At 40.7% G+C, this 115,343-nt stretch carries 105 protein-coding genes (2 of these 105 cut by a window edge); 49 read left to right on the top strand and 56 right to left on the bottom strand.

Features of this window, described 5'->3' with window-relative positions:
* Both DBR43_RS25920 and DBR43_RS25915 read right to left on the bottom strand, forming a co-directional pair.
* Positions 1-2,043, bottom strand: the 5' portion of a protein-coding gene (locus DBR43_RS25920; protein WP_124586217.1) for a putative Ig domain-containing protein. The gene continues 21,597 nt to the left of window position 1, outside the view; 2,043 of the gene's 23,640 nt are visible here — the first part of the coding sequence; it begins with the start codon at positions 2,041-2,043; the stop codon falls past the left edge of the window.
* Between the two features lie 464 nt (positions 2,044-2,507).
* Positions 2,508-4,634, bottom strand: a complete 2,127-nt coding sequence (locus DBR43_RS25915; protein ID WP_124586216.1) for a M3 family metallopeptidase — start codon at positions 4,632-4,634, stop codon at positions 2,508-2,510.
* 244 nt (positions 4,635-4,878) lie between these two features.
* Between DBR43_RS25915 and DBR43_RS25910 the strand changes: the two genes are divergently transcribed.
* From DBR43_RS25910 to DBR43_RS25900, 3 genes are read left to right on the top strand one after another with little or no spacing between them, the layout of a single operon-like run.
* A complete protein-coding gene (locus tag DBR43_RS25910; RefSeq protein WP_124586215.1) occupies positions 4,879-5,742 on the top strand; it encodes a TraB/GumN family protein in 864 nt (287 codons plus the stop codon).
* Between the two features lie 3 nt (positions 5,743-5,745).
* Complete coding sequence (locus DBR43_RS25905) at positions 5,746-6,252, top strand: RNA polymerase sigma factor (protein ID WP_124586214.1); 507 nt, start codon at positions 5,746-5,748, stop codon at positions 6,250-6,252.
* Positions 6,242-6,865, top strand: coding sequence for a hypothetical protein (locus DBR43_RS25900; RefSeq protein ID WP_124586213.1), 624 nt, complete (start codon positions 6,242-6,244; stop codon positions 6,863-6,865). The genes DBR43_RS25905 and DBR43_RS25900 overlap by 11 nt, the downstream gene beginning before the upstream one ends.
* Positions 6,866-6,879: 14 nt before the next feature.
* Here the strand turns inward: DBR43_RS25900 and DBR43_RS25895 are convergent, their stop codons facing one another.
* The 4 genes from DBR43_RS25895 to htpG form a co-directional block, all read right to left on the bottom strand.
* Complete coding sequence (locus DBR43_RS25895) at positions 6,880-8,142, bottom strand: hypothetical protein (RefSeq protein WP_124586212.1); 1,263 nt, start codon at positions 8,140-8,142, stop codon at positions 6,880-6,882.
* Between the two features lie 62 nt (positions 8,143-8,204).
* Positions 8,205-8,774, bottom strand: coding sequence for an RNA polymerase sigma factor (locus tag DBR43_RS25890; RefSeq protein ID WP_124586211.1), 570 nt, complete (start codon positions 8,772-8,774; stop codon positions 8,205-8,207).
* Between the two features lie 192 nt (positions 8,775-8,966).
* On the bottom strand, positions 8,967-9,680 hold the full coding sequence (locus DBR43_RS25885) for a DUF4397 domain-containing protein (RefSeq protein WP_124586210.1): 714 nt from the start codon (positions 9,678-9,680) through the stop codon (positions 8,967-8,969).
* 193 nt (positions 9,681-9,873) lie between these two features.
* Positions 9,874-11,763: a molecular chaperone HtpG gene (gene htpG, locus DBR43_RS25880; protein WP_199757130.1), complete on the bottom strand. Its 1,890-nt coding sequence runs from the start codon at positions 11,761-11,763 to the stop codon at positions 9,874-9,876.
* 161 nt (positions 11,764-11,924) lie between these two features.
* Here htpG and DBR43_RS25875 point away from each other — a divergent pair, with 161 nt between their 5' ends.
* The 5 genes from DBR43_RS25875 (at position 11,925) to def (ending at position 16,535) form a co-directional block, all read left to right on the top strand.
* On the top strand, positions 11,925-12,905 hold the full coding sequence (locus DBR43_RS25875; protein ID WP_124586209.1) for a DUF2157 domain-containing protein: 981 nt from the start codon (positions 11,925-11,927) through the stop codon (positions 12,903-12,905).
* A complete protein-coding gene (locus DBR43_RS25870) occupies positions 12,902-14,080 on the top strand; it encodes a hypothetical protein (protein ID WP_124586208.1) in 1,179 nt (392 codons plus the stop codon). The genes DBR43_RS25875 and DBR43_RS25870 overlap by 4 nt, the downstream gene beginning before the upstream one ends.
* Before the next feature lie 70 nt (positions 14,081-14,150).
* Positions 14,151-14,654, top strand: a complete 504-nt coding sequence (locus DBR43_RS25865) for an HmuY family protein (protein ID WP_124586207.1) — start codon at positions 14,151-14,153, stop codon at positions 14,652-14,654.
* Positions 14,655-14,726: 72 nt separating this feature from the next.
* Positions 14,727-15,956 (top strand): M16 family metallopeptidase, encoded by a 1,230-nt coding sequence (locus tag DBR43_RS25860; RefSeq protein WP_124586206.1) that lies wholly within the window; start codon positions 14,727-14,729, stop codon positions 15,954-15,956.
* 18 nt (positions 15,957-15,974) lie between these two features.
* Positions 15,975-16,535: a peptide deformylase gene (def, locus tag DBR43_RS25855; RefSeq protein WP_124586205.1), complete on the top strand. Its 561-nt coding sequence runs from the start codon at positions 15,975-15,977 to the stop codon at positions 16,533-16,535.
* Here the strand turns inward: def and DBR43_RS25850 are convergent.
* From DBR43_RS25850 to DBR43_RS25840, 3 genes are read right to left on the bottom strand one after another with little or no spacing between them, the layout of a single operon-like run.
* A complete protein-coding gene (locus DBR43_RS25850; RefSeq protein ID WP_124586204.1) occupies positions 16,532-17,173 on the bottom strand; it encodes a hypothetical protein in 642 nt (213 codons plus the stop codon). The two genes, def and DBR43_RS25850, sit on opposite strands and share 4 nt — an antisense overlap.
* Before the next feature lie 53 nt (positions 17,174-17,226).
* Entirely contained in the window at positions 17,227-17,472 is a 246-nt protein-coding gene (locus tag DBR43_RS25845) for a NifU family protein (protein ID WP_069378271.1), read from the bottom strand.
* A 36-nt stretch (positions 17,473-17,508) separates the two neighbouring features.
* On the bottom strand, positions 17,509-18,585 hold the full coding sequence (locus DBR43_RS25840; RefSeq protein ID WP_199757129.1) for an Mrp/NBP35 family ATP-binding protein: 1,077 nt from the start codon (positions 18,583-18,585) through the stop codon (positions 17,509-17,511).
* A 117-nt stretch (positions 18,586-18,702) separates the two neighbouring features.
* On the opposite strand from DBR43_RS25840, the gene DBR43_RS25835 reads away from it, so the two are divergent.
* Genes DBR43_RS25835 through DBR43_RS25825 form a run of 3 tightly spaced genes read left to right on the top strand, consistent with a single transcriptional unit; the run spans position 18,703 to position 22,167 of the window.
* Complete coding sequence (locus DBR43_RS25835) at positions 18,703-20,877, top strand: transglycosylase domain-containing protein (protein ID WP_124586203.1); 2,175 nt, start codon at positions 18,703-18,705, stop codon at positions 20,875-20,877.
* 19 nt (positions 20,878-20,896) lie between these two features.
* Complete coding sequence (hpt, locus tag DBR43_RS25830) at positions 20,897-21,454, top strand: hypoxanthine phosphoribosyltransferase (protein WP_124586202.1); 558 nt, start codon at positions 20,897-20,899, stop codon at positions 21,452-21,454.
* A 53-nt stretch (positions 21,455-21,507) separates the two neighbouring features.
* Positions 21,508-22,167, top strand: a complete 660-nt coding sequence (locus tag DBR43_RS25825; protein ID WP_124586201.1) for a phosphatidylserine decarboxylase family protein — start codon at positions 21,508-21,510, stop codon at positions 22,165-22,167.
* 424 nt (positions 22,168-22,591) lie between these two features.
* Here the strand turns inward: DBR43_RS25825 and DBR43_RS25820 are convergent, their stop codons facing one another.
* The 5 genes from DBR43_RS25820 to DBR43_RS25800 all read right to left on the bottom strand — a co-directional run bounded on the left by DBR43_RS25820 (position 22,592) and on the right by DBR43_RS25800 (position 26,470).
* On the bottom strand, positions 22,592-23,743 hold the full coding sequence (locus DBR43_RS25820; protein WP_124586200.1) for a mechanosensitive ion channel family protein: 1,152 nt from the start codon (positions 23,741-23,743) through the stop codon (positions 22,592-22,594).
* Between the two features lies 1 nt (position 23,744).
* Entirely contained in the window at positions 23,745-24,971 is a 1,227-nt protein-coding gene (locus DBR43_RS25815) for a Glu/Leu/Phe/Val dehydrogenase dimerization domain-containing protein (protein WP_124586199.1), read from the bottom strand.
* Between the two features lie 167 nt (positions 24,972-25,138).
* Positions 25,139-25,486, bottom strand: coding sequence for a 50S ribosomal protein L19 (gene rplS, locus DBR43_RS25810; protein WP_008241658.1), 348 nt, complete (start codon positions 25,484-25,486; stop codon positions 25,139-25,141).
* Between the two features lie 192 nt (positions 25,487-25,678).
* Positions 25,679-25,975, bottom strand: a complete 297-nt coding sequence (locus DBR43_RS25805; RefSeq protein WP_124586198.1) for a hypothetical protein — start codon at positions 25,973-25,975, stop codon at positions 25,679-25,681.
* 186 nt (positions 25,976-26,161) lie between these two features.
* Positions 26,162-26,470 (bottom strand): hypothetical protein, encoded by a 309-nt coding sequence (locus DBR43_RS25800; RefSeq protein ID WP_124586197.1) that lies wholly within the window; start codon positions 26,468-26,470, stop codon positions 26,162-26,164.
* A gap of 123 nt (positions 26,471-26,593) precedes the next feature.
* Here DBR43_RS25800 and DBR43_RS25795 point away from each other — a divergent pair, with 123 nt between their 5' ends.
* Positions 26,594-26,950 (top strand): hypothetical protein, encoded by a 357-nt coding sequence (locus DBR43_RS25795; RefSeq protein WP_124586196.1) that lies wholly within the window; start codon positions 26,594-26,596, stop codon positions 26,948-26,950.
* Here the strand turns inward: DBR43_RS25795 and trmD are convergent.
* From trmD to DBR43_RS25780, 3 genes are all read right to left on the bottom strand, one after another.
* Positions 26,947-27,624 (bottom strand): tRNA (guanosine(37)-N1)-methyltransferase TrmD, encoded by a 678-nt coding sequence (trmD, locus tag DBR43_RS25790; RefSeq protein WP_124586195.1) that lies wholly within the window; start codon positions 27,622-27,624, stop codon positions 26,947-26,949. The two genes, DBR43_RS25795 and trmD, sit on opposite strands and share 4 nt — an antisense overlap.
* Before the next feature lie 14 nt (positions 27,625-27,638).
* Entirely contained in the window at positions 27,639-28,166 is a 528-nt protein-coding gene (gene rimM, locus DBR43_RS25785; protein WP_124586194.1) for a ribosome maturation factor RimM, read from the bottom strand.
* Positions 28,167-28,278: 112 nt separating this feature from the next.
* Complete coding sequence (locus tag DBR43_RS25780; protein ID WP_124586193.1) at positions 28,279-28,848, bottom strand: 30S ribosomal protein S16; 570 nt, start codon at positions 28,846-28,848, stop codon at positions 28,279-28,281.
* A 163-nt stretch (positions 28,849-29,011) separates the two neighbouring features.
* Here DBR43_RS25780 and DBR43_RS25775 point away from each other — a divergent pair, with 163 nt between their 5' ends.
* Positions 29,012-29,542 carry a 5' nucleotidase, NT5C type gene (locus tag DBR43_RS25775; protein ID WP_233603218.1) on the top strand — a complete coding sequence of 177 codons (531 nt, stop codon included), beginning with the start codon at positions 29,012-29,014 and terminating at the stop codon, positions 29,540-29,542.
* A gap of 42 nt (positions 29,543-29,584) precedes the next feature.
* The gene (locus tag DBR43_RS25770; protein WP_069378284.1) at positions 29,585-29,905 is read left to right on the top strand and encodes a YbjQ family protein; all 321 of its coding nucleotides are present in this window, start codon (positions 29,585-29,587) and stop codon (positions 29,903-29,905) included.
* 64 nt (positions 29,906-29,969) lie between these two features.
* Here DBR43_RS25770 and pfkA read toward each other — a convergent pair whose 3' ends face one another.
* The 4 genes from pfkA to DBR43_RS25750 all read right to left on the bottom strand — a co-directional run bounded on the left by pfkA (position 29,970) and on the right by DBR43_RS25750 (position 34,134).
* Complete coding sequence (pfkA, locus tag DBR43_RS25765; protein ID WP_124586192.1) at positions 29,970-30,953, bottom strand: 6-phosphofructokinase; 984 nt, start codon at positions 30,951-30,953, stop codon at positions 29,970-29,972.
* Positions 30,946-32,655, bottom strand: a complete 1,710-nt coding sequence (locus DBR43_RS25760) for a protein-disulfide reductase DsbD family protein (protein ID WP_124586191.1) — start codon at positions 32,653-32,655, stop codon at positions 30,946-30,948. The genes pfkA and DBR43_RS25760 overlap by 8 nt, the downstream gene beginning before the upstream one ends.
* A 253-nt stretch (positions 32,656-32,908) precedes the next feature.
* On the bottom strand, positions 32,909-33,358 hold the full coding sequence (locus tag DBR43_RS25755) for a protein-disulfide reductase DsbD N-terminal domain-containing protein (RefSeq protein ID WP_124586190.1): 450 nt from the start codon (positions 33,356-33,358) through the stop codon (positions 32,909-32,911).
* Complete coding sequence (locus DBR43_RS25750; RefSeq protein ID WP_124586189.1) at positions 33,355-34,134, bottom strand: biotin--[acetyl-CoA-carboxylase] ligase; 780 nt, start codon at positions 34,132-34,134, stop codon at positions 33,355-33,357. Before DBR43_RS25750 ends, DBR43_RS25755 begins: the two co-directional genes overlap by 4 nt.
* Positions 34,135-34,175: 41 nt before the next feature.
* Here DBR43_RS25750 and rsfS point away from each other — a divergent pair, with 41 nt between their 5' ends.
* The 5 genes from rsfS (at position 34,176) to DBR43_RS25725 (ending at position 39,443) form a co-directional block, all read left to right on the top strand.
* Positions 34,176-34,550, top strand: a complete 375-nt coding sequence (gene rsfS, locus DBR43_RS25745; protein WP_124586188.1) for a ribosome silencing factor — start codon at positions 34,176-34,178, stop codon at positions 34,548-34,550.
* A gap of 29 nt (positions 34,551-34,579) precedes the next feature.
* A complete protein-coding gene (ftsH, locus tag DBR43_RS25740; RefSeq protein WP_124586187.1) occupies positions 34,580-36,670 on the top strand; it encodes an ATP-dependent zinc metalloprotease FtsH in 2,091 nt (696 codons plus the stop codon).
* Positions 36,671-36,727: 57 nt separating this feature from the next.
* The gene (locus tag DBR43_RS25735; protein ID WP_124586186.1) at positions 36,728-37,372 is read left to right on the top strand and encodes a lactate utilization protein C; all 645 of its coding nucleotides are present in this window, start codon (positions 36,728-36,730) and stop codon (positions 37,370-37,372) included.
* A gap of 66 nt (positions 37,373-37,438) precedes the next feature.
* On the top strand, positions 37,439-38,521 hold the full coding sequence (locus DBR43_RS25730; protein WP_124586185.1) for a 3-oxoacyl-ACP synthase III family protein: 1,083 nt from the start codon (positions 37,439-37,441) through the stop codon (positions 38,519-38,521).
* Positions 38,522-38,603: 82 nt separating this feature from the next.
* Positions 38,604-39,443 (top strand): hypothetical protein, encoded by an 840-nt coding sequence (locus tag DBR43_RS25725; RefSeq protein WP_124586184.1) that lies wholly within the window; start codon positions 38,604-38,606, stop codon positions 39,441-39,443.
* Here the strand turns inward: DBR43_RS25725 and DBR43_RS25720 are convergent, their stop codons facing one another.
* The 5 genes from DBR43_RS25720 to DBR43_RS25700 all read right to left on the bottom strand — a co-directional run bounded on the left by DBR43_RS25720 (position 39,444) and on the right by DBR43_RS25700 (position 43,711).
* Complete coding sequence (locus DBR43_RS25720; protein WP_124586183.1) at positions 39,444-40,940, bottom strand: tetratricopeptide repeat protein; 1,497 nt, start codon at positions 40,938-40,940, stop codon at positions 39,444-39,446.
* Between the two features lie 138 nt (positions 40,941-41,078).
* Complete coding sequence (locus tag DBR43_RS25715; protein WP_074611442.1) at positions 41,079-41,822, bottom strand: zinc ribbon domain-containing protein; 744 nt, start codon at positions 41,820-41,822, stop codon at positions 41,079-41,081.
* A complete protein-coding gene (locus DBR43_RS25710) occupies positions 41,822-42,919 on the bottom strand; it encodes a Nif3-like dinuclear metal center hexameric protein (RefSeq protein WP_124586182.1) in 1,098 nt (365 codons plus the stop codon). Before DBR43_RS25710 ends, DBR43_RS25715 begins: the two co-directional genes overlap by 1 nt.
* Positions 42,920-43,032: 113 nt before the next feature.
* The gene (locus DBR43_RS25705; RefSeq protein ID WP_083362030.1) at positions 43,033-43,392 is read right to left on the bottom strand and encodes a TM2 domain-containing protein; all 360 of its coding nucleotides are present in this window, start codon (positions 43,390-43,392) and stop codon (positions 43,033-43,035) included.
* The gene (locus DBR43_RS25700; protein WP_124586181.1) at positions 43,385-43,711 is read right to left on the bottom strand and encodes a DUF2752 domain-containing protein; all 327 of its coding nucleotides are present in this window, start codon (positions 43,709-43,711) and stop codon (positions 43,385-43,387) included. The genes DBR43_RS25705 and DBR43_RS25700 overlap by 8 nt, the downstream gene beginning before the upstream one ends.
* Before the next feature lie 114 nt (positions 43,712-43,825).
* Between DBR43_RS25700 and mfd the strand changes: the two genes are divergently transcribed.
* Together mfd and DBR43_RS25690 are read left to right on the top strand one after the other, a co-directional pair.
* On the top strand, positions 43,826-47,167 hold the full coding sequence (gene mfd, locus DBR43_RS25695; RefSeq protein WP_124586180.1) for a transcription-repair coupling factor: 3,342 nt from the start codon (positions 43,826-43,828) through the stop codon (positions 47,165-47,167).
* 14 nt (positions 47,168-47,181) lie between these two features.
* Entirely contained in the window at positions 47,182-47,394 is a 213-nt protein-coding gene (locus tag DBR43_RS25690) for a DUF3820 family protein (protein WP_199757139.1), read from the top strand.
* Positions 47,395-47,797: 403 nt separating this feature from the next.
* On the opposite strand, the gene DBR43_RS25685 is transcribed toward DBR43_RS25690, so the two are convergent.
* The 10 genes from DBR43_RS25685 to DBR43_RS25640 all read right to left on the bottom strand — a co-directional run bounded on the left by DBR43_RS25685 (position 47,798) and on the right by DBR43_RS25640 (position 59,686).
* The gene (locus DBR43_RS25685) at positions 47,798-49,111 is read right to left on the bottom strand and encodes a DUF4302 domain-containing protein (RefSeq protein ID WP_124586178.1); all 1,314 of its coding nucleotides are present in this window, start codon (positions 49,109-49,111) and stop codon (positions 47,798-47,800) included.
* 22 nt (positions 49,112-49,133) lie between these two features.
* Positions 49,134-50,531 (bottom strand): putative zinc-binding metallopeptidase, encoded by a 1,398-nt coding sequence (locus tag DBR43_RS25680; protein WP_124586177.1) that lies wholly within the window; start codon positions 50,529-50,531, stop codon positions 49,134-49,136.
* A gap of 18 nt (positions 50,532-50,549) precedes the next feature.
* Entirely contained in the window at positions 50,550-51,995 is a 1,446-nt protein-coding gene (locus DBR43_RS25675; RefSeq protein WP_124586176.1) for a RagB/SusD family nutrient uptake outer membrane protein, read from the bottom strand.
* A 21-nt stretch (positions 51,996-52,016) separates the two neighbouring features.
* Positions 52,017-55,637: a SusC/RagA family TonB-linked outer membrane protein gene (locus DBR43_RS25670; protein ID WP_124586175.1), complete on the bottom strand. Its 3,621-nt coding sequence runs from the start codon at positions 55,635-55,637 to the stop codon at positions 52,017-52,019.
* Between the two features lie 32 nt (positions 55,638-55,669).
* Positions 55,670-56,650 carry a FecR family protein gene (locus tag DBR43_RS25665; RefSeq protein WP_124586173.1) on the bottom strand — a complete coding sequence of 327 codons (981 nt, stop codon included), beginning with the start codon at positions 56,648-56,650 and terminating at the stop codon, positions 55,670-55,672.
* Positions 56,651-56,753: 103 nt separating this feature from the next.
* On the bottom strand, positions 56,754-57,023 hold the full coding sequence (locus DBR43_RS25660; RefSeq protein ID WP_124586171.1) for a hypothetical protein: 270 nt from the start codon (positions 57,021-57,023) through the stop codon (positions 56,754-56,756).
* Between the two features lie 72 nt (positions 57,024-57,095).
* On the bottom strand, positions 57,096-57,689 hold the full coding sequence (locus DBR43_RS25655) for an RNA polymerase sigma-70 factor (protein WP_124586169.1): 594 nt from the start codon (positions 57,687-57,689) through the stop codon (positions 57,096-57,098).
* A 55-nt stretch (positions 57,690-57,744) separates the two neighbouring features.
* Positions 57,745-58,554: a phosphatidate cytidylyltransferase gene (locus DBR43_RS25650; RefSeq protein ID WP_124586167.1), complete on the bottom strand. Its 810-nt coding sequence runs from the start codon at positions 58,552-58,554 to the stop codon at positions 57,745-57,747.
* Between the two features lie 15 nt (positions 58,555-58,569).
* Positions 58,570-58,779 (bottom strand): putative signal transducing protein, encoded by a 210-nt coding sequence (locus DBR43_RS25645; RefSeq protein WP_124586165.1) that lies wholly within the window; start codon positions 58,777-58,779, stop codon positions 58,570-58,572.
* The gene (locus DBR43_RS25640; RefSeq protein ID WP_124586164.1) at positions 58,751-59,686 is read right to left on the bottom strand and encodes a CPBP family intramembrane glutamic endopeptidase; all 936 of its coding nucleotides are present in this window, start codon (positions 59,684-59,686) and stop codon (positions 58,751-58,753) included. The genes DBR43_RS25645 and DBR43_RS25640 overlap by 29 nt, the downstream gene beginning before the upstream one ends.
* A 53-nt stretch (positions 59,687-59,739) precedes the next feature.
* Between DBR43_RS25640 and dusB the strand changes: the two genes are divergently transcribed.
* Positions 59,740-60,747 carry a tRNA dihydrouridine synthase DusB gene (gene dusB / locus DBR43_RS25635; protein WP_124586162.1) on the top strand — a complete coding sequence of 336 codons (1,008 nt, stop codon included), beginning with the start codon at positions 59,740-59,742 and terminating at the stop codon, positions 60,745-60,747.
* Between the two features lie 33 nt (positions 60,748-60,780).
* The gene (apaG, locus tag DBR43_RS25630) at positions 60,781-61,167 is read left to right on the top strand and encodes a Co2+/Mg2+ efflux protein ApaG (protein WP_074611427.1); all 387 of its coding nucleotides are present in this window, start codon (positions 60,781-60,783) and stop codon (positions 61,165-61,167) included.
* Here the strand turns inward: apaG and DBR43_RS25625 are convergent.
* The gene (locus tag DBR43_RS25625; protein ID WP_124586160.1) at positions 61,164-61,859 is read right to left on the bottom strand and encodes a zinc metallopeptidase; all 696 of its coding nucleotides are present in this window, start codon (positions 61,857-61,859) and stop codon (positions 61,164-61,166) included. The genes apaG and DBR43_RS25625 overlap by 4 nt on opposite strands.
* 83 nt (positions 61,860-61,942) lie before the next feature.
* Here DBR43_RS25625 and DBR43_RS25620 point away from each other — a divergent pair, with 83 nt between their 5' ends.
* Positions 61,943-63,085 (top strand): NAD(P)/FAD-dependent oxidoreductase, encoded by a 1,143-nt coding sequence (locus DBR43_RS25620; RefSeq protein ID WP_233603216.1) that lies wholly within the window; start codon positions 61,943-61,945, stop codon positions 63,083-63,085.
* A gap of 70 nt (positions 63,086-63,155) precedes the next feature.
* A complete protein-coding gene (locus tag DBR43_RS25615; RefSeq protein ID WP_124586157.1) occupies positions 63,156-64,478 on the top strand; it encodes a DNA recombination protein RmuC in 1,323 nt (440 codons plus the stop codon).
* Here the strand turns inward: DBR43_RS25615 and thiL are convergent.
* A complete protein-coding gene (gene thiL / locus DBR43_RS25610; protein ID WP_074611424.1) occupies positions 64,473-65,513 on the bottom strand; it encodes a thiamine-phosphate kinase in 1,041 nt (346 codons plus the stop codon). The genes DBR43_RS25615 and thiL overlap by 6 nt on opposite strands.
* 86 nt (positions 65,514-65,599) lie before the next feature.
* Positions 65,600-66,592, bottom strand: coding sequence for a quinolinate synthase NadA (gene nadA / locus DBR43_RS25605; RefSeq protein WP_124586155.1), 993 nt, complete (start codon positions 66,590-66,592; stop codon positions 65,600-65,602).
* 400 nt (positions 66,593-66,992) lie between these two features.
* On the opposite strand from nadA, the gene nadB reads away from it, so the two are divergent.
* Together nadB and DBR43_RS25595 are read left to right on the top strand one after the other, a co-directional pair.
* Positions 66,993-68,579 (top strand): L-aspartate oxidase, encoded by a 1,587-nt coding sequence (nadB, locus tag DBR43_RS25600; RefSeq protein WP_124586153.1) that lies wholly within the window; start codon positions 66,993-66,995, stop codon positions 68,577-68,579.
* A gap of 3 nt (positions 68,580-68,582) precedes the next feature.
* Positions 68,583-69,092, top strand: coding sequence for a gamma carbonic anhydrase family protein (locus tag DBR43_RS25595; RefSeq protein ID WP_124586151.1), 510 nt, complete (start codon positions 68,583-68,585; stop codon positions 69,090-69,092).
* Between the two features lie 6 nt (positions 69,093-69,098).
* Here the strand turns inward: DBR43_RS25595 and DBR43_RS25590 are convergent, their stop codons facing one another.
* From DBR43_RS25590 to DBR43_RS25570, 5 genes are all read right to left on the bottom strand, one after another.
* Complete coding sequence (locus DBR43_RS25590) at positions 69,099-70,727, bottom strand: Ig-like domain-containing domain (RefSeq protein WP_124586149.1); 1,629 nt, start codon at positions 70,725-70,727, stop codon at positions 69,099-69,101.
* 143 nt (positions 70,728-70,870) lie between these two features.
* Positions 70,871-72,733 carry a tRNA uridine-5-carboxymethylaminomethyl(34) synthesis enzyme MnmG gene (gene mnmG / locus DBR43_RS25585; protein ID WP_124586147.1) on the bottom strand — a complete coding sequence of 621 codons (1,863 nt, stop codon included), beginning with the start codon at positions 72,731-72,733 and terminating at the stop codon, positions 70,871-70,873.
* A gap of 788 nt (positions 72,734-73,521) precedes the next feature.
* On the bottom strand, positions 73,522-75,381 hold the full coding sequence (locus tag DBR43_RS25580) for an ABC-F family ATP-binding cassette domain-containing protein (RefSeq protein ID WP_124586145.1): 1,860 nt from the start codon (positions 75,379-75,381) through the stop codon (positions 73,522-73,524).
* Between the two features lie 820 nt (positions 75,382-76,201).
* Positions 76,202-76,642, bottom strand: a complete 441-nt coding sequence (gene ybeY / locus DBR43_RS25575; protein WP_124586143.1) for an rRNA maturation RNase YbeY — start codon at positions 76,640-76,642, stop codon at positions 76,202-76,204.
* A gap of 10 nt (positions 76,643-76,652) precedes the next feature.
* On the bottom strand, positions 76,653-79,964 hold the full coding sequence (locus DBR43_RS25570) for a DUF4175 family protein (protein ID WP_124586141.1): 3,312 nt from the start codon (positions 79,962-79,964) through the stop codon (positions 76,653-76,655).
* 122 nt (positions 79,965-80,086) lie between these two features.
* Between DBR43_RS25570 and DBR43_RS25565 the strand changes: the two genes are divergently transcribed.
* Entirely contained in the window at positions 80,087-80,875 is a 789-nt protein-coding gene (locus DBR43_RS25565; protein WP_233603213.1) for a glycerophosphodiester phosphodiesterase family protein, read from the top strand.
* A gap of 65 nt (positions 80,876-80,940) precedes the next feature.
* On the opposite strand, the gene DBR43_RS25560 is transcribed toward DBR43_RS25565, so the two are convergent.
* The 3 genes from DBR43_RS25560 to DBR43_RS25550 all read right to left on the bottom strand — a co-directional run bounded on the left by DBR43_RS25560 (position 80,941) and on the right by DBR43_RS25550 (position 83,480).
* Positions 80,941-81,132 carry a cold-shock protein gene (locus DBR43_RS25560; protein WP_008241764.1) on the bottom strand — a complete coding sequence of 64 codons (192 nt, stop codon included), beginning with the start codon at positions 81,130-81,132 and terminating at the stop codon, positions 80,941-80,943.
* A gap of 96 nt (positions 81,133-81,228) precedes the next feature.
* Positions 81,229-82,167, bottom strand: coding sequence for a hypothetical protein (locus DBR43_RS25555; protein ID WP_233603211.1), 939 nt, complete (start codon positions 82,165-82,167; stop codon positions 81,229-81,231).
* Positions 82,168-82,229: 62 nt separating this feature from the next.
* The gene (locus tag DBR43_RS25550; protein ID WP_124586137.1) at positions 82,230-83,480 is read right to left on the bottom strand and encodes an aspartyl protease family protein; all 1,251 of its coding nucleotides are present in this window, start codon (positions 83,478-83,480) and stop codon (positions 82,230-82,232) included.
* A gap of 29 nt (positions 83,481-83,509) precedes the next feature.
* On the opposite strand from DBR43_RS25550, the gene DBR43_RS25545 reads away from it, so the two are divergent.
* Genes DBR43_RS25545 through DBR43_RS25535 form a run of 3 tightly spaced genes read left to right on the top strand, consistent with a single transcriptional unit; the run spans position 83,510 to position 86,380 of the window.
* Entirely contained in the window at positions 83,510-84,859 is a 1,350-nt protein-coding gene (locus DBR43_RS25545) for a D-alanyl-D-alanine carboxypeptidase/D-alanyl-D-alanine-endopeptidase (protein WP_124586135.1), read from the top strand.
* Complete coding sequence (locus DBR43_RS25540; RefSeq protein WP_124586133.1) at positions 84,846-85,877, top strand: aminotransferase class I/II-fold pyridoxal phosphate-dependent enzyme; 1,032 nt, start codon at positions 84,846-84,848, stop codon at positions 85,875-85,877. The genes DBR43_RS25545 and DBR43_RS25540 overlap by 14 nt, the downstream gene beginning before the upstream one ends.
* Positions 85,874-86,380 carry a phosphoglycerate mutase family protein gene (locus DBR43_RS25535; RefSeq protein WP_124586131.1) on the top strand — a complete coding sequence of 169 codons (507 nt, stop codon included), beginning with the start codon at positions 85,874-85,876 and terminating at the stop codon, positions 86,378-86,380. Before DBR43_RS25540 ends, DBR43_RS25535 begins: the two co-directional genes overlap by 4 nt.
* Here DBR43_RS25535 and DBR43_RS25530 read toward each other — a convergent pair.
* The 4 genes from DBR43_RS25530 to DBR43_RS25515 all read right to left on the bottom strand — a co-directional run bounded on the left by DBR43_RS25530 (position 86,375) and on the right by DBR43_RS25515 (position 90,416).
* Positions 86,375-87,061 (bottom strand): M15 family metallopeptidase, encoded by a 687-nt coding sequence (locus tag DBR43_RS25530; RefSeq protein ID WP_124586129.1) that lies wholly within the window; start codon positions 87,059-87,061, stop codon positions 86,375-86,377. The genes DBR43_RS25535 and DBR43_RS25530 overlap by 6 nt on opposite strands.
* Before the next feature lie 6 nt (positions 87,062-87,067).
* The gene (locus DBR43_RS25525; protein WP_124586127.1) at positions 87,068-88,294 is read right to left on the bottom strand and encodes an alanine dehydrogenase; all 1,227 of its coding nucleotides are present in this window, start codon (positions 88,292-88,294) and stop codon (positions 87,068-87,070) included.
* Positions 88,295-88,356: 62 nt separating this feature from the next.
* Complete coding sequence (gene tsaE / locus DBR43_RS25520) at positions 88,357-88,773, bottom strand: tRNA (adenosine(37)-N6)-threonylcarbamoyltransferase complex ATPase subunit type 1 TsaE (protein WP_124586125.1); 417 nt, start codon at positions 88,771-88,773, stop codon at positions 88,357-88,359.
* An 86-nt stretch (positions 88,774-88,859) separates the two neighbouring features.
* A complete protein-coding gene (locus tag DBR43_RS25515) occupies positions 88,860-90,416 on the bottom strand; it encodes a bifunctional response regulator/alkaline phosphatase family protein (RefSeq protein WP_124586123.1) in 1,557 nt (518 codons plus the stop codon).
* A gap of 104 nt (positions 90,417-90,520) precedes the next feature.
* On the opposite strand from DBR43_RS25515, the gene DBR43_RS25510 reads away from it, so the two are divergent.
* The 8 genes from DBR43_RS25510 (at position 90,521) to DBR43_RS25475 (ending at position 99,101) form a co-directional block, all read left to right on the top strand.
* Complete coding sequence (locus tag DBR43_RS25510) at positions 90,521-91,744, top strand: HD domain-containing protein (RefSeq protein WP_124586121.1); 1,224 nt, start codon at positions 90,521-90,523, stop codon at positions 91,742-91,744.
* A gap of 121 nt (positions 91,745-91,865) precedes the next feature.
* The gene (gene lpxD / locus DBR43_RS25505) at positions 91,866-92,939 is read left to right on the top strand and encodes a UDP-3-O-(3-hydroxymyristoyl)glucosamine N-acyltransferase (RefSeq protein WP_124586119.1); all 1,074 of its coding nucleotides are present in this window, start codon (positions 91,866-91,868) and stop codon (positions 92,937-92,939) included.
* The gene (locus DBR43_RS25500) at positions 92,939-94,351 is read left to right on the top strand and encodes a bifunctional UDP-3-O-[3-hydroxymyristoyl] N-acetylglucosamine deacetylase/3-hydroxyacyl-ACP dehydratase (RefSeq protein ID WP_124586117.1); all 1,413 of its coding nucleotides are present in this window, start codon (positions 92,939-92,941) and stop codon (positions 94,349-94,351) included. Before lpxD ends, DBR43_RS25500 begins: the two co-directional genes overlap by 1 nt.
* Positions 94,348-95,133: an acyl-ACP--UDP-N-acetylglucosamine O-acyltransferase gene (gene lpxA, locus DBR43_RS25495; protein ID WP_074611404.1), complete on the top strand. Its 786-nt coding sequence runs from the start codon at positions 94,348-94,350 to the stop codon at positions 95,131-95,133. The genes DBR43_RS25500 and lpxA overlap by 4 nt, the downstream gene beginning before the upstream one ends.
* Positions 95,134-95,144: 11 nt before the next feature.
* On the top strand, positions 95,145-95,759 hold the full coding sequence (locus tag DBR43_RS25490; RefSeq protein ID WP_124586115.1) for an ATP-binding cassette domain-containing protein: 615 nt from the start codon (positions 95,145-95,147) through the stop codon (positions 95,757-95,759).
* Between the two features lie 157 nt (positions 95,760-95,916).
* The gene (efp, locus tag DBR43_RS25485; protein WP_074611402.1) at positions 95,917-96,477 is read left to right on the top strand and encodes an elongation factor P; all 561 of its coding nucleotides are present in this window, start codon (positions 95,917-95,919) and stop codon (positions 96,475-96,477) included.
* A 199-nt stretch (positions 96,478-96,676) separates the two neighbouring features.
* Positions 96,677-97,246, top strand: a complete 570-nt coding sequence (locus tag DBR43_RS25480) for a 5-formyltetrahydrofolate cyclo-ligase (RefSeq protein WP_124586113.1) — start codon at positions 96,677-96,679, stop codon at positions 97,244-97,246.
* A 70-nt stretch (positions 97,247-97,316) separates the two neighbouring features.
* Entirely contained in the window at positions 97,317-99,101 is a 1,785-nt protein-coding gene (locus DBR43_RS25475; protein WP_124586111.1) for an OmpA family protein, read from the top strand.
* Between the two features lie 46 nt (positions 99,102-99,147).
* On the opposite strand, the gene DBR43_RS25470 is transcribed toward DBR43_RS25475, so the two are convergent.
* From DBR43_RS25470 to DBR43_RS25455, 4 genes are read right to left on the bottom strand one after another with little or no spacing between them, the layout of a single operon-like run.
* The gene (locus DBR43_RS25470) at positions 99,148-100,119 is read right to left on the bottom strand and encodes a formimidoylglutamase (protein ID WP_124586109.1); all 972 of its coding nucleotides are present in this window, start codon (positions 100,117-100,119) and stop codon (positions 99,148-99,150) included.
* Positions 100,119-101,363 carry an imidazolonepropionase gene (gene hutI / locus DBR43_RS25465; RefSeq protein WP_124586107.1) on the bottom strand — a complete coding sequence of 415 codons (1,245 nt, stop codon included), beginning with the start codon at positions 101,361-101,363 and terminating at the stop codon, positions 100,119-100,121. The genes DBR43_RS25470 and hutI overlap by 1 nt, the downstream gene beginning before the upstream one ends.
* A gap of 3 nt (positions 101,364-101,366) precedes the next feature.
* Positions 101,367-102,137: an exodeoxyribonuclease III gene (locus DBR43_RS25460; protein ID WP_124586105.1), complete on the bottom strand. Its 771-nt coding sequence runs from the start codon at positions 102,135-102,137 to the stop codon at positions 101,367-101,369.
* Between the two features lie 31 nt (positions 102,138-102,168).
* Positions 102,169-102,897 (bottom strand): peptidylprolyl isomerase, encoded by a 729-nt coding sequence (locus DBR43_RS25455; RefSeq protein WP_124586103.1) that lies wholly within the window; start codon positions 102,895-102,897, stop codon positions 102,169-102,171.
* Positions 102,898-102,991: 94 nt separating this feature from the next.
* On the opposite strand from DBR43_RS25455, the gene DBR43_RS33050 reads away from it, so the two are divergent.
* The 5 genes from DBR43_RS33050 to ygiD all read left to right on the top strand — a co-directional run bounded on the left by DBR43_RS33050 (position 102,992) and on the right by ygiD (position 106,418).
* Positions 102,992-103,390, top strand: a complete 399-nt coding sequence (locus DBR43_RS33050) for an HYC_CC_PP family protein (RefSeq protein ID WP_158622595.1) — start codon at positions 102,992-102,994, stop codon at positions 103,388-103,390.
* Positions 103,391-103,490: 100 nt separating this feature from the next.
* Positions 103,491-104,027, top strand: coding sequence for a heavy-metal-associated domain-containing protein (locus DBR43_RS25450; protein ID WP_158622594.1), 537 nt, complete (start codon positions 103,491-103,493; stop codon positions 104,025-104,027).
* Between the two features lie 7 nt (positions 104,028-104,034).
* Positions 104,035-104,847, top strand: a complete 813-nt coding sequence (locus DBR43_RS25445) for a hypothetical protein (protein WP_124586099.1) — start codon at positions 104,035-104,037, stop codon at positions 104,845-104,847.
* A gap of 83 nt (positions 104,848-104,930) precedes the next feature.
* Positions 104,931-105,503 (top strand): YceI family protein, encoded by a 573-nt coding sequence (locus DBR43_RS25440; RefSeq protein WP_124586097.1) that lies wholly within the window; start codon positions 104,931-104,933, stop codon positions 105,501-105,503.
* Between the two features lie 87 nt (positions 105,504-105,590).
* Positions 105,591-106,418: a 4,5-DOPA dioxygenase extradiol gene (gene ygiD / locus DBR43_RS25435; RefSeq protein WP_124586095.1), complete on the top strand. Its 828-nt coding sequence runs from the start codon at positions 105,591-105,593 to the stop codon at positions 106,416-106,418.
* Between the two features lie 12 nt (positions 106,419-106,430).
* Here ygiD and DBR43_RS25430 read toward each other — a convergent pair whose 3' ends face one another.
* Positions 106,431-107,831, bottom strand: coding sequence for an aldehyde dehydrogenase family protein (locus DBR43_RS25430; RefSeq protein WP_124586093.1), 1,401 nt, complete (start codon positions 107,829-107,831; stop codon positions 106,431-106,433).
* Positions 107,832-107,975: 144 nt separating this feature from the next.
* On the opposite strand from DBR43_RS25430, the gene DBR43_RS25425 reads away from it, so the two are divergent.
* The 5 genes from DBR43_RS25425 to DBR43_RS25405 all read left to right on the top strand — a co-directional run.
* The gene (locus DBR43_RS25425; protein WP_124586091.1) at positions 107,976-109,190 is read left to right on the top strand and encodes a hypothetical protein; all 1,215 of its coding nucleotides are present in this window, start codon (positions 107,976-107,978) and stop codon (positions 109,188-109,190) included.
* 110 nt (positions 109,191-109,300) lie between these two features.
* Positions 109,301-110,944, top strand: coding sequence for a M14 family metallopeptidase (locus tag DBR43_RS25420; RefSeq protein ID WP_124586089.1), 1,644 nt, complete (start codon positions 109,301-109,303; stop codon positions 110,942-110,944).
* Positions 110,945-110,954: 10 nt separating this feature from the next.
* Positions 110,955-112,694: a M14 family metallopeptidase gene (locus DBR43_RS25415; RefSeq protein ID WP_124586087.1), complete on the top strand. Its 1,740-nt coding sequence runs from the start codon at positions 110,955-110,957 to the stop codon at positions 112,692-112,694.
* On the top strand, positions 112,695-115,061 hold the full coding sequence (locus DBR43_RS25410) for a S9 family peptidase (RefSeq protein ID WP_124586085.1): 2,367 nt from the start codon (positions 112,695-112,697) through the stop codon (positions 115,059-115,061). It abuts the gene before it with no gap.
* 139 nt (positions 115,062-115,200) lie between these two features.
* A protein-coding gene (locus tag DBR43_RS25405; RefSeq protein WP_069378343.1) for a peroxiredoxin crosses the window boundary here: on the top strand, positions 115,201-115,343 show its start. Its footprint extends 403 nt past the window's final position; only the first 143 of its 546 coding nucleotides appear in the window; it begins with the start codon at positions 115,201-115,203; the stop codon falls past the right edge of the window.

The following is a 115,343-nucleotide window of genomic DNA, read 5'->3' as shown; positions in this document are numbered from 1 at the left end:
ATTGGCATAGCCCTCAGTGAGGGTAAATCCATCCAGTAAAGTCGTAGCTGCAAGTGCAGTCGTATTCAGAATCAGGTGGCGATTGGTCCCATTTCCATGTAATATCGTTTCATTAACCGTAAACCGTTCTGAAGCATCCGCCGCACGTTCTGTCAAAGTCTTTTCTATCCCTTTAAAACCACCATACATCTTCACTCCTGAAACCATAAAAAAAGAAGAATCAAGATGCAGGGCAGGGCTGTATACTCCTTTTGCTACCCAGATTTCATCGCCATCTTTAGCGAGTGCCAAAGCAGTTTGCAATCTGGTATAAGAATTTGCCCAATCGACCCCGTTGTTAATTCCTTGTGCAAGGCCGTTCACATGTAACCTTGCAGCACCTGCGACCACCGCGATGGTATACTGTCTGTTTCCGACCAAGACCCCGCTCTTTGCCTGAACCACAAAAATATAGGTCCCTGCAATCATGGGAATTCCGGAAAGTACGCCTGACTGGCTATTTAAGGTAATTCCCGGAGGCAGACTTCCAAAGGTTAGGGCCCAGCTTACCGGTGCTGTTGCTCCGCCGGCACTAAGTTCTTGCCGGTAAGGTAATCCACGCGGCTGGGTTGTAATATTTTCAGGGGCTATTGCCAACGAGGCAGACATCCCATCCGGATTTTCGAATGCACCTAGATCGAGTTTCAGTCCGGCGAGCCTTACATTGCCTGCAAGATCCTTTGATCCGGTTTGCTTCGCATTATCGCCCGCATCAATGGCTATGGAGCCATTTTTTAGTCGCAAATCATCCTGTCCCGCATTTTCGAAATCCGGATTACCAATCAGGTTATTCGTACCAAAAGGATAATTATTCTGAACCAGGCTTCCTGCCATTGTGATTGTAGTTCCACCGATCTGGTCTTCTACATCGTTTCCTCTTTTATTTCCCCAAAAAATACTGTTGTATGCATTCAAGGTTGTTGCGGCATGAAGCCCTCCACCAAAATAAGCTGCCGTAGCATTGGGATATGCAATGGTATTATTGCTGAAAGTACAATTTAAAATATTCGTTAATCCTCCTGCAACATACATTCCTCCTCCATAATAACCAGCAGCTGTTCCTGTAACCGTATTCCTGCTCAGTGCCGAATTTCGGACAGAAATTGCTGCCGAGGAATAAATTCCTCCTCCCCTTTGTACGGCCGTATTCTGCAGGAAAGAAGCCCGGTCCAGTGTCATGTCTCCGCTGTTAAAAACCCCTCCTCCATTAGTGGTCACCGTATGGTTTTTAAATGTTGCATCACTAAGCGTCGTCGTTGCGGTATTGTATAGACCTCCTCCTGAGTTTGCTCCGGTATTGTTATTGAATAAAATCCGGTCAAATACAACCGCTCCGGAGTTGTACATACCTGCTCCCTGAGTATAGGAAGTCAGACCGGGATAGAAGCCGTTATTTTCTACAATGAGGTTCTTAAAAGAAGCCGTTCCATTGTTATAAATCCCGCCCCCGTAGCTGCTGGAGATGTTATCTTTTATCCAAAGGTTTTGAAAAACAGGACTGCCGGCGGTATTGTAAATCCCGGCACCCCTATGAGTTGCAGCATTGCTGTTTGCATTTGGGGTCCGTCCTCCGGTAATGGTAAATCCATCCAGGACAGTTTGGTTGTTCAGTGCAGCAGCATTACTCAGTACATGATTATTGACGTATTTCCCATCCAGAATACTCTCATTTACAGTAAAAAGATCATTCACATCAGCAATACGTTGGGTAATTGCTGTTTCTGTTCCTGCAAAACCGCCATAAATCTTAACTCCTCCCTTTAAGGAAAAAGTTGAAGCTGCCAGTGTACCAGGACTATAATTTCCCCGGGCAACCCAGATTTCATTACCAGCTACAGATTTGGTGATGGCGGCTTGAAGGTCTGTATAGGCATTGGCCCAGTTCAGCCCTGAATTAGCCCCTGTTGCTGCACTGTTTACGTAGATTTTAGTTTGAGCTGAAACGTTAAAGGAATAGAAAAAAATGAGTAGAAAAGCAAAGGCCTTAAAAAGGAAAGTGCGCATAATGTGTATTGGAGGATTTCTTCTTGAAAAAATTGGGATTCACTGTAATCAGGCAAAAAAGTTTATTTTGTTTCTTTCTTTGAAAGAAACTTGCGTTAATAATTTTGTGTTTACGGAAATGAATAAAATTCTCATAATCACTCTTTTTTAATGCCATTTTATATAAAAAATTTACCGGGTAGCAAAGCTAAAAAATAAAGTTTGCCCCACAATAAAATACTGGGCGGTTTTAGTAAATAATCAACATGTTAAAGAGATAAGTGAGAAGCAATTAGCTTCGGGCTGGACGACTGGTATTAAATGCAAAAAACAATGTGAATTGATCCGCTGACCGGCCTTATTCAGCAAAAAAACCGAGATGAAAAAAGGCGATAAAAAAGATCCGTTGAAGTCCTTTTTATCGCCTTGATGGCTTGAAGCAACCAGGCCAATGCTACCTGTTGCGTAAAAAATTAAACCTTTGATTAAAGCGCTTTGTTTAGCCCTCTGTCTTTCAATAAATGTTTCATATCAGGTTCTTTACCTCTAAAAGCCTTGTAGAGGTCCATTGGTTCAATGGTACCCCCTTTTTCAAGAACATTCTTACGGAAGGATTTAGCGACCTCCGGATCAAAGATGTTTCCGCTTTCCTTGAAGGCAGCAAAGGCGTCACTATCCAATACGGCCGACCAGATATAACTATAATATCCGGCCGAATAACCGGAAGCAAAAATGTGCTGAAAATAAGTACTTCTGTAACGGGGAGCGATTTGTCTGATCAGTCCATACTTATTCATTTCTGCCATTTCGAACTTAACAGCGTCTATTTCTTTTCCAACGGGGATCGTATGAAAGCCCATATCGAGTAAAGAAGCAGCAAGATATTCGACAGTTTCAAAACCCTGATTAAACTTTCCTGCATTTTTCATCTTTGTAATCAATTCCTGTGGTACAACTGCTCCGGTTTTATAGTGTTTCGCATAAAACTGGAGAACCTCCGGCTCAAATGCAAAGTGCTCCATCACCTGTGAAGGTAATTCCACAAAATCACGGGGAACAGAAGTACCGGCAAGGCTTCTGTATTTTACGTTAGACAATAAACCATGAAGGGCATGTCCCATTTCATGGTAAAATGTGGTTACTTCATCAGCTGTAAATAAAGCCGGTTCATCCCCGTTCGGGCCGGAAAAGTTACAAACAATGGAAACAACAGGAGCAATGCGTTTTCCTTCTTTATAAGATTGGGTGGCATAAGAGGTCATCCATGCCCCGCCACGTTTAGAACTACGGGTAAAGAAATCCATATAAATAACCCCGATGTGTGTGCCGTCAGCTTCTTTTACCTGATAAGCGGTTACGTCCTTATGATAAACAGGAACGTCAGTCAGCGCGGTAAAAGTAATGCCGTATAACTTATTCGCTACTTTGAAAAACCCTGCTTTCACATTTTCTAGCTGGAAATATGGCCTTAATTCTTCGGCATCGTAGTTATATCTTTCCTTACGCACTTTATCGGCATAATGAGACCAGTCCCAGGCTTCCAGTGTTTCATTCTTCCCCTCTTTGTCCATCATTTTCTGCATATCTGCAGCTTCCTGCCTGGCCACCGGCAAAGCGGCATCCCAAAGGCCATTTAACAAGTCGTAAGCCTCTTTAGGAGACTTTGCCATACTTTCTTCCAAAACAAAGTCTGCATGGCTTTTATAACCTAGTAATCCAGCCTTTTCGGCACGTAAAGCAACCATTCTTGAAATGATCTTTTTATTATCATTTGCATCGTTGTTGTTGCCCCTGCTGATATAGGCCTGATACATCTTTTCTCTTAATGCCCGGTTCTCTGAATACTGTAAAAATGGCATCACACTCGGTGTATGTAATGTGAACCGCCATTTTCCTTCTTTTCCAGCTTGTTTGGCAGACTGAGCCGCAGCCGCTTTTACCGATTCCGGAAGTCCGGCAAGATCAGCCTGCTGATCAATCAGCAACTCAAAACTATTGACCTCCGCCAAAAGGTGTTGTCCAAAATTCAGGGTAAGGAGAGAAAATTCTTTATTGATTGCTCTCATTTTTACCTGCTGTGCTGCATTCAGGTTTGCTCCGCTGCGGACAAAGCCTTTATAGGTTTTATCCAGCAAACGCCTCTGTTCTATATTCAGCTTTAGCAATTCCCGCTTATCATATACTGCCTTTACTCTTTTAAATAAATCTGCGTTCAGATAAATATCGTCACTATGCTTAGACAGCTCCGGCGCCATTTGTTTGGATATGGCTTCAAGCTCAGGAGAAGTATTGGCAGAACTTAGGTTGAAAAACACAGTACTCACTTTATTGAGTAGTTTTCCGCTTTCTTCCAGCGCCACGATAGTGTTCTGAAAAGTAGGGACAGAGCGCTGTCTGTAAATTGAAGTAACAGCCTGCTGTTGCTGCTTCATTCCTTCCTGAAAGGCCGGAACAAAATCAGGGGTAGTTATCTTGTTAAATGGAGGAACTCCATATGGAGTATTGTACTCTTCCATAAATGGATTCGTATTCTGGCCCATTACTGTTTTATCAGTAACCAGCAGCATTCCGCAAATTAAGATCATTGATGGGATTCCGTTTTTTAATTTCATTTTTCAGATCAGCTTTATTGATTAATCACAAAAACCTCAGATGGGCTGAGGTTTGGCAAATATAATTCTTTAGATCAGCCCTGACCATCTTTAAAAGTATCATTGTTGCAACAATATCAACAAAAGAGCCCTAAAATGAAGGAAAAAAGGATAAACAGCTCCCTTTTAAGAAAAAATAAAAAAAGCTTGTAACGAATTCAAAAACCGGCTACTAATTGAGTATAAAAATCAAAACCAGCAAAACATGAAAACAATATTCACCATCACTGCCCTTGCATTAAGCAGCATCTTTACGACCAAAGTGACCGCACAAAACAAACCTCTGGAAAACTCTTTACTTTGGGAGGTATCGGGAAAAGGACTGACAAAGCCTTCGTACATTTATGGAACGATTCACATGATCTGTGAAAATGATCTTATTATTCCAGAAAAGGTAACCAAGGCTTTTGATAAGACAGAAAAGCTTATTTTCGAAATTGATTACAATGATCCGAATGAAATGGCGGATATGCAAAAAGCAGCTGTACCGGGAACACTATTGAGCCAGACCCTTAATGCGAGTCAATACTTCCTCGTAGACTCTGTTCTTAAATTAAAAGCAAAAATCCCTTTAAAAGCATTGGACCAATATGGTCTGCTCACAGTTTATTCCATTGCTATTTCAAAAACATTACCCTGTCCCACAACCAAATCATATGAAGCAGAATTTACTAAATTAGCCAAACAGAAAAAGATAGCCACAGGTGGATTGGAAACTACAAAATCTCAAATGGGAAACCTGCATAAAGCCTATCCAGACTCCGTCATGGTTAAACACATTGTGTTGTTTGATGATTACAAAGCAATGTTTACAGCTGTGGTAAAAGCCTATAAAGAAGAAAAAATTACAGAGGTGGCAGAAAGAATGAACGATAAGAAATTCAGCAGCAAAGAAATTAACAGATGGGTTCTGGAAGGAAGAAATACAAACTGGGCGAAACAAATGCCGGAAATGATGAAAAAGCAAGCATCTTTCTTTGCTGTAGGCGCAGCACACCTACCTGGTAAAAAAGGCGTATTGGAGCTGTTAAAGGCGCAGGGATACACCGTTAAACCAGTAATGAATTAAGCCTTGAAAACAAAGGAAAAAGCGTTTCTTGGAGAAATAGAAACCCATAAAGGAATCATTCATAAGATCTCCAGAATGTACATGGATGATGAAGATGATCAGAAAGATCTTTTTCAGGAAATCATCTGTCAGCTTTGGAAATCTTACGATTCCTTTAACCATCAAAGCAAGTTTTCCAGCTGGATGTACAAAGTGGCTTTAAATACGGCTATTGTATTTTTTAAAAAGGACAAACGCAAACAGGATGTCTACGCCAATATCCTCGCTGAAGAAATAGAAATTCCGTCAGACGAAGCGGAGACAAAAGAAATACAACTGGCGCACTTTTATAAAGCACTTCAAAAGCTGGACAAAATTGAAAAAGCATTGATGTTTTATTTCCTGGAGAACTATTCCCACAAAGAGATTGGAGATAACCTGGGAATTACAGAAGGAAATGCACGGGTAAAGCTCAACAGAGCAAAGAATAAACTAAAAGAACTTATAAAAAAACAAGGTTATGAATTTTGACGATATAAAATCAGCATGGAATAAAGAATCGGAGCAACCGATTGAAGTACCAAAAACAATTGAAAGCCTGAAGAAAGCACAGATGCCACTGGACAAATTCAGGAAAAACATGAGGGGAGAGGCGATGTTCCAGGTTGTGGCCCTATTAGTGAGCATCTTTATCCCCGGTTATTTTAACCTTATCCCGACATTAAGGGTTTCCTTTAACTGCACTTACATTATTTTTGTCATCACCACCGTATATTTCCTGATTCGGTTTTATAGACTTTATAAAAAAATCGGACAATCTTCTTTAACCACGAAAGACAGTTTGTATGAATTAAATTATGACCTGAAATTAAACTTAGAACTGTATAAAATGTTCAATTATATGCTCCTACCTATCTTCCTGGCCTTTGGAGCAATAATTCTTGTTAATTTCAACTATGATTATTTTATGAAAGTAATTGTCAGCGAGCCTGGTTCCTTCTATCTGGTATTTGGACTGACAGTATTGAGCATCTGTATCATGATTCATTACTTTGCAGTTCTCTGGCTAAATCAATATTACGGTAAATATGCAAAGGAAATAGCATCGCTTATCGCTGAGCTGAAAGAAGAACAAGAGGATTAACGCTGATGTTAATCCTAAAAATCAAATTTTAACCTCACACCTGTGCCAATAAGGTACAGGTTTTCCTGTTTAAGCTCCTTCATTGGCAGTTTTATAAATGGTTCCACGGAGAATGCTTTACCTTTTGAAATCTTCTGTTTATACCCTACAGAGAAGTTATAAAACCCTAAGTAAGGGTCATTTTTAATTTGTTCTTTTGGTGCTTCTTCAGAAACGGTTCTGTTCAATACCATAGCTTTTGCAGCTCCGCCCCCTCCGTCATATGCCTGTGGTGCAACCTTGCTTTCAATAAAGGTATTCTGTTGCTTCTGATCAATCACAGCAAAAGCTGATACGCCTATATTGGCATACAATTTTTTACTCAAATGATACTTCAACTCCAGGGGAATATCGATCCCGCGTAACTGCGCATTGACCGCTTTCAACTCTTTGCTATCATTGGCAATGTCGCCCCCCACATTCATACTCATCATTGCCGTATTAGGCGGGTTTTCAATGGTTCTGGATGCCCCCATTTCATTATAGGAAATCCCTGAGTTAATGGATACTTTATCCGACAACGCATAGCCCATACTTACGCCATAGCCCATGTTTAACTTTTTACTGTTCCCAAATGAAGGTGCAACAACAAGCCCCATTTCCCATTTGCTTTCCCTTTTTGTAATAGATTTACCCGTATTGGCCGTTCGGTTTTGCCTTGTTTCATTAACCAAGAAGTCCTCGAAGCTCTGTTTTCTTTCTACAGCAGGCTCCTGGGCAACCACCTGCTCCTGAGGAACAATCCGCTCCGGCTTGGAAAGAGGATTGATAATGGGCTGTTTCGTTTCTATTTGAGCGACTGCAGAAGCCGACTCATTTGTGTTCAAATCTATTGCTACCTGCCTGCGCTCTATAATATCAGCACTCTGCGAAGTATTGTTATTTTTTGTAACTGAAATTGCTGTTTCCTGTTTTTGTCCGGCAGGGGCAGCAGAAATGACATCCGATACCCGGGGCAACACCGATCCCCCTCTAATTGGCTCAGTCCCGCTGATCTCCTGATTTTTTGGTAAATCTTTTTTGTTTAGTACAAAGAACAACCCAAATCCAATTAACAGGACTGCCGCAGCACTACTCAAGCCGCCCAGCCAGAAAAACAAACCTCTTTTCTTAGGTTCTTCTTTTATAAAGTCTTCCCATGCCCCCGCGGCATACTCCTCCTCATGAGCCATCAAACTCTCCCTGATGTGAGTAATTAACTCGTCTTCAGGCAATTTCATATGTTCATTAGGTTTCATCCTCTTTTCTTTATATTTATCCGGATCAGGCACTTATTCAATGCGTTTCTATATTATTTAATTTAGTTGGACTCATAAGAACTAATCAATGATTTCGAATAAAGCGTTCTCAATTTATTCTTTGCTCTGGTCAGGTAAACCCGGCTGGAGCTCTCAGGGATATTCAACAATTTGGAGATTTCATCATGCGAAAAACCTTCAATTTCGTACATATTAAAAATCAACTTGTGGGTTTCCGGTAATTGACCTAACAACTTCATAATATCCTGTACATTGAGTTGAGAAATGGCATTTAGCTCCGTAAGTGGCTGCTGTAAATCTTCTATATCATCTACGTAGAGATAAGTCCGTTTGCTTCTTAGAAAATCTATAGCGGTACGCGACGAGATTCTTGCAATCCACCCTTTAAAAGCTTTTTGCAGGTCTGCCTGGTCCTTTGGAAAACCAAATTGTCCTATGCTTTTAAAAACCTTGATGAAGCTGTCATTAATCAACTCCTGAGCATCATTTTTATCATTAACGTATCTCAAAATAACGCCCATTAAATAGCCATAAAATGATTTATAAACCACCTCTTTACATTTGTTGTCATTTTTCAAACACCCCGCTAAAACGTCCTCAAATTTGAGCATTCTTTTTTAACACCATTAAGGATTATTTAAGTTTACCGTCTCTGTACGACTAAAAACGAAGAGATTGAACAAGAACATCAACCTCAGCATCTTCCAACACACTGTTTAACAGAGGAAATGTAAATTTAATCATTTCCGTTATTCAAAGATTAAAAAAAGCCGGTTTCATAAGAAACCGACCTGGGGGGGTATCTATTTCGCCATATAGATATTGGCTCCAAATTTCAATGGATCCGCATCTAACTTACCTTTATATCCTTTTGCATAAATGGTGTAAAGCTGTCCTTTCTCGAGCTTACTTCCAGGTATGGTTGCCAAAACCGCTTTTGTAGCATTGTCCTTAATCTCGAAAGCAACGTTATCTCCCGGCTCTACAGCTGCAAATGCGGTAGATTCTTTGTATGCTTTGTTGACAAACAAGTCTGTTGTTTCGCCCTTAACCGACAGAATTAATGGAGCAGCATCCGGGCTCAGGTTAAGGAACCTAACCTTTGCTTTTGTAGATGTTGCAGGGCTATCCAGCCGATCAACAACTGTTAAAAATGCCCTGTTAGCTCCTGTATCTATTAAAAAAGTAGTATAATATTTATCTGACTGATAAACCTGGTCTTTTGTCAGGAGGTAGGTTGTCTTTCCTCTTTCCGTAATGCCAATCCTCGCTAATCCCGGATAGAAAGCAACATAATCAAACTTTGTCCCGTACTTGAAAGCATCCGCACTCCAGCGCTGACCTCCAATAATGAAATCGAACTCTTTAACGGTTGGACTCGCATTTACAACAGACAACACCGCAGCCGCAATCGGCTTGGAATCATCTCTTTTAGAACAGGCTGATAATGCTACCGAGATCGTAACTGCAGCAACAAAAGCTTTAGATATATTTTTGAATTTGTTTGAAATTTCCATAATTAAAATTATTAAGATGTATAAATCGTTTAGTTATTGGCCGTTAACCATTTTTCTCCTAAAACGTAGCGCTCTTTAAAAACGCTACAGTCAACATGAAATATTTTTCAGGTCCGCAGGTTTAAGAATTAAAATCCCATAAAAAACCCCGTTACATGCTTATGTAACGGGGTTTTCAGGAAAAAGAAAATCCTTAGATAAGATTTACACTCCTGCTCACGAAAGCAGTTAGTTCTGCTCCTGTAAGCATTCCTTGTGCCAGTAAAGCCAAATCCACAGCTTGTTTTGCAAGCAGGCTTTGTTCGGCTTCATTGTCTGTTAAAAGGATCTTTCCAATCAGTTTGTGATTTCCATTGATGGCAACCTTATAATTATCAGGCATGCTGCCGTAGAAGCCCATACCGCCACCCATCTGAGCCATATCTTTCATACGTCGCATAAACTCATCCATGGTTACCGTAACAGGTAATTCTTCCGGGTTCAATCCAACCACTTCTACCTGCATTCCAGGTTTGGTAATCGCCTTGGTAAAGATTTCTGTAACCTTTTTCGACTGCTCCTCTGTAAGCACAGATTCTATTGCCTCATCTTTTTCAATCAATTTATCTGCCACACTGGAGTCTACACGTTTCAATTGTGTTTTTTCCAGTTTGTTCTCCAGATGATTGATAAAATGGTTGTCAATAGGCGAGTTCATTAATAAGACATCGTAATCTTTTTTATTGGCCGACTGAATAAAACTATCTTGTTTTGCAGGATCATTCGAGTAAATATAAACCACCTGTCCGTTTTTATCGGTCTGGAAGTCCTTTACTTTATCATGATACTCCCCTAGTGTAAAGTGTTCGTTTTTAGTATTGGTCAATAAGGCAAAGTCTTTCGCTTTATCATAGAATTTCTCTTCGCTTACCAGACCATATTTCACGAATAAACCGATGTCGCCCCATTTTTCTTCATATGCCTTACGGTCTTTATTGAAGAGCTCCTGTAATTTATCCGCAACTTTTTTAGTGATGTAACTATTGATTTTTTTAACGTTACTGTCTGCCTGAAGGAAACTTCTGGAAACGTTCAACGGGATGTCCGGTGAGTCGATTACCCCATGTAACAACATCAGGAATTCCGGAACGATGTCTTTTACTTCATCAGTAATAAATACCTGACGGGAGAACAACTTGATTTTATTGCGTTGCATGTCAAAATCGTTCTTCACTTTAGGGAAGTACAATACTCCAGTCAAGTTAAAAGGATAATCAACATTCAGGTGAATCCAGAATAAAGGATCTTCCGAAAAAGGATACAGTTGTTTATAAAAAGCAAGATAGTCTTCGTCTGACAAATCTGCAGGTGCTTTCGTCCAGATCGGATTGGTGGTATTGATGATATTGTCGACCTCAACAGCTACTGTTTTTGGTTTTCCTTCTTCGTCTTCACCGTCTGCAATTTGTTCTGTCTTCGTTCCGAATTTAATGGGTACCGGTAAGAACTTGCCATATTTATCCAGAATCTCTTCCAGCTTGTTTTTACTTAGAAACTCTTCTGATTCTGCATTGATGTGCAGGGTGATTTCAGTACCTCTGGTTGTTCTGTTACCCGTGCTGATTTCGAATTCGGTACTGCCATCGCATACCCAACGGGCAGGCTCCGCAGCATCCTGATAAGAAAGCGTCTGGATTTCTACCAGGTCTGCGACCATAAAGGCAGAATAGAAGCCTAAACCAAATTTACCAATGATTTCATTGGCATCTTTAGCATCCTTAAACTTCTCTACAAACTCACTTGCTCCGGAGAAAGCAACCTGATTGATGTATTTTTTAATCTCCTCAGCAGTCATACCCAAACCATTATCTGTAATGGTAATGGTCTTTTTCTCTGCATCAACAGCAACTTCTACCAATGGGTTACCCAGCTCTCCGTTGTATTGTCCCAATGCGGCAAGACGTTTAATCTTTTGTACCGCATCAACGGCATTGGAAACCAGCTCGCGCAGGAAAATCTCATTGTCTGAATACAGGAATTTTTTGATGATCGGGAAAATATTCTCCGTGTGAATGGAAATGGTTCCTTTTTCTTCTATGCTCATATGTTAACTCATTTTTAAGTATATAAGGATCCTATCAATGGCTATTCCAATTCAATATTCTTGTCAAATTGACAGTTCAGCTTCCAATTTCAGCCTCGATAGTCAGGAAACGAAATCTTTGCGTATACTTGAATATCCTATGAATAAACATTATCTACCTTATGAATACAGCAAATTACGATAAATTAAAAGAAGAGGACTTTATTTCGGCCAAGTCTATTGAAAACATAAGGATAAGAGCGCAAAACCCATTGTTTTCGTTACACTGGGAACTAAAAACCTTATTATATCTGGGCGTAATGCTATTGAGTACCGGATTAGGCATTCTTATCTATAAGAACATTGACACCATCGGCCATCAGGTGATTCTGGCCATCATCGCAGCAATCAGCATTGGATGTTTCACTTATTGCCTTAAGCATCGCCCCCCATTTAGCAGAGAACTGGTAAAATCTCCCAATTCCCTTTTTGATTACCTGCTGCTTCTCGGCTGCCTGAGCTTTTTAACATTTGTTGGCTATCTGCAGTTTCAGTATACCGTTTTCGGTACCAACTATGGAATGGCCACTTTCATTCCAATGCTGCTTTTATTTTTTGTAGCTTATGAGTTTGACCATCTCGGAATTCTCAGTATGGGAATTGCCAACCTGGCCATATGGATGGGCGTATCGGTTACTCCTGCCCAACTGCTTTCCAGTGGGAATTTTGACAATCAAACTGTGATTTATACTTACCTGAGTCTGGGTTTAATCCTGTTATTGGCGGGACAGCTGACGGAATATTTCAATTTCAAAAAACATTTTAGATTTAGTTACCTGCATTTCGGAATCCACATTTCATTTATCTCGTTATTGTTCGGCTATTTTAACCATTATGATGCTTCTTTTTCATTTATATGGCTTTTAGTCCTCTTCGCGCTTGCCTATTATCTATATGCTGATGCAATGAAGCATAAAGCCTTTTACTTTCTGCTATTGGTAGTCTTATATAGTTACATTGCCTTTAGTATATTGGTGGTCAGGGCCTTCATCACATTTCGTGATATGGAAGCATTATACTTCTGTTGCTTCTATTTTATCGGTTCTGCCATTGCGCTAATCCGTCTGTTAATCTATTTAAACAAGAAAATTAAAGCCTCATGATCATATATAACAGAACCTGGCTGAAGAATTTAGATTTGCAGAACCAGTTAAAAAGAGCACATCGTTTAGGGGATATTACCGCTGAAGAACTAAAGCAGATGGAAGAAAAGTATCCGGTCGGCTTTTACACACCCAATATTTTCGTCAGGGCCGGTCTTTTTATCCTTACCCAAATCATTACCAGTTTTGCGGGAGGACTGCTCAGCCTCATTTTCAGCAGTATGGGAGACCTCATTACTTCCCCGGGTTACTTTCTTTTTTTAGGTCTCATTAGTTATGTCGCGCTGGAATTAATCGTTCAGCAGAAGCACCATTTCAGATCCGGTGTAGACGATGCGTTAATGTGGACGGCTGCCGGGCTAATCCTCGCTGCTTTTATTGGGTACCTGAGTATTGCTCAGCGAAACAGCCTTTCTGCTCCATTTGAATGTTACGTCTTTTTCTTCGCGATGGTCCTGGCTGGATATTTTACCCTGCGTTTCGCAGATATGCTAATGGCTGTTGTATCCTTCCTTTCCCTAATTTGCTTCCTGTTCTTTAGCCGTGAGCTGTTTGGGTTCTATGCTGCAGCGATTCGGCCTTTTCTAATCATACTGGTCTCTGCGGGAGTTTATTTTCTTTGTGTGTACTGGAAGAAATATAAAGACTATGAGAACTGTCTTACAGCGATGCAGGTTTTCTGTCTTCTCATCGGATATGCGGCAGGTAATTACTTTGTAGTCAAAGAAATGGGAAGCATGATCAATCAACCTTTACAGGAAGGAGAGGGACTTCCTCTCGGCTGGTTCTTCTGGACCTGGACAATTGCCCTTCCTTTTGTATATATCGCTTTAGGCCTTAAACGAAAAGAGGTGATTTTATTACGTTCAGGCTTAATTCTGATTGCAGCAGCAGCGTTTACCTTCAGGAATTACTACCATGTTATGCCTATTGAGGGTGCTTTATCCCTTGTTGGAGCAGCATTGCTGGCAATAGCCTATGGAGTGATCCGTTACCTAAAAACACCAAAGAAAGGCTTTACCTATGAAGAACTTGATGATGATCAGCTTCTGGATAAAATTAAGGTAGAATCTCTTATTGTCGGCGAAACCTTTTCCGGTCCTTCCGCCGCTCCTGAAGGAAGCCGGATGGGAGGAGGAAGTTTTGGAGGCGGGGGATCAAGTGCCGACTTTTAAGCGGAAAATAAATTCACCTGGTTATTTAGAATAGTTCCAAATAGTTTGTTTCTTTGTAAAAAAAACTTACATGAAACAAACTTTTTATACCCTATCGTTAATGTCCGCTTTTCTTTTTGCCGGCCTCAATGCCGTAGCTCAAAGCCCAAAGACAGAGAAAAACCTTGATGCCAAGTCAAAAACTACATTCTATAGCCTGGAGGATGGAAAAATTGTCAAAGAAACAGAAAAATGGGACCTGGCTTTTAACAATACAGCGATTAAAATCAACAGCAAACAAAACGTTTCTGCACAAATTTTAAGTAATACGACCTTTGATAAGGTAATTAAAGCTCCGGAAAACGGCTATAAAAAGGACAGCCAAAGCAGCAGTGCCATTCCAACAGGATCGGGCAACGGCTGGTACAATTATGACATGGCAACCCATGCGCTGACTCCTATTCCCGGCAAAGTGATTATCGTCAAAACTGCTTCAGGAAAACATATTAAACTGGAAATTCTAAGTTATTATTTTGATGAAGAAGACTATAATGAGACTGGTTTTTATACGTTTAAATATGCCGTAGTTAAATAAGCTTATAAAAGCCTCATTGATACCAAAATATTATCTTACAGAAGTTTATTTCTTGCGTATCTTTGCTCCTTGATGGAATACAATGTTCACACCTTGCCGAATGGCATCCGATTACTTCATGTCCCTTCTGCATCCGCGATCTCTCATGCCTGCATTATTGTAAATAGCGGCTCCAGAGATGAACAGGAAGAAAAATCAGGTCTTGCTCATTTTATTGAGCACCTGATCTTTAAACGCACAGAAAAAAGAAATACCAATCAGATCTTAAACAGACTGGAGAGTGTTGGAGCAGACCTCAATGCCTATACGACCAAGGAGTATACCTGCATTCATGCTTCTTTCCTGAACCCCTATCTGGACAGGACATTGGAATTATTTCATGACATAGTCTTTCACTCGACCTTTCCTGAGGACGAAATGGAGAAGGAAAAGAGTGTAATTCTTGATGAGATCACGTCCTACCTTGACCAACCGGAAGAAGCAATATATGATGATTTTGAGGATCTTGTTTTTTCAGGTCATCCGCTGGGTAGAAATATTCTTGGAACTGCAGAAAGTGTCAATAAAATCGATAAGAAAGACATTCATGATTTCATCGCGGAGAATTACCATACAGACAAGATTATTATCGCCGTTTTAGGAAACTATTCCTTGAATAAAGTCGTTAAGATCGGGGCTAAATATTATTCTGAAATACCGGAGAATCTACACAAAAATTCAAGGATTGCGCCGGAAAAGGCTCCTGTAGTAAACCATTCTTTTCAGAAACCGATCATGCAGGCCCACGCCATGTTAGGTGCTCAGGCTTATTCCTTACACCATCCCTATAAAACGGGGCTGCTCTTGCTCAATAATCTGTTAGGCGGCACCGGAATGAGCTCTATTTTGAATCTGCAGATCCGGGAGAAACACGGGATTGCCTATACGATCGAAACCGGTTATAGCCCATTGAGTGATACCGGTATTTTTACTTTATATTTTGGCACAGATCAGGAAAAAGTAGATAAAGCACTTTCTCTGATCTTCAAAGAGTTTAAAAAAATTAAGGATCATCCGCTCACAGAGGTTCAGCTTCAAAAATCGAAGAATAAATTTATCGGACAGATCGCTCTGGGTGAAGAAAATAGAATCGGACTGATCATATCCATGGCTAAAAGCCTGATAGACTATAATAAAATTGACGACCTCAAAACTGTATTTAATAAAATTCAGGCAGTAACGACCACTGATATGGCCAATATTGCCAATGAAATATTAGATGAAAGTAATCTTACTTCCTTAACTTTTTACCCTTTAGGGTAATATTTGTATTTTTGCATTATGAAATTACCTATTGTAGCATATGGCGATCCGGTATTGAAAAAGGTTTGTGCTCCTATTGAGCAGGACTATCCGGATTTAAAACAATTAATCAGTAACATGTTCGAGACCATGTATAATGCTCATGGAATTGGTTTAGCCGCTCCTCAGATTGGATTACCTATCCGGTTATTTATTGTGGATACCGGCGTGGATGAAGAGGAAAAGAAAGGCTTCAAAAGTGCGTTCATCAATGCAGAAATTCTGGAAGAAACAGGTGAACCCTGGGCTTTCAATGAAGGATGCCTGAGCATTCCTGATATCAGGGAAGACGTGATGCGTAAACCCAATATACTTATCAGATATTATGATGAAAACTGGGAGCTGCACGAGGAAAAAATTAACGGCATATTAGCCCGCGTGATCCAACATGAATACGATCATATTCAGGGTAAACTGTTTACGGAAACTTTAAGTCTATTGCGCAAAAGAATGCTGAAAAGCAAACTGGACGCGATTTCTAAAGGAAATGTAAAGGTAGATTATAAAATGCGTTTCCCACAGCAGAGCAGAAGGCGTTAATTTCCTTCGCTCCTGCTCTTATCTCCTTTGAATATGGATTGCATCAACTTACCCCATGCAAATGGGTTTAAAAGCGGGTTGGTTTGCACCATATTCTTGTTTAAGGCCCGGTCATGATTTAGTCTGAAGTTAATCCCGGAAATCTCTCCGGCATCCCTAGGAAGGGTTTGAATCAATCCCGAAATACTTTCCTGAGATACGTTTCTGATGGCGATAGAAAAATCATCATCGGCAATTTTCATGGCCATAAAATCCCTTGTAAACTCCTCTACAGTAGCCCAGGGATATACCCTGACGGTAGGCAGATTCACAATCTCTGATTTTAATTTCACCATTGCTGTATATTTACTGTCATCGATCTGCGTCGGGATAGGCAGGAGTAAATCCCTGTATCCTACAGCTGTATAAAGGATGGTATCGCCAGGATGGGCAATAAAGGAAAAATATCCCTTATAGTTGGCGGCATACCGTTGCCCTTTATTTGTCAAATTGGTAACCGTTACATAAGGCACCACAGTATTACTGTCTACATCGGTAATTATTCCGGTAAACTGAATCAACTTCTTACTTCCCGTAGTTTGCTGTGCAAACGCAGAAGAAATGAAAAGAAGCAATAATAAGGTGAGTGAATACTTCATATACAAAAATAGCGGTATTAATTAAAACGGCTAGTTAAATAGTGTTAAAACAATTATACCGGCTCTGCAAGGTTAATGGCAACGACAGAAGTAATCTGTGGAACAGCCTTCATAATCGCCTGTTCAATACCAGCTTTCATCGTCATAAAGCTCATTTTGCAAGACCCGCAGTTTCCTAATAATTTCAATTTAACTACATTATCCGCCGTAATCTCTTCTATTGCAACATCTCCACCATCAGCGATTAAATATGGTCTGATCGTTTCTAATGCCTGCTCTACTTGTTGTGTTAAATCCATTTTGGTAATTTTTTAAAGTATAAAAATAGTAATTTTTTAGCAATTAACACTCAGCGAGTTATTAATTGCGACTTGTTGTGCGACCTTTCCCGCAATCTCTGCAAAAGAAGCGGATATCCTGCTTTCTTTATTCAATGCAATTGGCGCACCTTTATCACCCGCTTCGGTAATTCCCTGAACGATTGGGATTTCCCCTAAGAAAGGTACCTCAAATGATTTTGCCAATTCCTTCCCGCCATCTTTTCCGAAAAGATAATATTTATTCCCAGGTAATTCTTCCGGGGTAAAGTAAGCCATATTCTCAATTACTCCCAATACAGGAATATTGATACTTGGCATTTTAAACATCGCCAATCCTTTTCTGGTATCCGCCAGGGCTACCTGTTGAGGTGTCGTTACAATAACAGCCCCTGCGATCGGGAAACTCTGGGTGATGGTGATGTGAATGTCACCTGTTCCCGGAGGAAGATCTACGATCAGGTAATCCAATTCTCCCCAGTCGGCATCATTAAACAATTGCTTAACCGCATTAGAGGCCATTGGCCCGCGCCATGGTACCGGCTGATCCGGATCTGCAAAAAAGCCTAAAGACAAAAGCTTAATCCCATATTTTTCAATAGGAAGGATTAGCGTTTTTCCATCTTCAGTTTCTCTTGCACTTGGTTTAGCCCCTACAAGATCAAACATCGTCGGAACAGAAGGCCCATAAATATCTGCGTCGATCAGGCCTACCTTTGCACCATCAGCAGCCAGGGCAATGGCAAGGTTACTTGCTACCGTTGACTTTCCTACACCGCCTTTTCCTGAAGAAACCAGCAAAATATTGCGAATGTCTTTCAGTTGGTTAATGTCCATAGGCTTGGTTACCCTGGAAGTAATATTGATTTCTATTTCGGCTTCCTGGCTTACAAAATGTTTTACGGCGTTGAAACATGCATTTTTCAGCATATCTTTCATCGGGCAGGCTGGAGTTGTGAGTTCTAAAGTAAAACTCACGTTCTTATCTTCTATTTTCAAATCCTTGATCATGTTCAAAGTCACCAGATCTTTTTTAAGATCAGGGTCTTCAACATTTCTCAGAGCGGCTAGAACTTGTTCTGGACTAATTATCATTAGCCAAAAATAACAAAAGACGGCCACAATTAATTGACTTTAGGCTTTTTAAGTGTAATTTTAACACGAAATAAACATTTGCGTTTAACGTTTAGCAATTATTATCTATTTTACAGCATGCATCTTCCAAAAATTAACATCCCTAAAAAATACCTGAAAATTGGCGCATGGGTGTTAGGGCTTTTTCTATTGCTATCCGTTGTTCTTGGCTCTATAGCCTATAGCAAAAGAGAGGCGTTATTAAAAACAATGATGGCCAAAGCAATTGCTAAAGCCGATAAAGACTATGGTCTCGACATTAAAATCGGGGAATCCGGATTCAGCGGACTCAGTACGGTCCACATGAAAAACATTTCTGTAGTCCCAAAAGATCGCGATACCCTTTCTACCATCGATGATTTTACTGTCGGGGTAAAGCTTTTTCCCCTGATTTTCGGAAATGTCAAACTCTCCGAGATTATCCTGAACAAGGGAACACTGAATGTGGTGTTCAAAGATTCTTTAAGCAATCTGGACTTTTTTCTGAAACGGAAAAAGAAAACCACCGAAAAGAAAACCAAGTCAGACCTCGCGGATATTGCGCATAACCTGCTGAACCAGGTCTTATATAAGATTCCTGACAATATGGAAATAAAAAACCTGATGCTCAAGGTCAACGACAATGATACCTCAAAACTGAAATTCTTAACCACTACCGCTACGATAAACGACGGAGACCTCCTCTCTACCATTCTGGTGAATGACAACGCTGCAACATGGCACGTTAACGGAACTGTTAAGCCCGGCAAAAAACAATTAGATGTCATGCTCTTTGCCGATAATAAAAAGGTGGAGCTTCCATACCTCGAAAATAAGCTCAAGGCTAAATTCAGCTTTGATACCGTGAGAACCGAAATGAAAAGTGCAGACTACAGTGGTGATGATTTCAAGATTAAAGGATCCTGGTCTGTAAAAAACCTCCTGGTTAACCATCCAAAAATTGCATCCAATGACATTGTCGTTTCCGATGCCAAAATTGATGCGGATATGCTTATTGGCCCTAATTATGTTGCATTGGATAGTTCATCTACGGTTTTTCTGAAAAAAGCAATCCTCCATCCTTACTTAAAATACACCTTATCTCCGAATAAAATTTATGAGGTAAAGATTATGGCACCGGAGCAGGACGCTCAGGAAGTATTAAATGCATTTCCTCAGGGCTTGTTTGAGTCTCTGGACGGTCTGAAAGTGAGTGGAAAAGTAAGATATGACCTTAATTTTTACCTGGATAGTGCTATTCCGGACAGTGTCCGTTTCAATTCAGGTTTAACCCCAAGTAATTTCAAAATCCTTCAATGGGGGAAAACAAATCTTCAAAAGATCAATAAAGATTTTGTTTATACGCCCTATGAACGTGGAAAGCCAATGCGTGACATCCTGATTGGTCCGTCCAACCCGAATTTCACCCCGCTGTCTGGCGTTTCCAGTAACTTCAAAAATGCGATTTTAACGTCCGAAGATCCTTCCTTCTTCACCCATAAAGGATTTGTACAGGAGTCTATCCGTAAATCTTTCGCTGTAAATTTCAAGGAAAAGAAATTTGTTCGGGGCGGAAGTACGATCTCTATGCAGCTGGTAAAAAATGTCTTTCTCAGCAGACAGAAAACACTGGCCAGAAAGGCAGAAGAGATTCTTATTGTTTGGCTGATTGAAAACAACCGCCTGATCAGTAAAAACAGAATGTTGGAAGTTTATTTCAACATCATAGAAATGGGGCAAAATATTTATGGAATCGGTGAAGCTACAAGGTATTATTTTGGAAAAAGACCTTCAGACCTCAATATTGGTGAGGGAATTTTCCTCGCGAATATTGTTCCCCGCCCAAAAATTGCACTGTATAAATTTAGAGGGGACGGAGGCCTGAAAGACTACCTGTACCCTTATTTCAAGTACATCGGGAACATTATGGCTAAACGTGGCCTGACACCTCCCGACAGCAGTGGCTATGGTTTTTACAATGTACAATTGAGAGCTGGTCTTAGACAATACCTGCTGCCAGACTCCACTACGGTTGATACAACGGCATTTGACAATGAAGATCCGCTACCGGCGATTGAAACACATGACGAATCAAAAAGTCTGTTCGACCGCATCTTTGGCGGAGGCTCTAAGAAAGATACTGCTTCGAGACCTGCTGTAAAAACAGATAGCCTTCAAAAAACGAAAAAGCAACTCAGACAGGAACGAAGAGAGCAGCGAAGGAAAGAAAAAGAATTAGAAAAACAACTGGAACAATCAAAAGCGAACCCTTAAGTTGTTGGTATAAACGAACATGAACACGATTAAAATAGAAGACAAGGAATTCGAAATACTACTCGAAAACGACAACATTGCCAAACGAACCCGATTAATAGGGATTCAGATCAATGTGGATTACGAAAACAGATGTCCCGTTTTTATTGGGGTATTAAATGGGAGTTTCCTGTTTATGGCTGACCTGGTAAAAGAGATTACAGTACCTTGTGAAATGGCCTTTATCCGGGTCTCCTCTTATCAGGATACCCAAAGTACCGGAGAAATTAAAGAAGTATTTGGTCTTCCTGCCAACCTGAAAGACAAAGACATCATCCTTGTTGAAGATATCGTTGATACTGGTTTTACGTTAGGATACATCCTGAAAGAAGTTTATAAACAAGAACCTGCATCTGTTAAGGTTTGCTCGCTCCTGCTAAAACCAGAAGCCTTAAAAGCACCCATTCAAGAGCTGGAATATGTTGGCTTTGAAGTTGCAAATGAGTTTGTTGTTGGCTATGGTTTGGATTATAACGGACTAGGCAGAAACCTCAACCATATTTATAAGGCTAAAACTGTTGCATCCCCTTTACCTTAATGTTATAATTTTTTCTCACTTTTGCAGAAAAGAAACAAATACCCTAATCAACAATGACGATACATAAAGAAGGTTACACCACCATCGCAATATCATTACTTTTCATCTTTATATTGAATGCTATTATTGACTATAGATTTGCAGATATAACGTGGTTAAGATGGTTTGTTTATATTTTTTCAGCTGTTTTATTTCTCATCGTTTTACAGTTTTTCAGGAACCCGAGCAGACAGTTCACGACTGCAGACAATAAAGTAATCTGCCCTGCAGATGGTAAAGTTGTGGTAATTGAAGAAACTGAAGAAGGAGAATATTTTAAAGACAAAAGAATTCAGGTTTCAATATTCATGTCGCCTGTAAATGTGCACATCAACAGAAATCCGATTTCAGGAGTTGTAAAATTCTTCAAATACCATCCTGGTAAATACCTTGCAGCATGGAACCCAAAATCCTCTACTGAGAACGAAAGGACAACAGTAGTGGTAGAGCATGCTAATGGAACCCCTGTATTGTTCAGACAAATTGCAGGTGCGCTTGCCAGACGTATTGTTTGGTATGTAAAAGAAGGTGACGTAGTACAACAAAACAAAGAGTTTGGCTTCATTAAATTTGGCTCCAGAGTGGATATCTTTTTGCCATTGGGCACTAAGGTTAACCTGGAACTAGATCAGGTCGTAAAAGGCGGAATTACCGTCTTAGCGGAATTAAGCTAAGCAAGATCATATTAAAAAAGCCGGTGTTTCCAGGAGACACCGGCTTTTTTATGCGCCATTGCCTGGCCGACAGGAGAAATTAAGGGCTAAAAGCTCCTAAAAAAGATCATTGCGATTCAAGGCCTGAAATCTTTTGCGCTGAAGGGCGCAAAAGATTTCAGGCCTTTTCATAGAACGCCTCTTTTTTGAGGAAATTAAGTTCCATGACCCAAGGGATAAAACCAACCTGGCTTTCTTAATTCGGCTCAGCAAATGATAAGTCAGGCGATAAACAGGTAACATGCGTTGAAAATAGCCGCTTTACAGGAATGGAGTAATATTAAAAAAAAAAGACCGCTGTTCTTTGAAGACATTCGAAGATTTGCCCTTCAGCAAAGATTCGGGGATGAAAAGAATTGCGGTCTTTTTTAGTTCAGAATTTCAATTAACCTGCATTGGCAGCAGCTGCAGCAGGAGGTTCTTCTCCTACTACACGTTGTGTTGGATAGGCAAAGTCAGAGCCATGCTCCTGAACAATCCTGATCAACTGAAAATTAATCTCTTCTTTAACCCTGATATACTCACCATGTGGCATTTGTACCACCAGGTATACCACCTGGATATTTAAAGCCGAATCGCCGAAATTATCAAAAACAGCAAAACCATCCGTTGTTTTAGGATGCTCCGTCAATAAAGTATTAATCGCGGTTACAATTTCTTTTATGGCAGTAGCAGGCGTTTCATAAGTAATGCCAATAAAGAAATTTACCCTGCGGAAGTCTCTTCTGGTTACATTTTCCAGCACACCATCGATCATTGCCCTATTGGGTATAACAATGGTTGTTTTATCTGGGCTAATCAGCCTGGTACTTCTAAAACCAACCTTATCAATAGTCCCTTCCACTCCATCAACCTTAACCACATCCCCTACCGTAAACGGCTTATCCAGGAAAATAGTAAAGGAGCCGATCAGATTTTCGAGACTTTCCTTTGCTGCCAGGGCAATCGCAATACCACCAATCCCTAAACCCGTAATGAGCGTTAAAACATTGATTTCAAAAACATAACCGAGCAGTACAAAAAAGCCAAAGAAACAGATTATGGTCTTGGTGAGTTCCTTCAAAAAAGGAACAAGCTGATCGTCGGCACGATCAGCGGTAAGAGAGGCTTTAAACTTCAGTACATGAGCGATAAAATCAATAATTCTCAGTATGATCCAAAAAATGGAAAGAATAATAAGAAAGAGAAAGACCTTATCTATAGCCTGCCCAAGGGTCACATGTACCGTTTCCTTTGTTTTTTCTATCTGTTTGGCATATCCAAATAATACCAGATTTAAGGGATGCCTTAATTGATTAATGGCCAGATAGTAGGAGCAAAGACTAATGAAGAAAGCAATCGGTTGTAACAGCAGGGCCACAAAAGTATCATCCTTAACTGCAGAAGCAAACTTCTTAAACAACCGGAATAACAGCAGACTTAGCAGTCGTGATATGATTTTCTTAAATAATGCGCCAAATAGAAGGATCGCCGCAAAAAGACAATAGTCTTTAATGGTATTTCCCCAGAATATCTGTTCAAAAAACGGACTATCCATCTTATATCAATTGTTTTAGTGCAATTTCAAATGCAGTTTTAGACAATTCTTTCTTTGCTGCAGATTGTTTATGAATATTTACCATAGCATTGTAAATGATATTAGAAGCGTCAGTAAAAATCGCATCGTCACTCATTTCTACATTTCTTTGCATCAGGTAGGCAAAAACCCTCGCCATTCCACAGTTGGAAATAAAATCAGGGATCACTGCAACATGGCTATCGGCATGCTCCATTATGCTTCCAAAGAAGATCTCTTTGTCTGCAAAAGGAACGTTTGCACCGCATGCAATTACTTCCAGGCCACCAGAGATCATCTGATCCACTTCTGCCTGCTGAACAAGACGGGAAGCCGCTGCCGGAACAAAAATTTCAGCTCCGATGTTCCAAACCTCTTTACTGGCTTGTTCAAATGGGATAAGGTCTGGAGAAACCAATGTATTTCCTTCTCTTTTATTAAACAAATCAATGATTTCGGCCAATGAGAATCCTTCTTTCTTTATCAACCCACCCACACGGTCAATAATCCCAACGACCTTTACACCATGCTGAGCAAGATAATAGCCTGCCGCGGCGGCAACATTACCCCAACCTTGAATAATCGCCTTTTTTCCGGCAATTTCACCTCCCCAGATGTGATAAAAATGCCTGATAGATTCTGCAACACCATATCCGGTGATCATATCAGCTACTTTATATTTTCTTTTGATATCAGGCGTGTAGTTCAGGTCCTCTAAAACCTTAGAGACACCATAGCGCAACTGACCAATCTGATGAATCCGTTCATTTTCTCTGGCCTGGTAGTGCCCGTTGATCACTCCTTCCTGAGGATGCCAAAGTCCATAATTTTCGGTGATGGGGATCACCTCATGGATTTCATCAATGTTCAAATCTCCTCCGGTACCATAATAGCTTTTTAACAAAGGCATTACCGCTTTATACCATCTATCCAGAACTTCCTTTTTTCTTGGATCTGCAGGATCAAAGTTAATTCCCGATTTGGCACCTCCTATAGGGGGACCTGAAACGGTAAATTTCACTTCCATTGTTTTTGCCAAAGATTCGACTTCTCTTTTATCAAGCCCTTTGCGCATACGGGTTCCACCGCCTGCTGCCCCACCACGGAGAGAGTTGATGACTACCCAGCCTTCGGCTTCTGATTCTTTATCTTTCCACTCAAAAACAATTTCGGGTCTTTTCTCTTCGAATTTTTTTAACAGGTCTTTCATTGAATATATGGTTTTTTAGTTCTTACAGATCTCCAAAGGTACTCAAGCCTGAGAACATTTAACATCCACCATACCGACAATTTTTCTACCCTAATTCTACGAAAATACACAAACAAAAAAACCTTCCCGATAATATCGGGAAGGCCATTATGCTTTTTCTAAAGAGATTAAACTCTTTTAGATTTGATACGAGCTGCTTTACCAGTTAATTCACGTAGGTAGAATAGTTTCGCTCTGCGAACTTTACCGTGGCTATTAACCTCTATTTTAGCGATATTAGGCGAATTGATAGGGAATATACGTTCCACACCAACACCATTAGACATTTTACGAACAGTAAACGTTTCATTAGCACCTACACTATTACGTTGTAATACTACACCTTGGTAAATTTGAATACGTTCTTTATTACCTTCGCGAATTTTATAGTGAACACTCACTGTATCTCCTGATTTGAATGCAGGAAACTCATTTTTTGCGATTACCTGCTCTTCAACAAATTTTACTAAATCCATGATTTTAAGCTATTAAGCCGACTTTTTGTTGTTTAAAATCGGACTGCAATATTAGGAAAATTATTTTATAAATGAAAGCGTTTTTTATTTTTTTCCACATTCTTTAACATTTCCACAATCAGGGGCCCGGAAAAGGCCTTTTCGGGCCAAAATTTATTTTATCTTCAGATAGAGCGCATCTGGTTTTGTCTTTTATTTCTGTTCTTCTTCCTGACCACAAGCTTCTTCCCTGATTAAAGTGTCCAGACTTTTCAATTCTATGGGATAATTTGCCAGCTCACCAGCCTTCATTCCAAATATCCCTTCCAGCAACCTTACTGTCGCATACGGAATATCAGCTTTTCCGTTAACCGGAAGCTTACGATAGTTGTGAAAGGTATTAAAAGCGATCTTTAGGTGCTTCGGGATCACTCTACTGGCTGCCTTATAATTTTTAAGGTTCAATTTATTCATTTCTTCTTCAATCTTGTACTTCCTTGGTTCTTCCATAATTTTTAACTGGTTTTGCAATTTTCGTTTACAAATCGTCTTTTGTTGACATATAATACAAAATATTTCTTACAAAATAATATTCATAATACAATTATATACATAAGCGCTATATATACATAATTTATTTCCAATTAATACACTTTACATACTTTTAGGAATATTATTGAATTTAAAAGACCGCTATTAACGGGGCCGTTCTTCCCCTTCTTCCAGAAGCTGAGTCCCGGACTGAAACAAATCCTTTAATTTTTTTACGGAAATCGAATTGTTAATGAGCTCTCCAGACCTCATGTCAAAAAGTTGCTCAAACATCACAACTTTTTCATACGGAATATCTTGAGTGCTATTCCATAAAATATTCCGATAATTATGAAAAGTATTTAGTGAAACTCCCAAAATTTTGGGGATGATTTGTACCGCCATCCGATACTCTCTAACATTGAGCTGATTCAAATAATCATTGATTTTGTACTTTTTAGGGTCTTCAGTCATAACCTTTTATGAAAAATATTATTAATTGTGTATGTTTATCAAAATTATGAGAATAATTACATAATTTTTTAGAACTAATATACTGATTATTTTAGCGAATATAAAAAATACACCTAAATTTTTATGGATATAAAAGCCGTTGTTGATGAAATTCTTCTTGAAAAGAAAAGACCTTTTACCTGGCTTGTGAATCAAATGGATAAAACTTTTGACGGACTGAAGCTCAGTCTGACTAATGAATCTATTAAATACAGAGACATTAAGAAGATGGCTAAAATTTTAGAAGTTCCGCCCTCCGCATTCTTTGAAACGGAAGCAAGGTCCTATAAAACAGAAACAGGTACCAGCATTACCGCAGAATCCAGGAATGAATACAGTGATTTAAAGAATAGTCTCAAGAACTGCAAGGAAATGTCTGCAGCACTAAAAGAACAAATAAAAGATAAGGATAGAATTATCGCCTTACTCAGTAAAGACTAATCTTCCAGTAAGTCAGGCCTCCGTTGCTGCGTTCTCAATAAAGCCTGCTCATGACGCCATTCATTTATTTTCAGCTCATGGCCACTTAGGAGTACATCCGGAACTTTATGACCGTTCCAGTCGGCCGGGCGGGTATACACAGGCGCGTCCAATAGCTCTCCCTGAAAACTATCTGATAACGCTGAAGTCTCATCATTCAATACCCCGGGAATCAATCGTACAATAGCGTCAACGAGAACAGCCGCAGGAAGCTCTCCCCCGGACAAAACATAATCTCCGATGGAAATCTCTCTCGTTACAAACAAATCCCTTATACGCTGATCTATGCCCTTATAATGGCCACATAGAATGATCACATTTCCCTTTCCTGACAATTCATTAGCAATGGTCTGGTTAAAGGTAACGCCATCAGGGCTCATAAAAATCACTTCATCATATTCCCGTTCGCTTTTCAATTGCTCAATACAACTGGCAAAAGGAGGAATTGACATCACCATACCACTACCCCCGCCATAAGGATAATCATCAACGCTTTTTTGTTTGTTTGTTGAATAATCCCTTAGGTTGTGCACGATAATTTCTGCAATTCCTTTTTTCTGCGCACGCTGCAAGATAGAATGGGCAAATGGACTTTCAAGTAAATCAGGTAAAACGGATATGATGTCAAAACGCATACTGCAAAGATAATTTAATTTTCGAGGTAAAGATCGATCAGACCATCAGGAAGATGAACCCTTAAGACACCCTCTTCTTCATCAATTTCAACAATCATGTCATCATTTAAAGGAAACATGATCTCCTTTTCCCGGTAAGATACGGTTGCCACGAATTGCTGAGGATATTCATTTACTTCCAGGATCTCACCAAGTTCTCCATGGATTTCATCCGAAACCAGGTATCCTTTCAAGTCCTCATAGTGAAATTCATCATTTGAGCGGTCCGGCATTTTTGTCAACGGCAAATAGATCTTTTTTCTCAATAAAGGTTGTGCTTTATCAATATGGTCTACATCATCAAAATAAAAATTGCCGGTATTATTGGTATGCAGCTTGTAAGTCGAGACAAAATAAGGTACCATCTTCCCATTAAAATCAGCAAAAACGACATCCAGTTCCAACAATTCAGGCTCATCATATTCAAAAAATAACTGAACCTCTCCTTTTAATCCCTTAGTCTTGGTGATATAACCAATGTAAAATGCTTCTTCAATCTTCATAATCGTATTCCTTAATATCTCAATTCTTCAAAACCGATTTCCATTAAATGAAAATAGCGAAGAATACATTCCCGGGAAAGATTCTTCGCTATTATTCAGAATAACAAAAATATTATGCTTGCTCTTCTTTGTTCTCTTCAGCTGCAGGAGCTTCTTCAGTTGCAGGAGTTTCCTCAGCTGCTTCTTCCGCTACTACTTCTTCTTCAACAACTTCTTCTGCTACTGGAGCATTTTTGATTGCCAAAGCAGCTGCACGATCAGCATTTTTCTTAGTTTCAGCAGCTAATGCCGCTTTTCTAACTTCGTCTTTAGACTTAGTTAAACCGTCTTTTTTACCTTCGATCTGACCATCTTTAGCACCTAACCACTCTGCAAATTTAGCATCTGCCTGTTCTGCTGTTAAAGCACCTTTTTTAACACCACCTTCTAAGTGTTTTTTGTATAAAACACCTTTGTAAGAAAGGATAGCACGACAAGTATCCGTAGGCTCAGCACCTTTGTTAACCCAGTCTAATGTTTTTTCGAAATTGATTTCGATGGTTGCAGGATTGGTGTTTGGGTTATAAGAACCTAAACGCTCAATGAATTTACCATCTCTTGGTGAACGGGAATCCGCTACCACTACGTGGAAAAAAGGTTTCCCTTTTTTACCGAATCTTTGCAATCTGATTTTAGTTGCCATTTCTTTTTATAGTTTATGTATTCAACATAGTTCCCGGAGCTTTATGCTTGCGGGGTTGCAAAAGTAAGTAAAATACTAATGATTAGCAAGATGCAATAATTTTAAATTCAATTAACATAAGTCTTGGGCCAATTGAAGATATTTGGCTAAAACCGAAACCATTATGAGAATAGCAATAGATATGGACGAAGTCCTGGCCGATCCTTTAAGCAAATTTATCAAATTATACCACAGGGATTATGGAGTTCCGCTGGATCTTGTCCCGGCGCCAGGGAACGAAATCTATCACCACGTTCCTGAACATGCCAATCATAAATGGTTTGATTATATCAATGAAAAAGGATTTTTCCGAGACCTTCCATTGATCGAAGGAAGTATTGAAGCCGTCCGTAAATTACAACAGCATCATGATGTCTACATCGTTTCTGCAGCAACAGAATTCCGAAATTCACTCGAAGATAAAATGGATTGGCTTGCCGATCACTTTCCTTTTATCACCTGGCAGAACATCATGTTCTGCGGGAATAAGATCGTAGATGTTGACGTAATGATAGACGATAGGGCAAAGAATTTTATTGGCTTTAAAGGCCGGAAACTATTGTTCAGTTCTCCGCATAATCTCTTGTTGACAGATTACGAACGCGTAGACAACTGGCAGCAGGTTCTGGACAAATTAGTAGGCCCGGAATTGTAACATTTACATGTAAGCAGCATCAAATAACAAAAATAAAACGACATGCTAATTACAACAACAAACTCTATAGAAGGCAAAAAGGTAGTCAAATACATTGGCCTTGTAAGCGGCGAAACCATAATTGGCGCCAATATTTTTAAAGATCTTTTCGCCGGTATCAGAGATATCGTTGGTGGAAGATCCGGTTCATACGAACAGGTATTAAGAGAAGGAAAAAATACAGCAATAAATGAAATGCAGCAGTATGCGGCCGCAATGGGCGCAAATGCGATCATTGGTGTAGACCTGGACTATGAAACCGTAGGAAGCGGCGGCAGCATGCTCATGGTGGCAGCAACAGGAACCGCTGTGATCATTGAATAATAAAAGATATCATCCAATAATAAAGAAAAAGGCCCTGAAAATTCAGGGCCTTTTTCTTTTATACTTACAAGGAAAGTATCTCTACCAACTTTAACCAGGCTGGTGTGATTTCTTTCGCATCAATATGTTTAATTGCATGATCAAAAGGAGTAAAAAGAATTTCACGGTTTTTTTGTCCAACCATTACGCCAGACTGCCCCGCGATTAATCCTTCCACAGCAGTAACACCCAAACGGCTGGCCAATACCCGGTCCATACAGCTTGGCTTTCCTCCACGCTGAATATGTCCTAGTACAGAAACCCTGATGTCATAATGAGGGAATTTCTCTTTCAAAACTTCTCCGACATTAAATGCACCGCCCACTTCATCTCCTTCTGCCACGATGATAATCTTTGATGACTTATCCTTACGTCCTGACTCCAGTCTTGTCACCAGTCCATCAACGCCCATATTTGCTTCAGGGATCATGATAGCTTCTGCTCCAACACCAATTCCACTTCTCAAAGCAATCAGTCCGGAGTCACGCCCCATCACTTCTACAATAAATAAACGATCATGCGACTCTGCCGTATCCCGGATTTTATCTACTGCATTAATTACAGTATTAATAGCTGTATCATAACCTATTGTAAAATCAGTTCCTTCAAGGTCATTGTCGATTGTTCCGGGCAATCCAACTACAGGGAAGTTAAATTCCGTGGTCAGCAAATGAGCACCTGTAAAGGTTCCATCCCCTCCAATCACAATCAGCGCGTCTATGCCCTGATTTACCAACTGACGGTGCGCTTCTGCTCTGCCCTCCTTTGTACGGAAAGCATCACTTCTGGCAGTTTTTAAAATGGTACCACCGCGCTGAATGATATTGGCGACAGATTTCCGGTCCATTTCAATGAAATCGCCATGAATCAGGCCTTCATAGCCTCTCAATATGCCCGTAACTTTCAAATCATAATAGATTCCCGCTCTAACCACTGCCCTAATGGCAGCATTCATTCCCGGAGCGTCACCTCCGGAAGTTAGTACTCCTATATTTTTAATCTTATTCATTTGGTTTTCCAGCGTTTTTAAATTTATCTAAACCACTTTGTAAATATGCAGCATATTCTTTTGCATCAAAAATTGCCCCTTGCGGTTTCACAAGCGGATTCAGGTCATGCCCGGCCAATACGTAAAAAGGCTGAGAATTTGATACATATTTTGTTGCCTGAAAATCACCATTCCATCTTCCAAGATCGTCTGTGGTTGTCCTTAGCACTTCTGAATAATGAACTTTCTCTTTAGGCATTTTTATATTACGCTCATCCACATAAAGCTGGATCAACACATATTCTTCTTTAATCAATCTGCCCACTTCTTTATCAATCCAGACCTTATCCTCCATTTTACGACAATTTACGCAGGCATGTCCTGTAAAGTCAATCAGTACCGGTTTATTTACGCGCTTAGCATAAGCAAGGCCTTCATCCAGATCAAAGAATGAATTGAATCCAACAGGTGGTTTCAATGTTTCACTATATTTAACTGTTGCAGGAAATCCCGAAGGGCTGGCCGAGACTGAAGCTCCGTTTCCATTTAAAATAAAATCCTGAGTATTCATTGGCGGCGCTATTCCACTAAGAATATTTACCGGAGCACCCCACAATCCCGGAACGAGATAGATGGCGAAAGACAACGATAGTATTGCAAAAAACAACCTTGGAACAGAAACGTAGGGAACGTCACTGTCATGAGAGAACTTAATCTTCCCAAGAATGTAAACTCCCATCAGGATGAAAATAATGATCCACAGTGCGAGGAAAATTTCCCTGTCGAACCACTCCCAATGCCAAACCAGGTCGGCAGCAGAGAGAAATTTTAAAGCCAATGCAAGTTCCAGGAAGCCCAGACAAACCTTTACACTATTTAACCATCCACCAGACTTAGGCATTGCACTTAAAAAGCCTGGAAAGATCGCAGACAGGGTAAAAGGAAGCGCTAAGGCCAAAGCAAAGCCAAACATTCCTATCGCCGGGGCAAGAAATTCGCCCTTGGAGCTCGCCTGAACCAATAAAGTCCCGATGATGGGGCCAGTACAGGAGAAAGAAACCAAAGCCAGAGAAGCGGCCATAAAAAAGATCCCTCCCAGTCCTTTGCTGTCGTCCGCCTTTTGATCAACCTTGTTTACAAAAGAACTTGGTAAAGTGATTTCAAAAGCTCCAAAAAAGGAAACCGCAAAAACGACCAGCAACAGAAAAAAGAAGAAATTAAACCAACCACTGGCACTGAGCTCATTTAATTTGGCAGAGCCAAAAACTCCTGTTATTAAAAGGCCAAAAGCCACGTAGATCACAATGATGGAAATACCATAAATAAAAGCCTGCCCAATTCCTTTCTGCCGGCTACCTGCTCTCTTGGTAAAATAACTGACTGTTAACGGTACCATTGGAAAGATACATGGCATCAAAAAAGCAATAAATCCACCTAAAAGACCTGCAATAAATGTTTCCCAAAGTGTTTTTTCTTTTTCTGATGTTCCGGACGCCGCCAGAGGCTGCTGCTTTTCTACCGTTTTATCGACTGCGGCTGCTTTTTTAACCGTATCCTTGACAATATTGTTCGCGGCACTATCCTGAGCTGAACCGACTTCTGTAAAAACCAGTTCTTCTTCAGTTGCTGCCGAATCCGGCTTCTGCACTGACGCAAAGCTATGAGAGAAAAAAGCTGTTGTAAACAACAACAAGAATCCCAACATTAAAAGTCCTTTTTTCATCTGTGTATACATTATGTTTTAAAGGTGATGATACTGCAGTATTTTCTATTTCTTTCAATCGGTTGTCACTGCAGATGATCAATCGCTTTTATGATAAGGGCGTGAAATTAGTTATTATTTTTTATTTAAGCCCCTGAATACGGGCCTCGGCAGGATATTTTTACGCTTCCCCGATAACTCTCTGATTTATTATCCATAAAAAAAGAGCGGCAGAAAATCCCTGCCGCTCTTTTTCGGGCTAAACGCCTGATTTCTACTTTACAGGAATGTTAAAGCTAACCTCATCAGGAGGCAAACATTGCTTATCATTACACACCATAAACTCTACAGTTCCTTTCACCGTTGCAGTAGCCTTATTCAGCTTCACCTTTTGTTGAAAGACCACCTGATTTCCAAAATAACTTACGTTCATTTTAAAGTTCTCATCAAAGTAAGTTGTTGCTTTAGGCTCTGTCGTTTTTCCTACAGGGGTATAATCTTTTGACGAAGCAAAAGAAAAGACTGTTTTATTTGGCCCACCGGGCTTCAGATTCTGAGAATAGATGTGCCATCCTTCTTCCATATTCGCCTTCAGATAAACCACAGCTTCCGTTTTACTTATTTTCTTAGCAGCATAAGACCAGGTTACGGGTTTTTCGATCTGGGCAGAAGCCCCGATTACCGCAAATAATACGAATGCCAGTATCAGACTGATTTTTTTCATGGTGTATTGTTTAAAAACTCTATTTCTTTAAAATTATAATACTTCAATATTCCGCTTGTCAGGACACCGAGTAAACCGGATTCTGTAACTTCAATGATCCTTCCTTCAATAACCTCGCCATTTTGGCGGTACGCCGCAGGTTCGTTAAATTTATACAGTCCATTGACATAGTCTTCCATCAACTGGCTATAGTTTCCTGCCTTCAACTGAAGGTATTGTTTTTCAATATGACTGCAAATTTCTGCTAATAGCTCAATTAAATTAACATCCTGTTGTAAAATTTCTCTCAGTGAAGTGGCCCTTTTTAGCTGTTTCGGATCAAAATGAAGCTGATTAACATTGATGCCAATACCGATAATACTCGCCTTGTAGGTGGCTCCAGACAGGATATTTTCAATCAATACCCCTCCCATCTTTTGATCCGCATAATAAATATCATTCGGCCATTTAATCCCAATCCCATTCTTGACAAAAAGACTCAGCGCATTTCGAATACCAATGCTCACAGCCATATTAAGAAGGAATTGCTTCGCCACCGGTAAGAAAGATGGCTTCAGATAAATGCTAAAAGTCAGGTTCTTTCCAGGCTCAGCATGCCAGACATTGTTATGCTGCCCTCTGCCTGCGAATTGTTTATCTGCCATAATAACAGTTCCTTCGGTTAATGGCTCGGAATTTGACACCAACACTTTTAAAAAGTTATTGGTAGAATCAACCTCTAATAATTTGATAAGATTTTGACCAACAAATAATGTTGAAAAAGTGTTATTTTGCAAGTGTTGATTGTATATTTGTTTATCAAAACTAAAACATTTTAATGGTAAAAAAGAAAATTGTAAACCTTTCTACATACCTCTCAGAGATAGCCGTTCATGGCATACAGGAAAAAAAAGGGAATGATATTGTGCGTTTAGACCTAAGGGAACTTAACAGTTCTGTTTCTGATTTCTTTATCATCTGCAATGCAGATTCGGCTACACAAGTAAAGGCCATTGCCGACAGTGTAGAAGATGAAATCTATAAAAGCACCCAAACCAATCCATGGAGAAAAGAAGGGCTCGAAAGCGCAGAGTGGATCATCCTGGATTATTTCGATATTGTAGTTCACATATTTAAAACTGAAAAGCGAGACTTTTACGGAATTGAAGACCTTTGGGGGGATGCCCAGTCGACAAGCTATAAAAGCGCCTAATCATTTACACAAAACATTTTTGACTCAAGATGAAAGAGAACCCAAATACAAAGCCTAAATTAATTAAGAGAATCCCGAATATCCCAAAGAAACCTCAAAAAGGGTCTAAATTCAATATCTTTTGGGTTTATGCGGCTATTATTCTAGGGTTGATTTTATTGCAATTCTTATTTAGCGCAGATACGACTAAAGACGTTACTTACCGTACTTTCGAAACTCAGATGCTTTTACCTGGTGATGTTGAAAAACTGGTCGCCTATAAGCACGAAGATCTGGTAAAGGTGGAGGTCTACATTAAAAAAGACAGACTCAACACAGAGAAATACAAAAAATACATCAGCAAGAATAACTTTGGTACTGCTAACGGGCCTGCCGTATACTTCACTTCGGGCTCCATGGATGCCTTAGATACTCAATTGAGAGAGTCTCAGAAAAATCTGCCTCCGGACCAACAGATTCTTGCAGAGAAAGAAACCAGACAAAGTACATTCAACTCCTGGTTCTTTACCGTAATTATCCCGGTATTGTTATTTATCGGATTCTGGATCTTCATTATGCGCCGCATGGGTGGTGGCGCCGGTGGTGGTGGTGGTCAGATCTTCAATATTGGAAAATCTAAAGCAACACTTTTTGATAAAGAAAGTCAGGTAAATGTGACCTTCAATGATGTTGCAGGACTTGAAGAAGCCAAACAAGAGGTAATGGAGATCGTCGATTTCCTTAAAAATCCTAAAAAATATACCAATCTGGGAGGTAAAATCCCTAAAGGCGCATTATTGGTTGGTTCACCAGGTACAGGTAAAACCTTATTGGCAAAAGCTGTTGCCGGTGAAGCTCAGGTTCCTTTCTTCTCTTTATCCGGTTCAGACTTCGTGGAGATGTTTGTTGGGGTAGGAGCATCACGTGTACGTGATTTATTTAAACAAGCCAAAGATAAAGCACCATGTATCATCTTTATTGATGAGGTGGATGCGATTGGTCGTGCCAGAGGAAAAAACAGTATGATGGGCGGAAATGACGAACGTGAAAACACCCTGAATCAGCTATTGGTGGAGATGGATGGATTTGGTACAGATTCAGGAATTATCATTCTTGCTGCAACAAACCGTCCGGATGTATTAGACTCTGCATTACTTAGACCAGGTCGTTTTGACAGACAGATCTCTATCGACAAGCCAGATTTGGTAGGTCGTGAACAGATCTTCAAAGTGCATTTGAAACCAATCAAAACGGATGAAGTTGTGGATGCCAAAAAACTATCTGCACAGACTCCTGGTTTTGCCGGTGCCGAAATTGCCAACGTTTGTAACGAAGCCGCATTAATTGCCGCCAGACGCAATAAGGAATCTGTAGATATGCAGGATTTCCAGGATGCAATTGACCGTGTGATCGGTGGATTAGAAAAGAAAAATAAAATCATCTCTCCGGAAGAGAAAAGAATAGTTGCCTACCATGAAGCAGGCCACGCCATCGCAGGCTGGTTCCTTGAACATGCAGATCCTTTGGTAAAAGTATCCATTGTTCCCCGTGGTGTTGCAGCATTGGGATATGCTCAATACCTTCCTAAAGAACAATTCTTATACACTACAGAGCAGTTGACAGACGGCATGTGTATGACCATGGGCGGAAGAGTTGCTGAGGACATTGTTTTTGGCAAAATCTCGACTGGTGCTCAAAATGATTTAGAGCGTATTACCAAGCTTTCTTATGCAATGGTAACGATCTATGGAATGAACAATACCATTGGTAACGTGTCTTTCCATGATCCTCAGAATGAATATAATTTCAACAAGCCTTATTCTGAAAAAACATCAGAACTGATTGATATAGAAGTTCGTAAACTGGTAGAAGAAGTTTACATCAGAACGAAACAACTCTTAACTGATAAAAGAGATGGCTTAGAGAAACTAGCTCAGAAACTATTGGAAAAAGAGATCTTATTCCAGGCAGATCTGGAAGAGATTTTAGGCAAACGTCCTTTTGATAACCGCACCACTTACGATGAATTTGTAAATGGAACAGGCGATCAAAAACCTGCTGCCGAAGGGTTATTACACAATGGTATTGGTGAAGCAACTGATATTGCTGCTCCAACCAGCCCTGCTCAAACAGAATCTTAAACCCATTTTCGATGAGCAGTCTACTTAAATTCAAGTGGACTGCTCATTCTTTTTTTTATGCAAGAAAACAGATCTTCTAAGGAATTAATGCTAAAAAAGATAAGGAAAGCCCTTTTAGAAAAGCGCGACAATCCCTATCCTAATCTGGAAGATACTCCGCTATATCCAAAAAGCGATGAAATGCCGGAAATCATGTTCGCAGAAGAACTGACTGCTGTTTCCGGTAATTTTATTTACTGCGAAAACGGGCTGGAATTCATCGAAAACATTTTACAACTGGCAGAGAAATTCAACTGGAGAAAGATCTACTGCTGGGAGCCGGAATTACAGCGGCTCTTATCTGAGTACGAATTCCCTTTTTACCAGACAGACAAAGACTTTGAACTGGCAGAAGTAGGAATCACCCTTTGTGAAGCTTTGATTGCACGTAATGGCTCCATAATGGTTTCTAATGAAAATGCGGCCGGAAGAAGACTTAGTATCTTTCCGCATCACCACATTGTAATTGCGAGAACCGGACAGCTCGTTCTCGATCTAAAGGATGCTTTCAAACTCATCAAAAACAAATATGGAGATCAGCTCCCTTCGATGATCAGCACGATCACAGGCCCAAGCAGAACCGCCGATATTGAAAAAACACTGGTACTCGGCGCACACGGACCTAAAGAATTATTTGTATTTTTAATCGACGATTTTTCTTAATCGTTTTATTTTTCAATTAATTAATCCTAATTTTATACTGTACACCAAATCAGTATACGGTTCAAAATGGGCGAAAAAAGAAACATACATTCAGTTATTATAGGTACTGGCAGTTATATTCCAGAAAATATCATCTCAGGTGACGCCTTTTTAAACTCTACATTTTACGACAACGGAGTAGCCCTTGACAAGGACATTCGTGAAATCATCAATAAATTTACGGAGATCACAGAGATCAAAGAAAGACGTTATATTGATGATCATTTATCCAGCAGCGACATGGCGGCCATTGCTGCACAGCGCGCGGTTGATCATGCAGGAATAGACAAGGAAAGCCTCGATCACATTATATTCTGCCACAATTTCGGAGATGTCAAACTCGGAAGCAACAGGATGGATATTCTTCCTGCCCTTGCCGCTAAAGTGAAACAAATGCTTCAGATTGAAAATCCGGATTGTGTTGCTTACGATCTGATATTTGGATGTCCGGGTTGGGTACAGGGAGCCATTCAGGCCAATTATCTGATTCAAAGCGGAGATGCCTCAAGAGTAATGGTGATCGGAGCGGAAACCCTTTCAAGAATCACCGATGCTCACGACAGAGATACGATGATCTTTTCAGATGGCGCCGCTGCAGTAATTTTTGAAGCGAAATCCTCAGCAGAAGACCTTGGGATCATTGCCCATAAAACGCAAACTTATGCGGTTAATTTTGGCTCATTGCTAACGATGGGGAAAAGCAATAATCCTGCTGAAACCAACGGCAATATGTATCTAAAGATGAATGGCCGTAAACTCTATGAATTTGCCGTTACAAACGTCCCTCAGGTTGTCAAAAAAGCAATTGATAAAGCAGAAATAGATATAAAAGACATCAAAATTGTCTTCATTCACCAGGCAAATGGGAAAATGGACCATGCCATCATGAAGCGTCTGTTTAAACTATACGATATTGACACTGTTCCTGACAATCTGGTACCCATGTCTATTTGCTGGCTTGGAAACAGCTCTGTGGCCACTGTACCGACCTTACTTGACCTGGTTTGGAAGGGAAATGTAAACGGATATCAGATCAATAAAGGAGATTATGCAGTATTTGCATCCGTAGGTGCAGGAATGCACATCAATGCATTTGTCTACCGCTTTTAACGCAAATAATTTTTAGAAACAAACCAAAACATACGTCTTTTTCATTAAATTTGATTAGCACACCAATCAAATCAATGAGGCTATGAGAAAAATATTTCCGTTTTTAATTGCAATAGTATCGTTCAGCTCTTGCTCAAGATATTATGTCAGCACCTTAGAAAGCTCAAACACCCTCAAAAATGAGGCTACCGGAGAGTTCAAATTTGAGAACGATACACTTGCAATCACCTATAATTTTCATGGCGTTAATGCACCAATCAGCATTGAGCTTTACAATAAGCTCAATGAACCCCTATACGTTAACTGGCAAAAGTCGGCCTTGATAAAAGGGGATAGGGCAACCAGTTATTCAGGAAAGCAAATGACGTTCAATGCTAAACTGTCTGGAAGCTCCCTGGGAGGCTTTGAGCATTTTAATGGCCTGGAAACGACTGATTATAACGCGAAAATTTCGGGTGCTGCAACTTTACCGGAAGAAATCAGCTTCATTCCTCCAAAATCCCGCATTACAAAGGTCCCGCTGACACTAGCTCAAATTGACTATAAAGCCATTTCCGATACCTTATACCAGCGTTCTTATATTGCACTGACCGGTAGGCCAGGGGTATGGGCGAAAGAGGCAAGCTTTAATTCACAAAACAGCCCGCTGAATTTCAAAAGCTATTTAACGCTTTATACACAAAACCAAAACGAACAGCATAACTTCTCTCTACGTCAGGATTTTTATATTTCCAATCTAATTAAAACAGGTGCAAATCCAAAAGTAATGACAGCCATGGAGCGTAAACCTGGCAATATCTTCTATTATTCGGAAGCAACCGGATATGGCAAAGCAATGACCGGAGTCGGGATCGGTGCCCTTGTAGCAGGTGCTGCCGCTGCAGATCTGAGCCTGAATAAAGACGAAAAGAAGGGGAATTAACTATTTTATACGATTTAATCCTGCTTTAGCCTGAGTCTCAATACTACTTTCATACTCGTGATTTTTCATTTGGATAGCGGTATTGAAACTCGCTTTAGCTTTGGGGTAATTCTTCTGCCGCTCATAAATCTTCCCCATTTGCAAAGCGGAGTTTGCAGCAAAGTAATATTTCAACGTCTTCCCTGCATCTATCGCGAGCTGATAATTGGATAAAGCAACCCCATCTTTGCCTAATTCATCATTGATCCTGCCCAAACGATAATAATACTCTGTCCGGTCCCGTCCTACAGCATAGTCGCCCTCTTTCTTGTCTGACAAGATTTCCAGACCTTTACCGTAATAACCTCCATCAAATAAAAGCCGGGCTTTTAACAACGAGACATCCGGCACAGGAGAATTGGCTTCGTTCAAAGCCTGCTTATCTTTTTCCTGATAAGTATAACCCGCAGTTTTGACCTTGGCTATAAACGCAGAATAAGCTCCCGTGTCGCCCTTTAACAAAGAAGACCAAGCTAAGTACAAGTTTGCGTCTTTAATGTAATTCACGCCCTTATTATGCTGTAAAAACCGATTAAAATAAGTAGCTGCTGAGTAATCCAGTTTATTGAGCATTGCCTTTCCCAATAGTAGGTCCAGATAGGGGAAAGGCTCATAATAACTTCCGGAAGGTCTGTTTAATAAAATCTGAATGGCTTCGCCATTGTGTCCGGTCTTCGCACAAACGGAGGCTTGCAGGTATGCTTTCAGCAAACTGCTATCCGCAATTCGTCCGGTATACTTCATCGTTTTCTGGTAGGCGCTTGGGCTATGGGCAATGTCGTTCAAGACAAAGACATAGTAAAAGATCACCTCTTCGTAAAACGGCTCATAGGTTGATTTAGGTAAGTTTTCTGCCAGATTATCCAGCATATTCATGCCGGTTTGCAAGTTTCCCCGGATTCCGAATGTCGCCAATGTACTTTTAAGCATTCCGTCAGGCAGATTACCAAGGAAAGCATTGATCACTCCCAGGCCTTTAGCATTCAGATGGAAAGCAGGAAATTTTTTAACGTTGTCCTGCAACAGGCCATTTGCCTTTTTTATCTCTCTTGCAGCTGTAAAATACTCCCCATAGCGCCCTCTGATCAACGCCCATTGCAAATTGATTTCAGCCTGTGCATACAAATAGTAAGGGGAACTTTTATCATCTCCTTCCACCTGATCCAGCCGCTTTGACTTGTTTTCTTTTAATTTATCAAAATCAGCCTTGCTTTCGGTGGTCAGTAAATGAAAATAATCGATATAGTTCTCCAGTAAAGGAATAATCGAATTATTGGGGTTTACTTTCTTTTCATTTGCGATCAGCGCCTTTGCTGTAGTCAACTTTAACTCGAAAATGTTCTGATAAGCCCTCAGGCAATTCGCATTGAAATCAAAATTGGCAAAAAGTGAAAAGGGAGAGGTCAGGAAGAGCGCGAGAAAAATATATTTGGCACAAGAAAAATTTCTTTTAGACATAAGGTATCAAATCGGTCTGATCAATGATTAAAAAAACATAACGCAAGTTACCTAAGTATGTTTTAAAGAATGAAAAAAAACAGGCATAAAAAAAGGCCGGATAAAAATACCGGCCTCTTTCTATATAAGCTCATTTTGTTATGCAGGAACAACTTCCAATGTAAGGGCCTCATCCACAAGGATTCTTCCACAGTGCTCACAAACAATGATTTTTTTACGTTGACGAATGTCAAGCTGACGTTGAGGTGGGATCTGGTTGAAACATCCAGAACATGAATCACGATCAATCGTTACGACTGCCAATCCGTTATTTGCATTTCCTCTTAATCTGTTGTAAGCTGTTAAAAGCCTTTCTTCGATTAGTGTTTCTGCTTTTTCAGATTTTTTAGCCAATGCCTGCTCTTCTTTTTCCGTTTCAGAAGTAATGGTTTGCAGTTCTCCTCTTTTGATATCAAGGTCTTTTCTTCTTGATTCTAAATCGGCAAGTGCTTTTTCATAAACCTCATTTTTAGTCACAATATCAAACCCAAACTCTCTGATTTTTTTCTCGCAAACCTGGATTTCAAGCGTTTGTATTTCTACCTCTTTAGTTAAGGCATCATACTCACGGTTGTTTTTAACATCTTTTAACTGGGTCTCATATTTTTTGATCAAGTTCTGAGCTTCTTTGATCATATTTTTACGTGTTACAATGGCATCTTCAGTATCATCCAATTCGCCTTTGAATTTTTGTATACGTGTTTCCAGGCCGGCAACCTCGTCCTCTAAATCGGCAACTTCCATTGGTAACTCACCACGTATTTGACGTATTTTATCGATCTTAGTATGCAGGGTTTGTAATTCGTATAAAGCTTTTAGCTTTTGCTCTACAGTTTGTTCCATTAAATGAAATAATTTATGGGGTTTGTGTTATGCTCCGTTAAACGGATTGCAAAGTTAGGAAATTTTTCTTGAATAATATCTATCAACAAATCAGATGTAAATTGTTCACTTTCAAAGTGTCCGATATCTGCAATGACTAATTTTTCATCAGCATCAAAAAACTCATGGTATTTAAAATCCGCTGTAACAAAGGCATCGGCTCCCGCAGCAATTGCTTCTTTCAGTAAAAAGCTTCCGGATCCTCCACAAACTGCAACTTTACGGATTTTTTTTGGCAACAGCCTGGTGTGTCTGATGACCACCGCATCCATTCTGTCTTTCACGAGGTTAAGAAATGCACGGCCCTCTATTCCTTCTTCCAGCCAGCCAATCATTCCTGCGCCAACTGTGTCCAGTTTATTTTCCAGAGGGTAGATGTCATAGGCCACCTCTTCGTAAGGATGGTTTTCCAGTAAGGCCAGCAAAATTTTTCTTTCATCCTGAACGGTAAATACCGTTTCAATCCTGATTTCCTGTTCATGATGGCGCAATCCCTGTTCTCCGACATAGGGATCCGTATCTTCATTTCCATTAAAGGTACCCGTTCCGTTTGCATTAAAACTGCACTCGCTATAGTTTCCAATCTCACCCGCTCCTGCAGCAAACAGCGCATTTCTAAGCTCTTCCGCATGGGCAACAGGGCAAAATGTAACCAGTTTCTTCAGCAAAGCGCTTTTTGGGCTAAGTATTTTCGCGTTTTTAAGGCCCAGCCTTTTTGCGATTACCCCATTAACTCCATGCTTTACATGATCCAGGTTCGTATGAATCGCATACAAGGCAATGTTATTTTTAATGGCTTTCAGCACGACCCGTTCTACGTAGGTTTTTCCTGTAATCTTTTTAAGCCCCTTAAAGACAATAGGATGATGTGTAATGATCAAATTGCAGTTCTGTTCAATGGCTTCATCTACAATTGCTTCTGTGCAATCCAATGCAACCAGGGCAGCATGAACTTCCATTTCCGGCTCGCCGATCAGCAAACCTGAATTATCATAATCTTCCTGATAGTTCAGCGGAGCAAATGCCTCCAGGTGTTTTATTAAAACGGATAACCTCATAAGTTGTAAATTTACGATTTGAATGACAGAAATTAAAATTATAATAAATCTGTCCTGAATTCATAAAAAAAGCCGGTACAAATACTTGCACCGGCTTTTCTCTAAAAATAGTTCTATTGAAGGTTTCCCATTTTTACCATTTGCAGACTTTCAAAAACCATTCTCTGGTTGTATTCGAAAGCCAGGGTTTTGTGGTTGATCAAATCGATGATCGTTCCTATAAAGCATAAGCCTACAGTAAAGAAATACAAAACACCCATTCCAATTTGATTGACAAGGAAACGAGGCAATCCAGGAACAAAAAAGCCCAGGATACAGTACAAGACCATATCATCCGGATTTCTTCTTTTACTTCCATAAATCATTAAAAATCCTCTCAACTGTTGTTCACTAAATCCGGTAGTTGCAGTCTGCAAGTACGAATATTCCTGGGGTGTGATACCCGGCAATGACATAAATGGTGAATCAAACATATCTTTTCTCCTTATATTTTAATTTTCTGTTATTAATTATTATTCTGTTAACCAGTTCTATTATTCGATGAACAATGATCATCAGCGCTGGAATTCCGAACCAATGTTGTTCCAGGCTTTCCCTGATGTTTCCATGGAACAATTGTGTGATTGCTCTTCCAATTCCACATCCCGGACACCAGTCAAATCCCATATTTGCCAGTGGACAAAGCGTAAAGTGATGAATATGCCCATGTTTTTCCGGCGCTGCAGCTGCCAGCAATACCAGGGCTGTGATCCAAAAGATCAATTCAACAGGTATACGGTGTAGCATTTTCATCTATAGGCTTTGTTCTATCCTGAACCACCGCGGTTCCAATATCCTTTTTTATTTTAGATTGATTAATAGGTACTTTGTTACATTTATGCTCATCATAAATCTTACCTTTGCATAGTGAACATCCGCGACCTGATTAACAACTACAAAACAGATGAGCGCATTGTCGCATTAGCAAAAGCCCTTAATGCGGGCAAAGGTAACAAACTTCAGCTAAAAGGTTTAGTTGGTTCTGCTGATGCAACAATTGCCATAGCTACTTATTTCCTGTTACACAAACCTCAATTGTTTATTCTCCCGGATCGGGAAGAGGCCTCTTATTTCATGGCCGACCTGGAGAGTATGCTCGATAAAGAAGTTTTACTTTTCCCTTCTTCCTTCCGGAAAGCCTTTGAATTTACACAGGTAGATACGGCTAATGTTCTTGCAAGAGCCGAAGTACTGAATGAGCTGAATCACAATTCAGAATACGGAAAGATTGTGGTCACCTATCCTGAGGCCCTGGCAGAGAAGGTCATCAACAGGAGCATGTTGGAAAAAAACACCCTGGAAATTGGCATTAATGCAAAACTGGGAATTGATTTTATCAATGAATTCCTGATCGACTATGCCTTTGAACGAACGGAGTTTGTCTACGAACCTGGTCAGTTTTCTATCAGGGGAGGAATCGTCGATATTTTCTCTTTCTCCCACGACCTGCCATACCGGATCGAGTTTTTCGGAGATATTGTAGAAAGTATCCGCACCTTCGAAATTGAAAGCCAGCTTTCTGTTGAAGATGTAAAAAATCTGACCATCATCCCGAATGTGCAATCAAAATACCTGACAGAAAGCAATATCAATCTGTTAGATTATATCGAAAAGGATACCCAGCTTTGGTTTAAAGATGTAGAATCCTGCTTCGACATTGTTAAAGCCGGTTATAAAAAAGCCGTAGAGCTCTGGAGGGCACTTCCTGCAAAAGAAAAACAGGAAAACCAAGACTGGATAGACCCTAAATTTGCCTTCACGGATGAGAAAATGCTGGCAGACATGGTCCATGATTTTGCGCTTATAGAATTCGGAAAACAGTTTTTCTATAAAACAGATCATGTTTTTTCTTTCGAAACCAAGCCTCAGCCTTCATTTAACAAAGATTTCAGCCTTCTCATTCACAACTTAAAGGAGAATGAGAAACAGGGCATCCACAATTATATTTTTAGCTCCTCAGCAAAACAAACCGAGCGACTATATGCCATTTTAGAGGACATTGATAAAACAGCAAAATTTACTCCGGTCAACATCCCGCTGAGAGAAGGTTTTCTGGATGCGCAGCAGCAGGTGGCTTTTTATACGGACCATCAGATTTTCGACCGTTTTTATAAGTACAAACTGAAAAGGGGCTATCAGCGAAGCCAGGCCATTACCTTAAAAGAATTAAGAGACCTTAAACCAGGAGATTTTGTCACCCATATTGATCATGGAATCGGCAAGTATGCCGGTCTGGAAAAGGTGGAAGTGAATGGCAAAACTCAGGAAATGATCCGTCTGGTATATGCAGATAATGACCTTTTATATGTAAATATCAATTCCCTAAACCGCATTGCAAAATATAGCGGAAAGGAGGGAACTCCACCCAAAATGAATAAACTGGGCACTGAGGCCTGGGATAAGCTAAAGAAGACTACTAAAAAAAAAGTTAAAGATATCGCCCGGGACCTGATTAAGCTTTATGCTTTACGGAAAACCCAGGTAGGAACTGCATTTGATCCGGATGGTTACCTGGAAACAGAACTGGAGGCCTCTTTCATTTATGAAGATACACCGGATCAGGAAAAAGCAACCATGGATGTTAAAAGAGACATGGAAGCACCCCATCCAATGGACAGGCTCGTTTGCGGAGATGTTGGGTTTGGAAAAACGGAGATTGCCATCCGGGCTGCATTTAAAGCCGTTGCCAATGGAAAACAAGCGGCGATTCTTGTTCCCACTACCATCCTTGCCTTACAACACTTTAAGACCTTTTCAGGCCGTTTAAAAGAGTTTCCATGCAATGTCGATTACATCAACAGGTTCAAGACCAACAAACAGATCAAAGATACGCTTGCTTTGCTTGCGGAAGGAAAAGTTGACATTATCATCGGTACCCATCGCCTCCTGAGCAAAGATGTCAAGTTTAAGGACCTTGGGATCATGATCATTGATGAGGAACAAAAATTTGGTGTAACCTCGAAAGAAAAACTGAGGGTATTGAGGGCAAATGTCGATACACTGACCTTAACAGCAACCCCAATTCCAAGAACGTTACACTTCTCCCTGATGGGGGCAAGGGACCTTTCCATCATGAGCACTCCACCACCAAACAGGCAGGCAGTAAATACCGAACTTCATGTTTTTAATGACAAACTGATCCAGGAAGCGGTACAATTTGAGCTGGATAGGGGTGGACAGGTATTTTTTATCCATAACCGGGTAAATGATTTGCCGCAGCTCGGCGGACTGATACAACGGTTAGTTCCCAAAGCACGCATTGGCATTGCCCACGGCCAGCTTGATGGAGATGCGCTCGAAGATGTCATGCTGGACTTTATCAATGGAGAAAAAGATGTTCTTGTTGCCACCACCATTATTGAGGCAGGACTGGACATTCCCAATGCCAATACCATCATCATCAACCACGCCCATATGTTTGGACTGAGTGACCTGCACCAGATGCGTGGCAGGGTAGGACGCTCCAACAAAAAGGCTTTCTGCTACCTGTTGAGCCCTCCGCTATCCACCCTGACTTCCGAAGCCAGAAAAAGGCTTAGTGCGATAGAAGAGTTTTCAGACCTTGGGAGCGGCTTTAACATCGCGATGAGGGATTTAGACATCCGGGGGAGTGGAAACCTCTTAGGAGCCGAGCAAAGTGGCTTCATTGCCGAAATAGGCTTCGAGATGTATCATAAAATTCTGGACGAAGCCATTCAGGAGCTGAAAGAAGATGAATTCAAGGATTTATTCAAAAATGAACCGAGCCGACCTTTTGTCACTTTCACACAGGTAGACACCGATCTTGAATTGTTTATACCGGATGATTATGTGACGAACATTACTGAGCGGTACAATCTCTATACAGAACTTTCCAAGCTGGAAAATGAAGAACAGTTGAAAACCTTCGAAAGTGCGTTGAAGGACCGCTTCGGCCCTGTTCCCAAACCTGTAAAGACCATGCTCAACGTCCTGCGTTTACAATGGGTTGCCAAAAAATTAGCTTTCGAAAAACTGAGCTTCAAAAAAGGGGTATTGAGGGGTTACTTTATCGCAGATAAACAATCCGCATTTTTTGATTCAACGATGTTCAATCAAATTTTGCACTTTGCACAAATGCATCCCCGCATCTGCAACCTGAAAGAGGTAAAAAACTCTTTACGCATTGCTTTTGAAAACCTGAATACTGTAGATGAAGCTGTGGAGATGCTGGGTATGGTTGCCAAATAAAACAATTAAAGATGATGAATCCTCAAATATTAAATGACCTGGTCACTATGCAAATGCCTTTTGGTAAGTATAAAGGCAGAATCGTGTGTGACCTTCCGGAATCATATCTCATCTGGTTTCATAATAAAGGCTTCCCTCCCGGAAAGCTTGGGGAAATGCTTGCAACTTTATATGAGATCAAATTAAATGGCCTGGAATACTTATTACAACCCTTAAAAAGAAAATAAAAAATATTAAGGGAAAACATCAATCTTAATAAGAATCATTATTTTCGGAAACACTTCCGGTCAGGAGGTGTAAATCTTCAGTTGAGCCCTCCCGTTTTTCCTTTTAAACCGGAACCACTCTTCTATATCTGGTGTCGTATCTGAGTCGGTATGCCTTCGGACTCAGTCCACCCTAAGTCCACGGTAAGTCCACAGTGAGTCCACCTTTTTTCACATAAACCTGGACTCAGTGTGGATTGAACCTGTAGTTGATGTGGGCTAAGCACCGGCAAGAACCGGATCCACCCCTGACGGAAGTTAACCTAAAATTAAAGCCTATAAAAAAAAGCTGCCTCATTTCGAGACAGCTTCCACTTTTTATTTTGTTTTTTATTTGAAAAGAACCCTTTTCCTTACCTGACGATTATTTAATCAGATTTCCATAGAAGAAGGAAGCATTATCCGTTGTACTGTACAGTCCACCATAAGCTCCTCCTGAGGCAGGATTTGCCACCCAGTCCAGTTTAAATTTAGCATTACTGAAATAATTGGTTATTGGTGTAAGTGCAGGCCCTACTGTTGCCCCGTTTCCATCTGTGGTCAGATAAGTGAAGCTGTATACCCCATTGGCATCCTTAGTGAAGCTGTAAGTCATTACACTCAGTAATGTTGAACCCGCAGCATTGCGATAGCTATAGGTCAGGGACATTGTATTGTCAATATTCAGTTTCAAAGTAGCCTTATCCAGGATCCTTCCTCCAGGCATTGCTGCCCTTGCAGCAACCAGTTTATCGTTAAAATCCGAAGACAGACCAGCCGTTACATTAGCCACATTATATTCGATCTGAGAATAGTCTTTTAAAGGACCAAACAAAGGAGCTAAAGGCAACACAGGAACGGTTGCATTCAACACATTACTACGCTTTCCACCCACATTGACATAATACTGCTTCGCATCCGTATCCCAAAACAGGTCTCTAATCGTTGTCGTTCCGTAAGTTAAGGGTACACTTAAAGAAATCCCGTTCAGTACAAAAGCAAAAGCTGCGCTCGAGACCTTACTTGCCCCCTTTTCATCAATATAACTTAAGGTCAGCTTTTTCGATGCGACATCCATTGTAACTGAAACTTTCATATCGACTCCGGAAACCAGGTAAGGGAATTTATTTGCCGACAGGAAAGCAGTATTCGCATCCATCATTGTTTTAATTCCACCAGCATTAAATGCTGTTGCTTCTGCAGCAGTAGCCTTCACCATAAACATTGGGTTACCATTTACGATTCCCAACATTTTAAGCGTATCACTAACTTTCTCAATAAAAGCGAATTCAAAATCAGAGGTCAGACCTTTGCCATTGGTTCCTCCGTTGATACTGCCATTTGGATCTGAAGGCAAATGGATATAGTTGTAAGTATCAAATATCAGCGTTGGAAACTGCAGTGCTTTTAAGCGGTAAGTGCTTTCCTGAAGCGTTACCGCAGCGGAAGCATTAAAATCTGAGAGCATTTTTACCTTTCCGTTTGCATCAAACTTAATGTAAAAGGAAAAGCCTTTCCCAAGCTTGGGGTAGATCGTCGCTTTCCAACCGTTTTCAGCAGCAATAAGTTCTGCCTGATGCTCAGAAAGTGTAGCAGCCAGCCTGGTATCAGGATCTTCAAAAATCGGTTTTTCGTCCTTCTTACACCCGGAAATGAATCCTGCAGCCAATAGAACTATGTATAATAAGAATTTTTTCATATCTGTTTTTTTTAATGCGCCATTAATATTTCGTTACCCCTAAGCTTCCGGAGAAGAAAGAATTGGCATCTGAAGTTTTAGTTAATTGTCCATATTCCAGGAAATCAGCATCATAACGCCAGCTTACCGCAAAGCTACCCGTGGTCAAATAATTTGTTAAAGCGATGATCCCGGGAGCAAGCGTTGTTCCATTGCCGTCTCTTCTCACATAAGTCAGGGTCATGTTGCGGTTGGCATCATAGGCCACTTTATAGACAAAATGAGCCAATGAAGGTGTGGTTCCACTGGTGTAATTTACCCTCAGTACCAATTCTCCTGCCTTAGGGTAAAAGAAAAGCACAAAATTGTTCAATACCCTGCTTGTGCTGGATATCGCTGCAACTCCCGCTTTTGCAGTAGTCCAGGTAGTCATAAAGCTGGCAGAGATTCCCTCGGATTTGTCCGGATCAACGTTCAGCGACGTAAATTGTCTGCCGTTACCAAATAAAGTAGCCAGGTTTGTTGGTGCATTTTCAGCAAGTGCATAATTTGTACGGTTTCTCAATCTCGCAAAGTCAATAGAAAAAGCCTGTTTAAAATAAGTAATTACGCTTTGTTCCTTTTTACGGATTGCAGCCTGTGCAGTTGCATTGGGCATTTCCCGTTGAATGATAAAAGGTGGATTTGCCGGATCAGGAATAGAATCTATCTTCGGCAGTACAATGCTGTTCACTTTCGCATCGTAGGCGGCTTTTCCATCAGTCAGCATTACAGAAGTCATTTCTGCATAGTCTTCTCCAGGAGCTGCCTGCGCATACTGTGTAATAAATCCGGCTGCGTTTGCATTTGCAAGCGTGGTATTGTTCCAGTCGGCGGTATAACCACTAGGCGTAATCCGTTCAAACTCCTTTGCATAGCTAACTGTCTGATTTAAAATATGCGTAAATTCATGATGAATGGTTTTTAATACAGGTTTAATGATATTACGGTCTGTTTTTACAAAATTATTAATGTTAAACAAGGTCACCTTATTTCCCCCTTCGGCTTCTCCAAGGGTAACTGTTCCACCTGAGTTATATTGCAAACTGCCCACCAGTAAATATTGTCTTGGTGCGAACTGTTTGATAAAATCTGCTCCTGCTTCAGCGGTGTACACATCAATCCATCCTGCCTTTACAATTTCCATTGTCGGCTGAACTTTTTCTGCTCTTGGTGGAACCAGTGTTTTAGAGATATCACTTTGCTCCGAACCATCCCAACGGTATTTTACCTCTATATTAAAGGGTTTCGTAAAGGTATCGGCAAGCCAGCTATCTAAGACATCCTGCTTCCATTTATCTCCTCCCAGACCAACTATTTTCCGGTCCAGATTTTCGGATTTTTTACAAGACAACACGGTTAACATCATACCGGCAGTCAATAATATATTTAATTTCTTCATTACAAATTAGTTAATAGATTAACGTGGGTTTAAAGCCACACCGGATAAGGTTACTTCAGGAGGCAATTGGAATAGCCTTCTCGGGTCATTTGCTGCCAGCTCTCTTACAGTGCCGTCCAGATCAATATGAGTTACAGGAATATTCAAACGTTTAAGGTCCAGCCAACGGATTCCCTCATGAACAAATTCTGCACGTTTGATATCCAATACAGCTTTTAAATAGGCTTGCTGTGTATCTGTAGTACTTGCCAGATAATAGTTCTTTATTTTAGCTTCAGTAAGGTTATGTGTTGCCGGGCTGTAGCCGTTTACGCGCACACTGATCAGGCTGTTCATGTCGTCGAGAGCAGCGGTATAATTCCCTTTCATGACATAAGCCTCAGCCCTGTTCATCAATACTTCTTCGGTAGTTAGCAAGGGTACCATTGCATAATAAGTCCCTGTCGTCGCATTGATCGTGGTACGCACAAAATGCGCATAAAATTTATTCACATAATAAAACGTACTGCTGTTAGAATACTTTCTAAAACTGGAAAAGGAGACCCCAAGAGGTGCTGTAACGCTGTTTAACTTTACCTGAGACATCGAATAACGTGTATTGTAGTAGTTATTCGCAATCCTGGAAACGGTTTCGCCGATCAATAAGTTTCCAGGGTTTGTTGCCGCAGTAAACTGAATCCTCGTTTCAGTTGCATCCAAACTTGCATAAGAAAACCATGGTCTTACATTAGTTACAAAATCATTGGAAGGAAAGGCCTCATTGGCTTCACTTATTACCTTGTCATAATCTCTCTTATTCAGGTAAAATCTGGATGCAAAGGCGTGCGCAGCCCTTTTGGTAAAGTGATAGGCCGGAGCGGTGTAAGCATCAGAAATCATCGGTAAACCTTCTTTAAGGTCTTTCTCAATCTGCTCGTAAACGTAAGCAACGGTTTTACGTTCGTAATTTTTCAGGACTACTTTTTCTGGTTCCGTCACATATGGGATTCCAGGATCTGAACCCGAAGTTGCCGGATCGTAGGCCTTAGAATAATAACTCACCAACATAAAATGCGCATAAGCCCTTGCCACCAGTGCTTCTCCTTTTTGAGCGCGGTAGGCCTCTGGATTTTTAGCTTTATCACAAGCATCAAGCGCTTGATTTGCCGCAGCAATGGCAGAATAGCATGCTCCCCAGTAATAATTCGGAGAATCCTGAGAGATATCTTCCGGGTCTGTCCAGAAATATCCGCCAATATTTATATTATTTGCCGCACCGGAAATGCTGTTGTCTATTGGATTATCAGACATAGATTCACTTAGCAGGAACAAATTTGCCCTTGGATAGGCGGTAACCAGCAACTCTGAAACTTTCTCCGGCGTATTTAATGTGGTACGCTGATCCGGCACATGCTCCAGGTATTTTTTACATCCTGTGAAAATGAAAATCACAGAAAGGATAAGATATATATTATATTTTTTCATTGTAATGCGATTTAATAAGGGTTAAATACCAACTTTTAAGGATAGTGTGATTTGTTTCGGAACCGGCATCGCCACTCCACCTGAAGTAAAGAACTCCGGATCCTGTCCTTTTAATTTCTTATCTGCATAGATCAGCCATAGGTTATTTCCTACCAGAGATAGTGATAAGTTATTGCCTCCGATAGATTTGATCCATTTAGAAGGCAGGTTATAAGCTAAGGAAACGGTTTTTAAGCGTACAAAAGATCCATCAACTACGCGATCCGACGAATAGTTATATGCCGTATAAGGGTATTTGCCATTCAGTGCATTTCTGGTCAGATAATCGGCAATAGAAGGTACATTTGTTGCGTTCTGATCCAATGGAAGCGTCCACCTGTTAAGGAATTCCCTTGGCAGGGCATCGTCATCTGAATAACCGCTTGAGAATGCATTGTTCAGACGGATTTTATTTCCTGCCTGATAAGAAACGAAGATATTTAAAGTCAATCCTTTATAGCTGAAATTATTCATGAGACCTCCTGTGATCGTTGGATCTACAGAACCTTCATATTTCAGGTAACCGGTGTTTGCACTTTGTACATAAACGCTATTGCTCACCTCACCATTCTCATTCACAAAAGTAGGTACACCTATTGCATCTAAAGCCTTGAAATCAATAGAATACAGTCCTCTTACTGCACCACCAAGCTTAGGTCCACCTTCAGGCACGATCAGGTCGTAAATGCGTGGTGAGCTTTTCAGGTTAACAATTTTGTTTTTGTTGAATCCGAAGGTCAGGTTCGTTCTCCAGTTAAAGTCTCCCTTTTTCAGAACTGGTCCACCTAAAGTGATCTCCACACCATGGGAGTTCATATCGGCATAGTTGGCCAGTTTGGTCGTTTCGCCACCAATTCCTGAGGTACGGATAGAACTGATCAGGTCAAAACCCTTACGGTTATAATAATCGACACTCAGGTTGATTCTATCTCCAAATAAGCCCAAATCAAGACCTACGTTCGCTTCGTATTGTTTCTCCCATGTCAATTCTGAATTTTCTAAATCACTGATTACGATTCTAGGCTCAACTTCTGACAATACAGGGCGTAGTGCAGATCCGTTTTGAAGTACAACGGAAGAGTTTGTAGCACTTCCCATACTGGCTGTTAATCCATAACCTCCCCTTATTTTTAAATAAGAGATCTGTGGTATTTTCTTAATAAACTCTTCCTGATCGGCATTCCATGCAGCACTTGTTGTCCAGGTAGGCAACCACCTTGCAACCGCAGATTCTCCCAGTCTGTTAGACCCATCGTAACGTCCTGTTGCACTGAAAACATATTTACCATCATAAGAATAAGTTCCGTTGATAAAAAAGGAAGCATACCTGTCGTACAACTCATTCATTCCATAATAGTTGAAGTTTCCTTCCAGTGTTTGTTTAATGATGCGGTAGTCGATAAACGGAACTCCTCCTTTATCATACTGATAACCATAACCATTGCTAAAACTGTTCTTACGGTCCGTAAATTTAATTTCCTGTCCTGCTAAAGCACTGATGATGTGTTTTTTATTGATTTCCTTTTTCCAGTCCAGCTGATTTCTGACATAAAAGTTAATCAGGTTATCATCATTACGGTTGTAGAAACCTCCCTGAGGCAATACAATCTGTTTGTCAATATCTTCAGGATGGCTTGGATCTTTATATAAAAAGTCGTTTTTGTTTCTGATGGTATTGGTTGGTGCAAAGCGATAGGCATTTGCCATATTTGAATACTCCGTAACGCGGTGTTCACGGGTAGTTTTTACATAGCGTAAAGCACCCAGGGTTTTAAAATTAAAATCTTTTGCAATTTTATATCCCAGTTCGGCCTGCAGCTTCATGTCCAACAGGTCCAGTCGGATGGAATTGTTATCCTGTTCCTGAATGATGTTAAAAGGGGCAAAGTTCTTTGGAAAGAAATCAAGATCTCCATTCTCATCATAGGCAGTTAATGCCCTGCTTGTATTTAAAGCATAGCTAAAGGGGTTAATGTCAAAGGATCTCGTATATTTTCCCTCTACTACATTGCTCGTTCTTCCCAGCGTTCCCGGTGCATTTTGCTGTCTGAGAGAGCCCGTTGCAACAACACCTAAAGTTACTTTATCAGACAAGACATAGTCATTACGCAGGTTCATCGTATAACGCTTTACCTTATCGGCAATAGACCATCCGTTATCATTGTAAAATCCGGAAGAGAAATAGCTTCTCGCCGTTTCTGTTCCTGAAGAAATACTGACAGAGTGTTCCTGAACAAGAGAATTTTTAAACAAAATATCAAACCAGTCTGTATTCGCACCAACAAATTGCTGCAAATATGCTTCCCTGGCTTCTGTTGTATTCTGTAAGCCAAACTGACCAGATGTTTTATCATAACCTTTGATCATCTTCCACATTTTGGTATAGACCCCACCATCTGCATTATTAGCGATACTGATTCCCAAACCACCTTTTCTGGCAATCTCTGAGTTAACCGACATCTGGTCGGCAGAGTTCATGATGTTATAAGTATCATAAGTTGGTTTTAAAAAAGTAGAGAAGTTTCCGGTATAAGAAACCACGGCTTTACCGACCCGACCCTTTTTAGTGGTGATCACCACCACACCGTTCATCGCTCTTGCACCATATAAAGCAGTTGCAGAAGCATCTTTTAAAATGTTGAAGGTTTCGATATCATCCGCATTGATTCCTGCAAGAGAAGAGCCGATCAGCGTAGAAGCATCTCCACTTGAGAGCTGATCGTTGGAGATATTGACTACATCTTCCAATACCACCCCATCTACTACAAAAAGCGGCTTGTTTTCTCCGGAGATGGAGGTCGCCCCACGAACCCTGATTTTTGGTGCTGAACCAAATGTTCCGGATACATTCTGCACAGAAACACCGGCAACTTTACCTTCCAGCATTCTGGTCACATCGATTACACCGTCCTGCTTTACGTCTGTCCCCTTAATACTCGTCGCAGAACCTGTAAATAGCTTTTTATTGATGGTCTGGTAACCGGTAACGACCACTTCGTTCAGCTTGTTCTGGTCTTCCTCCAGCACAATGTTGAATGAGGTTTTTCCTGCGCTTACCTGAGCTTCTTCTGTTTTATAGCCGATATAAGAGAAGACCAGTACTGCGCCTTCTTTAACGTTAATGCTAAATTCACCGTTTCCATTTGTAGAAACCCCGTTCTTGGTGCCTTTCTCCTGGATATTGATTCCGGCCACAGCTTCTGAGCTGCTATTTCCAAGTTTTAACTTTACCGTTCCCTTAACGGTAACTTGTTGGATTTTTGGTGTCACAACTCCGGTCTTTACCAGTTTGCTGAGGATTACTTTCCTTCCGGTGATGTAATAAGCAATTCCACTTGGCTCCAATTGTTTCAATGCCTGGTCGATTGACTTATGCTCGGTATTTACATCAACACTTACATTTTTATTTACTTCTGAGGCATCGTAAACAAAATTAACTTTGTACTGCTTTTCGAGTCTTTTGAGCAGAAATTCCAATGTTTCCATCTTCAACTGCATCTCTCTAAAGGCAAAAACTGGCGATGAATTGAGTAAAATCAACATGGCTAACAGCCAGCTGATTCCATTCCATCCCCTTCTTCTTTTGTAGAAGTTTTTAATCATAATTTAAAATTTAGGTTGGTTAATTGATTCTTTTATTGCTTGATTACTATTTGATTGTCGTGGTGTTCTATGCTGATTTTGTAGGTTATTTTTAAAGCATCAAGCACATCTTTCAGCGGGTCATTTCTGAAGTTTGCATTTAACTTTCTGATATTGGATATTTTCCCTTTAATGGTGATTTTAACGTCATATTGCTTTTCAATAAGCGCACACACTTCAGGCAGAGTTGCATCTACAAAGTTGAGTTCTCTGTATAGCCAGTTGGAATTGGTTTGTCTGTCCAGATCAATGTATTTCTTTACGATCCCTGTTTTTTGATCGTATCTGATTCCCATGTCTTTTTCCAGAATATGACTGGTTGCATTCTCCCGGCTTTCAAAACTCACTTTCCCTGTTTTAACCTCCACAGCAATTGTGCTGTCTATATTCTGGATATTAAAAGTGGTTCCGAGTACCTGAATTTTCGATTTATTGACAAATACCCTGAACGGATGGGCTGCGTCTTTAGTAATGTTGAAGAAAGCCTCTCCTTTCATCAGGAAAAACTCCCTTTTCTCTTTACTAAACTGTGAGGAATATTTTATTTGAGTGTTTTTATTTAGATACACTTTAGAGCCGTCTGCGAGCATAAGTGAATCTCTTTGCCCCAATGTACTCTTAAAGGTGTAAACCTCTGTCTGAAGAGATTTATAAGTCCATAAACCGAGAATTGCGAAGGCCAATACAGCTGCGGCAGATTTCCACCACAATCCAACAACTTTAACCTTTGGTTTCTCTTCGTATATTTTAGCCTCCAATCTTGTAGTAAAGGCCGATACCGCCTCTTCTATATCTCTTCCGCTATAGGTTTCTTCAATATGTGCAGATTGCTCCCAAATCTTTCTGATGGCCTGGTATTCTTCTTCGTTACGCTGATCCAATGCTCTCCAGGTTTTTAATTCTTCCTGCAAAGAGAGATTTTCAGGGTTACTTAAAGCGTTTGTGATAAGAAAGTAGTCATCTTGATGTTCCATGCCTTTTTTTAGACATAGACACGACTAAAATAAAATACCCTTGCTTCTGATCAATCTTTTTTTTAATTGATTAGAAACAAGGGTATGGAAATCCTGGTTAATTCTAGGAAATAAAGAAAAAGGATACAATAATGCCCATCGAAAGGGCACCTGAAATAATCATCTGTAAGGAGTTTCTGCTTTCTTTCCTGATCAGGCGGTAAGCCGCTGAAGCAAGTATACTTCCCTGTAAAATGATCATTGGAATGGTGAAAAGCTCCAAAAAACCGTTAAGGAAATTGGAATTCAGCATAGCCGGTACTCCGATAAAAAGGATTACAAAATAAATGCCGGACAAAATGGCTGCTACGAGTATTCTTTTATCTGAAAACATAAATTATAGTTTAATTTTAGAGTAGCAACAAGACTTTAAGTTAGAGATTTTTTAGATTTCATAAGAAATTTACTAATTTCCGAAAGCCCAATTGAGGTAACTGATCAGCAGAATTAGTCCCAAAAGATGGTTTCTTAGGATTTTAAGTGCTTTCACCATATGTCCTTCCACCGTTTTTTCTGAAATATTGAGTTCTTCTGCAATTTTTCGATACTTCATGCCCTGGTACCTGCTCATTTTAAATACAGTCTTACATTGTGAAGGTAAGGTTTCAACTGCTTTGGCAATCTTCATTTTGAGCTCCTCTTCTTCCAGAAAATTTTCTACAAAATGAGATCTGGATACTTTTGACAGCTGGTCATAATGTTTACTTTGTGTCTTTTGATTTCTTAGTTTATTTAAAGATTCGTTCGCGACAGAACGGTACAGGTATTTTTCAAATTCACTGATCAAATGAAACTTATCTTCATTTTCCCATAGCCTTAAAAAAACATCCTGAATCACTTCCTCTGCAAGATATTCATCTCTTACTACCTTTAAAGCTGTCATAAACAATCTTTTAAAATAATGGCGGTAAAGTTGACTAAATACAGTTACGCTATTTTCCCTGTTTTCCCTAAAAAAATTATCTTCTATCAATAAAGCGATAGTATCCCCGCCATCCATAATGCAATTATACCAGAAATCTGATTATAATTATATTATTTTTATCCTCAATTCCTTAATACAAAATCAGATACAGATATGCGTAAACGACAGGTGCAGCAATTAACAGACCGTCAAAGCGGTCAAGAAAGCCTCCGTGTCCGGGTAAAATATTTCCGGAATCCTTTGCATTAAGACTACGTTTAAGCATAGATTCTACCAGATCTCCCAATGTTCCAAAACTGGAAATCAGGATAGCCATTCCCCCCCATGCCCATACAGGAAGTTCGGTAAAAAACAACGACAATACATAAGCAACGACCAGGCTGGTAAACATGCCACCAAAAAAGCCTTCCCATGATTTTTTAGGAGAATGACGCTCAAATAAGCGTGTCTTTCCAAACTTGGAACCAAAAAGATAAGCTCCGGTATCATTGGCCCAAAGCATCAGCATAAAAGCGAGGGGCAAATGAAAACTGTATTCTGCAGCATGCCCGATAAAGCCGAGGGAATAAAAGAAACAAAAGGGCACTGTTACATACATAAAGCCCGCAAAAGTATATGAGATATTTGCAAATGGGATCGTCTCTTTTTTATACAGTTCACTAATAAATACGGAAAAAATCAGCGGAACCAAAAGCAACATAAATTTAGTTTCAAACTGCAAAAAATGATACCCTGCAGTCATCATAAAGATCAGTGTTGCTGCAATCAACGCGATATTCCGGTGCGGCCGGATTCCCGCCGTTTTAATTAGCTTAAAGAACTCCAGCAAAGCACCCAGGCTCAGCAGCAAATAAAATATAGAAAAGACGTAAGGCCCAAGAAACATGGATCCTAACATCACAATAGTAAAAAAGAAAGCGGTAATTGCTCTGGTCTTCATGAAAGTAAGGTGTTTTTATGCAATATTATTTTCCCTGATATAAGCTTCCGCTTTTTCTATATTATCAGGATGGACTAAAATATGAACTATTCCGAAAGTTTGATAAGAAGAGTCCCGCTGGTTCATTACCACCGCTGCAATATCGCTCTCAATTAATCCTTGTTTCAATATTTCCGCAGTATAAGCATCTTCGGTGCTAAATACCTTTATCCAATTGTTCTTCATCGGCTTTTAATGTTTTATTTTTTAAAAAATTGAATAACAAAACGGTTAAGACCACACTAATGATATAACCATACCATTGAAAATGGGCTGTTTTATCTGAATCCGACAAAGGTATATTGTTTTTTTGCATATACCATGCTGCGGTCACGGCATAAGCATTATTTAAAAAGTGAGCAAAAATGGAATACCAAAGGCTCCTGGTCCAGAAATAAATGTACCCAAATCCTGCACCCAGTAAAAAGCGGGGCAAAAATCCATAAAACTGAACGTGTATGGCACTAAAAACAAATGCAGAAAGCCAGATGGCAACATGGGGATTGCTAAATATTCTTCCCAATGATCGTTGTATCGCTCCTCTGAACATCAATTCTTCACAGACAGCAGGTAAAATACCAATCAAAACAATATTAATCAGATATATGCCAATATGATCCATTTTTAAAAGCGCTTCAGTGGTAACCATAGCCCCGTCTTCCTTGCTTTTCATCCATTCTTCTATAGATTTCAGGAATTCCGGCAATACCATTTTCTGGTTAAGCTGCATGCTAAATTCCATGAGCGGCATAGAAACCGCCATCAGGCCTGTGATTAGCAATAATAATGTCACTTTTGGGGTTCTGAAATCATAAAAATCTGTCGCTTTTTTTCCTTCTCCCAAAGCCAGAAATAGAGCAGGAACCAGGAACAATCCCATCTGTTGTAAGGAAATCAGCACCCGGTTTACTGTTACAAAGTTTGGATTATCAGCCTCCAGCCACTTGTAATTCATAAATTCACCATACATAAAATAAAAAGCCAGCATGCTAAGTATTAAAGTAATAACTACTCCTGCAATCGCATATATACCAAGGCTAAGTAATTGTAAGTAAGGACTTTTTTCAGCTCTTTCGCTTTCTGTCAAATTCATTATTTGTAATATTTGTACCTTTGTCCTTTGAATTTTGGTTTGAAGATAGAAAAATGTCTGTAAAGATAGGAAATATTGATCTGGGAGCTTTCCCTTTATTGCTTGCACCGATGGAAGATGTAAGTGATCCCCCTTTCCGTTTTGTTTGTAAACAAAGCGGGGTGGATATGATGTATACTGAGTTTATCTCTTCTGAGGGATTGATCCGGGATGCGGCAAAAAGCAGGGCTAAACTGGATATTTTTGAATATGAACGCCCGATAGGTATTCAGATCTTTGGAAGTGAGATTGACCACATGCGTGAAGCTACAGAGATCGCTACCATGGCCGGGCCTGATCTGATGGACATTAATTATGGTTGTCCTGTTAAGAATGTAGCTTGCCGGGGTGCAGGTTCTGCACTATTACAGGATATCGATAAAATGGTAAAGATGACCGAAGCGGTGGTTAAGGCAACACATTTACCTGTTACCGTTAAAACCCGCCTGGGCTGGGACGATACCACCAAAAACATCGAAGAAGTAGCCGAACGTTTACAGGACATCGGAATTCAGGCACTGACCATTCATGGCAGAACCCGGGCTCAATTGTACAAAGGGGCAGCAGACTGGACTTTGATTCGCGAAATCAAAAGAAATCCAAGAATAAAAATTCCTATTTTCGGAAATGGGGATGTCGACAGCATTCAAAAAGCAGCAGATTGGCGCTTAGAGTATGAAGTAGACGGAATTATGATCGGAAGAGCTGCCATTGGCTATCCATGGATCTTCAGAGAGATCAGACACTTTTTCAATACCGGTGAAATCCTGGCAGGACCAACTGTAGAAGAGCGTGTTACGGTATGTCGTACCCATTTTGAGAAATCTATTGCCTGGAAAGGACCTAAGGTAGGTGTATTTGAAATGAGACGCCATTATGCAAATTACTTTAAAGGCCTTCCTGATTTTAAACACTATAGAATGTTACTGGTAAAAGAAGATAACATTGAAATTATTCACAGTATATTAGACGAAGTGGCAGACAAATATCAGCATATTTATCCCGATGGGGAAATGGCTTGATTTTTGAAAAACATTTCCTAAATAAAGTTAAAAATGGTAACAGCAATCACACAAGGGATCAAAATATCAGTAGAAACCATGTATCAGGATGAATATTCTAATCCTGCTAATGAGCATTTTATGTTTGCTTACCGGATTACTATTGAAAATTTATCAGATTATTCCATACAACTGATGAGACGTCAATGGTTTATTTTTGATTCTAACGGTACAGAGAGAGAAGTAGAAGGAGAGGGTGTGGTAGGTCTTCAGCCTGTAATGGAACCTGGCGGAAGTCATACTTATGTTTCCGGATGTCATTTGAGTACAGATATGGGGGCAATGAGCGGAAATTACCTGATGCACCGCATGATAGACAGTACTGATTTCACGGTCGATATTCCTGAATTTAACCTGATTGTACCTTACAGGCTCAATTAATATTTATTTCTTCCGAACAACATCGAAGCATAATAGATCAGATTGGCCAATGAGCCTAAAGCAGCAACTACATAGGTCATTGCTGCCCACCATAGCGCATCCTTGGCCTGTTTGTTTTCTTCTACCGTATGCATCACTCCGTTGTTGTTTCTTAGCCAGATTAGCGCCCTTCTGCTGGCATCAAACTCTACCGGCAAAGCAATTACACTAAATAGGGTCAGTAAGGCCAGACCGGCTACGCCAATGCTCAAAACGACAGGATTCCCTGTAAATCCAATCAGCAATACGCCAATAATCAAGACCCATTGTAATAAAGTGGAAGAAATGCTGACTACAGGTACCATATTTGTCCTCAGTTGCAGCCAATGGTAAGATTTCGACTGCTGAACCGCATGTCCACATTCATGTGCGGCAACAGCAGCAGCAGCCACACTTCTGCCGTGGTAAACATCTGTACTTAAATTCACTGTTTTATCTTCCGGATTGTAATGATCAGAGAGCTGACCATCAGTGCTCATCACCCTCACATCATAAATGCCATTGTCATGCAGCATCTTTTCCGCCACTTCTTTCCCCGAAAATCCCGAACTCAAGTGCATTTCAGTATACTTTGAAAACTTATTTCTAAACTTCCATTGCACGAACATGCTAATAAGTAATATCGGGACTATTAAAAATAAATAAGTTCCCATTTCCGTAGTGTATGTTTTTCAAACTATTCAAATCAAAAAGCGCGCCTAATTTGCCTGACCAAAAAAATTAATGATAAATTTAGATGATGAAAACAGCTATATCTTATTGGGAACAACAGCATTTTTTTGCTTATGATGTCATCATAGCAGGCAGTGGAATTGTTGGCTTAAATGCGGCAATTGCCATAAAATCTAAAAATCCAAAAGCAAGTGTAGCCATCCTTGAAAGGGGATTCCTCCCTTCTGGCGCCAGTACAAAGAATGCAGGATTTGCTTGTTTCGGAAGCATCTCAGAATTGATGGAACAGGAGAAAAACGGGGGTACAGCCTTACTTTATCAATTGATAGAAAGACGCTGGAAAGGGCTTTTAAAACTTCGAAAATTACTCGGAGATGAATCACTTTCCTATCATAATTATGGTGGTTACGAATTATTTAAGACGGAAGATCATCAGTTGGCCGAACTTTGTGTAGCTAAAATCGGCCACTATAATGAACTTATTAAAGACATTGTTGGCCAGGAAGATGCCTTCAAAACAGCAAATAACAAAATCTCTGACTTTGGTTTCCATGATACCGCACTATTAATAGAAAACAAACTGGAAGCTCAGATAGATACCGGTAAAATGATGAAAGCATTAATACTAAAGGCAACAGCTATTGGTATAATGATCTATAACAACTGTGAAGTAGAAGAGCTTCAGGAGGAGGGAAACTACCAGATCTTACTCAGTAAACATGGAAAATTTAAAGCCAGACAGGTGCTCCTGAGTACCAATGCTTTTATAAAAGACCTCGTTCCCGATTTAGATGTTGTTCCTGGCCGCGGTCAGGTCATCCTGACACAGCCTATCCCGGATTTAAAAATAAAAGGAACTTTTCACTACGATAAAGGTTACTATTATTTTAGAAATATAGACCAAAGAATCCTGCTTGGCGGTGGTCGTAACCTCGACATCAGAGGCGAAGAAACAGCCGTTTTCGGAAGTACCCAATTGATCCAAAACGCGCTCAAAACATTATTAAAAGAAGTCATTTTACCGGATACTCCATTTGAAATTGAACAAAGCTGGAGTGGCATCATGGCTTTTGGCCATGACCTCTATCCGATCGTAAAATCCATTCGCCCTGGTGTTTTTTGCGCAGTAAGATGCAACGGCATGGGCATCGCTATGGGTACACAAACCGGCGAAGATGCGGCCAACATGATCCTCCCTTTCCTATAAATTCTACATTATTTACGATCTCTTCTTGCAAGATCATTTTTATTTTTAGACTTTTGATAAAAATATTAGTATGGAAGTAGCAATAGTTATATTATTGATCATAATTTTAGTAACACTAATTATTCTATTTTTAAGAAAGCCGGTGGCCAATGACAACCACATTGCCCTGTTAGATTTAAAAGAAGAAGAACATCAGAAATCTTTAAACTGGCTGAAAGAAGAAAAATTAAGATTGGAAGATGAGCTGAACGACCTTCGCAATAGTTTTCTGCTGGAAAGAAGTAAAGTCATCAAATCGGAAGAAACCCTTGCTGCACAACGGGAAAAACAAGCCGAACAGGAAAAATATATTGCTGAACTGCAACAACGTTTCAAGCTGGAATTTGAGAATATTGCCAATAAAGTCCTGGAAGAAAAAACAGCCAGGTTTACAGAACAAAACCGGGCTAACCTGGATATCATATTAAATCCCTTAAAGGAGAACATTAAAGCTTTTGAAGAAAAAGTAGATAAGGTTTATAAGTCAGAATCAGACGAACGAAATGTGCTGAAAGGCGTAATTTCCCAGTTAATGAACCAAAGTAAGCAGATTCAGGAAGATGCAAACAACCTCACCAAAGCACTTAAAGGCGACTCAAAAAAACAAGGAAACTGGGGTGAGGTGATTTTGGAACGCGTACTGGAACGCTCGGGATTAATTAAAGACAGAGAATACCGGATACAAACCAGTCTGAGCTCTTCAGAGGGGGGCAGGATGCAGCCGGATGTGATTATTGACCTTCCGGATGATAAACATGTGATCGTTGATGCTAAGGTCTCTTTGGTTGCTTACGAGAGACTTGTTGCCGCAGATACTGACGAGGACAGGGACACTTATCTTAAACAACACCTCATCTCTATCAAAAACCACATTCAAGGGCTCTCGGGAAAAAATTATCATGAATTAAACGAAATAAATTCCCCTGATTTTGTATTGCTTTTCATCCCTATTGAATCGTCCTTTGGCATTGCTGTTCAGCAGGATGCAGAACTTTTCAATTATGCCTGGGACAGAAAAGTAGTTATTGTAAGTCCTTCTACCTTACTGGCTACTTTGAGAACCATTGCCAGCATCTGGAAACAGGAAAGACAAAATAGAAATGTCCTGGAAATTGCACGTTTAAGCGGAAGTATGTATGATAAGTTTGTAGGCTTTTTAACCGATATGGAGGGTATTGGAAGAAACATCAGACAAAGCCAGGATGCTTATGATAAAGCATTAAACAAGCTTTCTACCGGGACAGGAAACCTTTCCAGTACTTCCGAAAAGATCAAAAAATTAGGTGCCAAAGCAACGAAGCAAATTGACACCAAATTTTTAGATCCTTTACTGACTGAAGAGGACAGTCTATAATTTAAAAGCATTCCATCCCTGTGCTTTCAGTTCATGAACAACACTGGATTTGGAAATCATTTTACAGCCGGAATTTTTATCTGTAATGTGTCCTATAATACTAATGTCCACATCATTTTTCAATTTTGTATAATCGTCTTGCTTAATGGTAAACAGCAATTCATAATCTTCACCACCATTTAAAGCGCAAACTGTTGGATCTAAGCCCAGTTCACGGGCAGTCTCGTACGTCATCGGATCAATCGGAATTTTCTCCTCATAAATGGTACATCCTTTTTCTGACTGCTGACAAATGTGCATAATTTCAGAAGCCAATCCATCTGAAACGTCGATCATTGAAGTCGGAACAATTTCCATCTGAGCAAGTAAATCAACAATATCCCTTCTGCCTTCCGGTTTCAGCTGACGCTCGATAATATAGTCTTTACCTTCCAGATCCGGTTGAATATTAGGGTTTTCCAGAAATATCTGTTTTTCTCTTTCTAAAATCTGTAATCCCACATACGCACCGCCTAAATCACCGGAAACGCATAAAAGATCACCTTCCTGGGCACCATTTCTATAAACAACATCTTTCTTTTCGGCATAACCAATACTGGTTACACTAATCACTAATCCTTGTTTACTTGTAGAAGTGTCTCCTCCAATCAGGTCAATGTTAAACTTGTTGCAGGCCAGGTCAATTCCCTTGTAAATTTCTTCCACAGCTTCCAGGGGAAATTTACTTGAAATACCTATAGAAACTGTAATTTGAGTAGCAATACCGTTCATGGCATAGATGTCACTCAGGTTTACCTGGACTGCCTTAAAGCCTAAATGCATTAAAGGTACATAAGCCAGGTCAAAATGGATGCCTTCCAATAATAAATCTGTAGAAATTAACACCTCTTTATCTTTAAAATTCAAGACTGCAGCATCATCTCCAACCCCTTTTATACTACTTTCGTGCCTGATTTTGAAACCCTCTGTCAGATGTTTTATCAGACCAAATTCTCCAAGTTCCGCAATATCGGTACGCTCTTTATTCTCAAACATAATCTTGTCTCTTGTTGCCTTTTAATTCTTTATATTTTTCTCTCTCATTTTAACTGCCAGGAGGAGCTGGTATCTATACAGAAAAATTACAAACCTAATGCGGCTGAAATTTCCAGCATTCTTTCAATTGGTTTTCTTGCCTGAACAATAATGTCAGCAGGAACCGTCACTTCCGGAGAACCATTTTTTAAACATAAATACAATTTCTCCAGTGTATTTCTTTTCATATATGGACACTCGTTACAGGCACAACTGTTATTTGGTGGTGCAGGAATAAAGGTTTTCGTTGGATTTGCCTTCTCCATCTGGTGAATAATCCCACTTTCAGTAGCCACAATAAACTCCTGTGCGTCGCTATTTGTACTATATTTCAATAATCCGGTTGTCGATCCAATATAATCTGCCATTTGAAGCACTGCTTCTTCACATTCCGGATGGGCAATAAACTTCGCATTTGGATGACGTTCTTTCAATTTTGTAATCTTCTCTCTTGAAAAGATCTCATGAACCATACAGGCACCATTCCAGAGTACTAAATCTCTGCCCGTTTTTTTAGCCACCCAGGCACCTAAATTTTTATCAGGACCAAAAATAATCTTGGTGTCCTTTGGAAGACTTTCTACGATCTGTACCGCATTCGTAGAGGTACAAACAATGTCGCTCAATGCCTTCAGTTCGGCAGTACAATTCACATAGGTGATCACTACATGATCAGGATATTTTTCTTTGAATTTCCTGAACAAATGTGGCGGACAACTATCGGCCAGAGAACACCCGGCTTTGAAGTCCGGAAGCAACACTTTTTTGTCAGGAGAAAGAATTTTCGCCGTCTCTGCCATAAAATGTACTCCAGCAAACACAATCACCTCAGCATCAGTTCTTGCAGCTTCCTGTGATAGTCCCAAACTATCCCCAATATAATCTGCAATATCCTGAATATCAGGGTCTTGATAGTAATGCGCAAGTATAATTGCGTTTTTTTCCTTTTTTAATTTTTCGATTTCCAGGAAAAGATCAAGTGTTGGATCGATCTTTTCATCCACAAAACCTTTTCGATTTAATTCCTCTAAGGTATCCATTTTCAACAGTTCAATAAATTATAATTATTTAATATAAATAGATTTCTATTGTTTATTAGTGTGTTAATAACGTTTGTAAAAAACTTTTTTTTAGTCGATTATTTGAGTTATTCATAAGTTATCCACATTTAGATGACTTTTTTATGATAAAAAGCTGCTGATTTACAGCATTATATTTTTTCAGTCCAAAACTTATCCATACCAATATGTTTATTCTTAATGTGTGTGTAAAAAGTTAATAAACTATGCAAAGTTGCTCAAAAATAACTTAAAATATTGTGGCAAATTGCCTTTTTAGCTTAGATTTAAACATTCAAAATTATTTGTTCTAAATGTTTAGACAAGAAATTAACAATTATATCAACGTTGTTAACAAAGTAACGGAAATAGCTTTAATTCAATGAGAAAAGTAGATTTTTTAGTAATAGGGTCGGGTATAGCGGGTTTAAGCTTTGCATTAAAAGCAGCTCAGCATGGTAAGGTATTAATTGTTACAAAATCAAACGAGGATGAGTCAAATACAAAGTATGCGCAAGGCGGTGTAGCTGTCGTTGTGGATAAAGATGATTCGTTTGAAAAACATATCGAAGATACGTTAATTGCGGGAGATGGGCTGTGTGACAGAGAGATAGTGGAAATTGTGGTAAAAGAAGGGCCTCAAAGAATCCAGGAAATCATTGATTACGGGATTAATTTTGACAAAGATCAGGCCGGCGTTTACGACCTGGCGAAGGAGGGAGGGCACTCAGAACACCGTGTTTTACACTATAAAGATGTCACAGGTTATGAGATTGAGAGTGTGTTATTGAAGCAGATTCATGAGAATGAAAACATAGAGATATTAACACATTACTTCTGTTTGGAGTTGATTACTCAGCATCATTTGGGGGAGCATGTGGATAAGAGTTCTGAAGATATCCACTGTTACGGTATATATGCCTTTAACACAGAGCTTAACGATGTGGAAAAGATCTTAGCTAATGTGACTATCATGGCTTCGGGTGGTGCAGGACATGTGTATAGCAGTACGACAAACCCTGTAATTGCTACAGGCGATGGAATGGCGATGGTTTACCGCGCGAAAGGAAAAGTGAGGAATATGGAATTTATTCAGTTCCATCCAACCGCTTTATACAATCCCGGAGAGTATCCTGCCTTCCTGATTTCGGAAGCAGTCCGGGGTTTTGGAGGAGTCCTGAGAAGGAAAAACGGAGATGAATTTATGTACGAATATGATAAGCGTGGCTCGCTCGCACCCCGGGATATTGTGGCCAGGGCCATCGATTCGGAGATGAAAAAATCAGGTGAAGACTTCGTTTATCTGGACATTACCAATCGAAAAAAGAGCGATATTTTAGCCCATTTCCCGAACATTTATGCCAAGTGTCTATCTATAGGTATAGACATGACTAAGGATTTAATACCGGTTACGCCTGCAGCTCATTATATGTGCGGCGGAATTTTGGTAGACGAATATGGAAGATCTTCTATAAAAAATCTATATGCCTGCGGGGAATGTTCTTCAACAGGTTTGCATGGGGCCAATCGTTTGGCTTCAAATTCCTTGCTCGAAGCCCCAGTTTTTGCACACCGTATTTATGAGGATGCGATCATTGCTTTTAAAAATAGCGTCATTCCTGATAACATTCCAGACTGGGATGCCAATGGAGTAACCCAAACAGATGAGGATATTTTGGTGACACATAACCTGAGAGAAACCCAAAAATTGATGAGTGATTATGTGGGAATTGTACGTTCGGATTTTAGATTGGACCGTGCAATGAGGCGCTTATTTTTGCTCCATGAAGAGACGGAAGACTTCTATAAAGCCAATAAAGTTTCCGTAAAACTCTGTGAATTGCGGAACGTGATCCAGGTTGCTTATATTGTAATTAAGTCGGCAAAAGCGAGAAAAGAAAGTCGGGGATTGCATTTCACTACCGATTATCCAATGCATTCAGAACAGTTAACAGATACAATTTTTTAGATCATGCCAGTTATATTACCCGTTAAAGATAAACATCCCAAATGGGATGAAAATTGTTTTATTGCCCCAAATGCCACTATTGTTGGCGACGTTGTGATGGGAAAAAATTGCTCCGTTTGGTTTAATGCTGTGATCAGAGGTGATGTAAATAGCATTACCATCGGTGATGACAGCAATATTCAGGACGGTGCAGTGATTCATGCAACCTATTTAAAGGCAGCGACTGTGATTGGAAACAGGGTCTCTGTAGGCCATAACGCGATCGTTCATGGCTGTACCCTTAAAGACCATATTTTGGTGGGTATGGGAGCTATTATTATGGATAACGCAGTCGTAGAACCCTATTGTATCATCGCTGCAGGTGCAGTGGTATTGGAGAACACACAGTGCGAAAGCGGCTATATTTATGCGGGGACTCCCGCTAAAAAAATAAAGCCCATTACTGAGGAGCAACGGGCTTTACTAAATAAATTACCAGACAATTATATCATGTATGCTGACTGGTTCAGATAAGCATAACTATTCTTTCGGAATGGTAATTGTTTCATTTCTTTCCCAAAGGGCTCTTATTGAGAGTTCCTTTGGTTCATTCCAGATCTTCTCCGGCTGACGGCCTTCTTCTACATTTCCGGTATCCCATCTTCCATTTTTATTATTGTCGTAAGTGATCCTTATAAAGTATTTTCCTGCTTTGTAATTGGCAAATTTTGCGGTCGTATCTTTAGTGATGACCATTGTATTTACCGGGTTTTTATTGCCATCAATGATTTCAACAATATAGCTTTTGTTTTTCTCCGGAGGAATGATCTTTACGATGAGACTGCCATAATCATCCTTGCTGCCCAGCTTAAAATCCTTCGGAAATTCCTTATTTTTTGTGTTAAATATAGCGGTAAATGCACCGGCACCAAACTTCATTTGGTAAGGTTTTTTTATGCGCCATGGATATTTTACATGGTAAGATAAAAAGTCTAAACTGTCTTTTACTACTGTGAAATTTGTTCTTTCTACAGAGTCTTCCAGTAATGTTATTTTGCTGGCATCAACACTTGTAATCGGAAAATTAAACGTAAGTTTCAAAGATTTGTTCGGATTTAAGGTACGATCTTCCAGGTTATCCGTTGCAGATAATACCCTGTTATAGGTTTCTTTTTTTCCTCTGGTAAGTGTAGATGACTGAAGTAATTTGCCTTCCGATTTAAGGCTGACTTTAGTTGAATCAAAGGAAAGATCCGTTAACCAGATTTTCAGGGAGTCGTTGTTTTTGCTGAATTTTGCAAACTTCGTTGCGTCTAAAGCCGCCGGTTCAACAATGGTTACTTCAGGTTTTTTTAGCTTTTGATTGAGTGCAAAACTAATGCTTCCATCTGCATTTATGCGTCGGTCGAGGATTCTGAATACCTTGGCGTCTTCCTTAAAAACACGCATATTTACAGTGTCGAGATTGTGCTTTAATGCAATTGAATCTTTTATAAATCCAATTTCATCTGTACTTTGCTGATAGATTTTGTCGCCGCCTTTTTCCTTCAAAGCATAGATTCGGTAAGTGCCTTCTCTTAAATTGTTGAGGCTGTAATTACCGCTGCTATCCGTAAGTGTATAAATAGAAGGTTTACCTTTTCCGAAGATGGTATCTCTTTCTATAGGAAGGATAAATGCTACCGCTTCGATTTCAGGTTCACCAGTGGAGGAGTTTGTAATTTTACCTTTGATGCTGAGGGAGTCTAATTTCGGGCCGGTCGAAAATACATAGGAGAGATTTTTGACGACGTTACTTTCATTGATATCGGCAACGGCTTTACCAAAATTAAGTGTATAGGTTGTATTTTTTTCCAGGCTGTCTGTAAAGGATATCTCCAGTGTTTTCTTTTTAGTTTTCAAGGTTGGGGCAATTTTCAATTCCGGAGAAATGGAAAACTCTTTAAATTCATTCTGAAGTTTAAAATATTCATCAAACTCTATAGTGATTTTTTTTGCCTTAAAATTTGTCGTTAAATTTTTGGGTTCCATTTTTAAAACCTTCGGAGGAGTCGTATCACGTGGTCCGCCCTGGGGTTGTTGGATACTTGCACAGCTATAAATCAGCGAAGTTAGCAGTAGGAGGGATGCAAAAAGCCGGAAGTTGGATACATTGCTATTTTTGGCCATTTATATGCGTTGTGTTTAATTTATTACTCTTTTTAATGGATAACATTAAAAATTTTTAAAACTCTCTTATATCTCATTTAAATGAGTCAGGTTAAAACGGTTAGATTTTCATATTAACCTGCTCATTTTCAGCATATTATGTTTTACTTACTGATATGAACCATTAAAACGGAGATATCAGAAGGAGAAACACCTGAAATTCTGGATGCCTGCCCTAAAGTTCTTGGCTTGATCTTCAGCAACTTCTCTCTTGCTTCCTTTGATAAAGATACCAATTGGGAATAATCAAAATTTGGATTGATGTCTTTATCTTCCATCTTCTGCATTTTATTTACAATCTCCTGTTCTTTCTCAAAGTAGCTTTCGTATTTGATTTTGATCTCTGCCTGTTCTATGGTTTCCTGATCAAAAGGGCTAAGGTATTCTTTGAAGCTTTGACTGATTTCTCTGACGTCTTCAATACCCACCTGTGGACGGCTTAACAGACTGAATATTTTTACATTTTGATTCAGTGTACTTGTACCCAATTCTTCCAGCTTCTGGTTTGCCTCTGTCATTTCAATACCTTGCTTCTTCGCAAAGGCAACGATGGCATCAGAGTTGGCAACCTTTTGTTTAACAATATCCAATCGCTCATCACTAATCAGTCCTAAGTTGTGGCCGATAGGGGAGAGACGGATATCTGCATTATCCTGACGGAGCAATAACCGGTGTTCAGCTCTTGAAGTGAACATGCGATAAGGTTCTTCTGTTCCTTTGGTTACCAGGTCATCTATTAATACACCAATATAGGACTCGGAGCGTTTCATGATCAGTTCATGAAGTTCATTTACCTTTTGGTGCGCGTTGATTCCGGCTATAAAACCCTGACTAGCAGCTTCTTCGTATCCTGTTGTTCCATTAATCTGGCCTGCAAAGAACAGGTTACTGATTAATTTGGTTTCCAGGGTTAAACCGAGCTGGGTAGGTGGGAAATAATCGTATTCTATGGCATATCCAGGGCGGAACATTTTTGCATTTTCAAATCCGGGGATCTGGGTTAAAGCCCTATACTGAACATCTTCCGGAAGTGAGGTAGAGAAACCATTTACGTAGATCTCACAGGTATTCCATCCTTCAGGTTCTACGAAAATCTGGTGTCTTTCCCGTTCAGCAAAACGATTGATTTTATCTTCGATAGAAGGACAATATCTTGGTCCCAGACCTTTGATCCTTCCGGTGAACATTGGAGATTTTTCAAATCCTTCTTTCAATGTTTCGTGAACTTCTGCATTGGTATAGGTAATCCAGCAGCAGCGTTGTTCTGTTGGGCGGGCTACATTGGTATAGGAGAAACGACCTGGATTTTCGTCACCCCATTGTTCTTCCATCAATGAATAATTCAGGGACCTTCCGTCTACTCGGGGTGGGGTACCAGTTTTCATTCTGCCTGCTTCAAATCCCAGTTCAGTTAACTGTTCTGTAATTCCGGTAGCCGCTCTTTCTGCAGTTCTGCCGCCTCCAAACTTCTTCTCTCCAATATGGATCAATCCATTTAAGAAGGTCCCATTGGTAAGGACAACAGACTTGCCTTTGATCTCAATTCCCAATGAAGTTTTTACACCAACCACAGTATTGTTTTTGATCACAAGACTACTTACCATGTCTTGCCAGAAGTCTACATTTGGAGTACGTTCCAATGCGAGTCTCCATTCTTCAGCAAATCTTTTCCTGTCGTTCTGCGCTCTTGGGCTCCACATTGCCGGACCTTTAGAAAGGTTAAGCATTCTGAATTGTAAGGTCGTCTTGTCGCTAATGATTCCGGAGTATCCGCCCATCGCGTCAATTTCTCTTACAATCTGACCTTTTGCAACACCACCCATGGCAGGGTTGCAGCTCATCTGTGCAATGGTTTCCATATTCATTGTGATCAACAAAACGGAGGATCCCAGATTTGCAGCAGCAGCAGCAGCTTCACATCCGGCATGCCCTGCACCTACAACTATAACATCATATTCTTTAAACATTACCTGTGTTTTTTATATCTCTTACATCTATGTTCCACGTGGAACGCAATACATCGTCTCTGTTAAACCCGATTGTTTCACGTGGAACAATCGTCAAATTTAATCAATTAATAGGGGAGAAGCGCTAATTTGAATCCCTTTTAATTCGTTGTTCTATTTCAATTGAACGTCTAAAAAACCGTTCTGTTATTCTTTGATGACGATCTTCCAAAACTCCCTGAATCATCATTCTGTTTTTTCTATCCTTTAATCTAACTGCAGCTACTGTAAAGGCAGTGCGGAAAAGAATATTTAATTTATTCCAGGCCATCATCAAAACGTTTAACAATTAGCCTTTCATCAATCAAGGTAAATCATCTGTTTAAATGGCCGTTTCTTTCTAGTCTTTCATTTGGGCCGGTTAATTTCTTCTACACCTTCTATGCTGTCATGGTAAACCCCGAAAGCGAATTGCAATAAGGTGTTTTTGAATTGCCTGCTGCTGGCTTTTAAATAACCTCAGCTTATTTTCCGTTCTTACATTTACTCTTGCCTTTCTTTTATCAAAGAATGTGTTTTTTCTTCTGAATTGATTAGCGCAGGAATAATGGTTATTAAGGTTCCTTCCTCGTCATTAGTTTATAAATTTTTCTAGACTTTAGAAAAGAGAAGAGGAGGGGATGCTTTTGTTTTTTGAAAGCGGAGGCCAGATCAGCGTTTTGAATATTGATTCACTTTTATTAAAAGCTGCCAGGGAGTATTTGATTTTTGTGAATTGATATCCTCTGGCAGCTTCTAAAAAGATGGTATTATTTTTCAGATAATTCCAACCAACGTTCGGTTACCTTTTCTAATTCTTCATTTAGTACCTCAATCTTTTTCGATACTTCCTGAATGCCTAAATAGTTTGCGCTGTCAATGGTCAGCAAAGAAGTAGACAAGTCCTTAATTTCTGATTCTAATTCGGAAATCTTTACTTCTGAATCCTCCAATTCTTTCTGCTCTTTAAAACTTAATTTTTTGGTCGTGCCTGCTGTACTTTGAGCGGGAACTTCTTTAGTTTTTACTGCAACTTTTTCTTTTTGTGTTTCTAAGCTAATGCGGTACTCAGAATAGTTTCCATTATAAATTGCCACATCACCATTTCCTTCCATAATGAATAATTGCTCACTCATTTTGTCGAGTAAATACCTGTCGTGAGAAACCAGAATTAATACACCCGGGAAATTTTCCAGGAATTCTTCCAGAACATTTAAGGTATCAATATCCAGGTCATTTGTTGGCTCATCAAGAATTAAGAAATTGGGATTTTGCATTAAAACCTTCATGAGGTGCAATCTCTTTTTTTCTCCTCCACTCAATTTCTCTACCATGCCATGTTGCTTCTTGGGAGGGAAGAGGAATAAGGTTAATAATTGAGAAGCAGAGATCGTTTGACCATCTGCCATTTTAATATATTCGGCATCGGACTTTACAATATCAATTACCCTTTCTTTTTCGTTGAATGCAAGACCACCTTGTTTATAGTAGCCGTATACCGTCGTTTCCCCAGTGCTTACTTTTCCTTTTTCGGGAGTTAAGAATCCGGTAATGATATTCAGCAAAGTAGATTTTCCTGTTCCGTTTTTACCGGCTAATCCTATTCTGTCTGCACGTTTAAAAGTATAAGAGAAATCATTAATGATATTTTTATCATCAAATGATTGACCAATATGATCCAGTTCTAATATTTTATTTCCCTGACGGGACATTTTTACATTTAACGTAACACTTTGATTATCAGATCTTTGTTTGGTTTTGCTCTCTAGATCATAAAAAGCATCAATTCTAGACTGAGATTTGGTCGTCCGGGCGGCCGGCATTCTTCTCATCCATTCCAATTCCTTTTTCAAGAGGTTCTTGTTCTTCTGGAAGGTGCTTTCATCTGCGGCTTCGCGTTCAGACTTCTTCTCCAGAAAATAGGCATAATTACCGTTATAGTTGTAGATCTTTCCTCTGTCCAGCTCAACAATGGTGTTGCAGACATTGTCAAGGAAATAACGATCGTGTGTAACTAATAATATAGTTTTATTACCCGAAGTAAGAAGTTTTTCCAGCCATTCGATGGTGTCAATGTCCAGGTGATTGGTTGGCTCATCCAGAACATAGATTTCAGGGTCCTCTATAAGCAATTTAGCGAGCGCCAGACGCTTCTTCTGCCCCCCGGATAGGGTAGAGATCTTTTGCTGAAGATGATTGATCCCCATGCGGCTTAAAATCGTTTTTATTTCGTGTTCATATTCCCAGGCATTGTGTTCGCTGAGTTCTTCATATAAACGATTCAATGTTTTCTCATCCGGATTCGGATCTTCGATCAGTTCTTCATACTCCTTGATCAGCTGTTGCTGCTTGTTTTCAAGAGAAAAGATAAAATCGCTTATCGAATAACCATCCGGAAATGAAGGCTCCTGATCCAGAAATCCAATCTTAACGGATTTGTTCTTTACGATTTTGCCTTCTAACGGAGAAAACCTTTCTGCAAGTAATTTTAATAAGGTGCTTTTTCCTGCACCATTTATACCAACCAACGCTACGCGTTGTCCGGGTTGAATCCCCAGGGTTAAATTTTTAAATAGCCATTCGTCATGGTAAGCATGGCCTAAGTTTTCGGCTGCAATTAGTGTGCTCAAAGTCTGTGTTTAACGATATTTTAGATAAGAAATTATTGCAAAAGTAAGCAATAATTCTTTGGTATATAGTTGAGCCTATTGAACATGTAGGTATTTTGTTGAGGAAACCAAAGGGATATTGCTGTGTTAGCGTTCTGAAAACCGTCAACTCTTATCCATGTTTTGGTCGACTCCTCTTCGGGTCGGAGCCAAAGAACAGATGCAATGACTTTCCAGCATATTTGGCCGGAACCTATGGAACGATATAATTCAGCTATAACTCGACCATTGCAGTATCCTCCTTCGACTACAACAGTTACCTGGAGCGGGTCTGGAACGTACCATGAACGTACCAGCAACGTCTTTTCGACCTGAAAGACGTTGCTGATACGTTTCAGTCCTGTCTTCAGTACGTTTCAATTAACTGTTGTAGTCAAAGGAGGTTTAAGGGAAGAAGCGGAAGGTAATATGAGGTGATTTTTCACCAAAACATTTGGAGAGAAAGATTGGATCAACAGAGGATATACAAAACACATTATTTAACGGCATGTACCATTGTCGCTGTTCTTTCGGCAGTTTTTTTTCCGAATTTTGTTCCTGTAAGGATGACTACCGCCATCGCGGCAATCATAATTTTTTTTATTGCAGTTTTCATGATATCCGGTTTTAAATGAAAGATTTAAACATAAGACGTCGTTTTTATAAAAACGTTTCAAATTACCTCATTCATTAGACCATCAGTCATTTAACTTAGACAAACGGGCACTATTGTTCTATCAACAGGTCATAATCTTAAAAAAGGCGGGGCGCTCAGGGCAATAGGAGGAACAGAAGGAGGGAGTTATCCCTGCTGGATTTTTAAGGTGGACAGATAATAATCTTCCTTCTCCGTCATCAACGTTTTTGCCGCTTTGCCTTTGTCTTTGTAACCCAGCAGGTGCAGGGTCCCGTGCGCCATCACGCGGCACAATTCGTCGGCAACGGTATGCTTGAATTCTTTGGCATTTTCCTGAATCCGCTCCAGACTGATGAAAATATCTCCGACAATCATTTTAAGCGCTTCTGAGTTATCAAAAGTAATGACGTCGGTATAAGTGTCATGATTCAGGTATTGTTGGTTTATACGCAGTAAATATTCGTCTGAGCATAAAATAAAGTTCAACTCCTGTAATGTATATCCTTCTTCTTCGATTACAGACTTGATCCAGGCCTTAAGCAGTGTTTTCTTTTTAAGGGTATAACTAAGGTCTTCGGTGAAAAAGTGGATTGCAGGTTTACTCATGTTTCTGGAATTAATGGGCCGAATTTAGCAATTTAAAATATTCTGCAATTTTATTTTTATAATAGTAGTTGAGACTTGGCGGTAGTTTTTGAATCCATTCCGTCTCGTTTTGCTGGAGTTTTTTGAACTTATCCAGCATTTGCTGATAGGATGGCGTCAAATCTTTTCCGGCTTTACTTTCTCTTTTGGAATCCTGGTCCTGTTCTCTTTGGGCCTGGTCTGCGTCCAGTAATTTCGTCAACAGCTCTTTCTGCCGGTTCATGGTCTCCTGTTCCAGACGCTTGTTTACCAGTTCCGTCTCTGTCGACTGCATGTCTTTTATCATTTGATTGAGGTTTCCCAGCCCCCCTTTTCCATCTTTGTTCTCTTCTCTGTTGATCTTTTGTAGTGCCTCTCTGATCATTTGCTGCTGCTGGGCCATTTTCGCAAATTCTTCACTCATTTGTCCTTTCGGAACCGTACCCTTGTTTCCGCTTTTTTGCATTTGATCCCTGGCCTTTTGCATGTTGTTGTTCAGTTGCTGCTGCATTTGCTGCAATTGCTTCATGCTTTGTTTTTTTCCCTTTCCGCTTCCGCTGGAATTTTTCTTCATCTTCTGCAATTGTTCCAGAGCCTCATTTAGCATGAGCGACAGGTTATTGATGGAAGTCATGGTGTATTGCTGGTTTTTATTGGCAGCCGAGGTATTTCTTTCTCCAAGATTTTCCAGGCTTTTATCCATGTTGAAATTGATTTTCTGAACCTCTTCACTTACCGTACTTTCAATCTGTGGTACTCTTTTACTGAGTGAAAATAAGCTGTCAGCAATGGTCTTCATATTGTCTTTTATGGCCCTTTGTTGCTGTACATTGGAGGTATAAAGCGGGTCATTGCTACTGATCTTTCTCAGGTCAAGCATTACTTTTTCCTGATCAAACGAGGTTTTTAAAAGGTTTTCGAGTAATTGACGCAGTTCCTGGGCATTGAGGTTGTTTTCCATTTCCTCTGATTCCTGCTGCATGTCGCTCATCTTTTTTGCCATTTCTTCCATCTGTTCAGCTGCTTTTTGCTGGTTTTCTGCGGCTTTCTGGCGATTATTCTTATCCAGGTTTTCTTTGCTGCCCTTCTGCTGTTGCTGGACATCTTTAGCTTCTTTTTCCGGGCTTTGGAAAGGGTTCGGCCGTTCCAGCTGTTCGTTTTTTTCCTTTATTTTATCCAGTTCTTTTCGGATCTCCTCAAATGCTGAACGCTGCTCCTCCTGTTGCTTTTTCAATTCATTTATCGGACTGTCCTTATCCTTGCTTTGTTTTGCAAGGTCTTTCTGCGCTTTAGACAGCTCATTTAAGCGGTCAATATTGTTTTGAAGGTTTTGCTCAAATTCAAGCTGTTTGTAGAGCTCCAGGATGCGGTCAAGTTCATTTTTTAATGATTTGTTATCCATTTGCATCTTGGAAAGCTCATTTTGAGTCTGATCTTTGTTATTCTGGTCCATTAGGTTCTGCAGTTTTTCCAGCAGGGCCTTTGTCTTTTCGTCCAGGACATTGTTAAACAGTTCGTCTATTTTCTTCTGTTTTTCCATCAGCTCGTCTTTGAGGGTGTTGTTTTCCTCTTTTTCAAAACTGTTTTTTTCATTCAGCTGTTTGATCTCTTTAACGGCATCTTCCAGCTGTTTCTGCTTGTCCAGCAGTTGTTGGATTTGTTTCTTATCGTCAAAATTCAGCTGTTTTTTATCGAGTAAGGTCTCGCCAAGTTTTTTGCTTTCCTTTTCCACGCTGCCTGCCAGTTTAATGGCCTTTTCCATTTTTTGTTTTAAAGCCTGACTGCCTTGATTGATCTTTTCGGCCACTTGTTGCGGAGAAGGAAGTTCATAGGTTTTAACAGCAGATTTCGTGGTCTTTGGACCATTTACCCCATCATTGTCTGAAACTTCAAAGTAATACTCCAGTTGTTGACCAGGTTTTATACCGGCCTGACTAAGGTCCCAGAAGAAGAAAAAAGCGTTCTCTTGCTGAGCCTTTTTTACTGGAATAGATTTACTGACCCTGCTCGTGACTTTGCCATGATCAGAAACAGTATAAATGAATTTTAAAGCGGTAAAACCATGGTCATCTGAGATGTTTCCTGAGAAATAAAGGGCTTTACTGCTTAGCGAGTCAGCCGCCTCGGTAAGGGAAATATTTGGATATTCGTCTGCAATTACACCGATCTGATGAATCAGCGAGTCCTTGCTGCTGATAAATTTGTTTTTCGGGGTGATGCGGTAATCCGTGTTTTTAAGAATTGTACTGCTAAACTGAAAAGTATTATTTTGAGCAGAGAGCAGGTGTGATTGCTGACCTAAAATGAAAACCAGCTCATCGCTGTTTTCTGTATTTAAGGACCAGGTTACTACAGTTCCTTGCGGTAACAGGAGGTCGCCCGCATTTGTAATCAGTTCCGTTTTTTTTCCGAGATATGCCGGATAACGTAAACTGGCACTCATCCCTACGACAGACGGACGAGGTTTCACTTCAATCAGATAGGGGATGGAGCTAAATCCTCCTGCAGAAAAGCGGATTTCTTTGTTCTTCTGCAGGTTCTTAAAGGTATATTGAAAGCGGCTGTTGTTCTCCTTTTCTAATTTGTAAGTATTCAGCCCATCAGAAATGTATACTTCCTGAGGAATTTCATTTCCGGTGATCTTAAGCTTTAAGGTCAGGTCATCTCCCTGAGAACGAAGTAAAGAGGTGTTTTGCAGCTCGAAATTGAAAGGGGCTTTCGGAAGGATTTCCTTGTTGTATTGCACAAATCCATTGGTTCCCTCTTTTAAAATGGCAGGGGCAATGATGGCGATCAGAACGATGACAGACAAAGGAGCCAGAAAATACTTCAGGTACTTTTTGTTTTCATCCAGGCGGATGGCACTGGTAAAAGGAATTGGTTTTAATTCCTGGATCTTCTGGTCTATTCCAGCCATAATGAGCATATTGCTTTCCGGACTTTTGTCTGCAAGTGCTTTCAGCTGAAGGGTATTCAATAGCTTATCTTTGACATTAAAAAAATGATTCCCTATCAGGGTCGCTGCTTGTTCAATGCTCAGGTTTTTTCCAAGTTTAAAATAGGAAAGCGCAGGTACAATGACCCAGAATCCAATGATATACAGAGAGGCAGCCAGGGAGGAAAAGAAAAGAACCGTTTTAACGGTAATCCCCGGATGGGTATAATAAACAAACAAAAAAATAAAAAGATACAGAGCCAGCAATACTGCAGCAGCATAAATGCTTCCACGCAAGAGTTTATTGAGGTAAAACTTTTGCGTAAATTCATTCACTTTTGAAATTAAAAGCTCGTAATTGTTGTTCATTAAAAAGACAGCTGGATCTTAAAGGTAAAGAATGAATACGGTTTTTGATAAAATTAATGATATAATAGCATTAAATTAACGCTGGTATGGCGTTTTTTGTACGAAATCTAAAAAATTACTTCATGACAAACTCCATTTTGGCCCTCGCAATCGTCGCCATACTTTCTACCGGTAAATTGACAAATCAGACTATGGAAACCTGGAATAAAAATAAAGTGATCGCACACCGGGGAGCCTGGAAAAAGAAGGGCTTGCCTGAAAATTCCATCGCTTCGCTGAAAGAAGCAGTAAGATTGGGCTGCTATGGGTCTGAATTTGATGTGCACATGACTTCTGATAGTATTTTGGTGATCAATCATGATCCGGATTTTCTGGGGATGTCTATCGCTGGCTCGACCTATGAACAGTTACTTGAAAAGAAGATGACCAATGGGGAGCAAATCCCTACGTTGGAAGCCTATTTGAGGGAAGGTATGAAGCAGAAGAAGACCAAATTGATCCTGGAGTTAAAGCCTTCCAAGATTAGCCCGGAACGCGATTTGCAAATGACAAAACGTACTGTCGGACTGGTGAAAACATTGAAAGCAGATCGTTGGGTGGATTATATCAGCTTTAGCTACGAGATCCTGAAAGAGGTTCTGGTATTACAGCCAAAGGCCAACGTGGCTTACCTGAATGGGGATGCTTCTCTTGAAAAAATGAAGCAGGACGGATTTTATGGTGCAGACTATCACTTTTCGGTATACAAGAAGGGGGATTGGTTTGTCAAGTCAAAGGAAATGGGGCTAACCCTCAATGCCTGGACGGTGAATACTGTTGAAGACATGAACTGGCTTTTGGACAATCAGGTGGAGTTTATCACAACCAATGAGCCTGAGTTGTTATTTGAGACCATTAAATCCAGAAAATAAGGCCTTTTTAAACAAAAAAAGCATCGCGGTTGTCCGCGATGCTGTACAATTATGTTTTTAATAATCTAGATTACTTTAACATTAATCGCATTCAACCCTTTTTTACCGCTTTCAACATCGTATTCAACTTTGTCGTTTTCACGAATTTCATCGATAAGGCCTGTTGAATGTACAAAAATTTCGCTATCTCCGTTAGCTGGAATGATGAATCCGAAACCTTTAGTTACATTAAAAAATTTTACTGTTCCTTCTTGCATTGTATTATTTATTAATAAATTAAGTGTGCAAGATACGGAATAATTTTAATAATATACAAATGCTTCATTTTTTGGTAAATATAAATTTGTGAGCGGTTATTTTTCAGCCTTTCTGCCTGAAACAGAGAGGTTAATTTCACTGGAGTGCGGGATACCAAGGGTCTTTCCGGGACTAATTTTTAAAAGATTTTGGAGGTAGACATTTATGATGGCTTCGAGTGTTTTTTTGCGGGGTTCGTAGTTTTCCGGAAGTGGAGAGCGGAAGGTTCCGAGATACATTTTCCCCCGGGCATCAACGATCACAGAAAAATCATAGCCAAAATCCTGATAGGCCTTTGTGATATTGATCCTGTATCTGGGAAAGAGGTAATCATAGGCCTCTGTTTGTCCGTTTAGTTTGTCTACGGTGTTTAATTTTTCTACGCTGATCATATTGCTCAGCGAGGTAAAAGAGACTGGCTGACGGCCGGCAAATGCGCTGTCGCGGTTACCGGGATTCCGGTTGGACCGTTCCGAGAGCTGACGGATATAAAGGCTGTCTGCGCGGGTTGGTTTTTGCAACTGCTCCGCTGTAGTTTTAAGGGTCTTTTCAATGTAGTCCTTCGAATAGTAAGTGATGTTTACATCTGAACGAATGTCTTTGGCAATTTCTCTTTTCGTAAGTTGAAGGCGCTGCATGAGTAGACTATCCTTGCTGATTTTTTTGATCCGGAACCATTCTTTGGCGAAATTATAGACATCCCCATGGTCATAATGCAGATGAAAGCCCTGCATTTTTAGTTTCTGCGGACTATAAGCCAGAATGGAGTCGCTGGAATGAAACTGGATAATCCAGGATGGCTCCTGCTGAAAGCCCATTTCATTAAAAGACAAGCCAGTACTGAAACGGCGCTTTACTTCATAATATTTTATGCCTTTAATGGGCTCAAAAGACAATGTTCGGGTGCTTTTTCGTTGCTCTTCTTTAGATACGGAATTACAACTAAGGCAAAAGCTGAAAGCAATTACCAGGATAAAAATGAACTTTTTAGGCATGCAAAAAAAATAATGGTATCGGATTAGCTACTGGAAGACAAAGTTATAAGAATCGGAAGAGTTTATATTCTTTGTTTAAGTTTTAACAGTTTAATGTAGAGTTTCTCTTGTCTTAATACGGTGATAATGACTGTTTTTCCATCTCCAGCCCTTAAAATTCTGTTGATTTCAGTAAGGGTATAGCTGGTGGCAGGGACAAAATTGATATAAACGATTTCGTCTTCCGGCTCAAAACCGCTGCTTTCTGCCGGAGATCCGGGTTCAATTCTGCTGATAAAATAGTGATCAATGCCAGGACCGTCTGCATAAACTTCCATTCCGGCCATATCATGTTCAAAGGGACGCCTGAAATTGCTGTTGCGCCTTAAATACATGCTGTTGTCTCCATAGTCAAAAACAATGTCGAAACGGCTCAGGACATCCGCCCCAAGGTTTCCATTCCGGTCCTTCATTAGAATTTTTCCAGCCACTTCATCATATTTTGGAAAAGAAGTCAGGACTTTCTTCAGATTGAATTCTCCGATTTTTAAAGAGGCTATCCGTCCGATATTTCCACTGATAGGGCCACCAAGCCCCATTCCAAGGTTTGCGGGAATGGATGCAGCAGGGACCGGAAACGGTTTTTCATCCAGAATTTCCAGAGAGATCGCATGACTGGCACCATTGTCTATCAAGACTTTGATGGGGATGCTTCCCAGTTCTGAAGATTCAATATTGATCATTGCATAAGGCTTATCGTTGATGAGCTCTAAAGGAATCCGCTCCCCTTTGATCTTTCTGTTCAGCGCCGGCGTAAAGAAAATCAGTCTTTTAGAGGAGTATTTTACATCTACAATAAAGCTTTTAAAAAAGTGATACCCCAATAAGCCGTGAATGGGCATTCCAACATAGCTGGACAACCTGAACAGATCTTCCTTGAGGATGGCCGTTGGGATCTGATCAATAAAAGCTTTACCTACTCTCGCGGAAATCGATCTGGAAACATAGGCTTCAATTTCATTTCCTTTTCCCAGCCCTGCTATTTTTATGGTCCGGAGATCTTTAATCTTCAGGCTGTCTGCAAGTCCCGGATCGGAAATGATCATCGGTCCGACCCCGGTATCCAGAATGAAATTAAAGGGCCCTTTTTCGTTGATGTACATTGGAATAATGATCAGATTCTTGATCAAAGAAAAGTTGATCACATCTTTTTTACGGTTGCCGCTAAACTCGAAAACCTGGGCATAACCGGCCTCTATCATAAAGATCAAAGCCATTAAGGCCAAAAAGGGCTTAAAGCTGGTCGATTTAATAGCGTTTGTCGGCGGTTTCATTGAACTAATTTAATAAATTAGTGCTCAGTATGGATACGGTTAAGGATAAAAACAAAATTTATATTTTTAATAAAGGGACGGTTCTTGTTGCCCTGTTGATCAGCATTCTCTTATTGGGTGCCTGTTCCACGGAAAGGCGGCTTTCCTCCAGCCTTAAGCGCAACTTTAAGCATTCAAAAATTCTGAAAGGGAATGCTGTCGGTTTTGTTTTATATGATCCGGTTAACAGAAAGCAGGTATTTGAAAAAGACGGAAGCAGGTATTTTATTCCTGCGTCAAATACAAAGCTTTTAACTTTTTATGCCGCCTTAAAAATGCTAGGAGACTCTGTTCCCTCCCTACGGTATGTGGAACGCAATGATTCTTTGATCTTCTGGGGAACGGGCGATCCTTCCTTTTTGCAGAGCAGACTGAAGTCCGGACATGCATTGGATTTTTTGAAAGCAACAAACCGGAAGATTTTCTTCGCTCCGGGAAGGTATACCGGACTCCCTTATGGTAAGGGATGGTCCTGGGATGATTACAACGATTATTATCAGGCAGAGATCAATGAATTTCCCATCATGGACAATTTGCTGAGTTTTAAAATGCGTAACGGGGCAATACAAATCCAGCCGAAAGAATTTAAGGATTGCTTTATTGCAGATAGCAGCAATTCAAGCCAGCCCTTTAAAATACAAAGGAAACTGACCGAGAACCTCTTTATTCATCCTGTGGGCAAACCTCCTGAAGGCTTTTCACAGGAAGTTCCTTATCGGCTAAGCATCGCAATGACCCTGGCATTACTCTCTGATACGCTGCATAGGCCTGTTGGTTTGGTTCATATGGCAATGCCGGAAGACGCTAAAACCTGTTATAATGTGGGTACCAGGGTTGTGTTAAAAGAGATGTTACAGCCCAGTGATAACTTCATTGCAGAACAATTGCTGCTGGTTTGTTCCAATAAACTCGGAGATGAACTTAGCACGGAAAAGACCATCAAATATGTATTAAAGACTTATTTGCCGGCTTTGCCGGATTCAGCGGTATGGGTGGATGGTTCAGGATTATCAAGGATGAATTTGTTTACACCACGGGATATAGCTATGGTTTTGAATTTGATTTACGAAGAAGTAAATGATCAAAAACTGCTTTTTAGTCTGTTGCCTGCAGGAGGAAAATCCGGAACTTTAAAGAACGCCTACCCTAAAACGGAAACACCCTATGTTTTTGGAAAAACAGGGACACTGTCCAACGTTCATAATCAAAGCGGATATGTACTGACTAAGAAGGGCAAAGTATATATCTATTCTTTTATGAATAACAATTTCGTGGTTCCTGTAAGCACAATAAGAAATGAAATCGGTAGGATCATAACGGGGATACATGAAAAATTTTAACCTGAAAATGCCTTTTTCTTCCAGTATTATACTGGAAGAACAGCAATATTTATATTTTGGAGGGACGGCCTATCTGGGGATTCCGCAACATTCCGGCTTTTTAGAATTTTACCTCGAAGGGATTTCCAGATTCGGGTTAAATAATGGGACGAGCAGGAACAATAACATTCAGCTGGGGCTGTATAACGAAGCGGAGTGTTATGCCGCAATGCAATTTGGTGCCGACGCTGCACTCATTACCTCCAGCGGTTATCTTGCTGCTCAGTTAACTGTCAGGTTTTTTTCTGGTACAGAAGGGGTGTTATATGCGCCGCAAACGCACCCTGCACTTTGGTCCGGGCAAAAGCCGGGAACTGAAGGTAGTTTCTCTCAATGGGCCAGACAGAGCCTGGAGAAGATCAATACCAGCGATCAGAAAGATTGGGTGCTCGTCAGCAATTCCTTAAATAACCTCTTTCCCGAATGCTATGATTTTTCATTCATTAAAGAAATTCTTCCAGGGAAAAGGGTCATTTTGATCGTGGATGATTCTCATGGGATAGGAATTTTAGATGGGGGAAGGGGAATTTTCAATCGGATCCCCAAAACAGCTGAGGTAGAAGTTATTGTCGTCGCTTCTATGGCAAAGGCACTTGGCCTGGATGCAGGAATTATTCTGGGATCAGACAAAATCATCAGACAGTTAAAGACCAGTAACGAATTTCTAGGCGCTTCACCTCCTGCTGCAGCGGGTTTGTTTGCTTTTATGCAGGCAGGGAACATCTATAGACAGGAACAGGAAAAAGTATTGGAATTATCCGCCTGGTTTGCCTCCGGGATAGAGGAGGACTGGCAGCATGTACCTGGATTTCCAGTTTTTTATCATCCGGACAAAAAGATCTTTGAAAAGCTTTTGGATCAAAAAATCCTGATTTCTTCTTTTCCTTATCCCGATCCACAGAGTCAGCCCATTAACAGGGTGGTGTTGAGTAGTTGGCACACTAAAGAAAATATTAACCAGTTAATTTTAGCATTATGAAACGTATTCTATTTGTTTTCCTGATTTTAATGGCAGGACAGGCTCTTCATGCACAGGAAACTACCCGGATCTGGATAGTAAGACATGGGGAAAAAGACCTTACAGACCCTAAAGAAAAAGATCCCGAACTAAGCGCTGAGGGAAAAGAAAGGGCAGAAACACTTGTTAAATACCTTAAAGGAAAGAAAATTGATGCGCTATTCAGCACGGATTACAAAAGAACCAGGGGAACGTTAACCCCGCTGGCATCACAAAGAAACCTGGGCTTAAAGTTCTATAATTCGAAGGACAATAAGGCCCTCGTTGATACCATCCTAAATGACTATAAGGGGAAAAATGTGGTGATTTGCAGCCATTCTAATAGGATCCTGGGCATTATCGCCGCTTTCGGTGCAACATCTCCTTTAAAAGAGATCACTGAGCAGGAGTATAGTCATATTTTTCTCCTGGAAATAAAGGGGGACCGTGTGAAACTCAAACATCAGCATTATGGAAAGTTATAGTTTCTCAAAGGGAATGTCCATCAGGGCATAATTTTCCCAGGTCTTGAAGTCAAAATGCCACCATTCATTGTGAAGGACCTTAAATCCCCGCGCTTCCATGACCTGGATCAACAAGTCTCTATTTTTCTTAACAGGCTCAGGAAGGTCAGCGTATGCGGCAGCAGCTTTCGCTGAAAAGCTATCGTATGGAGTTGGCATAGGGACATCTTTTCCGGTCTTCAGGTAAATCAGGCTCAGGTCAACTGCGCAGCCTCTATTGTGTCTGGAGCCCTGTTTGGGATTGGCGACGAAGTTTTTGTTGGAAGCTTTAATATATAAGGTCTTCGTTGCTGTATATGGGCGGTAGCTGTCGTAAATTTTTAATCCATATCCCTTTTTGCGAAGGTCTTTTTGGATGCGTTTTAACTGATCGCTGACGGGCTTTCTCGCAAAAGCCCTCGCTTGTTTATAAACCGCCAGTTTCATGAAATTATTCGTGCTGGCATATCGAATGTCCAGAACAAGGTCTGGGATTTCTTTCTTAAGCTCCACCAGCCTGTTCTTCGGATTCTCCTTACAGGAATTCAGGTAAGCTTCATAATTGCTGATTACTTTGATCGGAGCCGGACTGTTTTTTTTATCCTGTGCAGAAAGCGTAAAAAAAGGGAGACTGAGAAAAAGAAGGAAAAGGAATTTTATCATTCTTACTTATTGATTAGAAACCACCAGCAACTCTATGTCCTTGTAAGGAAGACTAAACATGTTGGCCAGGTCTTTATTGGTAAGGTGTCCCTGGTAGATATATAATGCTTCTCTGATTCCTGGCTTACTCCATACCACACCCATCAGTCCACCCATGTCTCCGATGTCCAGCAAGATAGGTGCAAAAATATTGGTTAGTGCATAAGAGGCTGTTCGGGGAACCCGCGAAGCAATGTTTGGCACACAATAATGGATCACCTCATGTTTTCTGAAAACGGGATTGCTATGGTTGGTCACTTCAGAAGTTTCGAAGCAGCCGCCCTGGTCGATGCTGACATCGATGACCACCGAGTTGGGTTTCATTCTGGTGACGGTCTCTTCCATGACAATACATGGGCTTCTGCCATGGGTTGCCCGAATTGCACCGATCACGACGTCGCAAGTGGTAATTGCCTTGCCTAAAACGATAGGTTGCATCACCGAAGTGAACACCCTGCTCCCTAAGTTATTTTGAAGCCTTCTAAGGCGATAGATAGAGCTATCGAACACTTTTACTTCCGCACCCAGAGATAATGCCGTACGCGCGGCGTATTCTCCGACCGTTCCGGCCCCTAAAATCACAATTTCGGTTGGGGGCACTCCGGTGAAGCCGCCGAGCATTAATCCCTTCCCTCCGGTAGCCGTGCTTAAATATTCGGCTGCAATAAAAATTGACGTTGCGCCGACAATTTCACTCATCGCGCGGACAACGCTCAAAATTCCTCCTTCATCGCGAAGGTTCTCAAAACAGAGTGCATTGATTTTTTTATGTAGGAGTGCTTTAAGGTAGCTTTCTTTGAGGCCTCCCATTTGAAGCGCAGAAATGAGGGTTTGCCCTTTGTGCATCATGGAAATCTCTTCCAATGTTGGAGGAGCAATCTTTACCAGGATATCTGCTTCAAAAACATCTTTTTTATGGAATGAAATGGTGGCTCCCTGTTCGCTGTAGTCATTATCAGAGAAATTGGCCCCGACACCGGCTCCGCTTTCAATAATCACCCGGTGGCCGTTGTTGATCAGCAAAGCCACAGATAAAGGGGTCAATGCAATTCTATTCTCCTGAAAGGAAATCTCTTTCGGAATGCCAATATACAGACTGTTGTTTTTTTTGTTGGTTTCTGACAAAGTCTCTTTGGGCTGTATCAGCCCTTTTTGAGCAATTGAGGCCATTCCTTCACGTAATCCTGTAGCCATTTTATTTATTGATATTTGGATTGAAATTAAGCAAAATACCTGAAAATAAGTGCATTTGGAATTTATATTTTAGAAATTGACAGTACTCTTTCATTTTCTCCGGCGACTGTGATTTCTATTTTTAAGTAATGATCCGGCAGGAGTTCCTGAACTTTTTCCGGCCATTCGATCAGGCAAATATGATCCGAATAAAAATATTCTTCATAGCCAATGTCATAGGCCTCCTGAAGGTTTTTTATCCTGTAAAAGTCAAAATGATAAATGTTCTTTTCCTTTCCTTCATATTCATTTACAATAGAAAAGGTTGGGCTGGATACCACTTCTTCTACGCCAAGAGCTTTGGCAAGGGCTTTAATGAAGGTGGTTTTTCCTGCACCCATCTCGCCTTCAAAGATAAAGATGCGTTCGTCCGGGGCAAATGCCAGTACATCTATAGCAGCCTGATCCAGGTCAGCTAAATGATTAACCTCAAGTTTCATCAGAGAGTAATAGTTGTTTTATGGTTTCTTTAAAAAATGGTGGAATGCGAATCTGCAGATTCGTATTCCACCTGATGTTATATTATTTATCTGGAGCTGTAAGTAGCCACAGGAATAATCATTTCCTCCAAAGAGATACCTCCATGCTGGAAAGTCTCATTGTAATAATTCACGAACTGGTTATAATTGTTTTGATATACAAAATAACGGTCTTCTTTTGCAAAGATATAGTTCGAACTGATATTGATCTTAGGCAATTGGGCCTCATGAGGATTTTTAATTAAGAATACCTCTTTGGCATTATAATTTAGGTTTCTGCCTTGTTTATAACGGAGGTTGGTATTGGTATTCCTGTCGCCAATCACTTTGCTTGGGTGTTTTACCCTGATTGTTCCGTGATCTGTGGTAATCACAAGTTTTACTTTCTTCTGGGAAATCTTTTTCAGCAACTCCATTAGCGGGGAGTGCTCAAACCAGGAAAGCGTTAAGGAACGGTAGGCTGCATCGTCATTGGCCAGCTCACGAATCATCTGCATATCTGTTCTGGCATGAGAAAGCATGTCCACAAAGTTGTATACAATGGCATTAAAATCGTTTTGAAGCAAGTTGTTGATTTGATCATTCAACGCTTTTCCATCATCGTAGGTCAGGATCTTATTGTAACTGAATTTGCAGTCCTTACGCAGGCTTCTTTTAATCTGGTCTGCCAGGAATGCCCCTTCGTGCATGTTTTTTCCACCCTCATCGTCGTCATTCTGCCACAGTCCCGGGAAGCGTTTTTCCATTTCCAAAGGCATTAAGCCTGAAAATATGGCATTTCTTGCATATTGGGTAGCCGTAGGAAGAATACTGGAATAAGTATCTTCTTCGTCCAGACGGAAATGTTCCGTGATCAATGGGTTTATAATCCTCCACTGGTCATACCGTAAATTATCGATCAGGATAAAAAATACCGGAGTACTGTTCCCGTTGATGAGCGGGAAGGCTTTTTTCTTCAGGAGTTCATTAGAAAGGAGCGGGGCTTTTTCTTTCCCGTTTACCCATCCGAGGTAATTGTCTTCAATGAACTTTGAGAACTGTGTATTGGCTTCCGATTTCTGCATCGTAAGGATCTCGTGCATTTGCGGATCATCCAGTTTTTCCAGCTCTAATTCCCAGAAAACAAGTTTTTTATAGACTTCCACCCATTCCTCATAGCTGAGTTTGTCGTTTAAGGTCATCCCCAGACGTCGAAAATCCTGCTGATAGGCCATAGATGTCTTTTCGCTGACTAAACGTTTGTTATCGATGATCTTTTTAATGGTCAGTAAAACCTGTTTTGGGTTCACTGGTTTAATCAGATAATCGTCAATTTTGGAACCAATGGCGTCCTCCATTAAGTTTTCTTCCTCACTTTTAGTGATCAGTACCACGGGGACATCATTTCGGATATTTTTGATCGCAGTAAGGGTTTCCAGCCCGGTTAACCCAGGCATGTTCTCGTCCAGAAATACCAGGTCAAAATGCTCTTTACCAAAGGCTTCAAGCGCATCGTTACCATTTGTGAAGGTGGTCACGTGATAGCCTTTTTCGTTCAGTAGTAATATATGTGGTTTTAATAAGTTAATCTCATCGTCGGCCCATAAAATTTTGGTTTCCTGCATTATGTTATTTGTATAAAATAAATTAATCTTTCAAAAAAGAAAGTTCCCTTTCTTAGTATGGATAAAAATAGCAATTTTTGTACCGTATAATTTATTTTTAAGGATTGAACAAAAAGAAAATCATAAATGATCCGGTATATGGCTTCATTAATATACCCTCTGAATTAGTATTTGACCTGATCTCACATCCTTATTTTCAGAGACTAAGGTATATAAAGCAATTGGGGATGACCCATTTGGTGTATCCGGGTGCGTTACACACCAGGTTTCATCATGCCTTAGGTGCCATGCATTTAATGAGTCTGGCCATTGAAGTCCTTAGAAGTAAAGGCCATCCGATCAGCAAGGAAGAAGAAGAGGCTGCTACTATTGCCATTCTTTTACATGACATTGGTCATGGTCCTTTTTCACATGCCTTGGAGCATACGCTGGTCAACGGCATCAGACATGAGGACATTTCTATGCTGATGATGCAGAAGCTAAATGTAGAATTTGGCGGACGACTGACAGCAGCAATTAATATTTTCAAAGGAGATTATCCTAAAAAATTCCTTCCGCAATTGGTTTCCGGGCAACTGGATCTGGACCGAATGGACTACCTGAACAGGGATAGTTTCTTTACCGGTGTGAGTGAAGGAGTAATTAGTTTCGACAGAATCATTAAAATGTTTAATGTTCTGGATGATCAGCTGGTGATCGAAGAAAAGGGCATTTATTCTATTGAAAACTTCCTGATCGCCAGAAGACTCATGTACTGGCAGGTTTATCTGCATAAAACGGTTGTTGCAGGGGAATACCTGCTGGTTAAAATCCTGGAACGTGCAAAAGAACTTTCCGGACATGGTGAACTCCTTTTTGCTACTCCGGCATTACAGCATTTTCTGAGAAATGAAGTCAGGGAAGAAGAGTTTTTTAGTTCCGAAATTCATTTGGCGCAGTTTTCCAAGCTGGATGACCAGGATATTTTTGCCTCAGTTAAGGTTTGGGCGGATCATTCTGACCGCATATTGGCACAGCTTTGCCAGATGTTTATCCGTAGAAACCTTTATAAGGTAGAGATCAGCTCGGAAGCCCCTGATTTGGACCGGGTTCAAAGAATAAGAGAGAATACTGCGGATCTGATGAAATTGAATGCACATGAGGTCTCTTATTTTGTTTTTACCGATGTCATTGAAAACAGAGCATACAACGCTGGAAGTGGAAATATCAATATTTTACTGAAAAACAATACCATCATTGATATTGCAAAAGCATCAGATTTATCTAACTTAGAATCATTAGATAAGACCGTAACCAAACACATACTATGCTATCCCCGAATAATTTAGCATTTTTTAACAAAATAATTAACTTTTAATCCCGTTTTTAGATTTTACTTAGATCTAATGATTGGATGATAACCTAAATAGGTTTATTTGTTCATATCAATTTAACACTTAACTTTGTACGATGCAATTTACTGCCAAGCAGATAAGCGAATTTATAGATGGCACCATTGAAGGCGATGAAAACGCTAAAGTAACAGAACTTTCTAAGATAGAAAACGGTACTGCTGGGTCTTTATGTTTTTTGTCTAATCGAAAATATGAAAGCTATTTATATTCAACAAAAGCTTCAATAGTTATTGTAGGGAACGACTTTTTCCCTGCTCAAGCTGTTGAAAGCACCCTAATTAAAGTCGCGGATCCGTACAGTGCCTTTTCCGTTTTATTGGAAAAGTACAATGAGGTGGTGAATCAAATGAACATTCAGTCCGGAATTGAACAACCCAGTTTTATCCATCCTTCGGCAAAAATCGGTAAAAATGTTTTTATAGGTGCCTTTAGCTATATTTGTGAAAATGTGGTGATTGGCGATGGAACTAAGATCCAGTCGCAGGTATTTATTGGCGCTGATAGTCAGATTGGAAGCAATTGCCTTGTTTTTCCAGGGGTAAAAATTTACAACAGAACCGTGATGGGGGATAATGTAAACATCCATTCCAATACAGTAGTTGGTAGTGATGGCTTTGGATTTGCGCCACAGCCAGACGGGACTTATTCAAAAATCGCACAAATTGGAAACGTGGTGATCGAAGATGACGTTGAAATTGGAGCGAATACGACCATAGACAGGGCTACAATGGGTTCTACCTTTATCAGAAAAGGCGTTAAGCTGGATAACCTGATTCAGATTGCCCACAATGTGGATGTTGGTGCGCATACGGTGGTTGCAGCACAGACAGGAATCTCGGGTAGTACGAGGCTTGGAGAAAATTCTGTAGTGGGTGGGCAGGTTGGTATTGCCGGTCATCTTAGCCTTGCAAAAGGCACACAGATTGGGGCACAGGCTGGAATAAACTTTAATACAACAATAGAAAATAAACAATGGCATGGCAGCCCGGCTCAGCCTTTAAGAGACTGGATGCGGGCTTCGGTGATATTTAAACAATTGCCAACTGTTGAAAAACGGATTGCCTCATTAGAGCAGACGATATCAGAACTAAAAGCAATAATTGAACAAAACAGCACAATAGCAAAATAATGAATGTTAAGCAAAAAACCATAAAGAGCGAAGTTTCAGTACAGGGTGTAGGCCTTCATACCGGGGCGAATGTGACGCTTACTTTTTGTCCGGCACCAGAAAATCACGGATTTAAATTTCAAAGAACCGATTTACCGGGAAGTCCGATTGTTGATGCTGATTGTGACAATGTTACAGATACCGCAAGAGGAACAACGATTTCTCAGAACGGAGCCAGTATCAGCACTGTGGAGCATGTAATGGCTTCATTGGTTGGAATGGATCTGGACAACGTATTGATGAAGCTTGATGGACCGGAAACACCAATTATGGACGGTAGTGCCATGTTGTTTCTGGAAGCACTGGAAAGTGTTGGCGCTCAGGCGCAGGAGGTAGACAGGGAATATTTTCAGATTCCTCACAACATCACCTATACTGAGCCAGACAGAAAAGTGGAGATCGTAGCCATGCCTTTAGATGATTACAGGTTTACCTGTATGATCGATTATAATTCACCGGTATTGGGAAGCCAGCATGCGGGAATTTCAAGCATTGCAGAGTTCAAAAAAGAAATTGCTTCCTGCAGAACTTTCTGTTTCCTTCATGAGCTGGAATACCAGCTTCAAAATAACCTGATTAAAGGTGGTGATTTGAATAACGCCATTGTGATCGTGGATAAAGAAGTAACTAAAGAAGAACTGGACCACCTGGCAAAGATCTTTAACAGGACTGCTATGGAGGTTGCTCCTCAGGGAATTCTGAATAATATGGAGCTGCGGTATCAAAATGAGCCTGCCAGACACAAATTATTAGATATGATTGGTGACCTTGCCCTGGTAGGGGTTCACTTAAAAGGACATATTATGGCTGCCCGTCCGGGACATGCCGCAAACGTTGCTTTTGCTAAAAAGATTAAAGCAGCAATAAAAAAAGAAAAAAATAAAAAGGTGCAGCATGTTTATGATCCATCTGTAAAGCCACTTTATGATGTGGTACAGATTATGGAAATCCTGCCACACCGACAACCATTCCTGTTCATTGATAAGATCCTGGAACTGTCTAAAACGCATGTTGTAGGAGTTAAAAATGTAACAATGAATGAGGAATTCTTCAAGGGTCATTTTCCTGGTGCCCCGGTTTTTCCTGGAGTGATCCAGATCGAAGCCATGGCCCAGACCGGCGGTATTTTAGTTTTAAGTACCGTTTCTGATCCGAGAAATTACCTGACCTTATTCTTAAAAATAGATAACGTACGCTTTAGGGCGCAGGTATTACCTGGTGACACCATCGTTTTCAGATGTGACTTGATGGAGCCAATCAGAAGAGGCATTGCACAAATGAAAGGTGTGGGAATGGTAGGAGGAAAAGTTGTTGTGGAAGCAGAAATGATGGCCCAAATTGTAAAAGTTAAAGAAAGCGAAACCGTATCATGATACAACCCTTAGCGTATATACATCCGCAGGCAAAAATTGCCGATAATGTAGTAATTGAGCCTTTTGCAGTGATACACAAGGATGTAGAAATTGGTGAAGGGACCTGGATCGGGTCAAATGTGGTCATCATGGATGGCGCCAGAATTGGTAAGAACTGCAGGGTTTTCCCTGGATCAGTGATCTCAGGCGTTCCCCAGGATTTGAAATTTGCAGGGGAAGTAACCACTGCAGAGATCGGCGACAACACGACCATAAGAGAATGCGTAACGATCAACAGAGGAACTAAAGATAAATGGAAGACCGTGATCGGCAGTAACTGTCTGATCCAGGCTTATTCTCATATTGCACATGATTGTGAAGTAGGTGACTATTGCATTTTTTCGAATAGTACAACCCTTGCAGGGCACATTACGATTGGAAATTATGTGGTTCTGGCGGGTCTGGTTGCGATTCATCAATTCGTAAAAGTTGGATCTCATGCTTTTGTAACCGGTGGTTCATTGGTAAGAAAAGACGTTCCTCCATATGTAAAAGCGGCTCGTGAGCCACTTTCCTATGCCGGGATCAATTCGGTGGGATTGAGGAGAAGAGGTTTCTCTTCTGAGAAAATCAATGAAATTCAGGAGATCTACAGGGTCTTATTTGTGAAGCATAACAATGTAACCAAAGCACTGGATATGATTGAAGCCGAGTTTGCACCTACAGAAATTCGTGACGAAATTGTTGATTTCATCAGAAATTCAAACAGAGGGGTAATGAAAGGCTTCGGTTCAGGAAGCTAACCTGGAATTTCATGAAGATCAGCTTAAATAGGGCCGGAAGAAGGTTTAATCAGGAGTGGATTTTTCGAAATTTTGATTACGAATTCGATGCTCCTGGCAAATACGCCATCCTTGGACCGAACGGTTCGGGGAAATCAACCTTATTGAGTTTAATCCTTGGTAGTTTATCCCCTTCGGAAGGAGAAATAAGCTACCAGGGTGAAAAAAACATTGCTGTAGATGATATTTACAAGCACCTGAGCTTCGCAGCACCTTACCTGGATTTGATAGAAGAATTTACGCTGGAAGAGACGATAGATTTCCATTTCAAGTTTAAGGGGCTGTATAAAGACATGAGCAAGACGGCGGTGTTAGCGCTGCTGGGACTCGAGAAGTCGCAGGACAAGGCTTTAAAATACTTCTCTTCAGGAATGAAACAGCGTACCAAGCTGGCACTGGCTTTCTGTGCAGACACCCCAATCCTATTATTAGATGAACCAACTTCTAATCTCGATCAGCAGGGAGTACGCTGGTATTTGGAATTAATCGCCAATTTTACGGATAAAAGATTAGTCATCGTAGGGTCAAATCAGGAGGTTGAGTATTCGTTTTGTCAACATTTGATCCAGATCACGGATTATAAATAACGTTTTTTTATATTTGTCATCTGCCTTGAATGCCGTTTAAACGAAGAAATTCAAGGAATAAAATATTTTTTTAATTTACTATTGTGTAATCCAAAAATAGTCTTTACCTTTGCGGCACGAAAAAGGGCCAAAACGGTTAGGCGCAATTTCAAATAAAATGGCAAAAGCATCAGACGTAAAAAGTGGGAATATCCTTCGGTTTAACGGAGAACTAATTCAAGTAGAAGAATTTCTACACCGCACTCCTGGAAACTTGAGGGCTTTTTACCAGGCAAAAATGCGAAACATTAAAACCGGGAAACTGGTTGAATATAGATTTCGCACTGATGAAGAAGTAACAATTTGTCGTGTTGAGACCAATGATTACCAGTATTTATACGAAGATGGCGATTTTTTGGTAGTAATGGACATCAGTTCCTTCGAGCAGTTTAACATTCCGAGAACATTGTTCGGCGAAAGTGTTAAATTCTTAAAAGAAGGAATGAATGTAATCATCGCATTCGAAAGTGAAGAGCCAATTATGGCACAGATACCTTCACATGTTGAGTTGGAGATTACATATACAGAGCCCGCTGTAAAAGGCGATACCTCTACAAACGCATTAAAATACGCTACTGTGGAAACAGGAGTAGAAATAAAAGTCCCAATGTTTATCAACCAAGGCGACAAGGTTAAAGTTGATACCCGTACAGGTGACTATATAGAAAGAGTAAAATAAGAATTTTCATAGTTTAGTTTTAGGTTTAGGTTGATTGTGGCTTCGGAGTGGTTCCCGAAGCCATCTTTTTTTACCGGCTTTTTTTTACCTTGGCCCCCGATCATCAGGATCGCCGGATTGCCCCCTTTACGCGCCATCAATCGCCCTTCCGCATTCCTTTTAGGATCATTTCTTCAGCCTGAACATAAAGTGTAAAGCAATGAACAAATCAGAAATCAGAAAATCAGCACAGCAGCAGCGACAGTCATTGTCGGCCGAAAAAGTGCATACGCTTAGTGTGAAACTCGTTGAACAGTTTGCCTTGCTGGACCTTTCCAATGTGAAAATTGTCCATATATTTCTACCCATTAAACAGAAGAAAGAACCGGATACTTTTCTGATGATCGACTGGATAAAAATACACCATCCTGAAATGAAGATCATCGTTCCAAAAGCTGATTTTGACACTGCATTAATGACCCACCATTACTATGACGGAATGGAAGATCTTGAGATGAATCATTACCAGATTTTGGAGCCTCAAAAGGCTGAAATTCATACAGGAGAGGTCGATATGGTGATTGTGCCTTTATTGGCATTTGATAAAAATGGATACCGTATCGGTTATGGAAAGGGGTTTTATGACAGGTTTCTGCAAGGGATATCCACGCAGAAGATTGGGCTGTCGCTTTTTGATGAACTAAATGTGATTGATGATATAAATGAACATGACATCAGGCTGGACAAATGCATTACACCAAATAAAACATATGTCTTTCCTATAGCGTAACGCTGATTTTGCAGCCCCGGGGCATGGGTGATTTATCTTCAGACTTTAGTTGAAATTTAAATTAACGACTATGAAAAAGATCATCCTTACCCTCATCTCCGCACTTTTTGCCGGCTTCTCTCTGGCACAGGTATCCACAGGCCCTTCACCCATTAATTCCAAAGGACAATTACAATTTTCGTTGTTTGGCGGATTTAGCTCTGCATTAAAAGATTACCGAAAGGATGTCGGAAGGGCTAAAAACGGCTATTTTTATGGCTTGGCAATCGACCAGTTCTTTACGGGAAATCAATGGGGAATTGGAGTGGATGTCCGTTATCTGAAACACGGGATCCGGAAATTCGAATCTGTTTCTTTTGCCAACGGACATCTGACCACGAATTACCACAATGAACCAGCATTTAAACATCTCGGGGTAAGTATCGGACCAACTTATAAAGCCGCTCTCGGGGAAAAAGTAGAACTGGAAGCTTTCCTGAGAACAGGAATTCTGTTTCAGCAGTTTCCAGCGTATGTACAATCTATTTATGTAAATGCTCCGGAAGGGGCTCCCGTTAAAATGTTCGACGATTATTATACCAATAATGAAAAAAATAAGGCGAAAGCCTGGATGGGACTGGGAGGTTTAAGGGTCACTTATCAGCTTAGTGACCGTGTAGGTGTTTTTTTACAGACAGATTACCTCAATACCTTTGGAAAACGGTTCGGGGGAGACTCGAGCAGGTTTCATGTCATGAATTATAAGCCAACAAATCCCCTTGGTCCCAAAGATGTATTGGTGGTCAAGAACGGCGTGATTACCAATATCAACCAATTCTATGAGTCCAGACCCTGCCCTTGTGAAACCAATATAAAAGCACTGAACCTTGCGGCGGGAGTTAAAATAAAACTGGGTGGAAAGCGAAAAAAACTTCCATTAATGCCGGTCATAGTCGTACCCGTAGCCATTTCAAAAGAGATCCAGGTCGTAGTTAAAGATAAACAGACCGGTCTGGTATTAAGTGGGGTAAAGGTGAAAATTTCCGGCAATGGAAAAGAATATGTTTCTAACAGCAATGTAAATGGGGAGGCAGAGCGGGTTAAATCAGCGATAAAATCGGGCTATTTGATTACTGCGGAGAAGAACGGGGTTGTTGCCGATCCTGTGGGGATAAAGCTGGCAGATTTTGAAACAGATGCGGCAGTGATTTATAAGGAGATATTTCTCAATGACCTTCGGTTTACGCTCATTGGAGAGACGATCAGGTCAAATGACAACAGCAAATTGCCGGGAATCAGCACCGTCCTGACCAATACTTTTAACAATGAAAGTGTTGGGAAGCTCTCCGATGGGCAGGCCATGTTTACTTACCAGTTAGAGCAGGAATCTGAGTATACCGTTGTCGCGACTGAAGCCGGAAAGTTCTCGCAGACGGAGTTGGTGTCTACTAAAGGATTGGATCGGAGTAAAACACTCTATGTAGTGCTGAAACTCGGATTGAGTGATATTAGTGTTGGAGCGACATTTATCCTCAAAAATATTCATTATGATTTCGATAAATCCAACATCAGGGCGGATGCAGCGCCTGTTCTCGATAACCTGGTCAACATTATGGTCAAAAATCCAAGTCTGAGGATCGAGCTTTCTTCTCATACAGACAGCAGGGGAAAAGACGATTACAACGAGAAGCTTTCCCGGAGAAGGGCTGCGTCTGCAGTAAGCTACCTTCTTGGCAAGGGAATCGGGCGGAGCAGATTGGTAGACAGGGGATATGGGGAAAGGCAATTGCTGAACCGATGTGCAAATGGCGTTAAATGTACGCCAGGGGAGCATGAGGCAAACCGTAGAACAGAAATTAAGGTCTTAAAATATTAATATGGGGGAGTTTTGCAATGGGGGCTGTCTGGGACAGTCCCCTTTTTTATTTTTGTGCCTTGATAAAATCGGTAACGAGGTAAGCGATCGCTTTCGCGGTTCCGGCACTCTGTCTGCCGTCGTTAAGAAGGACAGCGCCTTCACAAAGGTGCATGTAAGCGAGTTTCTTCTCCATACTGAGGATTATCCTGCGGATCTCATTAATATTGAATCCTGAGGGAGTAAATGCACTGGATAAGAGGTTTTCTATGCAGTCAAGGTCAATTTCTAATCCGGTTTCGTTTGCCAGGTTTTTCAGCAGGGGCTGAAGTTGCTCTGGCAACGGTTGATTATTTTTTAACAAGTCATCGAAAAAGAGGGCATCGATATTTGGATTTTCGCTGATTTGTTCAAGAATGCCAGTGTTGTTGTAATTCTGGTGGAGTCCAAAAATGGCATATTTCCTGAGGAAACCATTTTTAATTGCATAGCTGAACCCATTTCCGCTATGTCTGCCATTGGCGGGTCTCAAATCGGCATGTGCATCAATATTCAACACATCGATGGGCTTCTGAAGCGCAAGGGAAAGACCTTTGATGATGGGATAAGCATTGTTGTGTCCTCCCCCAATTACAATGGGAACTTTACCGGCTTCAATGATCTCTCTGATGACCGGGTATACCTGTTCATCGATTTGAACAACAGCTCCCTGCAGGGCCTGGATGTCTGATTCTGCTGGTTCCTGAAAATGGAAATGCCCGAGGACCAATAATTCCGAACCGGTTAAAAAAGAGGTGCTCTGGGTATTTAATAACGCTTTAAGTGCAGGGATCCAGGCCGTGGCAGCTCCACCGATCCCCTGATTTGCCCTTACGCCAATGTCTTCGGGAATCCCCAATAATACAAAACGCGCTGTGGAGGCCTTGAGTTGTTCCAACGCAGAAATGACCTGCACCCGTTCACCGAACTTGGTTTCTCCCTCACGTAAGCTTGTCAGGGCCATGATGTCTTCTTTTCCGTATATTTTCAGCCCCTCCATTATTGAACCTTACCGTTTAAAATAATGGTTTCAATTTGCGATTGACCAAAGCTGTAAGGCAGGTAGGCAAGAGAAGACATTGGCCTGGTGATCAACAGATTTGCCCGCTTTCCCTTTGCAATACTTCCGGTTTGTTCGCTTAGCTGCATTGCCGCGGCTCCGTTTAAGGTACAGGCATTGATCGCCTCTTCCGGCAACATTTTTAACTTGATACAACCAAGGGAAACCACAAAATTCATATTTCCTGAAGGGGTAGAGCCTGGGTTGTAATCTGTGGCTAAGGCAACAGGAACATTGGATTGGATCAATGCCCTGGCATTTGCAAAAGGAATGCCCAGGTAAAAAGAGCAGGACGGTAATAGTGTTGCAATGGTTTGGCCATCTGCTAAAGCCGCGATCGCGGCCTCATCTGTTGCTTCCAGGTGGTCTACAGAAACCGCCTGATGTTTTACGCCAATCTGAACTCCTCCGGATACAGAAAGCTGGTTGGCATGTATTTTAGGGCGCAATCCATATTTTGCGGCGGCGCTCAGCAATTGATCGGTTTCTTCAACAGAGAAAAAGCCCTGTTCACAGAATGCATCCATGTAATCTGCCAGGCCTTCTGCTGCGATTTGTGGCAACATTTCGTCGATAATGAGGGAAATATAGCCGGCATGGTCATTTTTATAGGCTAATGGAAAAGCATGAGCCGCTAAAAATGAAGCTTTAATAGGGATTGGAAAGCTTTCTTTTAACCTGCGGATTACCCGCAGCATTTTTAATTCGCTTTCCAGGGAAAGGCCATACCCGCTTTTGACCTCCAGGGCACCTGTTCCCTGTTTGATCATATCGTTTAACCGTAGCGCGGCAGTTTCAAACAATTCCTCTTCTGTGGCTTTTTGAAGTTTTCCTGCAGAATTTAGAATTCCACCACCGGCAGCGGCAATCTCCTCATAGCTTTTACCTGCAATTTTCATTACAAACTCTTCTTCCCGCGGAGCGGCAAAGACAATATGGCTATGTGAATCGCACCAGGAAGGGAGTACAAAACCCCCTTTGGCAGAAACACTTTCCAGTTCGTTTGGGAGCTGTTCCGGCAATTGGTCCATCGTTCCAAAATCTTCAATTAAACCGTCTTTGCACAAGATCCAGGCATTTTGAAGCTGAGGCAGGCTGGCCATCTCTTTCCCTTTAAGGAGGAGTGTTTCCTTTGGATGAAGCCCGGCAAGGGTTCCGATATGAGTGATTAAAAGTGACGACATAATTTAAGGATTTAGCTCTAACAAGATAGGGCAGTGATCAGAATGAACTGCATCGGCAAGAATGCTGACATTTTTTAAGCGCTCCAGCATCGGCTGACTCGCCAAATGATAATCGATACGCCAGCCCAGGTTCTTTGCTCTTGAATTTGCCCTGAAACTCCACCAGGTATAATGGTGAGGATCTTTATTAAAATGCCGGAAAGTATCGATAAAACCATTATTCAGGAACAATTCCATCCATTCTCTTTCTTCCGGAAGAAAGCCCGAAGAATTGGCATTTGATTTTGGATTGTGAATATCCATCGCTGTATGGCAAATGTTATAGTCACCGGAAATGATCAGGTTTGGAACCTCTTTACGAAGATCGGCGATATAGGTGTCAAAAAAACGCATGCATTCGTATTTTTTAACCTGTCTCTCGTCTCCGCTTGATCCGGATGGCATGTACAAGCTCATTAAGGAGAAAGTGTCAAAATCAGCTCTTAAAACGCGGCCTTCTTTGTCGATCCATTCTTCGCCGCAACCATATTCTACATGATTGGGTTTTATTTTACTGAAAATAGCTACGCCGCTATATCCTTTTTTCTCTGCAGGGAACCAGTAATGGTGATAACCAAGTTGTTCAATTAAGACGATAATCTCTGGAATCTGTGAAGGCAGCGCTTTAACTTCCTGCAGGCAAACCAGGTCAGCATCGGTAGTTTGTAACCAGCCGATAAAATTTTTTGTCGTCGCAGAACGGATGCCATTGACGTTATAGGATATGATTTTCATTCGTGTTTTTTTATGGTGATGAGCCAGTTTGTTATTGGCTGATGGTATTTTCCGAAGGATGATTATTTGCCGCCGCAGTCCGGAGTTCTTTCTCCAGTCTTTTTGCTTCACGGCGTTTTAAAATGGTAACGGTCATGCTTACATCGTTAAGCGGACGGTCATTGCTGTCCTTAGCCAGTTCTGCAATCTTATCGATCATTTCAATGCCCTGAACAACTTCTCCATAAACGGTATACGTTCTGTCCAGATGTGGAGTTCCGCCAATGGTTTTGTAAACCTCCCGCTGATAGGAGGGGATTTTGGATTTTAAGCGGTTTGTTTCTACGTTATCAAGCTGTTCGTCTGTGAATTTTTTCCCCTGAACAAGGTAGAACTGACTACCACTGGATGCTTTTTCAGGATTGTTGTCTCTGGCGGCTGCGAGGACTCCCTTTTTATGAAAAAGACTGTCGCGAAACTCAGCCGGAACGGTATAACCTACGGTCCCGTTACCTAACTGTTCACCAGGTTTTGCATTTTTGGAATCAGGATCTCCTCCCTGGATCATGAAGTCCCTGATCACCCGGTGAAACAAGGTCCCGTCGTAGATTCGTTTTTTTGTGAGTTTCAGGAAGTTGTCCCGGTGTAGGGGAGTTTCATTGTAGAGCATAACAATGCATTCTCCCAGATCTGTTTTTATTCTTACATATTGATGTTTTGGCTTTGCGGCAAAGGTCACACTAAAGCATAAACAAAGGATTAGGGTATAAAATTTCTTCATTATCTAATGATATTTAGGGCTAAGTTAAGGGAAATCTGCTTTATTAAAAGGGCGAGTCGTTTTATCATACAATTATGCGTAATTTTGTGAAAAGATGAAACTGCGACAAAAACTTACACTGGGCTTATGTGCATTTTACCTGATGAGTATCATCGGGATTGCATTGAATATGCACTTTTGTGGGGGCAAGCTTTCTTCCGTCCGCTTTACAGAAACCGCAAAATGCGGCGCTTGTAAAGGAGCAGAAAAAATGAAGAAAAGCAGCAGCTGCTGTAAAGATACCGCTGTAGAGGCTAAAGTTAAAGATAGCCACGAAGCCGGGGTTAAAGTTGCAGTACCTAAGGATTTTAGCCTGGAGCTGTTTTTAGGGCCTCTGATTTCAGATGCACTCCATGTCATCTTGCCAAATTTGTTTAGTAAAGCTGAGAATAAGGCTCCGCCGCTTTCATCAGTGCTCTCCCTCCACGCCTTCAACTGCATTTTCAGAAATTAATCCAGGAATAATTTATTTACCGTTGCAGGGAATCCCTGTGATGGTTTTGACGTATGCGTTATTGCGTCAGATGTCTAACAAAAACATAAATTATATCCTCATGAATACGATCAAAAATTTAATCATACTTTCCATTGTTTTATTTGCAGGCAAAGTTTCTGCACAACAAATCTCTTCTGCAGAACTTCAGGTAACAGGGTTAACCTGTTCGATGTGCTCACAGGCCACAGAAAAGTCTTTAAAAACCCTTGACTTTGTAGGTACAATTACACCGGATTTAAACAAAAACCTGTTTGCAATCACGTTTAAGAAAGATAAGGCCGTAAATATCGACCAGATCAGGAAAAAAGTGGAAGATGCAGGATTTTCCATTGGGAACCTGACTGCTGTGTTCAATTTTAACAATACCAAAATAGACGATCAGGGACTTGCTGTGGCTGGAACTAATGTTTATCAGTTTTTAAACGCAAAAAGCCAGACTTTAAACGGCGCCGTAAAGGCCAGCGTAGTGGACAAGAACTTTATCTCCGGATCCTCTTTTAAGAAAAAGGCAGCACAGCTTAAATCTACTTCTTATGCCGATGGTTCAGGACTGGTAAACGGCAAGAAAACCCGCATTTATCACCTGAGCATTTAAGGTTCTTATGAAGTTGCTTAAATTATTACTGATCCCCATAGCCATGGCTGTGGGGACTACTGCACAATCGCAGGAGCTCTATGTGTTCTCCGAACCAGCCAGCAATATGCCTGCAAAGTCGATTGGTGTAAGATTAACAAACGAAGGGGTCTTTAATCCGAAATTTGCGACAAGAACGATTCCGGAGATGATGATCGGCTTTAATAAAAACCTGATGATCCACGTACAGGGATTTTTCTCTGATATGGATGGGGGCTATAAAGCCGAGGGCGCAAGCTTATATGGCAAGTACCGGTTTTTGTCTGTTGATGATGTGAAAAGTCATTTCCGCGCAGCAGCGTTTGCGCGGATCAGCAGCAGCAGCAGGCCAACCTATACCGAAGACATCAATCTTGAAGGAGACAACAGTGGCTTGCAGGGAGGATTGATCTTTACTCAGTTATTGCATAAACTGGCTTTATCGGCAACATTGAGCTATTCAAAGGCTTTTGAACGCAGCAGCAAACAACTGACAGGGATGCCTAAGCCGGATCAGATGCTGGGCTATAGCTTATCCTCAGGATATCTGATGCTGCCTTTTGTTTACAAGAATTATAACCAGCCAAACCTGAACCTGTATTTCGAGGTATTGGGTAAAACCAATCCTGAGAATGGACGTTCCTATCTGGATCTTGCACCTGCAATTCAGGTGGTGCTCAACAGCAGGACCCGAATTGACCTGGGGTATCGCTTTGAGGTTGCAGGGAATATGGCGAACAGGTATACGAAGAATATGTACCTGGCAAGAGTTGAATTTAACTTCTTCAATGTGCTGAACTAAGGGGTTTTGCTTATTTCTTATCATACATCAACAATCATCGGTCTTATTCGTTATAGATTTGTAAATCATTAACAAATAAAATTATGAAAAAGGTATTTTTATTCCTGGTTGCGATTTCAATCAGCGCTGCGTCTTTCGCACAAACCAAATGGACGGTTGATCCAATGCACTCTTTCGTGAATTTCTCCGTAAGACACATGGGAATCTCTTTTGTAGACGGTTCATTCAATAAATTTGATGGAGCTGTAGAAGCGGCCAAAGCAGACTTAACAGATGCTAAAATTAATTTTACAGTTGACGTAAACAGTGTGGATACACGTGTAGAGCCTCGTGATAACCATTTGAAAACAGACGACTTCTTTAATGCTGAAAAGTATCCAAAAATGACTTTTGAAAGCACTTCTTTCAAAAAACTTAAAGGAAATAACTATGAACTGAACGGAAAGCTAACCATTCGTGATGTGACTAAAGAGGTGAAATTTAACGTTGTTTTTGGTGGAACGGCAAAAGATCAGCAAGGAAATACCAAGGCTGGATTTTCCGCAAATACAACCATTAACAGGTTGGACTATAACATCAAGTTTGATCCGACAGGTATGGGCGTAGGTAAAGACATTAAAATTTCTTTAAATCTTGAATTTGCCCAGGCAAAATAATCAGTTCCTATCTTAAATAAGGTTTGGGCAGGGCTAAGCGCTCGTGTTTAGAAATACCCAAACCTCATTTTAATCCCAGCAATCCTCATGTCAAACTTAACTCAATTCAGGACTTTTAGTCAGAATCTGCCGTTTCAGGATTATTTAATGCCTGTTTTATTTGTTGGTCATGGTTCACCTATGAACGGGATCGAAGACAATGAATTCAGTGCGCAATGGGCGGCAGTGGCCAAAGATATTCCTGTCCCTACAGCGGTCATTGTTGTTTCTGCACATTGGTTTACCAGGGGAACACACATTACGGCAATGGATTTTCCGAAAACGATCCATGATTTCGGCGGATTTCCAAAGGCTTTATTTGATGTGGAATACCCGGCGCCCGGAAATGTTGAATTGGCACTGGAAACGAAAAAGCTGATCCATAGTGCTGATGTAGGTTTAGACCACGATTGGGGCCTGGATCATGGCGCATGGACGGTAGTACGACATATGTATCCTGAGGCCAACATTCCTGTACTTCAGCTGAGCATCGATTATACAAAAGATGCCAGGTATCACTACGATCTTGCAAAGGAGCTGTATGACTTGAGAAGAAAAGGAGTATTGATCCTTGGAAGCGGAAATATGGTCCATAACCTTAGGATGATGAGCTGGGAGATGATCAATGGAGGTGGTTATGACTGGGCATTGGAGATTAATGATAAATTTAAGTCGCTGATTCTAAATAACCTGCATCAGCCATTGATGGCTTACCAGACTTTAGGAAAGGAAGCCATGCTGGCCATTCCAACCCCTGAGCATTACCTGCCCCTGATGTATACATTGGGGCTGAAAAATGACCGGGAGGCCGTTTCTCTTTTCAATGATAAGGCAGTTGGAGGATCATTAACCATGACTTCGGTGAGGGTTGGTTAAGGAAACAAATACTTACATGAGCTTTCTCAGCCATTTTAACACCCAACCTTTCTTTTCATAAGGTGGATAGATTAACTTGCTCATATCCAGGCTGGATTGAAAAACAACGGCTCTTTCATGAGAAAAGGTTTTGAATCCAAATTGTCCGTGACAGCTTCCCATACCGCTTGCATTTACCCCGCCAAAGGGTAATTTCGGATTGCTGATGTGAATGAGTACATCATTTACACAGGTTCCTCCCGCGCTGGTATTCTTTATGATCTGGTGGATATTCTTTTTGTTTTTGCTGAAGATGTAAAGGGCCAGGGGTTTGCTCATTTTATTTACAAGATCAATAGCCTCTTGTGTCGTCTGATAGGTGATGATGGGCAACACAGGTCCGAAAATTTCTTCTTTCATGATCTCCGACTCCTCTGAAAGTCCGGTGAGTACTGCAGGATATATGGTTTGAGTGGAAGGGTTTTTCTTACCCCCGAAAGGAATAGAAGCTCCTTTGCTTAAGGCATCTTCGATCAGACCCTCAATCCTTTCAAAATGTTTTTTATTGATGATTTTTGCGTAACTCGATAAATCAAGCGCTCCATCTGTGAGGAAAAACATCCGCGTAACGGCATTTTTATAGTGTTCAACAAAGGAGTCCTGCCGGTCCGCTGGAATTAGGATATAATCTGGGGCGATACAGGTTTGACCTGCATTGGTCAGCTTTCCCCAGGCAATCTTCGCGGCAGCCTGTTCCAGATCAGCAGTGTCGTCAATGATGGTGGGTGATTTTCCTCCCAGTTCAAGGGTGACAGAGCTCAGGTTTTTTGCAGCAGCTTCCATGACAACCTTGCCGATTGCCGTGCTACCCGTAAAAAAAATATGATCAAAAGGGAGGTTCAAAAGAATGGTAGAGAGAGCGGCATCGCCCTCAAAACAACAAACTTCCTCCTCTGTAAAGCAGTCGTCAATAATCCTGCAGATAATAGAACTGGTTTCTGAGCTTAATTCTGAAGGTTTAAGGATCGCACAGTTTCCGGCTGCAATGGCAGAAACCAAGGGGGCCATCATGAGTTGAAAGGGGTAATTCCAGGGAGAGATGATTAGGCAGAGGCCTTTTGGCTCATAATAAATTCTGTTGGTTGCCATTAAGCCGGTAATGGTTTTTCCTACCTTTTGAGGCTTCATCCAATTGCTTAGGTTTTTTATGGCGAAATCAATCTCACTATAGATAAAAATTACTTCCGTTACTGCAGATTCAAACTCACTTTTGCGCAAGTCGTTCTGCAGGGCCGTGTAAATGTCCTTTTCATACTTTTCTATACTGCTCTTTAATGCACTTAATTTATTAATTCGTTGTGTGGCATTACTATTTCTAAGTGTATATTTATGCGCTTGCTGAGCTTTAAAAACGGAATTGATCGTTTGTATCATAGAAAGGCTTTAGGTTTATTTAAAGATACAAAATGAAACGATCTAATGCTATAAGAAAGCTTTCCCGGCATCTAAAAAATTATAGAGTAATGAAACCCTCAGAAGCGGATCCCGTTTTTGGGATTGAAAAATAGAAATAGACGCATGAAAAAAGGATGGTTTGTAGTTTTTACACTTGTTTTAATTGCTCAGTTAGGGTATGGCCAAAAGCTGAAAACAGGTGTTTTGGTGATTGGAAACGGTAATAATGCGCTGGGTGCAGGTTTTCAGTCTGCGGTATCGGGAGTAAAGACGATTTTGTTGATGGAAAACCAGAATTTTGAAATGAGTGAGATTCATCCCATCGATAAAAACCTATCCTCTGGTTTGGAAGCAGAATTTCTGAAAAGAATGAGAAAAGCGAAGGGGATCAGGGATACCAGTAAAGTCTACATCGACCAGACGAGTGCCAATGCCGTAATCAAGACCTGGGCCGACAGCACTAAAAACCTGACGATCGTCAGAACCGGGGAATGGTCAAGACTGAAAAGAGCTGGCGGAGGCTGGAGCATTCAGCTGAGTGACGGGAGAACGATCAGGGCAGCAGTATTGGTTCATGCCGATGCTTCCGGAAAGGTTAATGAAGCCCTTTTGTTGCCTAAAATCAAGGAGAATCAATGGAAGGCCATGAATTATACAGATAACCTGTACAGAACAAGTGTTGCTTCGGGGTTTTCCATGCACAATTCCAGCTCAAATGTCCTTTCATTATATGATTTGCTGGTTCCGGGACAAGAAAATTTGGTGCAGCTAAGCCCTGATCAGCAAAGTATCGCTGCGGGACAATCAGCAGGGGCTACGGCCGCGTATGCTGCCTTTTTTGACTTGAAGACCTCTCAGTCGAACCTGAAAAAGATTCAGGGAGAATTGATCAGTTATAAGCTTTCTATCCTGCCATTTGAAGATGTCGTCGCTACAGACAGCAATTGGAAAGCGGTTCAGTTTATTGGCTTGTCGGGCTTTTTAAAAGGGACTCTTTCTTCCGGACAGCTCAGATTTTTGCCAAACCGGGAGGTCAGTACTGAGGAGGTTAAAGAACCGATAAAAGAATATTTCTATAAGGCCCAGATCTGGTTTGAAGATTATAAAGGACCACAAATGACCATTTCTTCCACTTTAGATCTGGTGAGTAAAATCGGGAATAAATCTCCGGAAAATACATTGGCCGAGGTGAAAAAGAAATGGAAGACCACTTATGGATTTAAAACAGAATTTGAGCCATCACGCAACATTACACGAAGGGAATTTGCAGTGTTGGTCTATGAATATCTAAACCCTTTTAATGTAAATGTAGATTCAAAAGGCAGGGTGGTCAGGTAAATGCCCCAGGGGCATCAGAGAAGCCTTGTAACATTTATAAAACCTTATTGTGCTTTGGTTTATGTGATTTCTTTTTTCTATAAATTGCAGGGAATAACCTAAACCTCAGCATGAAGAAACTTTACCTTTTAAATGGGTTTCTGCTCTTGTTTGCCGGCCAGCAGATGGCTTTTGCGCAGGCAGATTACAGCAGTAACAACCGTCTGGCCCAAAGAATTACAGCGCTTTCCAAAACATATCCTGCTCTGGTTAAATCCAGGTCTCTCACGAAGACCATCTCCGGAAAAGAGGTATGGATGATGACCATTGGAACAGGAAAAGTAGAACAGAAGCCCGCTATTGCACTGGTGGGTGGGGTAGAAGGAAGCCATTTACTGGGGGTAGAACTGGCAATTGGTTTTGCTGAGCAGTTGCTGGCGGCTTCCGGAACAGATAGCGTTAAAAATCTGTTGAATAAACAGACCTTTTATATCTTTCCGAATATGAGTCCCGATGCAACGGAACAGTACTTTGCGAAAATAAAGTATGAACGCAGTGGAAATGCAAGAGCGATAGACAGAGACCGTGACGGTAAAACAGGGGAGGATGGATTTGATGACCTGAATGGTGATGGAAAGATCAGCTGGATGCGTATTGCAGACCCTACAGGTACTTTTCGACTGAATCCTGAAGATCCACGTTCCCTGATTCCTGCAGATGCTGCAAAAGGAGCAACAGGGCAATACCTTTTAATACCGGAAGGACTGGATAATGATAAAGACGGGGCTTTCAATGAAGATGGGGCTGAGGGCGTCCATTTTAATAGGAATTCCAGTTATAATTATAAGAATTTTATCCCGGGAGCCGGGGAATTTGCAGTTTCTGAACTGGAAAACCGTGCTTTGTTTGATTTCCTTTATGATGCTTTTAATGTATATGCAGTAGTTACTTTTGGGCCTCAGAATAACCTTTCATGGCCTGTACAGGTCAATCAGGCCGGGTTATCTAAAAGGATCATTAGCAGTTGGTCTGAGTCTGATGCGAAAGTAAATACACTGGTTTCTGAAAAATACAATAAAATCATTGGTGCTAAAGATGCACCTAAAACAGTTCCCGAAAGTGGTGACTTTTCCCAATGGGCTTACTTTCATTATGGCAGATTGAGTTTTAGTACCCCGGGATGGTGGCTGCCTAAAGTAAAACCAGATAGCGCAACGAAACAAAAAGCATTTACGATAGCAGACCCTACCGCCGAATACCTGCGTTGGGCACAGAGCAAAGGGATTACCAACACATTTACAGAATGGAAAGTGCTGAACCATCCTGATTTTCCCGGACAAACGGTAGAAGTAGGAGGGCTTGACCCATTTGTATTGTCAAATCCTCCATATCAGCTGGTTGAAGGCATTGTTAAAAAACATACAGACTTTGTGCTGTCTCTTGCAGGGATGGCCCCTCAGATTGATCTCATTGGCCTTAAAACGGAGAAAGTAGAAGGAGGGTTAAGCCGTGTTTCTGTAAAAGTAGTGAATACGGGCATTTTTCCGACGTTAACCAAAATTGGGGAAAAGAGCTATTTCCTTAAAAAAATCTCGGTAAAAATAAACACAGGTACGGCTCAGACTGTTCTGTCTGGCAGGAAAAACCAATTGCTGGAGGTGATTCCGGGCAAGGGATATACAGAACTGAGCTGGCTCATTAAAGGCCCAGGTAAAATAAGCATCGAAGCAGGAAGCCCTTCTTCGGGAAGTAAGATGATTGACGTTTCCCTCTAATTTGCAGATCATGAAGATGAAATATATAATGCTGATGGCCGCAGGAATGGTTTGCAGTACTTTAGTAAAAGCTCAAAAACCAGAAAATATTATTGCTGCGGTGGGTAGCCCCTCTAACCCTAAAGTTCCGATTAGCTGGAACAGGTACTACGATTATACTGCTTTAACGGAGCTCTGTAAAAAATTGGCACAAGCGCATCCTGACCTGGTAAAGCTGGAATCAATGGGGAAATCCTTTGAAGGGAAAGACCTTTGGGTGATGACGATTACGGACCATAAATCAGGAAATGCGGATCAAAAACCTGCAATGTATATTGATGGGAATATCCATTCCAATGAGATTCAGGGGGCAGAATTTGCCCTTTATACGGCCTGGTATCTGGCAGAAATGTTCCAGCAGGGAAACCCCGCTGTAAAGGCTTTACTGGCAGAAAAAACATTCTACATCGCACCGACCATCAATCCGGATGCAAGGGACAACTTTATTCATAAAGCAAATACGGCACATTCTCCAAGATCGGGATTGTTACCGATTGATAACGATCGTGATGGTTCAGTAAATGAGGATGGATTTGATGACCTTGATGGAGATGGTCACATTGTGATGATGCGCAGAAAAAATGTAAACGGCCGGTTTAGAGCTGATGTTACAGATCCCAGGAGGATGATTCTGGTTGGGGCCGACGAACAGGGGGAATACGAATTGCTGGGGCAGGAAGGAATAGATAATGATGGAGATGGACTCGTGAATGAGGACGGAGAGGGCTTTTACGATCCAAATCGCGACTGGGGTTGGAACTGGCAGCCAAATTATGTGCAGTCGGGAGCTTATAAATACCCTTTTTCCATCCCTGAAAACCGTGCTGTGGCAGAATTTGCAATGAAACACCCGAATATCGCTGCCGCACAGTCTTATCACAATAACGGAGGAATGATCCTGAGAGGACCGGGAGCGATAGAGGATGTGGATACTTACAATGCGCTTGATGCCAGGGTATACGACGCGCTTGGAAAGAAAGGAGAGGAATTATTGCCGGGATACCGCTATCTGGTTGTGTATAAGGATATGTATTCTGTATTTGGAGGAGAACTGGACTGGTTCTATGGCGGTCGTGGGATCTATACTTTCTCTAATGAACTCTGGACAAATTACTCGCTTTATAATAAAACAGAAGGGGATGCCGATAAGGCTCAGGCACAGCAATATACCTTTGATAAAGACTTGCTGATGAAGGATGCTTTTGTAGACTGGCATCCTTTCAGGCATCCTCAATATGGAGATATCGAAATTGGTGGGTTCAAAAAGACCTATACACGGTTACATCCGGGCTTTTTACTGGAAAGTGATGCCCATAGAAATATGGCTTTCAGCGTGTATCATGCTTACCATACGCCAAAATTAAAAGTCACCGAACTGGAAGTGAAGGAGCTTGGAGGGGGCCTTTCTCAGGTTACCGCGGTTGTAGCCAATGAACGAATGATTCCCACACATTCCAGTCAGGATATTAAGAATAATATTGAAGTTCCGGATGTTGTATCTTTAACCGGAGGAACTGTGGTTGCGAGTATGATCGTTACTAACAGAGACCTGAATATCAGTACCGAGCAGAAAAGAGATGTGGCAAATGTGAAAGTCGATAACATTCCCGGAAATGGCTATGTCACGGTTCGCTGGATTGTAAAAGGAGGAACAAAATTTACGGTAAACGTGTCCAGTAAAAAAGGAGGCCTGGCCTCAAAAACAAACTAAATGAAAAAATCAATTGCATTATTCCTGCTTTTAGGCACTGCTGCACAGGCACAGCAAATTGCCCCCCTTACTGTTGAAAAGATCATGCGTGATCAGAAGTGGCTTGGGGTAGCGCCCTCCAATTTCCGTTGGTCTGCCGATAGTAAAACGGTCTTTTTTGACTGGAATCCTGAAAATAAGGAGAAAAATGAAGGATATCAGGTAAATGTCTCTTCAGGGAAAATAGAGAAGGCCAGCGAAAAACTAAAAGAGTCCGCGATTGGGATGAATTATACGTATGCTGACAATGGGAGCATGGGAATTGCCGAAAAAGGAGGGGATATTTACCTCTACAACTTAAAAACGAAGAAAGAACAGCGCCTGACGCGTACGCTGGAAAGAGAAAGCAATGCCGGGTTCCTAAAAAATGGAAATGTGTTCTTTCAGCGTGGCGAAAATCTCTTTCTACTAGACCTGAGCAGTAATGAAATTCGCCAGGTGACCAATTTTGTAAAAGGAAAACCAGGAGCTGCCGGAGATAAAAAGAAAGCTTTGCCTCAGGATACCTGGCTAAAAGAAGATCAGGCAAATCTGTTTGACATCATAAAAAAGAGAAATAAAGAAAGCAACCCGGCGAAAGGAATCTTTGATAAGACGAATGACTCCCCAAAAGAGAAACCTTTAAGGGCGCTATATCTTGGAGAAAAGTTCTTGACGGGAATAGTGATCAGCCCTGATGCAAGGTATATCAGTTATAAATTGATTACTCCCCCTTCGGGCGGCACGAATACCATTGTTCCCAACTATGTCACTTCTTCCGGATATACGGAGGATATAGCGGGGCGGACTAAAGTTGGAGAACCAATGCCGACCTACGAGAGCTTTATTTACGATCAGCAAAGAGATACGGTGTATAGCGTGCATACGGAACAAATTCCTGGAATAAAAGACCTTCCGGACTACGTAAAGGATTATCCTAAGCAACTGGAAGAACGTAAGAAAAAGAATGAAGACCGGCAGGTAAACCTAAGCGGGCCTTTCTGGAACGAATCAGGAAGCGCAGCAATCCTGGTTGCTGATGCCCTGGACAATAAGGACCTCTGGATTCTCAAACTGGATGCGGCAACAGGAAACCTGAGTATCATCGACCGGCAGAGAGATGAAGCCTGGATTGGCGGACCTGGGATAGGACCGAGAAATATCGGATGGGTAGATCAAAACCGTTTTTATTTTCAAAGTGAAGCCAGCGGATATAGCCACCTTTACCTGGCCAATATCACAACAGGAGAAAAGAAACAACTGACTTCCGGCAAATGGGAGGTCCAAAAACTACAGCTTTCCAAAGACAAGAAGACATTTTATATCAGTGGGAATAAAACACATCCGGGGATTACCCATTTTTACAAACTGGATGTAAACGGAGGGAATCTGATTCAACTCACAGGTATGAAGGGGGGGAACGATGTGACGCTTTCACCAGATGAAAAATGGCTGGCGATTAACTACTCGTATATGAATAAGCCCTGGGAGCTGTATCTGCAACCCAATAAGCCGGGAGCAAAAGCGGTGCAGGTGACAAATTCTTCTTCTAAGGAATTCAATTCATATCAATGGAGAGAACCGGATCTGGTTTCTTTCAAAAACCGCTATGGCGCTGATGTCTATGCCAGAGTCTATCCGGCAGCAAAGCCACATCCGAATCGCCCTGCGGTGGTATTTGTCCATGGTGCCGGATATTTACAAAATGTGCACTACTGGTGGAGTCAGTATTCCAGGGAATACATGTTTAATAATTTGCTGGCAGACAATGGCTATACGGTCATTGATATCGATTACACGGCAAGTTCAGGATATGGCAGAGATCACCGTACAGGGATTTACAGGCATATGGGAGGAAAGGACCTGACAGATCAGGTAGACGGCGTAAAAATGTTGGTAGAGAAATACAATGTAGATCCTAAGCATGTGGGGCTATATGGCGGCTCCTACGGCGGTTTCATTACCTTGATGGCCTTATTCACCGAACCGGAAGTTTTTGCAAGTGGTGGGGCGCTGAGGTCGGTTACAGACTGGGCGCATTACAATCATGGTTATACTTCTAATATTTTAAATGAACCTTACAACGATGAACTGGCTTATAAACGCAGTTCGCCGATCTATTTTGCAGATGGTTTAAAGGGCAATTTGCTGATGTGTCACGGCATGGTGGATGTAAATGTGCACTTCCAGGATATCGTAAGACTTTCCCAAAGACTGATAGAATTGGGAAAAAACAACTGGGAGCTGGCAGTTTATCCGGTTGAAGATCATGGTTTTGTTGAGCCGTCCAGCTGGACAGATGAGTATAAAAGGATCTTTAAACTATTTGAAACGACCTTGAAAAAGTAAATAGAGAGAAACTAAATATCAAAGATTGAAGTATAGTTTTTGTCTATATGTCTATCAGTATTAAGTATCTGTTATCTCTTAAATTTGGTTGCATTTGAGGGGATATAGCCTTACCTTTGTGCAACGAAAAAAAAACATTATGATAAATATAGGTCAACAATTTCCATCATTCTCGAAAACAGCTGTAGTAAGCATAGAAAAAGGTAAAGAATTCGAAACTTTAACTTCAGATTCTTTAATCAACGACAACAACCAATGGACTTGTATGTTCTGGTGGCCAAA

The organism is Pedobacter sp. KBW06, from assembly GCF_003852525.1.
GTDB lineage: Bacteria > Bacteroidota > Bacteroidia > Sphingobacteriales > Sphingobacteriaceae > Pedobacter.
Note: the sequence above shows the minus strand (reverse complement) of the source record. Positions and strands in the feature narration are given on the sequence as shown.

What these genes read in the sequence shown, in the direction of transcription:
- DBR43_RS25915 (WP_124586216.1), bottom strand. Translation starts at nt 4,634, where the DNA reads ATGAAATTAAAAAACGGAATCCCATCAATGATCTTAATTTGCGGAATG.
- DBR43_RS25910 (WP_124586215.1), top strand. Translation starts at nt 4,879, where the DNA reads ATGAAAACAATATTCACCATCACTGCCCTTGCATTAAGCAGCATCTTT.
- DBR43_RS25900 (WP_124586213.1), top strand. Translation starts at nt 6,242, where the DNA reads ATGAATTTTGACGATATAAAATCAGCATGGAATAAAGAATCGGAGCAA.
- DBR43_RS25895 (WP_124586212.1), bottom strand. Translation starts at nt 8,142, where the DNA reads ATGAAACCTAATGAACATATGAAATTGCCTGAAGACGAGTTAATTACT.
- DBR43_RS25890 (WP_124586211.1), bottom strand. Translation starts at nt 8,774, where the DNA reads ATGCTCAAATTTGAGGACGTTTTAGCGGGGTGTTTGAAAAATGACAAC.
- DBR43_RS25885 (WP_124586210.1), bottom strand. Translation starts at nt 9,680, where the DNA reads ATGGAAATTTCAAACAAATTCAAAAATATATCTAAAGCTTTTGTTGCT.
- htpG (WP_199757130.1), bottom strand. Translation starts at nt 11,763, where the DNA reads ATGAGCATAGAAGAAAAAGGAACCATTTCCATTCACACGGAGAATATT.
- DBR43_RS25875 (WP_124586209.1), top strand. Translation starts at nt 11,925, where the DNA reads ATGAATACAGCAAATTACGATAAATTAAAAGAAGAGGACTTTATTTCG.
- DBR43_RS25870 (WP_124586208.1), top strand. Translation starts at nt 12,902, where the DNA reads ATGATCATATATAACAGAACCTGGCTGAAGAATTTAGATTTGCAGAAC.
- DBR43_RS25865 (WP_124586207.1), top strand. Translation starts at nt 14,151, where the DNA reads ATGAAACAAACTTTTTATACCCTATCGTTAATGTCCGCTTTTCTTTTT.
- DBR43_RS25860 (WP_124586206.1), top strand. Translation starts at nt 14,727, where the DNA reads ATGGAATACAATGTTCACACCTTGCCGAATGGCATCCGATTACTTCAT.
- def (WP_124586205.1), top strand. Translation starts at nt 15,975, where the DNA reads ATGAAATTACCTATTGTAGCATATGGCGATCCGGTATTGAAAAAGGTT.
- DBR43_RS25850 (WP_124586204.1), bottom strand. Translation starts at nt 17,173, where the DNA reads ATGAAGTATTCACTCACCTTATTATTGCTTCTTTTCATTTCTTCTGCG.
- DBR43_RS25845 (WP_069378271.1), bottom strand. Translation starts at nt 17,472, where the DNA reads ATGGATTTAACACAACAAGTAGAGCAGGCATTAGAAACGATCAGACCA.
- DBR43_RS25840 (WP_199757129.1), bottom strand. Translation starts at nt 18,585, where the DNA reads ATGATAATTAGTCCAGAACAAGTTCTAGCCGCTCTGAGAAATGTTGAA.
- DBR43_RS25835 (WP_124586203.1), top strand. Translation starts at nt 18,703, where the DNA reads ATGCATCTTCCAAAAATTAACATCCCTAAAAAATACCTGAAAATTGGC.
- hpt (WP_124586202.1), top strand. Translation starts at nt 20,897, where the DNA reads ATGAACACGATTAAAATAGAAGACAAGGAATTCGAAATACTACTCGAA.
- DBR43_RS25825 (WP_124586201.1), top strand. Translation starts at nt 21,508, where the DNA reads ATGACGATACATAAAGAAGGTTACACCACCATCGCAATATCATTACTT.
- DBR43_RS25820 (WP_124586200.1), bottom strand. Translation starts at nt 23,743, where the DNA reads ATGGATAGTCCGTTTTTTGAACAGATATTCTGGGGAAATACCATTAAA.
- DBR43_RS25815 (WP_124586199.1), bottom strand. Translation starts at nt 24,971, where the DNA reads ATGAAAGACCTGTTAAAAAAATTCGAAGAGAAAAGACCCGAAATTGTT.
- rplS (WP_008241658.1), bottom strand. Translation starts at nt 25,486, where the DNA reads ATGGATTTAGTAAAATTTGTTGAAGAGCAGGTAATCGCAAAAAATGAG.
- DBR43_RS25805 (WP_124586198.1), bottom strand. Translation starts at nt 25,975, where the DNA reads ATGGAAGAACCAAGGAAGTACAAGATTGAAGAAGAAATGAATAAATTG.
- DBR43_RS25800 (WP_124586197.1), bottom strand. Translation starts at nt 26,470, where the DNA reads ATGACTGAAGACCCTAAAAAGTACAAAATCAATGATTATTTGAATCAG.
- DBR43_RS25795 (WP_124586196.1), top strand. Translation starts at nt 26,594, where the DNA reads ATGGATATAAAAGCCGTTGTTGATGAAATTCTTCTTGAAAAGAAAAGA.
- trmD (WP_124586195.1), bottom strand. Translation starts at nt 27,624, where the DNA reads ATGCGTTTTGACATCATATCCGTTTTACCTGATTTACTTGAAAGTCCA.
- rimM (WP_124586194.1), bottom strand. Translation starts at nt 28,166, where the DNA reads ATGAAGATTGAAGAAGCATTTTACATTGGTTATATCACCAAGACTAAG.
- DBR43_RS25780 (WP_124586193.1), bottom strand. Translation starts at nt 28,848, where the DNA reads ATGGCAACTAAAATCAGATTGCAAAGATTCGGTAAAAAAGGGAAACCT.
- DBR43_RS25775 (WP_233603218.1), top strand. Translation starts at nt 29,012, where the DNA reads ATGAGAATAGCAATAGATATGGACGAAGTCCTGGCCGATCCTTTAAGC.
- DBR43_RS25770 (WP_069378284.1), top strand. Translation starts at nt 29,585, where the DNA reads ATGCTAATTACAACAACAAACTCTATAGAAGGCAAAAAGGTAGTCAAA.
- pfkA (WP_124586192.1), bottom strand. Translation starts at nt 30,953, where the DNA reads ATGAATAAGATTAAAAATATAGGAGTACTAACTTCCGGAGGTGACGCT.
- DBR43_RS25760 (WP_124586191.1), bottom strand. Translation starts at nt 32,655, where the DNA reads ATGAAAAAAGGACTTTTAATGTTGGGATTCTTGTTGTTGTTTACAACA.
- DBR43_RS25755 (WP_124586190.1), bottom strand. Translation starts at nt 33,358, where the DNA reads ATGAAAAAAATCAGTCTGATACTGGCATTCGTATTATTTGCGGTAATC.
- rsfS (WP_124586188.1), top strand. Translation starts at nt 34,176, where the DNA reads ATGGTAAAAAAGAAAATTGTAAACCTTTCTACATACCTCTCAGAGATA.
- ftsH (WP_124586187.1), top strand. Translation starts at nt 34,580, where the DNA reads ATGAAAGAGAACCCAAATACAAAGCCTAAATTAATTAAGAGAATCCCG.
- DBR43_RS25735 (WP_124586186.1), top strand. Translation starts at nt 36,728, where the DNA reads ATGCAAGAAAACAGATCTTCTAAGGAATTAATGCTAAAAAAGATAAGG.
- DBR43_RS25730 (WP_124586185.1), top strand. Translation starts at nt 37,439, where the DNA reads ATGGGCGAAAAAAGAAACATACATTCAGTTATTATAGGTACTGGCAGT.
- DBR43_RS25725 (WP_124586184.1), top strand. Translation starts at nt 38,604, where the DNA reads ATGAGAAAAATATTTCCGTTTTTAATTGCAATAGTATCGTTCAGCTCT.
- DBR43_RS25720 (WP_124586183.1), bottom strand. Translation starts at nt 40,940, where the DNA reads ATGTCTAAAAGAAATTTTTCTTGTGCCAAATATATTTTTCTCGCGCTC.
- DBR43_RS25715 (WP_074611442.1), bottom strand. Translation starts at nt 41,822, where the DNA reads ATGGAACAAACTGTAGAGCAAAAGCTAAAAGCTTTATACGAATTACAA.
- DBR43_RS25710 (WP_124586182.1), bottom strand. Translation starts at nt 42,919, where the DNA reads ATGAGGTTATCCGTTTTAATAAAACACCTGGAGGCATTTGCTCCGCTG.
- DBR43_RS25705 (WP_083362030.1), bottom strand. Translation starts at nt 43,392, where the DNA reads ATGTTTGATTCACCATTTATGTCATTGCCGGGTATCACACCCCAGGAA.
- DBR43_RS25700 (WP_124586181.1), bottom strand. Translation starts at nt 43,711, where the DNA reads ATGAAAATGCTACACCGTATACCTGTTGAATTGATCTTTTGGATCACA.
- DBR43_RS25690 (WP_199757139.1), top strand. Translation starts at nt 47,182, where the DNA reads ATGAATCCTCAAATATTAAATGACCTGGTCACTATGCAAATGCCTTTT.
- DBR43_RS25685 (WP_124586178.1), bottom strand. Translation starts at nt 49,111, where the DNA reads ATGAAAAAATTCTTATTATACATAGTTCTATTGGCTGCAGGATTCATT.
- DBR43_RS25680 (WP_124586177.1), bottom strand. Translation starts at nt 50,531, where the DNA reads ATGAAGAAATTAAATATATTATTGACTGCCGGTATGATGTTAACCGTG.
- DBR43_RS25675 (WP_124586176.1), bottom strand. Translation starts at nt 51,995, where the DNA reads ATGAAAAAATATAATATATATCTTATCCTTTCTGTGATTTTCATTTTC.
- DBR43_RS25670 (WP_124586175.1), bottom strand. Translation starts at nt 55,637, where the DNA reads ATGATTAAAAACTTCTACAAAAGAAGAAGGGGATGGAATGGAATCAGC.
- DBR43_RS25665 (WP_124586173.1), bottom strand. Translation starts at nt 56,650, where the DNA reads ATGGAACATCAAGATGACTACTTTCTTATCACAAACGCTTTAAGTAAC.
- DBR43_RS25660 (WP_124586171.1), bottom strand. Translation starts at nt 57,023, where the DNA reads ATGTTTTCAGATAAAAGAATACTCGTAGCAGCCATTTTGTCCGGCATT.
- DBR43_RS25655 (WP_124586169.1), bottom strand. Translation starts at nt 57,689, where the DNA reads ATGGATGGCGGGGATACTATCGCTTTATTGATAGAAGATAATTTTTTT.
- DBR43_RS25650 (WP_124586167.1), bottom strand. Translation starts at nt 58,554, where the DNA reads ATGAAGACCAGAGCAATTACCGCTTTCTTTTTTACTATTGTGATGTTA.
- DBR43_RS25645 (WP_124586165.1), bottom strand. Translation starts at nt 58,779, where the DNA reads ATGAAGAACAATTGGATAAAGGTATTTAGCACCGAAGATGCTTATACT.
- DBR43_RS25640 (WP_124586164.1), bottom strand. Translation starts at nt 59,686, where the DNA reads ATGAATTTGACAGAAAGCGAAAGAGCTGAAAAAAGTCCTTACTTACAA.
- dusB (WP_124586162.1), top strand. Translation starts at nt 59,740, where the DNA reads ATGTCTGTAAAGATAGGAAATATTGATCTGGGAGCTTTCCCTTTATTG.
- apaG (WP_074611427.1), top strand. Translation starts at nt 60,781, where the DNA reads ATGGTAACAGCAATCACACAAGGGATCAAAATATCAGTAGAAACCATG.
- DBR43_RS25625 (WP_124586160.1), bottom strand. Translation starts at nt 61,859, where the DNA reads ATGGGAACTTATTTATTTTTAATAGTCCCGATATTACTTATTAGCATG.
- DBR43_RS25620 (WP_233603216.1), top strand. Translation starts at nt 61,943, where the DNA reads ATGATGAAAACAGCTATATCTTATTGGGAACAACAGCATTTTTTTGCT.
- DBR43_RS25615 (WP_124586157.1), top strand. Translation starts at nt 63,156, where the DNA reads ATGGAAGTAGCAATAGTTATATTATTGATCATAATTTTAGTAACACTA.
- thiL (WP_074611424.1), bottom strand. Translation starts at nt 65,513, where the DNA reads ATGTTTGAGAATAAAGAGCGTACCGATATTGCGGAACTTGGAGAATTT.
- nadA (WP_124586155.1), bottom strand. Translation starts at nt 66,592, where the DNA reads ATGGATACCTTAGAGGAATTAAATCGAAAAGGTTTTGTGGATGAAAAG.
- nadB (WP_124586153.1), top strand. Translation starts at nt 66,993, where the DNA reads ATGAGAAAAGTAGATTTTTTAGTAATAGGGTCGGGTATAGCGGGTTTA.
- DBR43_RS25595 (WP_124586151.1), top strand. Translation starts at nt 68,583, where the DNA reads ATGCCAGTTATATTACCCGTTAAAGATAAACATCCCAAATGGGATGAA.
- DBR43_RS25590 (WP_124586149.1), bottom strand. Translation starts at nt 70,727, where the DNA reads ATGGCCAAAAATAGCAATGTATCCAACTTCCGGCTTTTTGCATCCCTC.
- mnmG (WP_124586147.1), bottom strand. Translation starts at nt 72,733, where the DNA reads ATGTTTAAAGAATATGATGTTATAGTTGTAGGTGCAGGGCATGCCGGA.
- ybeY (WP_124586143.1), bottom strand. Translation starts at nt 76,642, where the DNA reads ATGAGTAAACCTGCAATCCACTTTTTCACCGAAGACCTTAGTTATACC.
- DBR43_RS25570 (WP_124586141.1), bottom strand. Translation starts at nt 79,964, where the DNA reads ATGAACAACAATTACGAGCTTTTAATTTCAAAAGTGAATGAATTTACG.
- DBR43_RS25565 (WP_233603213.1), top strand. Translation starts at nt 80,087, where the DNA reads ATGACAAACTCCATTTTGGCCCTCGCAATCGTCGCCATACTTTCTACC.
- DBR43_RS25560 (WP_008241764.1), bottom strand. Translation starts at nt 81,132, where the DNA reads ATGCAAGAAGGAACAGTAAAATTTTTTAATGTAACTAAAGGTTTCGGA.
- DBR43_RS25555 (WP_233603211.1), bottom strand. Translation starts at nt 82,167, where the DNA reads ATGCCTAAAAAGTTCATTTTTATCCTGGTAATTGCTTTCAGCTTTTGC.
- DBR43_RS25550 (WP_124586137.1), bottom strand. Translation starts at nt 83,480, where the DNA reads ATGAAACCGCCGACAAACGCTATTAAATCGACCAGCTTTAAGCCCTTT.
- DBR43_RS25545 (WP_124586135.1), top strand. Translation starts at nt 83,510, where the DNA reads ATGGATACGGTTAAGGATAAAAACAAAATTTATATTTTTAATAAAGGG.
- DBR43_RS25540 (WP_124586133.1), top strand. Translation starts at nt 84,846, where the DNA reads ATGAAAAATTTTAACCTGAAAATGCCTTTTTCTTCCAGTATTATACTG.
- DBR43_RS25535 (WP_124586131.1), top strand. Translation starts at nt 85,874, where the DNA reads ATGAAACGTATTCTATTTGTTTTCCTGATTTTAATGGCAGGACAGGCT.
- DBR43_RS25530 (WP_124586129.1), bottom strand. Translation starts at nt 87,061, where the DNA reads ATGATAAAATTCCTTTTCCTTCTTTTTCTCAGTCTCCCTTTTTTTACG.
- DBR43_RS25525 (WP_124586127.1), bottom strand. Translation starts at nt 88,294, where the DNA reads ATGGCTACAGGATTACGTGAAGGAATGGCCTCAATTGCTCAAAAAGGG.
- tsaE (WP_124586125.1), bottom strand. Translation starts at nt 88,773, where the DNA reads ATGAAACTTGAGGTTAATCATTTAGCTGACCTGGATCAGGCTGCTATA.
- DBR43_RS25515 (WP_124586123.1), bottom strand. Translation starts at nt 90,416, where the DNA reads ATGCAGGAAACCAAAATTTTATGGGCCGACGATGAGATTAACTTATTA.
- lpxD (WP_124586119.1), top strand. Translation starts at nt 91,866, where the DNA reads ATGCAATTTACTGCCAAGCAGATAAGCGAATTTATAGATGGCACCATT.
- DBR43_RS25500 (WP_124586117.1), top strand. Translation starts at nt 92,939, where the DNA reads ATGAATGTTAAGCAAAAAACCATAAAGAGCGAAGTTTCAGTACAGGGT.
- lpxA (WP_074611404.1), top strand. Translation starts at nt 94,348, where the DNA reads ATGATACAACCCTTAGCGTATATACATCCGCAGGCAAAAATTGCCGAT.
- DBR43_RS25490 (WP_124586115.1), top strand. Translation starts at nt 95,145, where the DNA reads ATGAAGATCAGCTTAAATAGGGCCGGAAGAAGGTTTAATCAGGAGTGG.
- efp (WP_074611402.1), top strand. Translation starts at nt 95,917, where the DNA reads ATGGCAAAAGCATCAGACGTAAAAAGTGGGAATATCCTTCGGTTTAAC.
- DBR43_RS25480 (WP_124586113.1), top strand. Translation starts at nt 96,677, where the DNA reads ATGAACAAATCAGAAATCAGAAAATCAGCACAGCAGCAGCGACAGTCA.
- DBR43_RS25475 (WP_124586111.1), top strand. Translation starts at nt 97,317, where the DNA reads ATGAAAAAGATCATCCTTACCCTCATCTCCGCACTTTTTGCCGGCTTC.
- DBR43_RS25470 (WP_124586109.1), bottom strand. Translation starts at nt 100,119, where the DNA reads ATGGAGGGGCTGAAAATATACGGAAAAGAAGACATCATGGCCCTGACA.
- hutI (WP_124586107.1), bottom strand. Translation starts at nt 101,363, where the DNA reads ATGTCGTCACTTTTAATCACTCATATCGGAACCCTTGCCGGGCTTCAT.
- DBR43_RS25460 (WP_124586105.1), bottom strand. Translation starts at nt 102,137, where the DNA reads ATGAAAATCATATCCTATAACGTCAATGGCATCCGTTCTGCGACGACA.
- DBR43_RS25455 (WP_124586103.1), bottom strand. Translation starts at nt 102,897, where the DNA reads ATGAAGAAATTTTATACCCTAATCCTTTGTTTATGCTTTAGTGTGACC.
- DBR43_RS33050 (WP_158622595.1), top strand. Translation starts at nt 102,992, where the DNA reads ATGAAACTGCGACAAAAACTTACACTGGGCTTATGTGCATTTTACCTG.
- DBR43_RS25450 (WP_158622594.1), top strand. Translation starts at nt 103,491, where the DNA reads ATGAATACGATCAAAAATTTAATCATACTTTCCATTGTTTTATTTGCA.
- DBR43_RS25445 (WP_124586099.1), top strand. Translation starts at nt 104,035, where the DNA reads ATGAAGTTGCTTAAATTATTACTGATCCCCATAGCCATGGCTGTGGGG.
- DBR43_RS25440 (WP_124586097.1), top strand. Translation starts at nt 104,931, where the DNA reads ATGAAAAAGGTATTTTTATTCCTGGTTGCGATTTCAATCAGCGCTGCG.
- ygiD (WP_124586095.1), top strand. Translation starts at nt 105,591, where the DNA reads ATGTCAAACTTAACTCAATTCAGGACTTTTAGTCAGAATCTGCCGTTT.
- DBR43_RS25430 (WP_124586093.1), bottom strand. Translation starts at nt 107,831, where the DNA reads ATGATACAAACGATCAATTCCGTTTTTAAAGCTCAGCAAGCGCATAAA.
- DBR43_RS25425 (WP_124586091.1), top strand. Translation starts at nt 107,976, where the DNA reads ATGAAAAAAGGATGGTTTGTAGTTTTTACACTTGTTTTAATTGCTCAG.
- DBR43_RS25420 (WP_124586089.1), top strand. Translation starts at nt 109,301, where the DNA reads ATGAAGAAACTTTACCTTTTAAATGGGTTTCTGCTCTTGTTTGCCGGC.
- DBR43_RS25415 (WP_124586087.1), top strand. Translation starts at nt 110,955, where the DNA reads ATGAAGATGAAATATATAATGCTGATGGCCGCAGGAATGGTTTGCAGT.
- DBR43_RS25410 (WP_124586085.1), top strand. Translation starts at nt 112,695, where the DNA reads ATGAAAAAATCAATTGCATTATTCCTGCTTTTAGGCACTGCTGCACAG.